The following is a 112,544-nucleotide window of genomic DNA, read 5'->3' as shown; positions in this document are numbered from 1 at the left end:
GCATTCAAGAAAATGAGAGTCATTATCAAATAACTCTCCGCATTGGGCCTTCTCCATGTCGTCTGTTGATCTCTCGCTGCAACGCGCCGTGCATACGCTTTACGAGGACCATCACAGTTGGCTCTGCGGCTGGCTGCGCAAACGACTCGGTTGCGTCGACAATGCCGCGGACCTGGCCCAGGACACGTTTATCCGGGTGCTGACCCAGCGCAAGGCGCCCGAATTGCGTGAGCCTCGCGCTTACCTGAGCACGGTCGCGCGCAGCTTGATGATCGACATGTTCCGCCGTCGGGCGCTGGAGCAGGCCTATCTGGAAACCCTCGCGCTCATCCCCGTGCCGGTGGCGTTCTCGCCTGAAACCCGTGCGCTGATTATCGAAACCCTGCTGGAAATCGACCGCTTGCTCGATGGCCTGGGTAGCCGGACCCGTGAGATTTTCCTGATGTCGCAGCTCGACGGCTTGAGTTATGTGGAGATCGGCCGGCGCATGAACGTCTCGGTGAACACGGTGAAGAAACACGCGGTACGTGCCCTGACTCACTGCCTGTTGCTGGTCGAGGACTGAGCCGTGGCCCGTGCCCAATCACTGGATCACGCCACCCTTGAAGCGGCGGCACGCTGGTATGTCGACTTGCGCAGCGAGGTGCCGGACGAGGCCGTTCGTGAGGCGCATCGGCACTGGCTGGAGCGCGATCCGCGCCATCAGCAGGCCTGGGACCGCCTTGCGCGTCTGCAGGACAAACTCGGTCAGGTCGCCCCCGGCATCGCGCGGCCGACACTGACCAGCGCCCGCGCCAAACGGCGCGACGTGCTCAAGGTGTTGTCGATTCTGCTGGCGGCGAGCGGGGCGGGCGCAGTGGCCTGGAACACCACGCCGCTGCCGACGCTGATGGCGGACCAGCGCACCGGCACTGGCGAGCGCCGCCGCGTACGGCTGGACGACGGCAGCCAGCTGCAACTCAACACCGCCACTGCCGTGGACATTCGCTACAGCGAACGGCTGCGGGAAATTCGTTTGCTCAGCGGTGAAATCCAGATTGAAACGGCGCGCGATCAACTGTCGCGGCCTTTCATTGTGCATACCGATGAAGGCAGCATCCGTGCACTGGGCACGCGATTTATCGTGCGCAGCGAAGCGGGGCAGACGCAGGTCTGTGTGCAAGAGCATGCGGTTGAAGTGCGCTCCGCTCATCTGGCTGGCGCTGCAGTGCGCGTGGACGCCGGGCAGCAGCTGAGTTTTCGCAGCGACAGCATTGACCCTATGCAGAGGGCCAATCCTCAAGCGGATGCCTGGACTCGCGACATGCTGGTGGTCAATGACTGGCGCCTGGCCGATTTCGTCATGGAGTTGCAGCGCTATCGTCCCGGTCATTTGGGATGCGATCCAGCGGTCGCTGCGTTGCGCATCTCCGGTGCGTTCCATCTCGGCAGTACCGACACGATTCTGGACAACCTGACCTCAACGTTTCCGGTACGCATTCGCCGCTTCAGTCGGTATTGGGCCAGTGTGGAACCGGTGTGATTGTCCATCCGAAAAGAATGTGTCGGGAGGGGTTGTTGATTCTGTTTCTCATTCGACCTTGTAGGTAGAGGCGCACTTAGTCGCCGCCATTCACTGCCGCCGGGCGAAAGGAAACTGCATGACCCCTCGCAATCCCTTTAACTGCAAACCCTCTATTAAACCGCTGAACCGGGCCGTCCACGCGGCGTTTCTGGGGATGGCGCTGGTCGTCCCGTTGGGGATGACGGTCATAGCGCAGCCCGCGTGGGCGCAGACCAACGTCGAAACAGAGTTCGATATTCCTGCCGGTTCCCTGGGGGCGGCGTTGACTCAGTTTGCCGCCACTGCGGGTGTGACCGTTTCCTTCAACCCGGCGCATGCGGGCGGTCAGACATCGGCAGGATTGCACGGTCGCTACACGGTTGATGCCGGGTTGCGGCAGCTACTCGCTGGCAGCAAATTACAGGCCGTGCGCCTGGACAACGGCAGCTATTCGCTGTTGCCAATCGTGGAATCGGGCTCGGCGCTGCAACTGGGTGCGACCAGCATTTCGGGTGAACTCATCGAGTCCGCCTACGGTCCTGTGGACGGTTACGTCGCCACCCGCAGCGCCACGGGCACCAAAACCGACACGCCGATCCTGGAAATTCCGCAGGCCATCAACGTGGTGACCGCGCATCAAGTAGAGGCACAGGGTGCACGCAACCTGACCCAGGCGCTGCGCTACACCCCCGGCCTGAATACCGGCGGTTTCACCGACCGCAACTCGATTGCCGACGAAATCACCAGCCGTGGTTTCGCACCGACGCCGTTGTACCTGGATGGCGCCTACATTCCGTATGCCGGCAGCCTGGGCGGCGCACCACAAATCGATCCGTACACCCTGGAACGCATCGAAGTGCTCAAAGGCCCGTCGTCGGTTCTCTATGGGCAGAACCAGCCGGGCGGGCTGATCAACATGGTCTCCAAACGTCCGACCACGGAACAGCGCAGCCAGGTCAAGCTCGGTGCGGGCAGCTACAACCGGGTCAACGGCGCGTTCGACACCAGTGGCCCGATCGACGATCAGAAAGCCTTCACCTATCGCCTCGTCGGCGTCACGAACAAAGGCAACGACCAGGTCGCGCACACCCACAGCGAACGCATGCTGCTGGCGCCAAGCCTGACCTGGACACCGACTGACGACACCTCGCTGACGCTGTTGGCGCAGATCCAGCGTGATGACGGCCAGGTCGATTATCAGACGCTGCCGAGGATCGGCTCGCTGAATCGCGGCCCCACGGGCGAGAAAATCAACCGCGACTTTTTCTCCGGTGACTCGCACTACAACGACTACAAACGTAACCAGTATGTTTTCGGCTATGACTTCAGCCACAACTTCTCCGATGACTTGAAGTACCGCTCCACCGCGCGTTACACCGACGTGCGCGACCGTTACAAGGGCTTCTACCTGCGCAGCTTTGTCACCGACAGTTCAGGCGTGACCGATTACACCCGCGCCAACCGCACCAAACTTGACTGGCGCCAGCACAACATTGCCTACACCATCGATAACAACCTGGAATACAAATTCAACACTGGCGCGCTGGAGCACACCACGTTGGCGGGCGTGGACTATCGCCATTTCAGCCGCAAGTACGATGGCCTCAATGCGAATAACGTGTTGCCGGTCGACCTCTACGGCAAGAACAACTACGACACCAGCAGCGTGACGCCGGTGCTCGACACAAAATGGGACAACACCCTGCGTCAGACGGGTGTGTACGTGCAGGACCAGATCAAACTGGACCAGTGGATCCTGACCATCGGAGGTCGTCAGGACTGGGCGGAAATCGATAACAAAGACATTCTTGCCCGGACCGTCGTTTCGCAACGCGACAACAAATTCACCGGTCGCGTGGGCCTGACCTACGTCACCGAATTCGGCCTGGCGCCTTACGTCAGTTACTCCGAATCCTTCCTGCCGACTATCGGCACCGCTGCGCCTGAACGGGGCGGCAATGCCTTTGAGCCGACCGAGGGCGAGCAATACGAAGTGGGCGTGAAATACCAACCGTTCGACAAGACGCTGATCACCGCCTCGGTCTATCAGATCAAACAGAAAAACGTGCTGACCGGTGACGACGAGTATCCGCAGTACCAGGCCCAGGCAGGCGAAGTGCGTTCGCGCGGTGTTGAACTGGAAGTGAAGTCCAGCATCGACAACGTCGACGTGCTGGCGGCGGCGACCTACATCGACTCGTTCTACACCAAGAGCACCTATGGCGATAAGGGCAATCGCAATGAAGCACAGTCGCCGGTCTCCGCCTCGTTGTGGGCGGACTATCACTTCACCCAAGCGGCGCTCAATGGCCTGACTTTTGGCGCAGGCGCCCGATACACCGGGCGCAAACCGGGGGATTCGGCCAACTCGTTCGACGTGCCGTCTTACGTGGTCTACGACACCACCCTCAGTTATGACATGGGCAAACTCGACCCAAGTTTGCGTGGCTTGCAAACCCGCTTGAACGTGCAAAACGTGTTTGATCGCGAGTACGTGTCGGACTGCAATTATTCGTTCGGTTGCTACTATGGCCAGGAGCGGGTGGCGTCGGTTGAAATGAGCTACGACTGGTAACGCAAATCTTTGTAGCAGCTGGCGGCCTGCGTCCGGCTGCGAAGCAGTCGTTAAATCAGAGCGCGCGGTACATCAGTTAGACCGCGTCAGTCGGGTTTACGACTGCTTCGCAGCCGGACGCAGGCTGCGCCAGCTGCTACAGGATTTCGGGTGCTCAGGCAAGTTTCACGTTCATGGTGATCCGCGCCGTGAATACCTTTTTGCCTTCGGCGTCATGGATGTCCACCGGCACAATCTTGTCGCCTTCAGTCAGCCAGTCCACTGCCTCACCATCGGCCACTGCCGTCACATTTGTTTTGGCCTTGGCCAAATACTCAACCGTCATCCCTTTCGGAATCCAGCGCGCACCCGCGGGAATGGACACGTCGGTCATCGTCCCGGCGGCCAGTTCGGCGGCGTTGCACATCGCAATCGCGTGAACCGAGCCCAAGTGGTTGGTGATCTCCCTGCTGAACGGCACCTGCACCGTGGCATGGCCCGGGCGCAACTCGGCGATCAGCGGGTTGATGGTGCTGAAGTAAGGCGCTACCTGACAGGCCATTTTGCTGAATGCTTCGGGGCCGGCGCTGTTAAACATGCTGAGAAACTGACTCATTTTGAAGCCTCGCTGAAGGATTGTTTTACAGAATGATCTTCCGTAACAGAATAATGTTCTGTTACGGAACAGTATTCTGTCGCGATGAAATCTGTCAACCTAGCGCGGCTTTCTCACCGGCAGCTGTCTGCCTTGTCATGAATTTTCTGGCCTGTATCCCTCATGGAAACCGCAGATCTACTCGAGCGCAGCTACCCCGGCAGAAGAGCCGAACTCAAGCGCGACATCTTCAGAAAGGCCCTGGCCCTGTTCAACGAACAAGGGCTCGAAGCCACGACCATCGAAATGATCCGCGCTGAATGCGATACCAGCGTCGGTGCGATCTACCATCATTTCGGCAACAAGGAAGGCCTGGTGGCCGCGCTGTTTTTCACCGCGCTGGACGATCAGGTACTGCTTCGCGATAGCTATCTCGCTGAGGCACAGACGACGGAAGAGGGCGTGCATGCGCTGGTCCACAGCTACGTCGATTGGGTCGACCGCCAACCCGAGTGGGCACGTTTTCAGTACCACGCGCGGTTCGCCGTCACCAAAGGCCCGTTCAAGGAAGAACTGGCCGCTCGCAATAAAACTCGCAATCAAAAGCTCGGACAATGGCTGGCAGAACCCGGCCGGCGCGATGAACTGCGAGCGTTTCCTGCGGAATTGCTGCCGTCGCTGATCATCGGCCAGGCCGACAGTTACTGTCGTGCATGGTTGTCGGGGAGGGTGGCTGGCAGTCCGAAGGCCTACCGGGAGTTGCTGGCAGAAGCGGCGTGGCGATCAATCTGTGACAATAGCCCCGCCGATACCCAGTAAAGCTATCCCGGAGTCAGAATTTCAATGCCCCAACTCACCCACTTCGTTGCCCCGTGCCCGGAGCACATCAACAGCCAGATCCTGCAGATGGTCGTCGACAACCTGACCGACATCAGCATGGTCGGCATCGCGCCGAGCAACCCGCTGTACAACGTGTATCAGTACGCGGTCGGCTACGAAGTGCATCTGTACCTGGAAGCTCTTGGCGGCGGCAAAGGTATTGCGGTCGAGTTGATCGTCGCCACCGACGATGACGACCCTGAAAAGGTCATCGGCTTTCTGCTGTACCTGCCGGTCAAGGACGATCCTGAAGCGTGCGGCGTGGCCTACATGGCCGTCGATTCGGGGCATCGTCGCCGAGGTGTCGCACGCGCCATGTTGCAAGGCATGATCAGCCGCTACCCTCACGCCGAACTGACCTGCACCGTCGCCAAGGTGCCGTGGTTCGAGTCGATGGGTTTTCAAGTGCTGGGCGTGCGCGGCACGCAGGTGCTGATGAACACCCGCGACTACAGCAGCGAAGGCTTGATGGGACTGTTGGATGTCACATTTATCTACAGTTCTTTAGAGGTCCGGCAGATACATAACTACTTGCTGCAAAAACACGGAAAACGCGCAATGGTCGATGCTGAAAAGCAACGCGACCGGCATCTGGACCAAATGACCCACAACGCCAAGGTGTTTGTGCTGAATCGTTTGGGCCGGGACGCGGCGAACGAGCCCCGTCTGGACTAGACTCATAAGTCCTTTTGGGAGCGCGCGGTCGTCCAGCCATGATATTCTGCGCGCCAACTTGGTTTGACCTATTCAGTTTGCACGCCCTTGAGGCGTGCCAACAGGATCAATGTCGCTCAAGTAGCTGAAGCCAATAATGATAAAAAGTCAGTTCAGTAGGGACATATAAACTGAGGTCGATGGAGACACGTCGGCCTTGTGTGCCCACCCTTCGATTCTTGTGCACGAGCACCCACGACGTCCTGCCTGAAGGTCGTGAACCAAGGGGCCGTGAGCGAGGATGGAAGGGCGGATGGCGTTTTATCATAGGTGCTACAGATGTTTAAGAAAATGAACACGGCCCTGCTGGGGCTGGCTTTGTCGATGGGGATCACGTCCGTTCACGCGGAAGAGGCAAAGAAAGTCGATGTACTGCTGATCGGCGGCGGCATCATGAGCGCGACCCTGGGTGTCTGGCTCAACGAGCTGGAACCTGGCACTTCGATGGAAATGATCGAGCGCCTCGACGGCGTCGCCCTGGAAAGCTCCAACGGCTGGAACAACGCCGGTACCGGTCACTCTGCCCTGGCCGAGCTGAACTACACCCCGGAAGACGACAAGGGCAACGTACAGATCCCGAAAGCCGTTGAAATCAACGAAGCGTTCCAGATCTCCCGTCAGTTCTGGGCCTGGCAGGTTCAGCAAGGCGTGCTGAAAAACCCGCGTTCGTTCATCAACTCCACGCCGCACATGAGCTTTGTGTGGGGCGATGACAACATCAAGTTCCTGAAGAAGCGCTACGAAGCCCTGCAAGCGAGCCCGCTGTTCGCCGGCATGCAGTACTCCGAAGACCCGGCTGTGATCAAGAAGTGGGTTCCGCTGATGATGGAAGGGCGCGACCCGAACCAGAAAATCGCGGCCACCTGGAGCCCGATCGGCACCGACGTCAACTTCGGCGAGATCACCCGCCAGTTCGTCGCGCACCTGCAAACCACGCCGAAGTTCGACTTGAAACTGTCTAGCGAAGTGCAAGACATCACCAAGAACGACGACGGCACCTGGCGCGTCAGCTACAAAAACCTGAAAGACGGCACCAAGTCCGAAACCGACGCCAAGTTCGTGTTCATCGGCGCGGGCGGCGGTGCATTGCACCTGCTGCAGAAGTCCGGCATTCCTGAAGCCAAGGAATACGCAGGCTTCCCGGTTGGCGGCTCGTTCCTCGTGACCGAGAACCCGACCCTGGCCGAACAACACTTGGCCAAGGCCTACGGCAAAGCCTCCGTTGGCGCACCGCCGATGTCGGTTCCGCACCTGGACACCCGTGTCCTGGACGGCAAGCGCGTCATCCTGTTTGGCCCATTTGCGACCTTCAGCACCAAGTTCCTCAAAGAAGGCTCGTACCTGGACCTGCTGACCACCACCACCACGCACAACGTGTGGCCGATGACGAAGGTCGGTATCAAGGAATACCCGCTGGTCGAGTACCTCGCCGGCCAACTGATGCTGTCTGACGAAGACCGCCTCAACGCCCTGAAAGAATACTTCCCGAACGCTAAAGCTGAAGACTGGCGCCTGTGGCAAGCCGGCCAACGCGTGCAAATCATCAAGCGCGATGAAGCGGCGGGTGGCGTGCTGAAGTTGGGTACTGAAATCGTTTCTTCCGCTGACGGCTCGATCGCAGGCCTGCTGGGCGCTTCGCCGGGCGCGTCGACCGCTGCACCGATCATGCTGACCGTGCTGCAGAAAGTGTTCAAGGACAAGGTCGCTTCGCCGGCCTGGCAGGAGAAGCTGCACCAGATCGTGCCGAGCTATGGCACTCAGTTGAATGGCAGCCCTGAGAAGGTCGCGCAGGAGTGGGCTTACACCGCGAAGGTGCTGCAACTGACTCCGCCGCCGGCGATGGGTCAGGTGGCTGCTCCGGCTGCTGCTCCGGCTGATGCTGATAAGGCGAAAGCGCCGAAGGCTAATGCGGCTAGTGATATGGCTTTGTAAGTAGAAGCGTAATCAGAAAAAGCCCACTGATCGGAGACGGTCAGTGGGCTTTTTTGTGGGGAATGGTTTTCGAGGCGTAGCGGTTGACCTATTCAGGATGTCCAGGCCTCAGTACATATCGGTGCTTCATCCAAAGCCTGTCTCAACGCATCAAAAAATTTGAACCGCCTTTGGACGCGCTCGCCTAATGATCAGCTTGTGGAGGAATCGCACAGGCAATGTGCCAATACCGGCATACCCCGAGAGGTGATTAACGTGGCTAAAGACGAGAAGAAAAGCAAAGGTGAAGCTTCGAAAGCCAGCAAGGAACTGAAAGACAAAAAGTCATCACCGGCAAAGAAATCAGCTGCGGCCTCGGCTCTTTCGAAATCTTCCGAAAAGAAAGACAAGAAAAAAGATGCCGAGCCGAAGAAGTCTGCAAAAAAAGCTGATAGCAAGCCAGACAAGGCTAAGAAATCAGACAAGGCAGAAAAGCCGGCGAAAAAGAAAAAGTGACATCTGCTATCCGCTAGGGCTTTACGCCCTAGCTTCGTCAGACCGTGGTGCCTTCGATAGGGCAAGATGAGGGCCTAGTTAGCCATCACCTCGTCCAGTGCCTGCTCAAGCGTGCTCACCGTGCGCTCGATATTGTGCAGCTTTTCGAGTCCGAACAGACCGATGCGGAAGGTCTGGAAGTCGGCCGGTTCGTCGCATTGCAACGGCACTCCGGCGGCGATCTGCAGGCCGTGTGCGGCAAATTTCTTGCCGCTCTTGATGTCGGCATCTTCGGTGTAGCTCACCACTACGCCAGGGGCCTGAAAGCCGGCTGCGGCCACGCTTTTGATGCCTTTGCCGGCCAACATTGCGCGCACCCGATCACCCAACGCCTGTTGTTCGCCGCGGACCTTGTCGAAACCGTAGGCTTGCGTCTCTTTCATCACTTCGTTAAATCGCGCGAGGGAATCGCTGGGCATGGTCGCATGGTAGGCATGTCCGCCCTGTTCGTAGGCCTGCATGATCTGAAGCCATTTTTTCAGGTCGCAGGCGAAGCTGCTGCTCTGCGTCTGTTCGATGCGCTCGAGGGCCAAAGCACTGAGCATCACCAGGGCGCAGCAAGGGGAGGCGCTCCAGCCTTTCTGCGGTGCGCTGATCAGCAGGTCGACTGCGCATTTCTGCATATCAACCCAAAGCGTGCCTGAGGCGATGCAGTCCAGCACGAACAGGCCACCCACCGCATGCACGGCGTCGCCGACGGCCCTCAGGTAGTCGTCGGGCAGGATAATCCCTGATGAGGTTTCAACGTGGGGGGCGAAGACAATCTGCGGCCTCGAAGCCGCAATGGCTGCCAGCACTTCGTCCAGAGGGGGTGGGGCGTAGGCAGCCTGGCGACCCGTATCGACCGGTCGGGCTTTCAGCACCGTGGTGGCCGCCGGGATGTTGCCCATCTCAAGGATCTGGCTCCAGCGATAACTGAACCAGCCGTTGCGTATCACCAGGCATTGCTGGTCGGTGGCAAACTGTCGCGCCACTGCTTCCATGCCGAATGTGCCGCTGCCCGGGACCACCGCAACAGCCTGGGCGTTGTAGACCTGTTTCAGGGTCGTGGAAATGTTCTTCATCACGCCTTGAAATGACTGCGACATGTGGTTGAGCGAGCGGTCGGTGTAGACCACTGAGTACTCGACCAACCCCTCGGGATCGATACTGGGATATAGCTTTGACATGGAGTGACTCCTTTGGCAGAGATATCAGTGGTATCGACCCTGCCCTAAGCCTTGGCAAATGACAAGATTGCTCGGGATTGAATGACGACTTCTGTCGAGTGGCTGGTATCACCTGATTGCTGCCTGTCATTAATGGCCGGTTTGTAACTGGCAAGCTCCACCTATCGTTTGAAAGTGTTGCTTGCTGTGCGTCTTCTACACTGACGAAGCCCGCTCGTGACTCGTTGGCCACGACCTCGGGCCCACTGCCTTTTTCAAGTTTGCGGGTACCGCTTTCCAGCCTTTGCGGGTTGACGCAGGCGCTGGTAAGCGCCCTGCAACCTCACCAACCCGATCGCGAGGGACAAACGCCATGAACGCAATTACGACCAAAGACGGCACCAGGATTTTCTACAAGGATTGGGGGCCGAAAGACGCGACGCCCATCGTGTTTCACCACGGTTGGCCGTTGAGCGCGGATGACTGGGACAACCAGATGATGTTCTTCTTGCTCCAAGGCTATCGGGTGATCGCACATGACCGCCGCGGACACGGGCGCTCGACCCAGACGTGGGAGGGCAACGAAATGGACACCTACACCGCCGATGTCATCGAGCTGACCGATGCGCTCGACCTCAAAGGAGCGATCCATGTCGGCCACTCGACCGGTGGTGGTGAAGTTGCACGCTACGCCGCGCGAGCCAAACCGGGACGCGTCAGCAAGGCCGTACTGATCAGCGCGGTTCCGCCCATCATGGTCAAGTCGGAAAAGAATCCTGGAGGTTTACCTCTGGAAGTGTTCGACGGGTTTCGTTCGGCATTGGTTGCCAGTCGTGCGCAGTTTTACGTGGACGTGCCGGCGGGGCCGTTCTACGGCTTCAACAGACCTGGGGCCAAGGTCTCGCAGGGCGTCATCGACAACTGGTGGCGTCAAGGCATGATGGGCGGTGCAAAAGCTCATTACGACTGCATCAAGGCGTTTTCCGAAACCGATTTCACCGAAGATTTGAAGGCGATTGAGGTGCCTACGCTGGTCATGCATGGCGAGGACGATCAGATCGTGCCATTTGCAGACTCTGCGCCGCTTTCGGCCAAGCTTTTGAGGCATTCCACGCTCAAAACGTACCCGGGCTTTCCTCACGGAATGCCGACGACCAACGCGGATCAGATCAATGCTGATTTGTTGGCGTTTATTCGCGGTTGAACTGCGTCGTGGCGGCGGCACAAGATAAGGGGACCGATTTGTTTTCGAAGAAATAGATCGGTCCCTTTTTTCCTACAGAAACTGCCGCCGCTGAAATTCGATGACTACACCAGCCTAGCCACTCCCCCAATTCACGCTTACCATACTCCCAACTCGTATTACCGCGGCTGCTGAACCCGGTACTCACGAGGACATGACCATGGAAAGAACCCGCGCCTGGAGACGCACACAGGCCCGTAAACGCGGCAATGACAAAGCGGTTCGTCCGCTGAAATTCAAGCCGGAAAAGAACTGGAAGCTGATATACACCCGTGCCGACAAGCTGGTCAGGGCACGCCAACTCGGCATGAGCTATCCCATCCTCACCACCCGCCAATTGTTGGATCAAGCGTGATTAACCTCCTGTTCGTCTGCAGCCGTAACCAATGGCGTAGCCCGACTGCGGAAGCAATCTGGCGCCGTCGCCCTGGCTTCAGTGCCCGCTCAGCGGGCACCAGCCCGAATGCACGCAAACCCATCGACGCAGCGGATATTCGTTGGGCCGATGTCATCTTTGTCATGGAACGCAAACACCTGAATCGCTTGCAGGCCGAGTATGCTCGTTTGCTTGAACACAAGCGGATTCACTCGCTGGATATTCCCGACGACTTTCGCTACATGGACCCTGAACTGGTGGATATGCTCGAAGTTAGTGTGAAGCCCTACCTTTCTACCTAGGCCCGCAATGCAACATGGCGCGAGGCATCCAACAGATGATTTCCCCGGCAGGGTTGTAGGTGAATCGGGTGTTGGATCGGGTCGATCCGCGGGAGTAGGTGAGGGCGTTGTTTCAACTTGCCACGCAGTAAAAAGCCCACTGAATCGGTAACGGTCAGTGGGCTTTTTGTATATGGATGCTACTGATCTACGGAAATCGCGCAATTGGCGTGCCGTTGTGGTGAGAGAGCTTACTCCCGTTTCTGAATCGCTCAATTGGGTAAAGAACGGAAGAAAGCAGTTGTCATTGTAGTAACCCTGAGCGCCTTGCATGTCACCTCCCCACCAAGAGGGGTCGTATCCCTCGAAGGCGATCCTGCTGAAGGCTCATGTTGCCAGAGAAAGGACTTTGCGATGTGCATGCCCCTTGTTGCTGGCGCGGGGCGTCTGAGTTAACTAATCCACAACGAAAGCCCGCTGAATCATTACCTGACAGAGGACTTTCGTTGTGTGAGGGTTGGCCTTATCGCAGACCCCCCGCTTGCTGGCATTCGCAAATGGAGTTTAGTTGGTTTCGACAGGCGGCGAGCCAGAGTAGGCCTGAATCTCCGATATAGCCTCTCTACCAAGATCAAATCCCAATGCTGTATATCCTGCATATTGTTCTAAGCTGTAAAACACATCCGTAGTGGGGGCATGTGGGAATTTGTCATTTTGATTGTTTATAGCGAACCAAAGGGTGTCGCATGAATAACGTGCATTGGGGATGGCGCAATCTGACGGTGTTAGATAGTTTTTAGGGTCTTTGCAGTTGCTGCTCCCTTTTAAGCATTTTTGATTTTTTGAGTAGTCATAGGATAGCTTTACATAAATTAGCTGGGTGCTTTTGGCTGGGTCACATCTTGCGTTAAAATCAATTTTGTCTAGTTGGCAGATACTGCCGCGATATACAGCAGTTTGCGCTGCTTTATAATCAATGTCGCTAGGGCCGGCTTCTCCACTGCATGGCGTTTTGCTTTTGTCTATGGAGTTTGTAAGTTCTGGGATGTCTATCAAAATATTCCGCTCAATTCCCAGTTTGCAACGGTCTGATTTTAATGCTCCGAATACTGATTTGTTTTCCTTGTTTCCGTTCTCGCTTTCTGCGTCCAGTACGATTATTTTTTTTGTTCCGCGTCTGACTAATGAGTATAGACCAAGGTTGTCTGAGTGACCGCCGTCGCTTAGATAAATAAACGGTGCGGTTTCATCGTGACGGTTTTCGTGGAACCATACAAATGGTGCAGGAATAATTCTATGGATGGTTCTATCGTCGTTCGAAACTTTAGGATTCGATATATACTGGCCAAGTGCAAGGTTGAAAATATCGATTGCCGAATTTGCGCCAGCAGGAAGTGAATCAAATGCTGCACCGGATAAAGCAACCTGTCGAGATAACTCAATGTTGTTTTCAACGCAGCTTTCATCGCTTTGGAGACAATAACCAAATCGAGGTGAACCTTGAACTGTCGGTGAAAATTCGTAGACGCTATCGTAAAGAGATTTGCTGTAACCGAACGAAGGGATGAAGCGAAACATTTTGGGGGCTGATCGCTTGTTATATGCTGCTGTTGTGTTTATGACCCAATAGGGCTCATGCTTTTCTTTCATGCTTGTTAATAATAAGTTTGGCTCGGGATTGATAGCTCTTAGTCCTGCCAGTCTCGAATTTGTATATTCTTTTAGGTTGCAATTTGTTTCGTTGTATTTGCAGCCCGGGTAAAGGCCATATTCTCTTTCTAGCCCATTTTGATAGTAGTTCTGAAAGAGGTTGACATTTAGCTTCATGTCGAATAGCCCATTAGTAACCCAGTGTATGGGTGTGGTTATTATCCATGAAAGTGTCTTGCCAAATAACTCAGGTGTTTTTGTGTATTGCTGAGAGTAAGTGAGGAGATGCCCGCTGTTAAGGTTGTGACGATGAAACTTGTATTTCCATGTTCTTTGATTTTTGCAACGATCTAATACTGGTGTTTCTGCATACTTCTTTTCGAAGTAATCACATAAGCCTGGAGGGTAGTATCGGTTGTAGAGTGGTGCGATGTCAGTGAGGTTAGATGTTTTGATTGCCGCTGATTCACGTTCAATGCTCGCAGAGTATCGTTTTGTATACCACCAGTAGGCAGCGTAACTGCCTCCGGAAACTGAAGATATTATATCTACATCTTGCAGTATTCCTTGTTCATCAAGGGCGCTTAAAAAGCCGATGCTCACTGAGGCGGCTCGTTGCCCCCCTCCCGAAAGAGCGATGCCAACATTTGGAGTTCCAGAAGGGATGCGTCGGCCCGTTCGGTAGAAATCTTGTTCAGTTTCAGGTGTTGTTCTCCAATCATTTTCACCGTCTGGATAACGTTTATAATCGGTAAAGTCATGATTGGTAGTGCAGGACACAATGAAAAATGTGGAAATGATCAAGAGTTGAGCGTTGCAAGCTTGCATTAATAATGCACCTTTTGTTTTTGTAAAAGGATAGCTGGCTATGTATAAGTGTGATTTTCTACATTTCTTGTTGGGGAGATGGTTGCGTTCTGGCATGTAAATCCCTCCTTGGCATAGCGCTGACAACTTCTAAAAATCATATATTTCCGATGCTGGACTGCTATTTGTTGACGCTAGACAATGAACAGTATTCTGTCCAGTTGATGAGATAGCGTTCGTGACGCCATGTCGAATGTTGAAACGGAAGGTCTAATAAAGTATGACTGTCCGTTTGGTTCGAAAACCTTATGCTCTTCATAACTCTCTGAACCTGCCGCCGCATCTACGCATTCAGATTCATGGAGGTCGCATTCATCGAAGCCGGAGGCTGCGAAGGGAGCGGTTTGGGTTACGAGTCGGGCAGGGCGGCCCATCGCAATCGTCGTCTTCAGCAATCGGTTCCACGCTCAGCCCTTCTTCAAGAAATGAGAGACTTCATTCGGGATAACCGGGTGCGGGCTCGCAAAGTAGTTAAACGACGCATCCCTGATCAGAGATTGATAAGCCTGAAACAAGACTTCAACCCACTGGAACCCCGCGCATTCCCCGCGCCGGATCATCCAGCAACCTGAACTGCTCCACCATAAAATCAATCAACATCCGCATCGACGGCAGCATCCCGTGCCGGCTCGCAAACACCGCATAAATCATCTCGGTCCGCGGTGCCCAATCAGGCAACACCACCACCAGTTGCCCGCGCTCGATAAAGTCATGCACCAACGACATTGGCATCTGCGCGATGCCAACGCTGTCTATCGCCGCGCACCGCAGCATCGGCAGGCCCTTGGTAATCAGTTGCGGACGGTGCTGGATCGTGAATTGCGCGCCATCCTGATGGAACAGCGTCCAACTGTAATCACGTTGCGGACTGCCGTGGTGGACGCTGGGGAAGCGCGCCAGGTCTTCCGGCTCCCGGGGTTCACCGAGGCGGTTCAATAGCGCGGGACTGGCCACCAGGCATTGTGGCCTTTGGGACATGACGCGGTTGACCAGGTCCGAATCCTGAAGGGGAGGCGGGCGGACTCTCAGTGCCAGGTCAACGCCCTCGGCGACCACGTCGACCTGACGGTCGCTGGCTTCCAGATGCACTTCGACACGGGGGTGCCTGGCCATGAATCGCGTGATGATGGCGCCGACGCATTCTTCGAGCAAGACGGTCGGGCAGGTGACGCGCAGCAAGCCGCCGGGTTCTGTGCGGGTCATGGCCACCGCCGCTTCAGCGGCTTCTGCGCCTTTGAGCATGGCGCGGCAATGGGCGTAATACGTCTGCCCTAATTCCGTCACCGTGAAATTGCGCGTGTTGCGGATGATCAGGCGCACGCCCAGGCGTTCTTCGAGCAGGGCAATGCGGCGGCTGAGATTGGATTTCGGGATGCCCAGCGCCCGTGCAGTCGGTGCGAAGCCGCCGTGGTCCACCACCATCACGAAGTACTGAAGGTCATTGAGGTCGAGCACCGGGCGGCATCCATTCGGCCAAAAGAAGCCAACTATACAAGAACGATCGTCCAATGGATGGGAAAGACAAACCTGTTTTTCGGGACTGGTTCACAAGACCGCGAAGCGCCTAGATTGCCGCCGTTCGGTTGGTTCATTAAAGGAGCTTCAGATGGTACGCAGGACAGTTCTCGCCATGTCTTTGGGTTTGGTCACATTGGGTTCGACGGGTTACGCCAACGCTGCCAACGGTCCTTCCGTGGTGCTGGTGCACGGTGCGTTTGCCGACGGTTCTGACTGGGCGAAAGTGATCACGTTGCTACAGGCCAAAGGCGTGAAAGTACGGGCGGTGCAGAACGGTTTGAATTCGCTGGCCGATGATGTGGCCACGACCCGCCGCGCGATTGAAACGGCGCCGGGCAAAGTGGTGTTGGTCGGGCATTCATGGGGCGGCAGCGTGATCACCGAGGCGGGTGCAAGCGACAAGGTCGCGGCGCTGGTCTACGTGGCCGCCTTCGTCCCTGACGTCGGGCAGACCACGACCGAGGTTGGCAAAGACTATCCGCCTTCGCCGGGCATGCGCGAATTCGTCGCTGATAAGGCCGGTTATTTGTCGCTCTCGCAGCAAGGCATCGAGCAGGATTTTGCCCCGGACGTGCCCGCTGCCCAGGGGCGGGTGATGGCCGCTACGCAAGGCGCCATCAATTCCCGGGCGTTCGACGAACGCATCAGCGTGGCGGCCTGGAAGCAGAAACCGTCGTGGTACATCGTCAGTGAGCGCGATCGCATGATTGCACCTGATCTGCAGCGCGCACTCGCCCGGAAAATCAATGCCACAACGACGGCGCTGCCGACCAGCCATGTGCCGCATCAGTCTCGACCTGCAGATGTGGCCAGGGTCATTACCGAAGCGCTCAACACCACGCGTTGAACATGACCTGCGATATCCATTCAAGTCGCCACATCAATCAATAGGGATATGAAAATGACTGTGCACAGCAAGGTATTCGACTTCGTCATTCTGGGGGGCGGTTCTGCAGGTGCTGTATTGGCGGCGCGTTTGTCGGAAGACCCACAACTGAGTGTTCTGTTGGTTGAGGCGGGTCGGGCCTTTGATCCCGATGAATACCCGGCAGAGATCTACAGTAGCAACATCATCGCCGCCCATGCGGATGAGCGTTACGAGTGGGGCTATTTCGCCACGCCGGTCGAGCAACCACAAGCGGTCTACACCCCGCGGGGAAAAGTGCTGGGCGGAAGCTCTGCGATCAATGGCGCCGTTGCCTGCCGTGCGTTGCCCTTTGACTTTGCGCGCTTCACCGCCAAGGGCCTGAAAAGCTGGAGCTTTGAAGAAGTGCTGCCGTATTACAAAAAAATGGAGCGCACGGCCCACGGCGAAGACAAATGGCACGGCCGCAATGGGCCGCTGCCGATTCACCAGATGTCGCTGGATTACATCACGCCTGTGCAGCGCGCAATGGTCGAGGCTGCATGGGCGGGCGGAGCGAAAAAGGTCGATGACTTCAACGACCCCGAGGCCAATAACGGGGCCGGCCCCAACCCGATGAACGTGATCAACGGCGTTCGCGTCAACACCGGGATGGCCTACCTCACGCGTGAAGTGCGCGCTCGCCAGAACCTGTCGATCCTCGATCAAACCCTGGTGGATAAGGTGTTGTTTGAAGACGGCAAGGTTCAGTCGGTGCTGTTGGCCGGAGGTGAAAAAGTCCACGGCAAGGAAGTGATTCTGAGCGCTGGCGCCTATGGCTCTGCTGCGATTCTTTTACGTTCCGGCATCGGCCCCAGGGCAGACCTTGAAGCGTTGGATATTCCCTTGGTAAAAGAGGCGCCGGTCGGTGTTCGGCTGCTCGATCACGCGTTCTTCTGGATGAACTTCAGCGGAGTAGAAGCGCTGAAGGGGCAAGAGCATCCGGTGGTGGGCGCACAGCTGTGGACCCACTCGTCCTACGCCAGTTCGGATAAAGAGCTGGATATCGGAATCTCTCCCTCGCATCTGCTCGATCCTGCCACCAGTCCGACCGGTGTCGCTTTTTCGCTGGGCCTGGAACTGATGCATTGCACGTCCCACGGTCGCCTGCGTTTGAGCAGTCGCGACCCCAAAGACGCACCGGTTATCGAACTCAATCACCTGACCACTGACGATGACATGAACCGGATGATCGAGTGCTTCCGTCTGGCCCGGAAACTGGCCAACACCGAACCGCTCAAGAGCCTGATCGTGGAAGAGCTTTATCCAGGCTCAGCGACTGACGACAGCGACGAGGACATTCGTGCGGCGCTGGCAAAAGGCGTGGGAACCTTGCAGCATCCGTGCTCGACGGCGCCGATGGGCTTGCCGGACGACCCGGGCGCCGTGGTGGACGAGGAAGGGCGCGTGTACGGCCTGCAAGGATTGCGCGTTGTTGATGCGTCCATTTTCCCCGAGATCCCGCTGATCAACTTGAACCCCACCGTCATCATGACGGCGGAAAAGTTGGCCGATGCCATCAAACAATCCCGCTGATTCACATAATAAAAACGTTGAGGGGGCATGCCATGTGGAAGGGCAGGCCCCCTCTTTTTGGATGACTAAAACTTGAACAAGCTGTCCGAGATGCATTCTTTCGTCATGGTGGTGGACACCGGCAGTATTTCCGAAGCCGCTCGGCGATTGGGTATCGCAAAATCAATGGTCAGCCTGCGCATCCAGCAACTGGAAAAGCGCCTGGGCAGCATCCTGCTGGAGCGGGGGCGTCAGGCCCGGCTCACGGAGTCGGGCGATGTGTTTTACCGTTATTGTGTGCGGATTCTGGCCGACGTCGAAGATGCCGAAGACGCGGTGCTGGCGTTTCAATCGAGCTTGCGCGGCGTGCTGCGGCTGGCTGCGCCGATGGCCTTCAGCATTCGCTACCTGACGCCGATCCTGTCGTCCTTCGCCGTGCGTTACCCGGAGTTGCGGCTGGATATCGAGTTTGATGACCGCCACGTCAACCTGCACGAAGAGCGCTACGACGCGGCCATCCGCATCGGCGAGTTGCCGGACTCCTCGCTGGTCGCCAAGACCATCACGCCCAACCGTCACATCATTTGCGCGAGCCCGGACTACCTGGCCGCGCACGGCACACCGCAAACTCCGCAAGAGCTGTCCCAGCATTTCGCCATGCTCTATGTGAACCGCGAGCCCCACGGCATGTGGACGCTGCCGGTGAACAACACCCTGGAATCGTTCCGTGTGCGCTGCCGGATGCGCACCAACAATGGCCATCAACTCATGGAAGGCGCCAAGGCTGGCATGGGCCTGGCGATTCTGCCGACCTTCCTGGCGGCGCAGGCGATTGTGGCCGGTGAACTCAAAGAAGTGCTGGCACCTTACGCCCCGCGTGGCGGCAATATCTCGGCGGTCTACCGGCGCTCCCAGCGAGCCTCGCCCAAGCTGCATGCACTGACCAGCTTCCTCATCGAACAGATCGGCAGCCCGCCGGTGTGGGAGCAAATGCTCGCGGATCACGCGTCGCCACCGAGTTGATTTCGTTCGAGAAAAACGGAACGTGGAATCGTTTTTCAGTGGCTTATGAGCCGGCGCGCCCTCCCATATGCTTTTTCCCAACAGACGCAATCTGGCGTCTGACAGGGAAGAAGACGGATGAAGAGTACCCTTAACAATCCTGCTCGCCGTGCGGTTCTGGCCGGCGGAGTTGTGGCCGCTGCGACGTTGGCGGCGGGCAGTGGTTTGGCACAGGCATTGGAATCAAGCGGTATCGCCGGCAAGCGCGCCACTCACCGCGCACCGGTTGATGTGATCGTTGTTGGCGGTGGTTCGGCCGGCGCGGTGCTGGCCCGTCGTTTGAGCGAGAACACCACGCGTCAGGTGTTGTTGCTTGAAGCCGGCCATAGCTACGGCCCGCACAATTACCCCGAGATCGTTGCCAGCAGCGACATCGTCGGCGCTAACGCCAATCCTGAATTCGAGTGGGGTTACAAAACCCGACCGGGCTACATCGACCACCCCATCGGCGCCTTGCGCGGCAAGGTGTTGGGAGGGAGCTCGGCGATCAACGGCGCGGTGGCCATCCGTGCCCGCGCCACCGATTTCAAACGCTGGGATCTGCCGGGCTGGAGCTATGAAGAGCTGCTGCCGTCGTTCAAGAAACTCGAAACCCACAGTGGCGGTGCGAGCGCGTTGCACGGTCATGAAGGACCGCTGCCGGTGCATCAACTCGGCAAGGCCGACGTCACTCCGATGCAGCGCGCCTTTATCTACGCGACCTTCGCCAATGGCTACCGGGTGATCGAGGACTTTGACGGCGCTGACGCTCACGGCGTGGGCCCGTACCCGATGAACATCGTCAACGGCGTGCGGGTCAACACCGGCATGGCGTATCTCACTGATGAGGTGCGCGCCCGGGACAACCTGCACATTCAAACCGACAGCCTGGTGGACAAAGTGCTGTTCGACGGCACGCGTGCGATCGGCGTCCAACTGGCCAACGGTGAGAAGTTGCTGGCCGGTGAAGTGATCCTGTCGGCTGGCAGCTATGGCAGCGCTGCGATCCTCTTGCGTTCGGGCGTTGGGCCTGGCGAGGACCTGCGTGCGTTGCAGATTCCACAAATTGTGGAGCTCGCGGTCGGGCAGAACCTGGTGGATCACCCGTTCTACTACAACGCCTACGCCGCCAGGCCTGACGCGATCGGCAGCCAGTCGCCCGCCATCGGCGCCAAGCTCTGGACCCACAGCCGTTCTGCCGAGAATGGCGAGCTGGATCTGCACATCACCGCCACGCACTTGTTCCCTCATGAGCAAAGCCCGACCGGCGTCGGCTTCGTGCTCGCGGTCGCCCTGACGCGGCCACTGTCCCGGGGCAAGGTGACGCTGGCCAGTCGCGATCCGTTCGTGGCACCGAACATCGACCTGAATTTTCTTGCCGAGCCCAAGGATCGCCAGCGCCTGCTGGATGGCATCCGCCTGGCCCGCAAAATCGGGACCACGGGGCCGCTCAATAATCTGATCCATTCCGAGCTCAATCCCGGTCAAGGCAACGACTCGGACGAGGCGTTACTGGCGAGCGTCAAAGCCAGCCTCGACACCTATCACCACCCGACCTCGACGGCGCCGATGGGCAAGCCGGGGGATGCGCGGGCGGTGGTCGACCTGCAAGCACGGGTCATCGGTGTGCAGGGTTTGCGCGTGGTGGACGCGTCGATTTTCCCCGACGTGCCCTCGGTCGCCACCAACATCACAGTGATTGCCACTGCCGAGCACATTGCCCGTCTCTACGCTTAATTCTCAGGAACTCGCCTCTATGAACAGCACCCCTGTATTGAACTGGATCGACGGCCAATGGCTGGACTCCGGCGTTTACAAAGATTCCATCGACCCTGCGACCTACGAGCTGATCGGCCGATACGCCGAAGGCGGCTTGAACGAAGCGCAAGAAGGCATCGAGGCCGCGCAACGGGCGTTCGCCGAAACCCCCTGGAAAGATGACCGCCAGTTGCGCGCTCAGGTATTGCTGGAGCTGGCGGATGCCTTCGAACGCAACGCTGATGAGCTGATCGACACCCTGGCCCTGGAAAACGGCAAGATCAGGCCCGAAGCCGCGTTCGAGGTCGGCATGGTGCCCTCCAAGTTGCGCTATTACGCCGCCCTGGCGCGTGCCGAATATGGGCGTGCGGCCGAGCCCAAACCCGGCAAGATTTCCCTGGTAATTCGTCAGGCGGTGGGCGTGGCGGGCATCATCGTGCCGTGGAACTCGCCGGTGGTGCTGATGATTCGTTCGCTGGCACCGGCGCTCGCGGCCGGTTGCACCACGGTCATCAAGATGCCCGGGCAAACCGCCCAGACCAATTGCCTGGTGGCGCGGATCATGAGTGAGGCGCTGTCACTGCCGCGCGGCGTGATCAATCTGTTCAGCGAGCAGGGCGCGGCGGGCTCCATCCATCTGGTGGAGTCACCGCGGGTTCCGGTGATCAGCTTCACCGGCAGCACCAGTACCGGTCGGGCGATTTCAGCGGCGGGTGCCCAGCACCTCAAGCGGTTTGGCCTGGAGCTGGGTGGAAAGACGCCGATGCTGGTGTTTAACGACGCCGACCTCGATGCCGCCGTGCCCACTCTGGTGAAGGCGCTGACGGTGTTCGCTGGCCAGTTCTGCATGACCGGTTCGCGACTGCTGGTGCAACGGGATATTGCTACGGCATTGACCGAACGCCTGGCCGCGCGGCTGGAAGCGGTGCGCGTCGGGCCCGCCGCTGATGCGGCCAGCGAGATGGGGCCGTTGATCGACAAACCCAATGTGCAGCGTGTCAATCAGATCGTGAAGGAGGCGATTACCGCCGGTGCCCAAGTCATCGTTCGCGGTGGCCCGGTGACCGAGGGGCCGTTGGCCAAGGGCGCGTTCTATCGCCCGACGCTGCTGCGGGTCAGCGACCCCGAGATGGCCATCGTCCAGCGCGAGACCTTCGGCCCGGTGCTGACGCTGCAGGTCTTCGACAGCGAAGCCGAGGGCATCGAACTGGCGAACAACAGCGAGTTCGGCCTGGCCGCCAGCGTCTGGACCCGCGACGTCGACCGCGCTCTGCGGGTGGCTCGCGAGCTGGAGGCGGGCACGGTGTGGGTCAACGACTGGGCGGTGGTCTACGACGAGTTTGAAGAGGGCGGTTTCAAACAGTCGGGGCAGGGGCGCCTGAACGGCGTGGCGGCCATGGATGACTTTGTCGAGTACAAACACATCGCCCTCAATCCCGGCCTGCGCTAGGGTTGAGTGCAGTGCGGCCCACTCGATTATTGATCGGCGCGCTGCTGGCAGGGACGCTCACCGCGTCCTCTGCCTTTGCCGCCCACACGACTGATGTGTCTCCCATGAGAAGTGCCCCCATGTCCAAGGACAGACTTTACGACGCGTTACTTGACGCGCTGACAGCGACGTTCGGCCATCACCCGGGGTTTCGTGCGACCCATGCCAAGGGCGTATTGCTCAACGGAACCTTTATGGCCTCGCCGCCCGCTCCGGTATTGAGCCGGGCGGCCCATTTGCAGGGACACCCGGTGCCTGTGTTGCTGCGGTTCTCCAACTTCAGCGGCGTGCCCGCTACCGAGGACGGCGACCCGACGGCCAGTCCTCACGGCCTGGCCGTTCGCTTTACCCTGCCGGACGGCGGGTTCACGGATATCGTGACCCATTCGTTCGACGGCTTTCCGGTGGCCACCCCCGAAGACTTCCTGAGTTTTCTGCAAGGCATCGCCGCCAATGTCGCCACACCGTCGGACCCGCTGCCCCTGCAAACCTTTCTGGCCAGCCATCCCCGAGCCGAGCATTTTCTGCAGACGCCCAAGCCTGCGCCGAGCAGTTACGCCGGTATCGAGTACTTCGGCATCAACGCGCTGGTGTTCACCAACCGTCAGGGCGAAGCGCATGTCGGTCGCTACCGGATTGAACCGTTGCGGGCAGAACCTCCCTTGAGCGAGCAGCAAGGCGCCGCGATGCCTGCGGATTATTTGCAGGAGGAGATCGGCGCACGATTGGGGCGGGGGGCTGTGAAGTTGCGTCTGGTGGTGCAATTGGCGGCGCCCGGGGATGCCATCGAAGACGGCTCGATTCCTTGGTCGCGCGATCATGAAGAAGTCGAGTTGGGGATTTTGACCCTCGATGCGCTTGTCTCGGCTGAGGAACAACAGTCCGCCCAGCAGCGCCTCGACTTCAACCCCGGACGCTTGCCCGACGGTATTGCACCGAGTCACGACCCGATGATTCTCGCTCGCGAACGCATCTATCAGCGGGCCCTGCTCAGGCGGCAGCCATGAGCATTGATGCCGAGATTGGTGTGAGCGTGATTGTGCACGAGGTCAATCCGCAGCATCAGGCGTTGTATGAGCGATGGATGAACAAGGCCATTGACGCCCACCGGCAGTTTCCCGGTTATCTGGCGACGGATGTGGTCAAGCCTGTTGGTTCGCACCTGCGGTACGCGATCATTTTGCGTTTTGTCAGCAAGGGGCATGTTGTGGCCTGGCTGGAATCCCAGGTGAGGCAGGCGTTGTTGCGCGAGTCTTTGCCGTGGTTGCGGCAGGACTACCATCGTACTGACGATGATTCGAAATTCTGGTTTGAGCCGGTGCAGGGGCGGGTGGCTGTTGCACGATGGAAGCAATGGGTGCTGTCTTGGATGATCGTTTTGCCGTTGACGGTGATTTTGCCTTGGGGGTTGGCGGTCGTGCTTGAACGGGCTGATCTGCGATTGCCGGTCTGGGTATTCAAGGTCACGGTTGCGGGGTTGGTATCGTTCAATATGGTGTATTGGCTGATGCCGTTGACGACGCGGTTGATGGCGCGGTGGTTGTTGAAGTGACGATCGAATGTGGCTTGCTCGCAGCCTGTTTAAACAGAAAAACCAGACACGTTTAAATGAAGCTTGCTAATACAGTGGGTGGATCATCTAGATGGGTGAGTCGCTCTACGCGCTGCTGGGCATTGCCAATGGCATCATGATGGCGGAGATCACCGCGAACCGTAAAAAAGACCCGCTGATGCAATGCAACAGCGGGTCAATTGGCTTGCCGTTCAATGCGGCTTTTGTTGTACCGCCCGACATTCAGTTCTGCTCTTCGCAGGCCTGGGCCATTTTGAAGTAGGTAAAGGCTTTGACATTTCCGGAGTCGTCCAGGTACGTAAGTTTGGCGTTGACCACTTCGCAATCGGCGGAACGGGGCTCCTCAAGGGAAATGACTTTCGCCACGTGGATCGGCATGCCGTAGTGATAAGGCTCGGCGGGTACGTTTGGCGTGTCTGCAAACACGTTATGGGTGAGTGCTACCAAGGCAAAAGCAGCACTGGCGAACAAAGTACGGGTATTCATGATGTGTCTCCGGTTACTTCGAACAGGTCGGCGGATACTGCAACGCCGATCCGTGCAGAAGATTCCTGACATCCATCACGACTTCAGGTGGTCGCGCACCGTGTGGGGGTGTCAGGATCTGCAGAAGCAATATGAAAAAAGTTGTCGGTTTCATGTCGCAGTTCAACTCGGGTACTCAGAACCCGATCAAGTCGCGATGAACTTCCAACGCATTACGCTCGACCCAGTTGTGCGCCAGCAGGCCGTCCGGGCGAATTTCCCAGACCGCGGTACCGAGCATTTCAAACGGGCTGTTACACGAGCGGCCACCAATAAAACCCTGGTTCTTTCCGACCAGTTTCCAGCGAGAGGCGACGCGAGTGCCTTCGGCATTTTGAAACGTCTCGATACTGCCGAATTCGAAGTCTTCGATCTTCGACAGAAAGACGCCGATCCATTGAATGAACGCTTCGCGGCCAACGATATCCATACCGCCAGAAGTGATGACAAAGTCTTCAGCCACGAAGCGCGCCGCGGCTTGCGGATCTTTGGCTTGCCACACTTCGCGCCAGAAACTCTCAACGATCTCTACTGCTGTATTGACTGACATTTTCGAACTCCTCGTATTCAGGTTGATTACGATGTTCGGTAATTGCTATCTAGAACTCAAACGCATAAATTTAATGACATCCAGTTGAAAGGCGAATCCATCATGCAAGCCAGCGACCTTGAGATCGACCTGCTGCGGGCGTTTATCGCCGTGGCGGAGACCGGCAGTTTCACCGCGGCTGCCGAGGTGATAGCGCGGTCGCAATCGGCGGTGAGCCAGAAGATCATCCGGCTGGAGGAGGTGCTCGGCTTTCGTGTCTTCGAACGCACCAGCCGCGCCCTGACACTGACCCCGGATGGCGAGCGCCTGTTGGTGGGCGCGCGCCGGATGATGGTGCATTTCGACACCTTCATGCGGGACATCAAAGCCCCTGCCACCGTCACCCTGCTGCGCCTGGGAATCTCGGAAAACCTCGTGCCGACCCAGCTGCCCAAGCTGCTGTCGCGCTTCACCCAGTTGTATCCCGACATTCAACTGGAGTTGACCACGGGCCTGAGCGACGACCTGCTCACCGACTACGAAACCGGGCTATTGGACGTGGTCATTTCCAAGCGAAAATTCAGTTCCGGCACCACGCGAGGCCGAGTCATCTGGCGCGAGCCGTTGGTGTGGATTGCCGCGAAGGATTACGAGATCGAACCGTCGAAACCGGTGCGTCTGGTGATGATGCGTCCACCCTGTGCGTACCGGGCCATCATGATCGAGGCCTTGGCTACGGTCGGGCGGGAATGGGCATCAGCCTGTCTGGCCAGCAATTTGATGGGCGTTCAGGCAGCGGTTGCCGGTGGGTTGGGGATTACGGCGTTGGGGACGTCGTTTCTGCAGGAAGGGATGCGGATACTCGAACCGTCGGAGAAGTTGCCGACTTTACCCAGTACCGAAGTGGCTGTGGTTGGCGATGATGTTCGAATCCAGCATCTTGTGCAGCCGTTGGTGTCGTTGCTGACGGAGGGGTTGATGTCGGGCGGGCGTCTGACTTGAGCCGCGCGTTGCAAGCCATAACCCGAGCAACTTGCCCGGGCTATCGACCGTTTGACGTCTAGTGACCGCCCACCACCATACTGCTGAACGGCGCCACATACGCCTGCAACGTCACCAATCCACCGACCAGAATCGCCAGCACAATCGAGTGGAAGAACACATATCGCAAAATCTCCCCCTCATGCCCGTACCAGCGAGTCGCCGTGGACGCGACCACGATTGACTGGGCGTCGACCATTTTGCCCATGACCCCGCCAGAACTGTTGGCCGCGGCCATTAGCACCGGGCTGATCCCCAGTTGCTCGGCGGTCACTCGTTGCAAGCCGCCGAACAACACGTTGGAAGCCGTATCGGAGCCGGTCAGCGCCACGCCGAGCCAGCCGAGGAGGGTGCCGAACATGGGGTAGAAGATGCCCGTCGCGGCGAAGGCCAGGCCCATGGTGGCGTCGAGGCCCGAGTAGCGCGTGAGGAAACCGAGCGCAAGCATGGCCACGATCGTAATGAGTGAATAACGCACCACCCACAGCGTTCGCAGGTATTGGCGTGCCAGTTGCGGGATGGAATAGCCCATCAGCAGGCCGCCGACGATGGCCGCCAGAAGGATGCCGCTGCCGGTGCTGGTCAACCAGGTGAACTTGTACACCGCTTCTTCGGTTTTAGCCGCAGGCACCACAGGTGGCACTTTCTCGATCTGCTGGTGAATGGTGGTGAAGGTCACGACCGGGGCAAAGATCGGGTTGGCTTCGCGCATCGGTTTGCCCTGTGGGTCGAGCTTGGCCGAGTTGGTGGCCGGATCGATCGCCGGGCGGGTGTCGAACATGTTTTTGAAACCCTGGGTGCCCCAGGCGAACACAAACACGGTGAGGATGATCCACGGCATCCAGGCGCGCATCACCGCCGGTTTCGCATCGCTGGCAAAGGCCCCGCTGGACTCGGGCTTTTGCTGATGCTCCTCGTCGATTTTCGAGTTGTCGACGCGCCCGGACAGGGCCGCGGAGGTGTGGATCGTGGCCGGTTTCCAGACCCTGAGGAAACCGGTCAGGCACGCCATGGAGATCAGCGCGGCGATCACGTCCACCAGCATTGGCCCGTGGTAGTTGGACACCACGAACTGTGGCACAGCGAAACTGACCCCGGCCACCAGAATCGCCGGCCAGATTTCCAGCATCTTGCGCCAGCCGGCAAAGGCCCAGATCAACCAGAACGGCACGAGCACCGAGAAGAACGGCAGTTGTCGGCCGACCATCATCGACAGCTCCATTTCATCCAGCCCGGTGACCTTGGCCAGCGTGATGATGGGCGTACCCAGCGCGCCGAACGCCACGGGTGCGGTGTTGGCGATCAAGGCCAGGCCGGAGGCGGCCAGCGGTGAGAAGCCCAACCCGATCAGAATCGCCCCGGTCACCGCCACCGGCGTGCCGAACCCGGCAGCCCCTTCAAAGAAGGCGCCGAAACAGAAGGCAATCAGCAGCAGTTGCAGGCGTCGGTCGTCGGTGATGCGCGCCAGGGAATCCTGCAACACTTTGAACGAACCATTTTCGGTGGTCAGCCGATGCAGAAAGATGATGTTGAGTACAATCCAGCCAATCGGCAGCAGGCCGTTGGCGGCGCCGTAGAGTGCCGCCGAGCCGGCCATGTCTGCGGGCATGCCGAAGGCAAAGATTGCGATCAATAGCGCCGAGCCTAGGGCCAGCAAGGCCGCCAGATGCGCCTTGATATGGAAAAACGCCAAGGATGCCAGCATGACCACCACGGGCACAGCCGCCATGATGGTTGAGAGCACCGGGTTACCGAAGGGGTCGTAGATTTGCTGCCAGACCATGTTCCACCTCTGCTTTTTATTGTTGGTAGTGCAGGCCCCGGGCGGGGTTGGTGGCATGGAGTATAGGTGGCATTTCGCCGCTGTCCCGCCGCAACATCAGGCTCGTCGCTACCCTCACGGCAGTGCGCACCCTGTGTAGCAGCTGTCGAGCCTGCGAGGCAGCGTTCGGCTCGGTCCGCGTTCGGGCGAAGCAGTCGTAAATCCTGCGCACGCGGGTTACCTGATAGACCGCAGTGCCTGACTTCACGACTGCTGCGCCCGAACGCGGACCGAGCCGAACGCAGCCTCGCAGGCTCGACAGCTGCTACAGGGGGGCGATTGGGCTAGAACCGCCCGGATTCAATTTCAATCGGGTGGGTCGCCATCCACTCCTTGAGATGAGCGATAAAGCTGCGGACAGTGGGCGCGATGTTTTCTCTGGAGGGGTAGACCGCATAGATTCCGCTTGATGGCTCGACGGTCCAGTCAGCGAACGCCTCCACCAGTTTTCCAGAGCGCAAGTCATCGCCGACATGCCAGTCCGCGAGCAACGCGATGCCATGCCCGTCGAGCGCCATTTGACGCACGACTTCCCCCAGGCCTGACTCGAAACGGCTGCGAATCTTGACGGTTTTCTCAACACCGTCCCGAGCAAGTGTCCAGCGATTCTCCTTGCCGATTATCAGTCCGTCATGCAGGGGCAACTCCTTTGGTGAAAGGGGCATGCCGTGCGTTTCCCAATACGCCGGGGCGGCACACACCAGGCGCCGGGAGGGTGAAATCTTCTGTGCGATCAGGGTTGAGTCGGCCATGACGCCGTGGCGAATCGCGAGATCAATGCCATCAGCGACCAGATCCACCAACCGGTCCGTCGGGTCCAGATCCACGACGACCTTCGGATAACAAGTCAGGTAACTACTGACGACAGCCGACAAGTAACCCAAGGCAAATGTTGCCGAGGCGGTGATTCTCAGGCGACCGCTGATCTCGGTTTCATCGAATAATCCGCGTTCGGCTTCCTGGACGCTGGCGAGGATGGATTGAGCATGTTGATAGAGTTTTTGCCCGTCCGTTGTCGGGCTCAGTTTTCGCGTGGTGCGATTAAAAAGTCGTCGGCCGACACGATCTTCAAGGGAGAGCAGTCGCTTGCTGCCGCCTGCGGCCGTCATCCCGAGGCGTTCAGAGGCGGCCCGGATTGAGCCTTCCTCAAAGACGGCGGTGAAAAGACGCAATTCGTCGATGGAATCCAGCATTGGATTAGCAACCATTAGGACCGAAAGATTCAATAACTATCGCCTATTGCTTTCATTTTTTCGATGATAACTTTTGACCCTCTTGCAACGGCACATCGAAATAATGAGGGTCATGTCATGAGCAATACCCATATAGCACTGGTGGTTGGATCAAGCGGCATCATTGGCAGCGCGCTGGTTGAGGCACTGGCCAGCGCGCCCGACTGGAAGGTTCGAGCGCTGCGCAAGACCTCCGTCGAAGGCGTCGAGACCATCGATTGTGATCTGAGTGATCCTCAAGCGACCCAGGCCGCGCTGGCTTCAGCGTCCGACACCACCCATGTGTTTTACGCCGCCTTGCAAACCGACCCGGATCTGGCTCGCGAATCCGAAATCAATGCGGCCTTGCTGCGCAACGTGCTGGATGGCTTGAAAGCAGTCGGCGCGCCGCTTCAGCGTGTGGTGCATTACCAGGGCGCCAAGGTGTATGGCGTTCATCTGGGTGCCAGCGTGGCGCCGTTTTACGAGGATGACCCGCGCCACATTGCGCCGAACTTCTATTACGCGCAGGAAGATGTGCTGCGCGAGCGTCAAGCCAGCGAAGGACTCGACTGGACCATCCTCAGGCCCGATGTGGTGGTGGGCGATATCGCCGGTAATCCGATGAACATTGCGATGGTGATCGGTGTGTTCGCGGCGTTGAGCAAGGAAGCCGGTATTCCTTTGCGCTTTCCGGGTTCCATGCGCACCTACCGCGAAGTGGTTGCGCAAGTGACCGATGCCCATTGGCTTGCTCGCGCCAGCCTTTGGGCGGCCCTGGCACCGACGGCGCGCAATGAAGCGTTCAATCTGGTGGGCGAACCGTTCCGTTGGGAGCGCCTCTGGCGCAAAGCAGCGCAAGCATTCGGCATGGACGTCGCGCCACCACAACCGTTCTCCCTCGCCAGGCACATGCCCGGCAAAGCGAAGGACTGGGTGCGTCTGGCCCAGGCTCACGACTTGAACACGATGCCTTTCAACAAACTGGTGGGCTGGCCGTTCGGTGATTTCATCTTCAACACCGAGTTCGACATGATTAGCGACATGAACAAGATTCGGCGTGCGGGTTTTACCGAAGTCGTCAACAATGAGGAGATCATGATCAACGCGTTGAAACGGCTTGCACAGAAGGGGGTTATTCCCGGCTAACCCGTGACCCGGCTATTCCCGACGAGAGGATGCAGCGATGACTGAACGCCATATAGAGCACAAGGAAACGCTTTCCAACGGATGCAGGATCGAGGTGAGAGCCGAGATATTGAGGGACGGCTCCCTGAAGATGTTCATCGGTGTTTACCGGCCGGATGGCTCGGTCATCGAAGAGGACAATGAACCACGCCCGCATCTGTTGGACATGGAAGATGCCATGGCGTGGGCAATCAAAAAAGCCAAAGACATCGGAGACAGTCAGCATACGTTGTAAGAGCGGTGAATCACCGCTCTGACCTTCGCCCTTACGGGGTGCCGAACATGGCTGTCCAGTAAATCCCGGCGTCACTCTTCGGATCAACCGCATAGGCTGCGCCCAGTTCGCGGAATTTCGGGTTCATCAAGTTGGCGCAATGCCCGGCGCTGGCCAGCCAGCCATCGACGACCTTGCGTGGGGTGTCTTGCCCGGCGGCGATGTTCTCGCCGACCTCCTGATAGTTGTAACCCGCCAGCTCGGCGCGATCACCCGGGGTGCGGCCGTCGCGGTCCTTGTGGTCGAAGAAATTGTTATTGGCCATCGACCGGGTATGTTCCTGGGCCGCAGTCGCCAGCGTTGCGTTCCAGGCCAGCGGTGTGGTCGCGGCAAACGGTTGACCACCGCACTGACGGGGTTGAGCGCGGGCAATGTTGAGCAGTTCCAGGAGCTTCTGACCTTCTGCTGCGGCATCGCCCAGGCGCGCGGTCAGCAGCGGTCGTGCCAGCACAATGCGCCAGTCACGTCCCTCGTGGCTGACACCGACGTCGATGAATTGCGGGTTCAACACCACCTGGCAGAAGCTCTCCTTGATCGCCGTAATGGCGGACGGCGCATCACGCGGCCCGGACATGGTGATCGCCTGCACGTTGACCATCGGGTACGACGCCCGGGCCATGGCCTGCTGCAAATCGACGGGCCCGCTGGCCGATAAAACCAGACGCGGATCGCTCGTCAGCGGTGGCAATTCCGATGACACCTGACCGCCGCAACGCTGTACCTGGCTGCGGTAAACGTTGATCGACTCGACCAGTTGCGTCTCCTCCGTGGCCACGGCAGTGGCGGCGAACACCAACCCCAGCGGCAACACGGCAAAGCGCACAGCGAATGACAGGACGCGCATGGAATTCTCCCTTGAATTGACTGCGCCCATGATGCGCGATTCCACCCCATGCCGCGCAATGCCTTTTTGCGATTTGTTGCCAGCTTGCTGACATTATTTCGCTACTACACTGAAGCCAAGTCGCCAGACGGGCGCTTCCCTCGACGCCACACAGAGTGTCTCCATCATGTCCTTCAAATGGTCCGTTGTGATTCTTGTGGTTACCCTCGTCGCATGCCAGGTTATTGCCGACGACCAGCAGCAGAAAAAAGAAGTGGCTGAAGACAAGGCCCAAGTGCTTGAGCACAAGGCCGCAGAGAAGGGCGGCGATCTGCCCGTACCGAAATCCGAAGCGATCACCCAATCTGAAGTCCAGGCCGTCGATCCCGCGGGCAAGTCACCTCTGGACGACGCCATCACCTGCATGGCCCGCTCCATTTACTGGGAGGCCAAAGGCAAGGACACCGCTGAAATGGAAGCGGTCGCCAACGTGGTGATGAACCGTCTCGGCCACGAAGGGTTTCCCGACACGGTGTGCGCGGTGGTCAAGCAAGGTTCCGAAACCAGGAGCTGCCAGTTTTCGTGGTGGTGCGATGGGAAAACGGACTCGGTCCAGGAAGAAACCCAATATGCACTGGCCAAGGAAATCGCACGCAAAGCGTTGAACAAGCAACTACCGGATCGCACCGGTGGCGCGATGTATTTCCATGACCGCACGGTTAAGCCGGATTGGTCCAGGGAGTACACCAAAACCTTTGAAACCAAAATGTTCCGGTTTTACAAACCGCGTGACGGGTCGGCGAAGTAGGCCGCAAGCAATCTGCTTTTTTGATCGGCGGCTGGTTTCATTTTGGAGGGCGTGGGATTTTACTACGATGGCTTGAAACCCGTCATGCCACGTAATCGGACAGCCACCATGCACACCATCGGACTCATCGTTTACCCCGGCTTCCAGGTGCTGGGCCTCGCCATGTGCGCCACTTTCGAGTTGGCCAATATGGCGGCCGACGAGCCGGTGTACAGCATCGCGTTACTCTCCGAGCACGGCGGCTCGGTGAAAACCTCCGCGGGGTTCGGCGTGGAAAGCAGCGCATTCGATCAGCGCTCATTCGATACGCTGCTGGTGATGGGCGACAACCTGATCCGGCCGACATCACCGGGCATGGTGGCGTTTTTACGCAACGCCAGCCTGACCACCCGACGTCTGGGTTCGATCTGCACCGGCGCGATTGCGCTGGCGGAAGCCGGTTTGCTCGATGGTCGGCGAGCGACGACTCACTGGTGTCATGCGCCGGCCTTGCAGCGGGCGTACCCGAAAGTGAAGGTCGAAGAAGACCGCATCTTCATCAACGACGGCAACATCTGGACTGCTGCGGGCATGAGCGCTTGCGTCGATCTGGCATTGGCACTGGTGGAAAAGGATCTGGGCGCGGACGTCGCACGTCGGGTGGCCCGGCAACTGGTGGTTTATCACCGACGGTCTGGAGGGCAGTCGCAGTTTTCGGTAATGCTCGAACTGGAGCCCAAGACCGATCGCATCCAGGCCGCACTCACCTACGCCAAACACAATCTGAAATCCGCACTGTCGGTAGAAGAACTGGCCAGCGCCGCCAATCTCAGCCCACGGCAGTTCAGTCGGGTGTTCCATGCTGAAACCGGTCAATCCCCGGCCAAGGCCATCGAAAACCTGAGGGTGGAGGCTGCGCGGCTGATGATGGAAACCGGTCGGCACTCAATTGATGTGGTGGCCACCGACACCGGTTTTGGCGATCGCGAGCGCATGCGGCGGGCATTTATCCGTGCGTTCGGGCAGCCGCCGCAAGTGATCCAGCGCGCCCATCGCGCATGACATTGATCGTGTCCTAAAAGGTTGGGTATTCGGCATTTGAGACAGAATATGATTGCCGTAATCTCGTTGAAACCCAACCCACAATGAGATCATCGCCATGACCCTCGTCAAAGCCGCCGCCGTACAAATCAGCCCCGTGCTCTACAGCCGTGAAGGCACCGTCAACAAAGTCGTGCAGAAGATTCTGGAACTCGGTGAGCAAGGCGTTCAGTTCGCCGTGTTTCCGGAAACCATCGTGCCGTACTACCCTTACTTTTCCTTCGTGCAGTCGCCGTTCGAAATGGGCGCCGAGCACCTCAAATTGCTGGATCAGGCGGTGACGGTGCCGTCGGATGCCACCGATGCCATCGGCGCCGCCGCCAAACAGGCCGGCATGGTCGTGTCGATCGGCGTCAATGAACGGGACGGTGGCACGCTGTACAACGCGCAGTTACTGTTCGATGCCGATGGCACGCTGATCCAGCATCGCCGCAAGATTTCCCCGACGTATCACGAACGGATGATCTGGGGCATGGGCGATGGCTCCGGGTTGCGCGCCACCGACAGCGCGGTCGGGCGCATCGGTCAACTGGCGTGCTGGGAACATTACAACCCGCTGGCCCGTTACGCCTTGATGGCCGACGGCGAGCAGATTCATGCCTCGATGTACCCGGGGTCGTTTGCCGGTCCGCTGTTCACCTCGCAAATGGAAGTCAACATTCGTCAGCATGCCCTCGAATCGGCGTGCTTCGTGGTCAACTCCACGGCGTGGCTCAACTCTGAGCAACAGGCACAGATCATGGCCGACACCGGCTGTCCGATCGGCCCGATTTCCGGTGGTTGCTTCACGGCGATCATCAGCCCGGACGGCGTGGTGCTGGGCTCGCTGCAGGAAGGTGAGGGCGAGGTGATCGTCGACCTCGACATGGGCCTGATCGACCGGCGCAAACGCATGATGGATTCCCGCGGCCACTACAGCCGTCCGGAGTTGCTGAGCCTGTTGATTGATCGCACGCCGGCGGCCCATGTGCATGAACGTGGTGCCCATCCGCAGTTGGCGGTGATCGATACTGTGGAAGAAATCGGTCGCTGATTGGCTGGAGACCGCGCCGCCCCCTTCGCGGGCAAGCCACGCTCCCACAGGACCGAGTCGTTTGAATAGTTGGTATACGACTCGGTCCTGTGGGAGCGTGGCTTGGTCTGGGCGGCATTCCGACGAAGGGGCCATCACAGGCGCAGACAAAAAAAGGGACCTCCACCAAGCGATGGAAGTCCCTTTTTTACGTCTTGTCTTTACAGTTCCTGACCCAAAAAGATCAACGTATTGCCGTGGGCCTCAGCCGCCGCACGCTGGTTGTAGCTGTCGCGATGGGAGCAGTTGAAGCCATGCTCGGCCTCCGGATACACGACAATTTCCACGTTGTCGTTGTTCTCGAAACGCTCGGCGATTTTCTCCACGGCCTCCAGTGAAATGTGGCTGTCCTGCTCACCGAAGTGCATCAGCAACGGCACCTCGATTTCATCGGCGCGGTCCAGGTAATTCTGGATGCCGCCGCCGTAGTAGGCGATGGCCACATCCACCAGGCCGTTGGTGGCGGTGAGGTAAGACAGCAAGCCGCCGAAGCAATACCCGATGGACGCGATCCCGCCGTCCAGGCCAGGTTGCGCATCCAGCGCGTCGATGGCCAGTTTGATGTCGGCCTGCGCCTTGTCGATGTCCGTGGCGTTCATCAATTCGACGGCGCGTTTCCAGCCGGCTTCGTCGTAGGTCAATTCGATGCGGTGGCCGTTGCGCCAGAACAGGTCCGGCGCGATCACCAGGTAACCATCGGCGGCGTATTGCTCCGCGACCGAGCGGATGTGTTCATTCACGCCGAAGATCTCCTGGATCAGCACGATCCCCGGGCCTTTGCGGGTATGCGGAATCGCCAGGTAAGCGCCGAAGGTGCCTTCGTCGCTGTCGATCTCGATCCATTGGGTGGTCACGCTCATGGTGGCTCCTGTCTACACAAGTGAGAGGGGGGACGCTTATTGCGGTGGTGTGGCCTGAAAGCTCGGCAATGCCTGCATCCGTTGCCACCAGTCATCGAAACCGTTGACGGCAAACACCTGTGGTGCATCCGGCGTCATTGCCATGTAAGCACAGGCCGGTGCCAGGTAAAAGTCACCGAGGCTCGGATTCTGACCCGCGACGAAAGGATCGGTGCCTTTGATTTTCATCAATTCACGCAGGACCATTTTCGAGGTCTCGATGCCTTTGCGACGGGATTCTTCGTTCTTCCCGCCGATAAAGTCGGGGAACAAGTGATAGCCGAACACCGAGCCTAGCGCACCGTAGCCATAAGAATCGTAAATTCCCATGACCATATGTGTGCGGGCACGGTCGTGGGCATTGTCGGGCGTCAGGGAAGGGCCCGGCAGGACTTCGTCCAGATAGGCCACGATCGCGTCGGTTTCGATGATGCGGAAACCGTCGTGATCGATGACCGGCACCTTGCCGAATGGATGGCGCGCCAAGTGTTCGGGCAGGTGCGGTTCGCCTTTCATCACATTGACCTGCAACTGGTCGAAATCCGCACCTTTTTCCGCAAGCAGCATCTTCACTGTGCGCACATACGTACTGCCGTCAAAACCGTAGAGAGTGAGGCTCATGGCGAATGCTCCGTGTTTATGGGAGTGGAGGACGCGCCGGGCTCTGGTCGGTCAACGGTTATGGCGACGCCAGGCGAAACGAGCCAACAGTGCATCCAGGCTGAGCTTGCCGGCACCCGAGAGCAACAACGGTATAAGGGCGGCGAGGTAGATCAGCGGCAGCTTGAAGTTGCCGTGGCCCTTGTTGCTGATGGAGTAGCCCTGGGCAAGCTCACTCAATGTAGACCAATCGGCCGGCCAGTGAACGGCGGCGGTCGCGACGACGGTGACGACGATCAGAATGATGGCCGATACCCGCGTTCCGAGGCCGACCAGGATGGCCAGGGCGCAGATCAACTCGGCCCACATCGACAGCTCCCAGTTCAGCGTGGCCGGCACGTGGTTGAACGGAAACGGGAAGGCGTCCTGAATGTCGGCGAACCAGTTCTCGCCGTTCCATTTCTCCAGGCCCGACTCGAAGAATTCCCAGGCAATGAACAGCCGCAGCGTCAAAGGCGCGAGCCAGCCGCCGGCACGGTCGAGGTTCAGGTGCAGGCCTTTGACGGCCGATGAAAGTGAGATGTTCATGAGCTTGATCTCCGTTCAGTCAGGAAGGCGGGGCAGCGGTTGCCCCGCGCAATCGGGTTACTCGCCGGCCCCGCATTTGCCTTCGCCGCACTTGCCTTCACCACATTTGCCTTCAGCGGGTTTTTCCGCGGTGTCGGCCTGAGCCTGGCTGTAGCCGTGGGCCATTTGTTTCATGCTGAACGCCTCGGATTCGGAAGCAGAAGCCACGTTGGACAGGGCCAGGCCGCCGGCGATGATCAGGCCGAGGGTCAGGGAAGAAGTCGAGAGCTTGAACATGGTGATACTCCGTAGCGTTGAGTGAGTTGAGCGCTTTGATCGGCTTGGCCGATCGACAGGCACAGTTCATCAAGCGGGTGTATCTGCGATGTGTCTTTGGTGCGGGGTTTTATGGCAGCGGTGTGTCGCAGGCGGGTCTGTACACACTCCGATACACGACCACCGGAAAACCCCCCAATCCTGTAGCAGCTGTCGAGCCTGCGAGGCTGCGTTCGGCTGCGAAGCAGTCGTGAAATCAAGCAGCTCGGTCATTCAGGTAAATCGTGTGCAAAGGGTTTACGACTGCTTCGCAGCCGAACGCAGCCTCGCAGGCTCGACAGCTGCTACAAGGCAGTGGTGTTTTTGAGAGGGGGGCCGCAATCTGTGATCCCGCGCCAACCAATAGCGTCTAGCGTCAGTGTCCCCGCAATCCCACGGGGCGAGACTTCGGAACCCTGCATGCAAGCGCTGTTGAACGAGATCCTTGACGCCGTCCGGCCGCTGATCGGTCAGGGCAAGGTGGCTGACTACATTCCCGCCCTCGGCACGGTGTCGGCCAATCAGTTGGGCATTGCCGTGTATGGCAATGACGGCGAGCTGTATTGCGCGGGCGATGCCGACACGCCGTTTTCGGTGCAGAGCATTTCCAAGGTGTTCAGCCTGGTGCAGGCCATCGATCATTCCGGCGAAGCGATCTGGGAACGCCTCGGCCACGAGCCTTCCGGCCAACCGTTCAACTCGCTGGTGCAGCTGGAATTCGAGCGCGGCCGCCCGCGCAATCCGTTCATCAACGCCGGCGCCCTGGTGATCTGCGACATCAACCAGTCGCGCTTTGCCGCGCCGGCGTTGTCGATGCGCGATTTTGTCCGCCGGCTGTCCGGTAACCCGCAAGTGATGGTGGACGGCAAGGTCGCCGAATCCGAATACCAGCACCGCGCGCGCAACGCGGCCATGGCGTACCTGATGCAATCCTTCGGCAACTTTCACAACGACGTCGAGGCCGTGCTGCGCAGTTACTTCAGCCATTGCGCGGTGCGCATGAACTGCGTGGACCTGGCCCGGGCGTTCTGCTTCCTGGCCAACGACGGGTTCTGCAAGCACAGCGGCGAACAGATCCTCACCGCACGCCAGACCCAGCAAATCAACTCGATCATGGCCACCAGCGGGCTGTACGACGAAGCCGGCAACTTTGCCTATCGCGTCGGCTTGCCGGGCAAGAGCGGCGTCGGCGGCGGGATTGTCGCAGTGGTGCCGGGGCAGTTCACGGTGTGCGTCTGGTCACCGGAATTGAACGCCGCCGGCAACTCGCTGGCGGGGATGGCGGCGCTGGAACTGCTAAGCCAGCGGATTGGCTGGTCGGTGTTCTGAGGCATTCGAGCTGGTGCGGTTAATGACGCTCCGTGGATTTTCCTATACATTTTCCGGCCGCCCCCTGCATGGTGAAACCGCTTCATGTCTCTTGCGCTCGAACGTCTAGTCGCTGGCACGCCGATCCCTTTTGCCGGTAATCGTGTCACTGTCGTCAGCCCCGAACTGGCCGCGCGGTTTCAGCCCGGGGACCATCTGCTGGTGGAGCAGGTCAGCGGCGAGTTGTTGCTGATCCCGGTGGCTGACCAGCAAGCGGCGGCCGTTGCCATCGAGCGCGCCGAAGCGGCGTTCAGCGCGTTGTCCAGCGCCTCCGATCAGGCGATCAGCGCGTTCTTCGATCTTTTTGCCCAGCGTTTGGAAAACCCGGAGTGCTGGGCCTTGATCGAGGCGGCCAACCTGGCCGATATCGACCGCGCCAAGGCCCGCGGGCGTTCTACCACACGACTGCTGGCCGATGAGCGCATGCGCCGCGACATGATCGCCGGCCTGCGCGCCTGGCGTGATGCGGCGGCGACTCGCGGCAAGGTCATCAGTTGCGTCGAACACGACGGCTGGAAGGTCGAGCAAGTGGTGTCGCCGCTGGGCATTGTGGCTTTCGTGTTCGAAGGCCGACCGAATGTGTTCGCCGACGCCGCCGGTGTATTGCGCACCGGCAACACCGCCGTGTTGCGCATTGGCAGCGATGCGTTGGGCACCGCTCAGGCCATCGTCACTCACGCACTGAACCCGGCCCTCAGCGATGCCGGTTTGCCGAACGGCGCGGTATCGCTGGTGGAAAGCGTCAATCACGCCGCCGGTTGGGCAATGTTCGCCGACCGGCGTTTGTCGCTGGCCGTGGCCCGTGGTTCGGGCCGTGCGGTCAGCCAGCTGGGCAGCATCGCCCAACAGGCCGGCACCGCCGTCAGCCTGCACGGCACCGGCGGCGCCTGGCTGATCGCCGACAAGGACGCCGACGCCCAGCGCTTCGCCGCGGTGGTGCGCAATTCACTGGACCGCAAGGTCTGCAACACCCTGAACGTCTGCCTGATCCACCGCGACCGCGCCGCTGAACTGGTGCCGTTGTTCCTCGACGCGCTGCAACAGGCCGGCACCGCTCGGGGCCAGGGCTGCAAGTTGCATATCGTCGAGGGCAGCGAGTCGTGGTTGCCGACTGAATGGCAAACCGGCAGCGTTGAGGTGTATCGCGCCGAAGGCTACCAGACCGAGGCGTTGGCCGAACCGTTGCCCGAGGATCAGTTAGGCCGCGAGTGGGAATGGGAAGAGACCCCGGAAGTCAGCTTGAAAATCGTTGACGACCTGGACAGCGCCATCGCCCTGTTCAATCGCTACAGCCCGCAGTTCACCGTGTCGCTGATCAGCGAAGACGGGGCGGCGCATGAGCGTTTCTACAACGCGGTCAACGCACCTTTTGTGGGTAACGGGATGACTCGCTGGGTCGATGGGCAGTACGCGCTGAACAAGCCGGAACTCGGGCTTTCGAACTGGGAGAGCGGTCGTCTGTTTGCCCGCAGCGCGATTCTTTCGGGCGATGGCGTGTTCACCATTCGCAGTCGCATGACCCAGACGGATTTGTCGGTCAAACGCTGATATTCCGGGCGCAGGCAGCGAGCGCACTATAATTAAGGTGTGTTTGCGTCTGTGTTTTGAGTGAGGGCTGCGTCATGAAACTTCATTCTTTTCAGCATTACTCCCACGATCTGGAAATGGTCGCGCACGACACGTGGATTACCGCCAGGGTGAAGTCGGCCCTGGCATTGGCCGACACTACCCTCGGCCTGCAAATCCATGTCAAAACCCTGGCGGGTACGGTGGCATTGAGCGGTCGAGTCAACACCCATAAACAATGCGAGCAGGCGGTTGCGCTGGCCCGCACGGTCCCGGGTGTCGTCGACATCGATGCCAGGGACTTGCTGACCCACGTGTTCACGCCGGGCAGTAATCCAGTTCCCCCCAACGCCGAAGAAACCTCCGAGCGTCGGCCGTCATCTTCAGACCAGGACGACCACTGATCAGGGCGACCTTGTGAGTGCAGCGCTCCCGTGAACCGGGAGCGCCGCGACGCGGGCATTTCAGTTCCAGCAACAATGGATTGCGTTTTCTGGGTGTTCTCTCAAGTGAAGCAAAGGCCGACTATCTGCCGATCCCTGAGAGGTGTACCCGATGAAACGTGTCCTCATGTTGTTGGCCAACGGTGTAGAGCCGCTGGAAATGGCGGCTTTTACCGATGTGCTCGGTTGGGCCAATCTGCTTGGCGACCAACCCGTGGAATTGATCAATGCCGGCCTTCGGCCGCAGATCGTGACGACCTTCGGGCTGTCCCTCAATCCGGCTCATTTGTTGAGCGAAGTTGACCTGGACAGCTTCGATGCCTTGGCATTGCCCGGTGGTTTTGAGCCGTCGGGGTTTTATGAAGAGGCCTTGAGTGAGCCGTTTCTGGCGGCCATCCGGCATTTTGTCGCGGCGGGTAAAACCGTCGCCAGCGTCTGCGTGTCGTCGGTGTGCCTGGGCGTTGCCGGGGTGCTGAAAGGCAAGGACGCCACGACCTATCACCAGGTGGGTGGCAAGCGCAAAAACCAGTTGGTCGAAAGCGGTGCCCACTTCGTCGACTGGCCCGTGGTGGTCGATGGCCACATCATCACCTCAAGTGGCCCCGGCACCGCAACGGAAGTCGCCTTCGTGCTGCTGGAACAGCTGAGCAGCGCCGCAAACGCCACGCATATCCGGCAGAAAATGCGTTTCCCGACGCCGTCTCGCCAATGGTATGAAACCCCGCAAGTGCCTTGATCCAGTACGCCCGTCATCTGCTCCGTACATCCGACGACCCGCCACAGACCGATACGGCGAACTACGCTTGAACGCCTGAGCCACAAAAGCCAGCGCAGGCTTGCGGGCGAAGACACCTGTTTACGAAGGCGTAGAGGTCGTCATGAATCAGTCGCAGGAGCAAGGCGCATCGCCCTGGCACGCGGGGGAGCGGCAATTGCAGGAAAGCGTCGGTGTGGCCGAACGCATGGAGGTGTTCGGGCGCAAGGTGGTGCGCGATTACCTGCCCGAGCAGCATCAATTGTTCTACGCGCAGCTGCCGTATTTGCTGGTGGGCGCCGTCGATGAGCACGGCGTGCCATGGGCGACCCTGATTGAAGGGCCGCCCGGATTTGCGCATTCGCCTGATCCCCGCCAGTTGCAACTCGAACGCCTGCCCGCCGAGGGCGATCCCGTCCGGGCCGCGCTCAAGGCGGGCGCATCGGTGGGGCTGCTCGGTATCGATCTGAAAACCCGTCGACGCAACCGAATGAATGGCCGCATCAGCAGCGCCACCCAAGGCGGTTTTGCCGTTGCCGTCGAACACGCTTTCGGCAACTGCCCGCAATACATCCAACTGCGCGCCGTCGACCCCGGGTCAGTGGGCCGCGCTTCGTCTGCGGTGGCGGTCGAGCGTTTCGATGAACTCGACGAAGCCGCCCGGACCACCATTGGCAACGCCGATACCTTTTTCCTTACCAGCTATGTAGACCTCGATGGCGATCCGAAAAAACGCTCGGTGGATGTCTCGCACCGTGGCGGCAATGCCGGTTTCGTGCGAGTCGAGGGTAACGTGCTGACGATCCCGGATTTCGCCGGCAATCTGCACTTCAATACCTTGGGCAATCTGCTGCTCAATCCACGGGTGGGGTTGCTGTTTGTCGATTTCGAATCGGGTGATGTGCTGCAAGTCGCGGGACGCACCGAGATCATTTTGGAGGGGCCGGAAATAGCGGCGTTCCAGGGCGCCGAACGGCTCTGGCGGATGACGGTGGAACACGTCGTGCGTCGCGCCGGCGTGCTGTCGCTGCGCTGGCAGTTTGAAGGATTTTCCCCCAACAGCCTGATGACCGGCAGTTGGCAGCAGGCCGAGGGGCGGTTGCAGGCCGACGCCTTGCGCGATCAATGGCGACTGCTACGTGTGGCCCGCATCGTTGAAGAAAGCACCAGTATCCGTTCGTTTTACCTGGAGCCGACCGACGATGCGGGTTTGCCGCGCTTCGAGGCCGGGCAGCATTTGCCCGTGCGTTTTTGCCTGGCCGAGGGGCAGGCGCCGTTGGTGCGCACGTACAGCCTGTCGAGCGCACCGTCGGACAGCTTCTTTCGTATCAGCGTCAAGCGTGACGGGCTGATTTCATCGCATCTGCACGAGCGTGTCCGTGAGGGCGATCTGATCGAAGCCCGCGCGCCGCAGGGTCGGTTCACGGTGAAAGCCGATGAGCGTCGACCGCTGGTGCTGCTGGCCGCCGGTGTCGGCGTGACGCCCTTGTTGTCGATGCTGCGCGAAGTGATCTACGAGGGCGAACGCATCCGCCGCACTCGGCCGACCTGGTTTATCCAAAGTGCCCGCAGCCTCGCCGAGCTGGGCTTTCGCGATGAGTTGTACGAACTGGCCACCCGTGCCAAGGATTCGGTGCGAGCGCTGCGCCTGCTCAGTCAGCCCGAGGAGCATGCCCGTGAAGGTGAGGATTTCGAGGTGGCGGGGCGCGTCGACATCGAGTTGCTCAAGGCGTTGCTGCCGCTGGACGATTACGATTTCTACCTGTGCGGACCCGGCGCGTTTACTCAAGGAATTTACGACAGCTTGCGGGCCTTGCGCATTGGCGACGAGCGCATTCATGCGGAGACGTTCGGGCCTTCCACGTTGGTCCGTCTGCGCGACCAACTGAGTCCGGCCCCGGCACAGGTGCCGGCAGCGGACAGCCCGGTGAAAGTGGTGTTTTCAGGGTCGGCCAAGGAGGCTCGCTGGGAGCCGGGTGGCGGGAGTTTGCTGGAACTGGCTGAAAGCCGTGGCTTGAATCCGGACTTCAGCTGCCGTGGCGGCTCGTGCGGAACGTGCCGCACCCGGTTGCTCAGCGGGCAAGTGCACTATCTGAACATGCCCGCCGAGCTGCCGGCGCCAGGGGAAGTGCTGATCTGTTGCGCGGTGCCGGCCAAGGGCGATGAGCCCTTGGTGCTAGAGATCTAGCATGGCCGCCCATCAAGCGGCTTCGACGGCTTTGCCATACACGGCGCAGGTGGTCGGGTGTTCGGCCAGAGACACAAAGCGGCGGCTGCCAGCCTCCAGGGCGTCGATCGACCCGGTCTCGATGTCGTAGACCCAGCCATGCAGGTTCAGCTGACCTTTTTCCTGGGCCAGGCGCACGCTCGGGTGCGTCTGGATGTTGGCCAGTTGCGCGATGACGTTCTCGCGGACCATCGAACTCACCTTCGCTGCGTCATCGGCGTGAGGGCGGGACTCGTTGATGACCTTGGCTGATTCAGCGTGTTGCAGCCAGCCGCTGACGGCCGGCAGGTGGTCCATGCATTTGCACTTGGCGACGGCGGTCATGGCGCCGCAATCCGAGTGGCCGCAGATCACAATGTCGGTCACGCCCAGTACCGCGACCGCATATTCGACAGTGGCCGACACACCGCCCGGATGCGGGCTGTAGGAAGGCACGATGTTGCCGGCGTTGCGGATCACAAACAGTTCGCCGGGTTCTTGCTGGGTCAGCAGTTCCGGGACCACGCGGCTGTCGGAACAGGTGATGAACAACGTGCCGGGATGCTGGGTGGTGGCCAGGTGTTTGAACAGGTCGGTGCGTTGCGGGAACGCTTCTTTCTGGAACTTCAAAAAACCTTCGATGAGCGCTTTCATGGTGATGTCCTCTTGAATCGGATGGTTACCCTGTAGCAGCTGCCGAGCACCGCGAGGCTGCGTCCGACTGCGGAGCAGTCGCATGGGTCTGCGAAGACTTCGTCTTCGGACGCTGCCTCGCGGTGCTCGACAGCTGCTACAGGGAATTGCGTGTATTCAGATTGGTTAGAACGGACGCAATGGCAGGAACTTGCCGTCGAGGGTGATCACGGCGCGGTGACCGCCTTCCGGATCTTCGACTTTCTTCATGTCGAGCTTGAAGTTGATCGCGCTGATGATGCCGTCGCCAAACTGCTCATGAACCAGCGCTTTTAACGTGGTGCCGTAGATCTGGATCATTTCGTAGAAGCGGTAGATGGTCGGGTCGGTTGGCACGCCGGAGAGGCTGCCGCGCAATGGAATGATCTGCAGGCGGGCCACGGCGTCGGCGTCCAGGTCGAGTTTTTCGCCAACCACTTTGGCGGCGGATTCCGGCAGCGGATGCTGGCCGAGCAGGGCGGCGGTGACGTAGGCCAGGCTCAGGCCGGTGCCCTCGGCCATGTCTTCGAAAGACAGGTTTTTGCGAGCTTTAGCGTCGAGAATTTTGGCGGTCAATTCGAGGTTGGTGTCGTTGTAAGCGTGGGACTGTTGCATGGTGATTCTCCTATCGGGGTCGTATTGCTTGGGTGTGAAGCAATCTTCTGCCGATTGATCCATAGCGTCCAAGACCGATATACAATGCTGCGCATAAGCCCTGCCTATAGACGGTGTGCCCCATGTTGCTGCGACATCTGCGTTATCTGTTGGCGGTTGCTGACCACGGCGGCTTCACCCGCGCCGCCGAGGCGCTGCACGTTTCACAACCGACCCTGTCCCAGCAAATCCGCCAGTTGGAAGAAACCCTGGGCGTGAGCCTGTTCGATCGCACCTCGCGCACGGTCAAACCGACCGATGCGGGCGAGGCCTACATCGAGTGCGCACGTCGAGTATTGGTGGAACTGGAAGCCGGCAAGCGGGCGTTGCATGACGTGAAGGACTTGTCGCGCGGCTCCTTGCGTCTGGCCATGACACCGACGTTCATGGCGTATCTGGTGGGGCCGTTGGTGCGCGATTACGTGGCGCGGTTTCCCAACATCCACCTGCAGATTTTCGAGTTGTCGATGGACGACATCGAGGCGGGGCTGGCGGATGACTCGCTGGACATCGCCATTGCGTTTACTCAGGTGAGAAATGCCGACATCGAGTCGATCCCGGCGTTTACCGAAACCCTTGGGGTGATGGTAGGGCGGGATCACCCGTTATATGAGCGGCAGGCCGCGTTGTCCGCTGAAGAGGTGGCGCAACTGGACTTTGCGCTGCTGGCTGCGGACTTTGTCACCCGCACCCGCATTGATGACTATTTTGCCCAAGAGCAGATCACGCCGAAGGTGGTGATTGAAGTCAACTCGGTGAGCACCTTGCTGGAGGTGATTCGGCACACCGCCATCGCCACCATTCTTCCCGAACCGATCGCCACTCAGGATCGGGCGCTGCGCAGAATTCCATTGTTGGGTGAGGCGCCTACGCGCGGGGCGGCGCTGCTGCGGCGCAAGAATAATTATCACAGCGCGGCATCGGTGGCGTTTATGAATCTGGTGCTGGGCGCGGTGGTGACGGAGTCAATCGTCCAGTGATTGGCAGACGCCATTGGGGGCCTTGCCCGTGGAGCTCACGGTCACCGAGTCGTCATCGGCGAGAACGATCGAAATCGTCACGCCTGAACCCTTGGCTTCGAAGCTGCGCTCTTTGATCACGGCTTTGGTTTCGGCTTCTATGTTGTTGATCATCACCGGTCCGTCCTGATCCGCGTGAATGATGATTTTTCCGGGGCATTCGACATCGAATGACGGAACACCTTCGATCTTGTTGGCTTGAGCAATCGTTGCAGTGGACAGCAACAGCAGAAATGTCAGGGCACTTTTCATCGCAAGTCTCCATGGGCACAGCAGCGAATACGCTTAACGATAGCTGCATTTGCCGCGCACGAGACAAACAAAAAAGGCCCCGCTCGATACTACGAACGGGGCCTTTTTATTGTTGAACTGCGGGGGTATCAGTAGAACCGGTCAATCACCCGTACTTCATTCTGGTTCTGCATCGAGGCCCACGCCTGTTTCAGCGTTTGCAGAACATGACCGATGAAGTCCTTGTCGGCCGCGGCTTTCTTGCCGACATAGCCTTGGCCGCGACGGTACATCTTCAGTCGTGCCAGCAGGTTCTGGTTGTTCTGGTCGAACTCCGCTTCATGAGCGTGAGGCGACAGGCAATCGATATGAACCTGGCCCGATTTGCTGATCCACAGAATGTGGCTGTCGTGGCTGTCTTTTTGCGCAGCGAACATACGAGCCAGTTCATCGATAGTAGGTTGATTGTTCAGATTCATAATATGCCCCTTGACCATTTGGTGATCTTTCAAAGTTGATTCGCTAATACAGGTAGCCCATCGGTTAGTTGATCCCTGGCACCGAAACCAGGACGTCAGCGGTCAGCCGTCAATTCGACGGGGTCTCGCGTCTGTTGCATGTAGTCGTGTTGAATAACTGCTACGCAATAGCGTCACAACGAAGAGAAGCAGCGAAAACCTGGAGGCCACCGCCGACTTTTGAGGGTCGGCCACAAGCATCATGAGGATTGATCGCCAGCGCTTCTCGTCTTTGTACTGGACGTTCAGGCCAGGTCAGCTTCTTCAATCTGCCTTGTGGGCAGCGTGTATCCGGGAAAAACAGCTCGGCGGTCAGACGAGCTTGCTCAAACATGTTGCCGTACTCCCGATCGGGGAGATGTCTGCATCATGCAAGGGCAAATCGGAGGCGTCAACCGTTATGTAGTGATTATTTTTGGTCACTACATATTGTCGGACAATGCGCTTTGGAATTAAAAAAGAGAGCCGCAAGGCGCCGGTCAGGACGATGGCTGTGGGCTTTGGAAGCGGTAGAAGGTGCAGGGATAACCGTCTACCGGCCGTTGATGCAGAGTGAATTTACCGCCCGCGAACTGGGGCATCACCTTGGCCCAGAACAGTCGTGCAGGCTGGTTCGCGTCGATGTGGAAAATCTGCCATTGACCGGGGAATCGGCTCAAGAGGGTGGAAACGACAAACTTCGCGACACCTTGGCCACGAAAGCGCCGACTGACAAAAAGGTAGCCGATGTTGTACTCGGCTCCTTCGATATGAACGTTGTCGTCCACGGTCACGAAACCGGCGAGCTCACCGTCCACCTTGATCAGGAACGGCCGGGTCGCGGGGTTGCGCCAGTAATCCTGGTTGGATCGGATGTTGAAGAAACCGTGCTCGCCGATTTTCAGCGGTAGAAACTCGCTGAAGTCGTGCATGTAGAACTGCATCAGGTTTTCGATCGTTTCCAGTTCGTCGCGGTGTGCGGCGTGCAGTTCTATCGAAGGCATGCTGGGTTCTCTCCAGATCGCGGGCCGTCCGTGGCCCTTTCGGGATCACTCAGTGGGGCGCAAAGTCGTACGTGCCACCCGTCTTCAACGCAGCGGCGTAAGCAGGACGTTTCTGGAAGCGTTCAACCCAGGCCGCTACATGAGGGTAGTTGCCCAACTTGCCCTGAGCCCGGGCAATCTCGCCGATAAAGCTCATCTGGATATCCGCAGCGCTGAATTCATCACCGAGCAGGTAATCGGATTGACTCAATGCCGTGTTGAGGTAGCCGAGGTAGTTGGCCACTTCCGAGTTGATGCGCGGATGCAGCGGAGCTCCGGCTTCACCCAGGCGCCCGACGTACAGGTTCAACATCAGCGGCAGCATGGCCGAGCCTTCGGCGAAGTGCAGCCATTGGACGTATTCGTCGTAGGCGGGGGTAGACGGATCGGGTTGCAGGCGGCCCTGGCCATGACGGCGGATCAGGTAGTCGATGATCGCGGAGGACTCGATCAGTTTCTGCGCGCCATCTTCAATGACCGGCGATTTGCCCAGGGCGTTGATCGCTTTCAATTCCGGCGGAGCCAGATTGGTCTTCGGGTCACGCTGATAGCGTTTCAGCTCATAAGGAATGGCCAGTTCTTCCAGCAGCCAGAGAATCCGTTGGGAGCGGGAGTTGTTCAGGTGATGCACGATAATCATAAACAAGGTTCCTGTAGCAGCTGTCGAGTGAAACGAGGCTGCGATGCTTTTCAGAAAATGGGGCCATCGCCGGGCTTGAAGAACACTAGACCATCACGGCCCATTCGAAGTGCCCTCACGCTTTGCTGGCCGGTTTCGCCGCGCGTTTGGTACCCGTCGCTGGCTTGCGTTTGGCAGTCTTTCGTTTGTTTTTCCACGGCGTGGCGCCTCGACCGGCGGGGCTCGCCGGCCCGCTGATGGTCAGGCTCAGGCCGGCGCAACGGGCGACCTGCTTGCTCATCCACGCGGCCTGCTTGGTGACGAATTCTTCCAGGCTCATCTCGCCGCTTTGCACCATGTCCAGCGCCTGTTCCCAGATGGCCGTGGTGCCGGGGTCGGCGATGGCGCGCGGCACCGCATCGATCAGGCTGAACGCGGCTGGGGTCGCGGCCAGGGCCTTGCCGTTCTTGATCAGGTAACCGCGGTCAAGCAAGCCCTGGATGATCGAGGCGCGGGTGGCTTCGGTGCCGATGCCGGTGGTGTCCTTGAGCTTCTGTTTGAGCAGCGGGTCTTCCACCAGTTTGGCAACGTTCTTCATCGCCTTGATCAGGTCGCCTTCGGTGAAAGGCTTGGGCGGTTGCGTCCAGAGGTCCTTGAGCTTCACGTCGGCCACCGCGCAGTCACGCCCTTCGGCCAATGCCGGCAGTGTCTGTGGTGCCGGTGCCTCGCGACCCTTCGCCGGGGCGAGTGCCTCGGGCAGGGCGCGTTTCCAGCCGGGCTCGACGATCTGCTTGCCGACAGCACGCAAGGCTTCACCGGCGCAGTCGAAGTCAGCCTGGGTGCGGTCGTATTCATGGTTTGGCAGAAACTGCGCCAGATAACGCGCGCGGATCAGGGTGTAGACCGCCCGTTGCTTGCCCACCAGTCGATCGAGATGCTTGGCCGCCGCCGTCGGGATGATGCCGTGGTGAGCCGTGACCTTGGCATCGTTCCAGGCGCGTGAGCGGCGCTGGGGCTCCAGGTGATCGTTCAAGGCGTTCAGCGATGGATCGGCCTGCCGCAACGCAGCGAGAATGCCTGGGGCTTCGCTGTGCTGGCTCAGCGGCAGGAAACCGCAATCGCTGCGCGGGTAGGTGATGACCTTGTGGGTTTCGTAGAGCGCTTGGGCGATATCGAGGGTTTCCTGGGCACCGAGCCCGAGCTTCTTCGAACAGACTTCCTGCAAGGTGCCCAGGTCGAACGGTAAGGGCGCGACCTCACGCATCCGCTCGGTACGCAGCTTGATCACCCGGGCACTCGCCGCGCTGCTGATGGCGGCGGCCGCTTGCTGGGCCAGCGCCTGATTCAGGCAGCGATCCTGATCGTCACAGGCGTCGGATGCCGCCCGCCACTGGGCAGTGAACGCCGTGCCGTCGTGCAACAGTTGCACGTCGATGGCCCAATAGGCGACCGGCACGAAATCGGCAATGCTGCGGTCGCGATCCACCACCAGTCGCAAGGTCGGCGTCTGCACCCGGCCCACCGGCAACACACCCTGATAACCGGACTGTCGCCCCAGCAGCGTAAACAACCGGCTCATGTTCATCCCGATCAACCAGTCGGCCCGGGAACGCCCCAGCGCTGAATGATAAAGGCTGAAGGTCTCGGCACCCGGCTTGAGCGCCGCCAGCGCCTTGCGGATCGACGCATCGTCCAGCGCCGACAGCCACAAACGTCGGATCGGCCCGCGATAGCGGCAATGCTCGACCAGCTCCCGGGCGATCATCTCGCCCTCACGGTCGGCGTCGGTGGCGATCACCAGTTCATCAGCCTCGCCGAGCAAGCGTTTGACCGCTTTGTACTGGCTGGCCGTGCGCGGTTTGACCGTCATCTTCCATTTTTCCGGAATGATCGGCAGGTCTGCCAATACCCAACGCTTGTAGCGTGCGTCGTAGGCATCCGGCGGCGCGGTTTCCAGCAGATGGCCGATGCACCAGGTCACCGTGACATCCGTCCCCAGCCAGCAACCGTCGCCGCGACGTTTGGCGCCGAGTACTGCCGCGATGTCTTTGGCCTGGGAAGGTTTTTCACAGAGGTACAGCTGCATAACCACCGTCGTTCATCAAATGTGCAAGAGCGCACAGAATGGCCGGTGCTGAGCAATGGATCAATCATTATCTGTATGGATGTACAGCAAAGCTGTTGCGTTTGTTTGCGGCAGGCAAAACGGCCCGTTCGGCTGCGAGGCCGTCGTGTCGGCGAATTTTGGGTTATACCTGACACTTCGCAGTCTCAGGTTTGGGGCCGCTGCGCGTCCATCGCGGGCAAGTCGGATCGCCGCACCGCACGCTCCCACAGGTTCATCACCGTCATGAGGAACGCATTCCATGAAAAGCACCGGTCCCAGTCCTGTCATCACCATCGCCGAGCAACCCGGCTGCCTGTTGGTGAAGTTTCACGGTATTCAAGTGGCCGCGTCGACGCGTGCGCTGGTGCTGCTGGAGGCCAATTATCCTCCGGTGTATTACGTGCCCTGGGAGGACATCGCCGAAGAGTTTTACGCCCGTACCGACCACACGACCTATTGCCCGTACAAGGGTGACGCCACTTATTACAGTTTGCAGATCCCGGGGCATGAGGGCGCCAATGCGGTGTGGCGGTATGAGGATCCCAAAGTGTCGGTGGATCAGATTCGCGGGTATGTGGCGTTCTATCCGGATCAGGTAACGTTTGAGATTCTCAAAGACGTTGAGTGAAGCTCGCGAAAACGCCACGGCGGCCTTCTGTAGGAGCTGCCGAGTGAAACGAGGCTGCGATCTTTTGATCTTGATCTTTAAATCAAAGTCAAAAGATCGCAGCCTCGTTTCACTCGACAGCTCCTACAGGGGCCAATCAACGTGCGCGGAGTACGTGCATTGGCGGGGTGTTTTCGGCGGCAGTGTTTAGCTTATTCGTGCAGCTTCGACCAACGTGGATTCATCAATCTGGCCAATCGAAGTCACCCCGGTCAGCGTCATGGCCACGCGCATTTCCTTGGCGAAAATATCCAGCATGTTCTCCACCCCGCGTTGACCATCGGCCGCCAGCGCATAGGCCATGGATCGCCCCAGCAATACGCCTTTCGCGCCCATGGCCAGCATCCGTACGACATCCAGCCCCGAGCGGATGCCCGAGTCGACCAGCACCGTCAGGTCATTGCCCACCGCTTGCATGATCGGCGGCAATGCCTTGGTGGTGGAGAGCACGCCATCGAGCTGCCGCCCACCGTGATTCGACACCACAATGCCATCCGCGCCAAAGCTGACCGCGTCCCTGGCATCCTGAGGGTCGAGGATGCCCTTGATGATCATCGGGCCTTCCCAGAAATCACGAATCCACTGCAGATCGGCCCAACTGATCGACGGGTCGAAATTGTTGGCGAGCCAGCCCATGTAGTCTTCGAGCGTGACGGCTTTGCCCAGGTACTTCGAGATATTGCCCAGATCGTGAGGGCGCCCCATGACGCCGACGTTGAACGCCCAGTCGGGTTTGGTCATGGCTTGAAGCATTCGCCGCGATGACGCAAAAGGACCAGACATGCCGGAATGCGCGTCCCGATAGCGGGCGCCGGGGGTGGGCATGTCGACGGTAAACACCAGGTTTTTCACCCCGGCGGCCTTCGCACGCTCCAGGGCGTTTCTCATGAAGCCGCGATCTTTCAATACGTACAGCTGAAACCAGATGGATTGCTGGCTCTGCGCCGCGACTTCCTCGATCGAACACACCGACACCGTTGAAAGGCACAGGGGGATGCCTTTGTTCTCTGCTGCTCTGACCGCCTGCACTTCACCTCGACGGGCGAACATGCCCGTGAGGCCGACCGGCGCCAGGATGACCGGCATCGAAAGCGGTTGATCGAAGAGGGTGGTTTCCAGGCTCAGGGTTTCGACGTTTTTCAAGATGCGCTGACGCAGGCTGATGCCCGTCAGGTCGGCGCTGTTGGCCCTGAGCGTATGCTCGGCATAAGCCCCGCCATCGATGTAATCGAACAGAAAACGCGGGAGTTTGCGCCGTGCTGCCTCGCGGTAGTCGGATGCGGATGAAATGATCATGGTGCCTCGGTCTGGTGAATGTCGGGGCTGTAAAGATCGTTTAGCTTAACCTGTGGCGAGGGGGGTTACCCCCGCTGGCCTGCGCAGCAGGCCCAAACCAGCCGCCTCGGTGTATCAGAACAACCGAGTCGGCTGGTTTAGGGCGGCTTCGCCACCCAGCGGGAGCAAGCTCCCTCGCCACAGGGGATTGTGGTGACCTCAGTTTTTGTCGAGGTCCACATTCTTGGTCTCACGCAGACAGATCATCCCCACCACCAGGCTCACCGCGGTAATCACCACTGGGTACCACAGCCCGTAGAAGATGTCCCCGGTATACACCACCAACGCAAACGACACCGTCGGCAGGAACCCGCCGAACCAGCCATTGCCGATGTGGTAGGGCAGGGACATCGAGGTGTAGCGGATGCGCGTCGGGAACAGTTCGACCATTAGCGCCGCCAGCGGGCCGTAGCACATGGCGGAAATGATGATCAGCACCACCATCAGCGCCACGATCATGGCCTTGTTGACCTGTTGCGTATCGGCTTGCGACGGATACCCCGCCAGCGTCACCGCGCCACGCAGGGCCGCTTCGTCAAAGCCATCCAGTTTCACGTCACCGACGCTGACCTGCACGGCGCTGCCGGCCGGGGCCGCTTCGCTCTTGTAAGGCAGGCCCTGTTTCACCAGGAAGGTTTTGACCTTGTCGCACGGGCTGTCAAATTTCGCCTTGCCCACCGGGTCGAACTGGAAGGTGCAGGTGGCCGGGTCGGCCAGCACGGTGATCGGTGCCTGACGGCTGGCTTGGTCGATGGCCGGGTTGGCGTAATGGGCGATAGATTTAAAGATCGGGAAGTACAGCGCGGTGGCCAGCAGCAGGCCGAGCATCAGCACCGGTTTGCGCCCGACCTTGTCCGACAGCCAGCCAAAAAAGATGAAGAACGGCGCGCCGATAATCACGCTGACGATCAGCAGACTGTTGGCCAGGGCCGGGTCCATTTTCAGGAACTGGGTGAGGAAAAACAGCACGTAGAACTGCGCCGCATAGAAGGTCACCGCTTGCCCGGCGTTGATGCTGAACAGGGCGATCAGCACGACTTTGAGGTTTTCCCATTTGCCGAAGGAATCGCGCAGCGGCGATTTGCAGAGCTTGCCTTCTTCTTTCATTTTCACGAAGGCCGGCGACTCGTGCAGGCTCAGGCGAATCCAGGTCGAGATGCCCAGCAGCACGATGGAAAACAGAAACGGAATCCGCCAGCCCCAGACTTCAAACTGGTCACCGGTGAAGTAGCGGCAACCGAGCACTACCAGCAGCGACAGCAACAGGCCGAGAGTCGCGGTGGACTGAATCCAACTGGTGTGGAAACCACGTTTGCCCATCGGCGCGTGTTCGGCAACGTACGTCGCGGCGCCGCCGTACTCACCGCCCAGGGCCAGGCCCTGAAGCATGCGCAGCACCACGAGGATGATTGGCGCGGCGATGCCGATGCTGGCATAGGTCGGCAGCAACCCGACGCAAAAGGTTGCCAGGCCCATGAGGACGATGGTCGCGAGGAACGTGTATTTACGTCCGATCATGTCCCCCAATCGCCCGAACACCAACGCGCCGAATGGCCTCACGATGAAGCCGGCCGCGAAGGCCATCAGCGCAAAGATGAACGCCGTGGTGTCGTTGACCCCGGCGAAAAACTGCTTGCTGATCACCGCCGCAAGGGCGCCATAGAGGAAAAAGTCGTACCACTCGAAAACCGTCCCGAGTGACGACGCGAAGATGACCTTGCGGGTGTCGGGGCTGGTGTCGACGCTGCGCGCGGCATCCAGCGGCTGAACATGTTCTGACATATCGGTATCCCTCACAGTGATTGTTTTTGTTGTTCCACTGGTGTTGCGTAGTCAACGTCCGTGAATCTGGGTGCGATCCCCTGTGGGAGCGGGCTTGCTCGCGAAAGCGGTAGATCAGTCGACACCTATGTTGAATGTAAGGCCGCCTTCGCGAGCAAGCCCGCTCCCACAGGGGAGGGGGTTGCAGTCGAAGGGTTGAGGATCAGTTGCGCAGCTTTTTCGGCAATCATCAACGTAGGCGAACAGGTATTGCCCGAGGTGATGCGCGGCATGATCGAAGCATCAGCGATGCGTAGGCCGGGAATCCCATGAACGCGCAGTTCGGCATCAACTACTGCGTCCACGTCATTGCCCATCCGACAGGTTCCTACCGGATGAAAAATCGTCGTGCCAATCCGTGCAGCGGCTTCGTGTAATTCTTCTTCAGTTTGCAAACTGTCACCGGGCAAATACTCGACCGGTTTGAACGCTTGCAGGGCGGGGGCGGCGACGATGCGTCGAGTCAGGCGTATGGCATCAGCGGCGACCCTTAAGTCTTCCGGATGGCTCAAATAATTGGGTTGAATCAACGGCGCTTCCTGTGGGTCAGCAGAACGAATTTCCACGCGCCCCCGACTCTGCGGCCTCAGATCGCAAACCGACGCCGTAAAAGCAGGAAACGCATGCAACGGTTCGCCAAACCGCTCCAGCGACAGCGGCTGCACATGGTATTCAAGATTGGCCGAAGTCTGCTCCGGCCCCGACCGGGCAAACGCCCCCAACTGACTCGGCGCCATCGAAAGCGGACCGCTGCGGTCATACAGATAACGCAGGCCCATGCCCATCTTGCCCCACACGCTGCCAGCGATCTGGTTCAGGGTGCGCGCATTTTCCAGCTTGTAGATCAGCCGCAGTTGCAGGTGATCCTGCAGATTACCGCCCACGCCGGGCAGCTCATGGGCCACGCCGATCCCCAGTTTTTCAAGCAGCGGGCGAGGGCCGATCCCGGAGCGTTGCAGAATGCTCGGCGAGCCGACAGAGCCTGCGCACAACACAATTTCCTTGCGCGCCTTGAAGGTTCTCGCCTGACCTTGATAACGCGTACTGACCGCCGAAGCACGGCCGTTCTCCAGCAGCACGCGATCCACTTCGACATCGGTCAGCACGGTGAGATTGGCGCGATGGCGGATCGGTTTGAGAAAGGCCTTGGCCGCGTTCCAGCGAATTCCGGCCTTCTGATTGACCTGAAAATAGCCGCAGCCTTCGTTGTCGCCCTGGTTGAAGTCATCGATGCTGGCGATTCCGCTTTGCTCGGCGGCGCTGCGGAACGCATCCAGGATCGGCCATGACAGCCGTTGACGCTCGATCCGCCATTCCCCGGCGGCGCCGTGAAACTCCGAGTCGCCGGCAAAATGGTTTTCGCTTTTCTTGAACAGCGGCAGAACGTCGTTCCAGCTCCAGCCCGGATTGCCGTCGGCGGCCCAGCCGTCATAGTCGCCGGCCTGGCCCCGCATGTAGATCATGCCGTTGATCGAGGAGCAGCCACCCAGCACCTTGCCGCGTGGGTAACTCAGGGCGCGACCTTGCAGGCCGGGTTGTGCTTCGGTCTTGAAGCACCAGTCGGTGCGCGGGTTGCCGATGCAGAACAGGTAACCCACGGGGATGTGAATCCACGCGTAGTTATCGCGGCCGCCGGCTTCGAGCAGCAATACGCGGTGTTGCGGGTCGGCTGACAGCCGATTGGCCAGCAAACAACCGGCCGGCCCGGCGCCGACCACGATGTAGTCGAATTCATCAAGGGAAGTCTGCATCCCTGACCTCGTATTGTTGTTCTTGTTGTCGGTCATCCTAGTTGTTAGCTTTCGTCAAAAGAATGTTAGTTTTTGCGCAGCCGCTGTGCGTTTTTAGACAGCGCCTCACCCAGCGTAGCCCCAAGGACGACTCATGTTCGACTGGAATGACCTGCGGTTTTTTCTCGAGTTGCAGCGCAGCGGGCGTTTGCTCACCGCCGCACGCCGTTTGAACACCACCCACGCCACCGTCGCCCGGCACATCGAGGCCATCGAAAAGAGCCTCGGCACCGCGCTGTTTGTCCAGCACGCCCAGGGCTACGAACTGACCCCGGCCGGCGAAGCGCTGCTCAAACACGCCGAAGCCATGGAAAACGTCGCGTTGCTGGCGCAGGAGGAAATCACCCAATCCACCGCGCCACTGGGCAAAATCCGCGTCGGCGTCACCGAAGGGCTGGGCATCATGTTCCTCGCCAGCCGCATGAACGGCCTGTTCGAACGCTACCCGGGACTGGAAGTGGAACTGGTGGCGGTGCCGCGCTTCGTCAGCATCCTCAACCGCGAAGCCGAAATCAGCATCCACCTCGAACGCCCGGCCGCCGACATGCTGGTCACGCGCAAACTCACCGACTATCGCCTGGCGCTCTACGCCAGCCAGGCCTACCTCGACAAGGCACCCCCGCTGCACAGCCGAGATGACCTCGGCCGCCACGCGTGGATCGGCTACGTCGACGACCTGCTGTTCAGCCAGGAACTGATGTTCCTCAACAGCTTCTGCCGTAACCCCCAAGTGGTGTTCCACAGCACCAGCGTCATCGCCCAGCAACAGGCGGCGCGCTCTGGGTTGGGGATCGCGGTGCTGCCGTGCTACATGGCCAGCGCCGATCCGCAGCTGGTGCCGTTGTTTCCCGATGAGAGCATCGAGCGCAGCTACTGGATCAGCACGCGGCGGGAGCTGCACAAGTCGGTAAGGCTGCGGGTGATGTGGGATTACGTGGTGGAGTTATGCGAACGCGAGCAAACCTTACTGCTAGGCCCAACCTAACCGCCCCACACAATCCCCCTGTCTCCCTGTAGGAGCTGTCGAGTGAAACGAGGCTGCGATCTTTTGATCTTGCTCTTCATCATTCCCTCATCACAGCAAGCTTGTTCCCACTGGACGACATAGCCGTCCTGGCCTTCAATTTGTGTGCTGAAGACAAGGAGCGTCCACCGACACTCCGTCGCAAACAAGGGAGCTTGCAGCATGACCGAAGATACAAAAGTGAAAGGCCCGGCGTCGTACTTCCCGTCAATCGAGAAAAAGTATGGCCAGCCCATCAGCCACTGGCTGGATCTGCTCGGGACAGTGAGCGGCAAGAAGCACATGGAAATGGTGGCTTGGCTGAAGGATGAGCACGATATGGGGCATGGCCATGCCAATGCGTTGGTTGCGCATTATATGGCGAGTGCTAAAAAGTGAGCCAGTTGTGAGCGGCTCGCAAGGTGGCATGGCAATGACATAGTTGTTGGATGTGCCGCCGCCATCGCGAGCAGGCTCGCTCCTACAGGGGGGCGGTGTTGGTTTTGAGTGCTGTGGTCGACGCAGAACCTTGTGGGAGCGGGCTTGCTCGCGAAGGCGCCAGATCTAACACCACCGATTTCAGCCGAGAATTTTTTGCCCGACTACGATATGTGTACTGGACGACTGAAACCCTGTAGTCACGGGCTACCCTCTTATTATCCAAGCCGAAGACAGCCCCCATTCAAGCTAATGCTCGATATGCTGCGTTCAAAAGTGTGAGCGGAATAAAGCTGTCGGTTGAAGGTAAAACACTTTCCAATCATTACAACAAACGAGTTGAAGAAAAATAATCCCTCATCTAATTCCCTATCGCTTAAACTTTTCTCAGATATGAAACAATGTCGGTGATTTCGCGCTATTAAGTTTATCGTGAATAATTATATTCAATGATTTTTGTGTGGCTATTATTAAAACATTGGATCCGTTGCTCATGAGAAAAGGTGAAAGGTTATGAATAAATTAATTATCTACTCGTTAGTTGTATTGCTCATGGCAGGCTGCTCATCTTCTGGTCATCAAGCGGCAGCCGACGCTCACGCCGATGCGCCGGCAAACGCGAAACAATTAAGCGCAAGCGAGATTAACTCGACGATAATAGGGCGCAAGCATTCGAGTGTGACGTCTACCGGTTATCCCTTTTCTCAAACGTTAAACCCTGACGGAACTGCAATGATCCAGATTTCCACCGAACAGATGCAAACCGGTCAATGGGTCGTGACGGAGGATGTCATCTGTGTGAGCTATCAAAAATATGGCAAGGAATGCAATAAGGTCCTCACGGATGGGAAGTTCATCTGGTTTGTTGATAATGTGAGTAACAAAACCAATAACAAATTTACCGTTAAATAAAGACTGCGGTTTTTGTCTTTGGTTTTTAAGTTCTCTCGAAGTAGAGATCGATGGAGGTGCGGTATGAGTATTGAACATTGGAGTTTCATATTCCTGACACTTGTCTTGACTGGATGCGCTTCGTCTGGCGGCAATACGGTGAAGCCGGTCTCGGCTTCAGCGGTAGCGCTTGATGATGAACAAGTCCGCAGCACATTGGTTGGGAACAAACTCAATAATGTCGGCACTTCAGGTTTGCCCTATTCGTTGAGTTTCAACGCGGATGGGACTGAAATATTCCAAATGTCCGGCAAACAACCCGAGACGGAATATTGGACGGTCAAGGATGGGGTGATTTGTTTCACTTCTCCCAAGATTCCCAAAGAGTGTTATCGCCTGAAAAAAGACAAGGATGACTACTGGCTGGTACATCCTGAGACGGGGGCAGTCCACTACCATTACAGACTGACACCGCAGTGACAGTGGTTTACTCAGGTGTCATCAGTACCGCGAGCGTCATATGAAGTAACGGGCGTCGTACTCACTCAAGCATTCGGCGGCAACTCGCGCGTGGTGCGTTGTAAAGGATCGCGCGGTTGGCTATCGGGAATGGACAGCGTCGCGCGCAACCCACCTTGCGCTCGGTTGGCCAGCGTGATGCGTCCGCCCAGCCGGGTCGCGATGGTGTTGACGATGGTCAGGCCCAAACCCGCTCCATGCACATTCCCACGACTGTAGAAGCGTTCGAACAATCGTCCGCGATCCGCTTCGTCGATGCCGGGGCCCTGATCCTCGACGCTCAGCGAATAAAAGCCGTCCGCCTGACTCAGCTGCACCGTGATAACGCCGTGTTCGGGGGAGAAGTTTGCCGCGTTGGTGATCAGGTTGTTCAGGGCGATGTCGATGGCGGCGGCGTCGGCCACCACTTCAAAAGGACGATCCGTGACGTCGAAAGCCAGCTCAAGGTTTTTACTCAGCAACCACGGCGTCAATTGCACGAGGCTGTCGCGCACGGTTTCGGCCAGGTCGATGCGCTGCAACACCGGGTCCATGCCTTTGGGTTCGAGGCGGGCCATGGTCAGCAATTGATTGACCAGCCGGCTGGTGCGGTCGACGCCGGCAATCAGGAACTCCAGGGATTCACGGCGCTCCTGTTCAGTGCCAGCCTCCAGCAGGTTTTGCGCATGCACCCGCAGCACCGCCAGGGGCGTGCGCATTTCGTGGGCGGCGTCAGCGATGAAGCGCCGCTCGCGGCCCAGCACTTCCTGAATCTGCGCGAGCATGCGGTTGAGCGCCGCTTGCATCGGCTCCAGTTCACTGGGCAACGGGGTCAGTTGCAGCGGCTCCAGCGAACCGCTGTGGCGTGCGCGCAAGGTCGCCGCCATGTCTTCCAGCGGCTTGAGGCCCCAGCCGATGGCCATCCAGATCATCGCCGCCAAAATCAGGCTGCCCAGCACATTGGGCCACAAGGTATGCCGCACGATCCGGTCCACCAGGTCCGAACGCACGTCGTCCCGCTCGCCCACCCAAATTCTCAGGTCGTTCTGTTTATCATCCAGCAGGAACGCACGCCAGTGGCGGTTGTTCAGGTCCACCACGTCGCTGAAACCGGGTTTGGTCGGCGGCGCGTTGAAGGAGGGCGCGCTGGCCGTGTGCACCAGCACTTCGCCGGTGCGGTTCCACACCTGAAAGGCCAATTTGGATTCGTAGGGATGGCCGTCAACCCGAGGCTCCGCTTCGCCGAGCGCCTGGTTGAAGGCCTGATACAGTTCGGCGTGTTCCTTGCTGGCCATCGGCATGCGCATCACACCCTGTAACAGCCGGGCGTTTTGCGCGAGTTGAGCATCGTAGACTTCGGCGATTTCGTGATTGCTGTCGTGCAGGTTGAACAGGCTGATCACCGCCACCCCCACCAACATCAGGCCAATGATCAGGGTGAGGGTGCGGCGCCGGATCGACGTCATCGACGTTCCTCCACCAGGTATCCGACCCCGCGAATGGTGCGGATCAGGTCGGTGGAGAATTTTTTGCGCAGGTGATGGATGTGCACTTCCAGGGTGTTGCTTTCGGCTTCCTCGTTCCAGCCATACAGCAATTGCATCAAGTGATCGCGGGTCATGACCCGGCCCGGCGGCGAGAGCAATTCGTGGAGCAACTGATATTCCTTGGGCGTCAGCGCCACCGGTTCGCCCTGATAACTGACTTGCTGCGTACCGGGGTTCAGGCTGATGCCGGCGTGTTCGATCAGCACCTGAGCGCGGCCGGCACTGCGCCGCAGCAACGCCCGCAAGCGAGCCTTCAATTCCGCCAGATCAAAGGGCTTGATCAGGTAATCGTCGGCCCCGGCATCCAGCCCGGCAATGCGGTCTTCGGTCGCGTCCCGCGCCGTGAGGATCAGCACCGGCAGGTTGGAGCCGCTGTCACGCAAGCGCCGCAGCACTTCAAGCCCATCCATGCGCGGCAGGCCGAGGTCGAGCACCGCCAGGTCAAAGGTTTCACTGAGCAGCGCATGCAAGGCGCTGGTGCCATCTTGCAGCCAATCGACGGTGTAGCCTTCGCGGCCCAGGGCTTGATGGATGCCCTCGCCAAGGGCCACGTCGTCCTCGATCAGTAATAAACGCACACGAACTCCTGTCAGTCGAGTTTCTTGTTCACGTCCACCAGCAACGCTGCGATCTCTTTGCGCCGCCCGGCATCAGCGGTTTCCCGGCCTGGCCTTGGGGCGGCTTGCAGGGCTTTTTGCAACGCGCCGCGCGCTTCGCTGTAGCGTTTTTGACGGTAGAGGTGATCGCCCCAGAAGTACAGACTATCGATGCCGTCCGGGTTGAGTTGCAAGGCTTGCTTGAGTAACTGTTCGGCCTTGTCGGAGTCACCGAAACCGATGGGCCAGCCGGGAACGCGGTCGTACAACGCGCCGAGGCTGGTATAGGCCGAGCCTTGCAGGGCTTTTGGGTCCAGCGCCATGGCTTTTTCCAGATCGACTTTCGCCGCTTTGACCTTGCTCAGCGCACCGAGGCCGCCCTGTGCGCCGGCCCAACTGCTGCTGACGATGCCGGACCAGATCCAGGCTTCCGCCACGGATTGGCGTTCCTGAGTGAACGCCGAAGCCTGGGCCGCCAGTTTCTCAAACGCTGCGGTGCGTTGCGCCTCAGGGACTTCATATTGAATGTGCGCCCAGGTTTGTTGAATGTCCTTGAGGCGTTGCTGGTCGGCGGGCTCCAGCGCCCAGACGCTTTGGCTCAGAGCCCCCAGAAGCAGGCACGCGATGATTTTCTTCATGGTTTGAGGTTCTCGTTGTCGGGCTTCTGACTCAGGCGACGGATCAGCGGCAATTGCTTGCGCAAGCCGCGGTCCACCAGATTGGGCAGCAGGCTGTTGAGGCGCACGAAAAAGCGCTCCGGCCAGCCCAGGTACAAGTCGCGGCGGTCACCGGCAATTGCATGCATCACTGCGGCGGCGACGGTTTGCGGATCATCGACGTTGGCCTTGAGCGCATCGTTCAACGCCTGCGCCGCCGGGCTGTTCATGCTGGTGCGGGTGGCACGTGGGGCCACGTAGAGCACGCTGACCCGGGTGTCCGCCAGTTCCCGGCGCAGGGCCTCGGAAAACCCGCGCAAGGCAAACTTGGTGGCGCAATAGCTGGCGTAACCGGGGTAGCCGATGGAGCCGTAAGTCGAGCCGACGTTCACCACCATCGCGCTCTCGGCTTGCTTGAGCAGCGGCAGCAAGGTTTTGGTCAGGCAGATCGGCGCGCTGATGTTCACCGCCAGCATCGCGTGGATGTCGCTGTCCTCCAGCTGTTCGAGCATGGCGAAGTGATTGAGCCCGGCGGCGTTGATCAGCAGGTTGACCCCGCCCATCGCTTCGGCTGCGCTCAGCACTTTGCGTCGGTCGGACAGCACAGTCAGATCCGCACCGACCCAGCACAGGTGTTGCGGATAGCGCTCAAGCACAGGCGCCAGTGGTTCCTGATGCCGAGCCACCGCCAGCACCCGCGCGCCACTGGCACACAGCGCGGTGGCGATCGCCAGGCCGATGCCGCCGCTGGCTCCGGTCAGCACCACCCGGGCTTCATGCAGCTGCATGCAAAGTCTCCCCGTCGCGCGGCAAACCACGGAACATGTCGGTGTAGAGCCTGTACACCACTTTGGACGCGTGAATCACCGCCGCCTGATCGGCCGGATCGTCGAGGGCGTTCATCAACCGGCGATAGGTCTGCATGTGCTCGATGTCCAGCGAGCCATGGGAGCTGAGGTAACTGAATGCGCTCTCCGGCAAATCCAGACGCTCGCGAATGCTGCCCGCCGCGTGGGTGGCCAGGGCGATGCTGGTGCCTTCCAGCACGTTGACCATGCCGAACAGGCCGACCGGGTTGTCGCGGGCGATCAGGTCATAGAGAAAGCTGACCATCAATTCGATCGGCGGGGAGGGGCGGCCATCGCGCACCGCGTGCTTGTCGCCGCCGCAGGCTTCGATGTCATTCAGCACCCACTGTTCGTGGCCGTATTCTTCCTCGATGTACTCGCATACCGCTTCACGCAGCCATTCCAGGCGCGACGGCAATTTCGCACCGCAGGCCATCATCAAAGGCACGGTGTGGCGCACGTGGTAATAGGCCTGCGCCAGGAAAGCCCGGTAGCTTTCCAGACTGACCTTACCCTCAAGCGCATCGCGAATGACCGGCAGATTGAACAGTTCATGGCGTTCGTGTTGCGTGGCTTCTTGCAGCGTGTCGAAAAAACTCATGATGCGGATTCCTCGGAAAATACAGATTCAGTCAGTTGCGCCCGGTAGCGCTCGACGATGGCGTCACGGCGCGGGCGGCCATTGGCGGTGAGCAGGCCATTGGCGGGGGAGAAGGGTTGATCGAGACGGGTCCAGTGATGGACCTGCGCATAACCGGGCAAAGCCTCGTTGGCCTCGGCGACGGCGGCGGCCAGTTCACCGTCGGTGCACTCCGGGCGATGGGGCCAGAGCAGCGCGTGGTTGCGTGGCATGGCTTCGCCGTAGACGAAGGCTTGGGCGATATGGCGGCGCTGGGTCAACTCGGCCTCGACCCATTCCGGGTTGACGTTGCGCCCGAAACTGGTGACGAATTGATGCTTCTTGCGCCCCTTGAGGTAGAGAAAACCATCGGCGTCAAACTCGCCGAGATCGCCGGTCGGCCACCATTCTTCGGTGTGCGACGCGTCTCCCAGGTAACCGAGCAAAGTCGAACCCTTGACCAGCACTTCGCCGTCCTCGGCCAAGCGAATCTCGACGTGGGGCAGGGGCCGGCCAACACTGCCGGGGCGGCGTGCTTCGGGCCGATTCAGGCACACCACCGAGGCGCATTCCGACAGCCCATAACCTTCATAAACGGGTATGCCGATCCGTTGCGCACGATGCAGCAACTCCTCGGACACCCGCGCGCCACCCACCGCGGCGAAACGCAACGCGTAGGGGCTGAAGGCTTTCTGCTCGGCGGCGCTGACCAGCATCAGCAACAACTGCGGCACCAGGATCAGGCTCTCGGGCGCCCGGGTCGCCAGGCAACCGAGCAACCGTGGCACATCTACACCGCTGGCCCCCTGAATCCCCAGAGTTTTCTGACTGGGCAAACTCAACGTTGCCCCGGCATACAGCGCGGCATAGCAACCTAGGTTTTCCAGCAAAATCGCCAGTGGCAACAAGGCCAGATGATGCTGCGGATCGGTAGGTTTGCTGGCCTGATCCAGTTCGCGAGCGACCGTTAAAAGGCTCTCGGCGCTGAGGCACACGCCTTTGGGTGTGCCCGTGGTGCCCGAGGTGAAAGTCAGTTTGGCGGTCCCCTCCGGCATACGGTTCGGGCCGCTGAGCGTGCGGCGCCAGAACTCACCGGTTTTCTCGTATCCGGCCATTTGCAGTTCATCGTCCAGCGCAGGTTCGGCAATCACCCGTTCCGCCTGACTTTGTTCCAGGCAATGGGCACGTTGCGCCGGGCTGAAAAACGGCGGCAGCGTCAGGCAAGTCAAACCTTCGAACAGCGCCGCCAGGTCCCAGAGCATGGCTTCGACGCCATTGTCCAACGCCAGCGCGATCACCTTGACCTGCTCATCGCGCAGCCGTTGCTGGCGATACACCACTTCGGCGTACAGCGTGGCGTAATCCACTTTCAGCTGATCACCCCACAACGCGATGGCGTGGGTCTTGCGCTGGGCATGGCTGCGCAGGGTCTGTTTGAAACGCTCGGTTTCAGGCGACATGGCTGGATTCCTCAAGGGACGTCGGCAACCCCAGGCGATTGAACATCCCGATGTTGCGCAAATGAATGAAACCGGCGCGGATGTTGCCGACGTGCACCCAGGGTTTGCTCTCGTAATAACTGCCCCAGTGCTGGCGTTCATCCCCCAGCCGCTCAGGCTCGGCCGCGCACAGCGTCACCGGTTTCAAGCCCAGGCGATGAAAGCTGTTCACCAGCCCGATGTTGCCGGTGAACGCCACCCATTCCAGGCCGCCCATGGCCAGCAAATAAGTGATGGCGATGATGCTCATCCGCGCACTGCCGGTGTCGCTGGCAGCCAGGTTGCCGACTTCGACAATGCCGGCGCGATCTACGGGGCGGTCGGCCGCAGCGCTGATCAGCGGCTCGATCGACTCGTCCAGATAACGTTCCAGAAACAACGATTCGGCATTGGCCAGCCGTACACCAGCCACCGCACACAGCGTGCCCGAGGCATTGCCCATGCCAAACAACTCCGGCATGAAATGGCGAATATCGGCACCGTGGGCCTTACGAAAACGTTGCTGGATAAAGGCTTCGAAGACAGGACGCTCGACGTCGTCCGGCAACGCTCTGGCCAGGTTCATCGGCGAGGTCTCGGCCTGGCCGAAGCGCAGGGGTAGAGGAATGTTCCATTCAAAGTCAGGCATTGGAAGACGCCTCCCGGGTCAGTGTGGGAGGAGTATCGGAGGCATTTCTTAACGGAGTCTGAAGGTGAAAAAAAGAGCGACCGGCGTGGTCTTCAGATTGCCTTAAGACTGGGCGGGCAGGGTGTCGCCCATCGGTGCGGTGACACGCCGGACCCCGGCCGCACGAATGAATCGGCAGCCAGCAATGAAGTTATCGAGGCCCTTTATGACCCGCGACTCAGCAGTTCAACGCTATGGAAAACTCTCGATCACCTTGCACTGGCTAATGCTGGCCTTGTTCGTGGGCGTGTATGCCTGCATTGAAATCAAAGGCCTGCTGCCAAAGGGGCACGCTTTGAGAGGAATGTTTCTTGGACTGCATGGCCTCTTCGGCTTAAGCATTTTTGCCTTGGTGTGGGTGCGACTGCTCGGACGCCTGACGCCTCGGCCACCGATTACCCCGGCACTGCCTAAATGGCAGACCGGCGCTTCGCATCTGATGCACTTGGCGTTGTATTGGCTGATGATCGCTACGCCATTATTGGCCTGGCTGATGCTCTCGGCCGGCGGCAAACCGATGCCCTATTTCGAGTTCTACCTGCCCTCGCCGGTGGCGGTGGATCCGGATTTGGCCAAGCGATTCAAGTACTGGCACGAACTGCTCGGCAGCACCGGTTACTGGCTGATCGGCTTGCACGCAGCGGCGGGGTTGTTTCATCACTATTGGGTGCGGGATAACACCCTGACGCGCATGTTGCCGGGCCGGCCCGCCAATGCCGTCAACCAGCGTCGCTAAACCCGAACCCGGTGCCAGCCACACAAACCGGACATACCCATTGCCACCCCGAAACCCCGAATTCACCTCAACCCCCTGTGGGAGCGAGCCTGCTCGCGATAGCGTCAGACCTGACACCATAGATTTCAGCCGAGGATTTTTCGCCCGACTGTTGATGCACTTAAACAGGTTTCAAGGCCAACGTTTAAAGACACTCAGTGTTACGTCCCAACGGCTACAACGCCTTGCGTCATTACCTACGCGTACGCCAGAATCCGCCGGCTTGTGCGCCTGTGGGGCGGGCTATATCGTTTCCCGGTCACTGAAAAACAGTGATCGGGTTTGGTAGCCCGGTTTCGTATCACGGCGCATAGCATCACCTTTTATGGTGGCCATGCGCGGGGTCCTTTCGAGGGCGCCGGGAACTGATACGACCGGTCTACCAACCCGCGTATGGCCGCCACCCATTCGTTGGTAGCGAGGGTGCTGGCTTCCTTTTAAATAAACTCGTATCAGGAGTTTTATTCATGAGCAAACCAACACCCAACCCACCGGACACCGATCCGGCATCCCCCTACGAATCCCTCGATTCCAAAAAACTCCACGAAGCCGCCGAACGCGCCCTCGACCACTACCTCAACCCAGGTGCCCACATCATGGCCAGCACCCACGAACCCGAACCCATGTTCCTCGCCAACCCGGCGTACGACACCGAATCCCTGCTGGCCAACGCCAGCGAATCACTGGGCTCGGCCACAACCATGCTCAGCAATTTCGCGGCGTTGCTGGATAACTCGCATCGCAAGACGTTGTTGGGGATAACGCAGGTGGTGATGTTGGGGGAGTTGGCGGTGAATCAGGTGTTGGATAAGGTTGAGGTGAAGGAGTAAGGGCAATCCCTCTGTGGCGGTCGGGTAGGCCGGCGCTACAGAGGGAGGGCAAGTCGGCAACTGCATCCATGAGGTCTCAGCTTTTGGGTATTGCTGGCTGATCTCGGCTGTGGATTCAACCGGTCGACGCAACAGATTGGCTAAATCGATCCGCGGTCGTTCGCTGTTTACTGCCGTTTAGGGATTGCCTGAACCAATAGCCGGACGATCGATACACGACGCATCCCATAACGTCATGATTTGCGTCACCGCGTCATCTATCTGTTTGAGGGGCACGCCGTCTCGGGCCAGTACCGAAATCCCCAACACGAAGCTGTCAAACACCGTGGCCAATGCCTCGGGCACAACCGTGGGTGGCAGCTCTCCAGATGCGATAGCGCGTTCGACACACGCCACCATCGCTGCACGGTTCAAGGATCTTGCGTCAGCCAGAGGCTGGGAGATGGCTTTGCTTTCATCCGTGCAGGCACTCAGCAGACCCAGCGCCACCAGGCATCCTGGTGGATGGTCGGGCTCACACTGCATTTTCGCGGAGCGCCGCAGTGTTAGTTCGATCGACTCTCTCGGGGGGAGCGCGGTGTCAAACAGGCTATCGGTCACCCGGCCGTGGGTGTTCAGATAACGTTCCATCACTTCATTGAACAGCGCCTGCTTTGAGCCGAAAGCAGCGTAGAAGCTGGGTGCGGTGATGCCGCCGCCGATATTTGCCTTGAGCTGGCTGAGTGATGTTGCGTCATAGCCATGCTCCCAGAACAAATGCATCGCTTGAGTAATTGCCACGTCACGGTCAAAGGTGCGTGGACGTCCCATCTGTGCCATGTGAACCTCCTCTCGATCACTTAAATACTAATCGATATATAAGTCGTTGACTAGATCGTGGTCCGCCTCCATATTATACCGATCGGTATACATGTGAGGTGACAAATGACTACAGATGAGCGACAGGGCGGAAAGCTTCCGCTTGGGGCATTACTTGCACTGGCGATGACGGGTTTCATTTGCATTGTCACTGAGACCTTGCCAGCGGGCTTGCTGCCCGAAATTGGTAGTGGCCTGGGTGTCTCTGCGTCTCTGGCCGGGCAGATGGTGACTGTCTATGCGTTGGGATCGCTGCTGGCGGCAATCCCGCTGACCATTGCCACGCAAAGTTGGCGCCGCAGAACGGTACTGCTGGTGACCATTGTCGGCTTCCTGGTATTCAACTCCCTCACGGCGCTGTCTTCCGATTACTGGTTGACGCTGATTGCACGGTTTTTCGCCGGGGTTTCAGCCGGGCTGGCCTGGAGCCTTATCGCGGGCTATGCACGGCGCATGGTCGCCCCTCGTTTGCAGGGGCGCGCATTGGCGGTGGCCATGGTGGGTACGCCCATCGCGTTGTCGTTGGGTGTGCCGATGGGAACGTGGCTGGGTGGATTCATGGGCTGGCGCATGGCCTTTGGATTGATGTCCGGCATGACCCTTGTATTGATCGTTTGGGTGCTGATCAAAGTGCCGGATTACCCAGGCCAATCATCCTCACAGCGCATGCCGTTACGTCAGGTGTTTTTCACCCCAGGCGTCCGCTCGGTATTGGCTGTCGTCTTCACCTGGATGCTGGCCCACAACATTCTTTACACCTATGTCGCGCCCTTTGTTTCCAAGGCTGGGCTGAACAGTGACGTCGATTTGGTATTGCTCACATTTGGTGTCGCGGCGCTGGCCAGCATCTGGCTCACGGGCCGACTGGTTGACCGGCACCTGCGAACAACCGTGCTGGTCAGCCTTGCAACCTTCGCAGCGGTTTCGATTTTCCTCGGAGTGTTCTCGGGCTCCGCCGCGGCCATTTATGTGGGGGTCTTCATGTGGGGGCTGACCTTTGGTGGCGCGGCCACCCTGCTGCAAACAGCACTCGCCGACGCCGCAGGTAAGGGCTCCGATGTTGCGCTCTCCATGAACGTAGTGGTCTGGAACAGCGCTATTGCCGGCGGAGGACTGCTGGGTGGCGTGTTACTCGGCCAATGGGGAACGAGTGCATTTCCCGGCGTGTTGCTGGCGTTGCTATTGATCAGCCTGGCCATTGCATTTCGGGCACGGGCGCATGGTTTTCCGCAAGGTCAACGGCACACCACCCAGGCGATCCACAGTCATTGATCGGCGGGTAGCACGCCTTCGCATGGTCGTCATTTTCAGTCATAACTCGATGGAGAAATAAAATGATAAAGCGCCTTGGATTGGCCCTTGCCGCAGCCGCAATCACCGTGGCTTTGCCATGCCTGGCACAAGCGGCAGAGTTTCCTGTTCCAGCGGGATTCAAGAGTGAGTTTAAAATCATAGACGGCGTCAGGCTCCACTATGTGAAGGGCGGTTCAGGGCCTTTGGTTTACCTGGTCCACGGATTTGGTCAAGCCTGGTATGAGTGGCACAGCTTGATGCCCGAACTTGCGAAGACTCACACCGTCGTTGCGGTGGATTTACCGGGCCTGGGCGAGTCGGAACCGCCCAAGACCAGTTACACCGGCACTGACGTCTCGAAATATCTGTTCGCCCTCGCGACACAGCTAAGCGGCAACCAGCCGTTTGACTTGGTTGCGCATGACATCGGTATCTGGAACACCTATCCAATGGCAGTAACCCACCAAAGCCAGATAAAGAAACTGGTCTACATGGAGGCACCGATTCCCGACAAGCGCATTTACGATTTCCCGGCATTCTCACCACAGGGTGAGTCACTGGTCTGGCATTTCAGCTTCTTCGCCGCTGGCGACCAGTTGGCCGAAAAGTTGATCACAGGGCATGAAAAGCTGTTCCTCTCGCACTTCATCAAAGAACACGCGACCAACAAGGATGTCTTCACGCCTGAGCTGCTCGATCTGTACGCCAAGTCATACGCCAAGCCCCATACGCTGAACGCGTCGTTCGAATACTACCGAGCGCTTAACCAATCGGTCGCTGAAAACGTCGAGCTGTCGAAGACCACCCTGAACATGCCCGTGCTGGCAATCGGCGGTGGAGGGCACGGCGGAATGGGGCAATTTCAAGTGGATCAGATGAAAGAGTACGCGACGAATGTAGAAGGCCAAGTCTTGCCCAATTGTGGGCACTGGTTACCGGAGGAGTGTTCCGCTGAATTGAATCCTCTGGTGGTCAAATTCTTGAATAACTGACGGATGCTCTTGATACGTAAGGTGGCTGCTATTTGAAACGCGGGTGCCACTGATGAGAGCCGTGGTCGGGGGTTTGGCCAACGTCGGCTTCTGGCCGTTTTCTGCCTGTCTCGAAGGGCTGCAACCGAAAGCGGTCCTTGCTGATGGGTGGTTTTTCGCCGAAGGGGGGCAGCTTGCACTGATTTGTACACCAGTACGCGAGTAGACCGGCGCCCTGTGTATGACAACCGTCAAACCGGGTCGAATGAACACCGCAACGGTCTGCTGCCCCCCTTTTTGTCTATCGCAGGGCCAATCAATCTCATCTTCCCCACAGCAACCTTTCAACTTCATCAAATTTGCCGGCGACCTTCAAGTAAGCCTCAGCCCATCCACTACTCATGCCCAGCTCTTGCAACGGTCCGGTGGGCGCAAACAACACGGCGACGTTTAACCGCTCAGGCAAGTTACCGGTTCTTAATGAATGGATCAGGGCTTGTAGTTCAGCTTTCGCCTTGAATTCATCAGTCCAATATGACCAACAGAAATCATTTCCCGGAATCGACACCAGTTCAACGGCGGCCTCAAGTATGAGGATGAGTGACTCGACAGCGGAATCACACTCCGCTGTTCCCTGGAGCAAGCGATGCAGGTGGCGGGTTTTCATGGGGTATTCCATTGGACGATTAAAAGGCGGCGAAACATGATCAAACCACAGCGGGCCGCAACTCCTGCGCCAGTTCAATCAGTGCACGCAATCGCGCCGGCACGAAGCGATGGCCCGAGTAGTAGAGCCTCAACCCGCCAAACGACGGGCACCACGGCATCAACACCGGCACCAGGGCGCCGCTTGCCAATTCTTCCAGGATGAACCACTCGGAAATGAAACCAATGCCAAGGCCCAACAACACGGCCTGTTTGATGGCCAGCAACTCGTTGGAGGCGAAGCACACCGGCAGATCCATCTGCAGCTTTTGGCCATCGTGCTCCAATTCCCACTGGTAGAGGCCACCATGGGCCATGCGCATGCCGATGCTCCGGTGGGTGAGTAGATCTCGCGGATGCTCGGGCACGCCATGGCGTTCGAGGTACTCGGGCGTTGCGACCACGAGCATCCGGACGTCACCTGACAGTGCCACGGCAATCATGTCTTGCGGCACAGACTCTGCCAGGCGAATCCCGGCGTCGAAGCCACCGGCGATGATGTCGACCATGCTTGATTCGCTGACGATGTCGATGCGCACTTCGGGATAGCGCTGAGCGTACTGCTTTAATAGCGGCTCCAACAGCAGATAGGCCGCACCATGCGGTGCATTGATGCGCAATGTGCCGCTCGGTTCATCGGGGCCGACGCTGGCTTCTTCGCCGGCACTTTTGATCTGTGCCAACGCAGGTGCGATGCGTGCCACATAGCGTTGCCCGATGTCGGTGAGGGCAACGCTGCGCGTGGAGCGATTGAACAGGCGCACTTTCAGGCGTGCTTCCAGGCCGGCCACCGCGCTGCTCACGGCGGTAGTGGACATGCCCAACTCCTGTGCTGCGCCGCGAAAACTGCTGCGGCGCGCAACGGCCAGAACCACTTCCAGCTCGGTCATTCCTGTTCTGTGCATGGATTGTCCTGAATATAAGGATGCTTCATAAGCCAAAGGATGGCTTATCGGAATAATGAACCCTTCTCAGACTTCATCACAGAGGCTCGATTCAGGCGAGTCATTTTGAGCGAGGAGTCGCCATGCAACGCATTGAACATATCTACATCAACGGCGAGTTCGTCATTCCACACGGTCAGGAATGGTTCGACCTTCATAACCCGAGCACCGAGGAAGTCATCGGTCAGGTTCGGCTGGGCGATGCACTGGACGCACAGCGCGCGATTGCAGCCGCCAAGGTTGCGTTCCCGGCGTGGGCTCGTACTAGCCGGGAGGAGCGCATTGCGGCACTGCAACGCATGCACCGGGCCATGGCGGCAAGGGAGGAGGAGCTGCTGGAAGCCATCCTCGTGGAATACGGCGCGCCTGCGGTTCGCGGGCGCTGGATGGCGACGTATCCGGCCGATGTGATTGCGCAAGCAATCGATGCACTGGAGGCGTTCGATTTCGAGGAGCAGGTCGGCATGGCCAGGGTCATTCTGACGCCCGTAGGCGTGAGCGGTCTGATCACGCCCTGGAACAGCAATGCGGGCTTCATTTGCAACAAGCTGGCCACCGCGCTGGCGACAGGCTGCACCGCCGTCATCAAGCCCAGTGAGATGAGCGCGTTGCAGACGCAGGTCGTGGTCAGGGCGTTGCACGAGGCGGGTCTGCCACCGGGTGTATTCAATGTCGTCAACGGACGGGGCGTTGTGGTTGGCGAGGAGATCGCCCGTCATCCCGACGTTGCCAAGATCTCGTTCACGGGTTCGTCCGCTGTTGGTCAGCATCTGGTCAGAACCGGTGCCGACACCATGAAGCGCGTGACGCTCGAACTGGGCGGCAAGTCGCCCACCGTGGTGCTTGACGATGCAGATTTCCAGGCGGTCATGCCGTTGGTGCTGCAAGCCGGATTTCTCAACAGCGGCCAGGCTTGCATCGCGGGCACTCGCATCCTCGTGCCGCGCAGCCGGCTGGCAGAGTTCGAGCGGATTGCGAAGGAGGGTGTCTCACAGATTCAATCGGGCGATCCACGCAACGCCGACACCGACATCGGTCCGATGGTGAGCCAGAAACAATGGGAACGGGTGCAGCGCTACATCCGTACCGGCCAGAAAGAAGGCGCGAGGTTGTTGGCGGGTGGCGAAGGTCGCCCGGAAGGCTTGCATGCCGGATGGTTCGTGAAGCCCACGATCTTCACTGATGCCAACAACCGGATGCGCATCGCGCGTGAGGAAATCTTCGGCCCCGTGCTGACGATCATCCCCTACGAGGATGATGCCGATGCGATCAGCATTGCCAACGATACGGACTATGGGCTGAGCGCCCTGGTGCTGGGAAAAAGCTCCGAACGTTGTATGAACGTCGCCCGTCAGATCGATTCGGGACGCGTGCTTATCAACACCCTGGCCCACGAACCGCGTGCCCCCTTCGGTGGATTCAAGCATTCAGGCCTTGGGCGCGAAATGGGCAGGTGGGGGATGAGCGCGTATTTGGAGCCGAAGACGTTGATCAGGAATGACACGTTGAAATGACTGGGTCAGGTCCCTGTCTGGGAGCACTTTATGGGGAATGGCAGCCAGCCTCCGCTATTGGCCTAATGCTGCCTGTCGCGAAGCTGCAATCGCTCCCAAACGAACGACGTAATGAGCAGTTTTTTTGCGATAACGCGAGAGGTCAGGACTGACGCCATCGTGAGCCAGCGTCGCTCCTACAGAAAAACGGCGTGCCTCAGGCGATGTTGTCATTTTTGATGTGCTGGCAAGATTGGTCTGGGAATAGCGGGGTGGATTTACTTAACAGGCAATCGGTGCCTGCGTGTGTAGCAGCTGACGAGCAGCGCGAGGCTGCGTTCGAGGACGTAGTCCTCGCAAACCGGTAAGCGCGGTTTTCCTGAAAGAACCAGCTGCCTGATTTCACGACTGCTTCGCAGCCGAACGCAGCCTCGCGCTGCTCGGCAGCTGCTACAAGTTAGGCGAGGATTTCGAATGAGGTGGTGGCCAGGCGTTCGCCGTTCACCAGGATGTGCACTGCGTGTTTGCCCACATAGTGTTTGCGAGTGGTGAGCTCCTTGATCTGCTGACCGCGGCTGACCTGTTCAGTCGCCTTGCCAGGCAGCGTCAACGCCTTAAGCTTGAACACTTTCGCCGAAGTGCTGCCATTGGCTTTAACGTAGTCAATCGCATAATCAATCACCAACCGCTGACTCTCCGCCACCGTGGATTTCACCGCAAACGACAACGTAATCTTCTCCCCCAAACGAATCACCGCAGGCTCCACCTTCGCCCCAACAATCTCAACCTCCGCCTTACCACTCGCCCCAATAATCGCCAACGCCCGCTGATTCCCCTGCTTAATCAAACTGCGCAACGCATGTTTGGCAATCCACGCCGTGTGCTTGTTCTCCAGCGACCACCCCTCAATCAAGTCCAACACCCATTCCGGATGGTCCTTGGTAATGTCATTCAGGTGATTAGCCACCGACTTGCGCACGTAAAGGCTGTCATCCGCCTTGAGGTTGTCCAGAATCGCCGCCGCCAACGTCGGATCACTCTGAATCTGCTCCAGCCGAAACGACCACGGCAAACGCGGTCGACTGCCTTCACTGGCCAAACGCCGAACATGCTCATTCTCATCCCGAGACCATTCCTGCATCAGCGCCAACGAGCGCTGCAGATCGCTGCGCAGAAAATACCGAATCGCAAACTCCGCAGACCCAAACGCGGTGAAGTATTTAAGCGCCTCCATCGACTGCTCGAAATCATGCTCGCCATACATCGCCACGTAATGCGGCAGCGAGATGCTGACGAATCCGCTGTTCAGGCGGGGGGCGAGGGCGCGCAGGATTTCGAGGGATTCGTCGTAACTCAGCGGCAACACGGCGTGCAGGCTTTCGCTGACGCGGGCCATGCGTTGCATGATCGAGAGGTCGGCGAGGCCGTCGTTGGCCATTTTCAGGAAGGCTTTGGCGTTGAATGCCGGGTAGACCGCCGTCATTTCGGTGGCGATGTGTTTGAGGCGTTCGGCGTTGAAGATTTCCTTCAGCGCCGGGGCAGGTTGTTCGGCGGCGGTCATGGTCGGGTCCGTTCGAGGGGGCCGGTCAGGTTATCGGGGTACTGATGAAGGCCTCAAGCTTTTCCGCCTGCGCGGTGAATTCGGCGATTAAAGGAAAGCGTTCGGCATCGACTTGGTCCGGTGTCACCAGGTTGGTGAAGCTCCAGGCGACGGCGAGGGTGATGCCGTCTTGCCCAATTACGGCTCCGTTTTCCAGAGGCTGCTTTTCCAGCTCGCGCTCCAGCGCCGAATAGGCTGCGGCGAGTTGGCCTTCAACCCGTTCAACCCAAGGCTGGTATTGAATCTCGGCGGGGCGCAGGTTGCGTTCGTAGTAAAGCTGCACCGACTTTTCGCACGCCGCCAGCCCGAGCCCGATCAGGCGCCATGCGCGCAGTCGTTGCTTGAGGTCGTTGGGCATCAGGCTTTTGCCGGGGCCGGCCAGGGCTTCCAGGTAGTCGATGATCAGCGTCGAGTCGATCAACACTTCGCCGTCGTCCAGCACCAGGGTGGGCGCTTTGACGACTGGGTTGATCTGCTGGAAGTGCTCGAAGTGGCGGAACACGGAAACCGATTCGTGCTCCAGGTCGATGCCCAAGTGTCTGGCGGAAATGGCCACGCGCCGCACGTAGGGCGAATCCAGCATGCCGATCAGTTTCATTGAGCCGCTCCTTCAGGTGTCCATGTCGGGATGGACTACCTTAGCTGAGGTTCGGCGACCTGCAAACGGCGCTGGGCTAATCCTCGAAGCCGACCTGTTCGTGAATCTCGTCGACCTTCAATTCCAGTCGATAGGCCACGGCGATAAACAGCGCTTGGCACAGGCACAGCGTCGCACTCAACGAGCGGAAGGCGAACGAGCTACCTTCGTTGACCAGCAGCACGGTGTTGGCGCGTTTGGCCAAGGGCGAGAGGTTGCTGTCGGTGATGATCAGGGTTTTCGCCTGGTTGTGCTGGGCGATGCGCAGGCAGTGCTGGGTTTCCTTGCCGTACGGTGTGAAGCTGATCGCGATCACCAGGTCATTGGCGCGCACGCTGCGCATCTGCTCGCGGTAGCTGCCGCCGAGGCCTGAAACGAGGTGGATGCGCTTGTTGGTGTGTTGCAGGTTGTAGACCAGGTAATCCGCTACGGCGAACGAACGGCGCACGCCGACCACGTAGATGTTGTCGGCGTTGACCACCAGGTCCACGGCTTTGTCGAAAGCCTCGTCATCGAGTTCCTGCCCCAGTCGCTCGATGCCGGACAGGGTCGCGTCGATGCACTCGCGGGCGAGGTCGCCGCCGCTGGCTTTCTGCGATTTGTTGGCAATCATGCTGCGGATGCGCTGCTGGTAGTTCTGCACCGGCGTGGTTTTGTGCGTGTACGCCTCGCGGAACAGGGCCTGCATTTCGCTGAAACCGCTGAACCCGAAACGCTGGGAAAACCGCACGATGGCCGACGGGTGCACTTCGCACTCGCGGGCGATGTCGCTGATGCGGTCGACCATGATCCGGTCGCTTTGCTGGCTCATGTAGCTGGCGATGCGTTTGAGCTGGCGCGGCAGGCTTTCGTATTCGTTGGTGATCAGCTGCAGCAGACGCTCGGCATTGATCGGGGGGCTGACGAGATCGCTGTCGGGCGTGCTCTCGGTCGTAGCCGGCTGATCGGTGCGGGACATAGGGAATCCTTCTGGCTTGTTCTTATAGGGCTGACTTGTGTGTCGTCCCCTGACAATAGGTTGGCTGTGCGCAGTCTACAGGGTAGGCCGAAATAAAATCTTGAGCTTGCAGTGCGCGTGAGGTTTGCTGAAACGATGCACTGTGTCTGGAATGCTTTTGTAAAAGTTTATTGGAAAAAATATTCCACGTAAAAATTATTTGGAATAATTATTGATTGTTCGGTCCCGGTCGTTTTAGTCTGCATCCCACCAAGAGCGTTCGGCGCCTCCATCGCCCCGAACGCAGGCTGATAAAAATAACAGGAGCCAGCATGGGCCAGACTCGTTTTGCCAGTGGGCGTCAATTGGATCTGATTTGCCTGGGGCGCCTTGGCGTCGACCTTTATGCGCAGCAAGTCGGGGCGCGGCTGGAAGATGTTTCAAGCTTCGCCAAATACCTCGGTGGATCGTCCGCCAACATCGCTTTCGGTACCGCGCGGCTGGGCCTGAGATCGGCGATGTTGAGCCGGGTAGGGGACGACCACATGGGGCGGTTCCTGCTGGAATCCCTGGCTCGCGAAGGCTGTGATGTCAGCGGCGTCAAGGTCGATGCGGAACGCCTGACCGCCATGGTCCTGCTCGGTCTCAAGGACCGGGAAACCTTTCCGTTGGTGTTCTACCGCGAAAACTGCGCCGACATGGCGCTGCGGGCCGAAGACATCAACGAAGCCTTTATCGCCTCCAGCAAAGCCTTGCTGATTACCGGCACCCATTTCTCTACCGACGGCGTCTACAAGGCAAGCATTCAGGCGCTGGATTACGCCGAGAAGCACAACGTCAAACGCGTGCTGGATATCGATTATCGCCCGGTGCTCTGGGGCTTGGCGGGCAAGGCTGACGGGGAAACCCGCTTCGTCGCCGATCAGAATGTCAGCCAGCATGTACAGAAAATCCTTCCGCGTTTCGACTTGATCGTGGGCACGGAAGAAGAGTTTTTGATTGCTGGTGGCGCAGAGGATTTGCTCACGGCGTTGCGCAATGTGCGGCGTTTGAGCGATGCAACGTTGGTGGTCAAGCTTGGCCCGCAGGGTTGCACGGTGATTCACGGGGTGATCCCGGTGCGTCTTGAAGACGGGGCGATTTACCCCGGCGTTCGGGTGGAAGTGCTCAACGTGCTGGGGGCCGGCGATGCCTTTATGTCGGGCTTCCTCAGCGGTTGGCTGGAGGATGCCAGCGATGAACGCTGCTGCCAGTTGGCCAATGCCTGCGGCGGTCTGGTGGTGTCACGCCATGCTTGCGCCCCGGCGATGCCGACCCGTGCCGAACTCGACTACCTGTTCAACAGCCCGGTGCCGATTACCCGGCCGGATCAGGATGCGGTGTTGCAGCGTCTGCACCAGGTCAGCGTGCCGCGCAAACAGTGGCGGCAGCTGTTCATCTTTGCCTTTGATCATCGAGGCCAACTGGTGGAACTGGCGCACAAGGGCGGTCGCGACCTGAACGCCATCTGCGAACTCAAGCAACTCTTTATCAAGGCTGTGGAGCGGGTTGAAACCGATTTGCGTGAGCAAGGGATCGACGCTGATGTCGGGTTGCTGGCTGATCAACGCTTTGGTCAAGACTCGCTGAATGCCGCCACCGGGCGCGGCTGGTGGGTGGCGCGGCCGGTGGAGGTGCAGGGCTCGCGGCCGTTGGCGTTTGAACATGGTCGCTCGATTGGCAGCAACCTGATTGCCTGGCCGCAGGAGCAAATTATCAAGTGCCTGGTGCAATTCCATCCCGACGACGAGCCGATGCTGCGTCTGGAACAGGAAGCGCAGATCAAGGGTTTGTATCAGGCCTCCCAGGTCAGCGGCCATGAACTGCTGCTGGAAATCATCCCGCCCAAGGATCATCCGTCGACCCATCCGGATGTGCTGTATCGCGCGCTGAAACGCCTCTACAACCTGGGGATTTACCCGGCGTGGTGGAAGATCGAGGCGCAGAGTGCCGAGGAGTGGAAGCAGCTCGACGAGCTGATTCAGGAACGTGATCCATATTGCCGTGGCGTGGTGTTGCTGGGGCTGAATGCGCCGGCGTCTGCGTTGGCCGAAGGGTTTCAACAGGCGAGTCAAAGCCAGACGTGCCGTGGCTTTGCGGTGGGCCGGACGATTTTCCAGGAGCCGAGCCGCGCGTGGATGGCCGGTGAAATCGACGATGAAGCGCTGATCCGCCAGGTGCAGGACACCTTCGTCGAACTGATCGACGCCTGGCGCACCGCCCGCGCTTGATGGACTGACGCGGCCCCCTTGTGGGAGCGGGCTTGCTCGCGAAGACGGCGGCACATTCAACCTTGATGTCGCCTGACACACCGCTTTCGCGAGCAAGCCCGCTCCCACAGGGTTTTGTGTCGCTCTTACTGGTTAGGTACAACAACAAAAGGTGCAGCCATGCCCGCTATCCGAATTGGCATCAACCCGATCTCCTGGAGCAACGACGACTTGCCGTCCCTCGGTGGCGAGACGCCGCTGAGTACCGCGTTGAGCGAAGGCAAGGAAATCGGTTACGAGGGTTTCGAACTCAACGGCAAATTCCCCAAGGATGCCAAAGGCGTCGGTGATGTGCTGCGGCCTTATGATCTGGCGCTGGTGTCTGGCTGGTATTCCAGCCGTCTGGCCCGCCGTTCCGTGGCGGAAGAAATCGACGCCATCGGCAGCCATGTCGAACTGCTGGCGAAGAACGGCGCCAAGGTGCTGGTTTACGGTGAGGTGGCTGACTCGATCCAGGGCCAGCGCATTCCACTGGTGGAACGCCCGCGTTTTCACACCGAACAGGCGTGGCAGGAGTACGCCGACAAGCTCACCGAACTGGCGCGTTTCACCCTGTCCCAAGGCGTGCGTCTGGCCTATCACCACCACATGGGCGCCTACGTCGAATCCCCGGCCGACATCGACAAGCTGATGGCGCTGACCGGCAGCGAAGTCGGTCTGCTGTTCGATTCGGGCCATTGCTACATGGGTGGCGGCGAGCCGTTGCAGGTGCTGCGCAAACACATCGAACGCATCTGCCACGTGCACTTCAAGGACGTGCGCAAACCGGTGGTGCAGCTGGCGCGCAACAACCTGTGGAGTTTTCCGGACTGCATCATCAACGGCACCTTCACCGTGCCCGGCGATGGCGACATAGATTTTGCCGCGCTGCTCGATGTGTTGCTGGCCAACGATTACCACGGCTGGCTGGTGGTCGAGGCCGAGCAGGACCCTGCCGTGGCGCCGAGTTACGTCTACGCGAAAAAAGGCTACGACACCTTGCGTGCGTTGCTCGACGAGAGGATCAAGCGATGAGCCTGCTGGTCAAAAGCAACGCCCGTGGCCGGACCATGGTCGAGTTGGGCAAAGGTGAACTGGAATACGTGGGTTTCGCCGCTTACCGCTTGAGCCTGGGCGAAACCTTGCCGGTGTCGGCCGGTGATAAAGAACTGTGCCTGGTGCTGCTCAGCGGCCGGGTCAGCATCAAGGGCGAAGCGCCGGGGCAGGGCGCGTTCGACTGGGACAACATCGGCGATCGCCATTCGGTGTTCGAAGACAAATCGCCGTTCGCCGCTTATCTGCCACCGGGCAGCCAGGCTCAAGTCGTGGCGTTGAGCGATGTGCAGATCGCCGTCTGCGCCGCACCGGGTTCAGCCGAAAAGGGCCTTGGTCCGCGGCTGATCAAACCCGACACCATGAAGCGCAGCGTGCGCGGCAAGGGCGCCAACACCCGTTACGTATGCGACATCCTGCCGGACACCGAGCCCGCCCATTCGCTGCTGGTGGTGGAAGTGCGCACGCCGTCGGGACATTCGTCGAGCTACCCGCCGCACAAACACGACACCGACGACCTGCCGCACCAGAGCTTTCTCGAAGAAACCTATTACCACCAGATCAACCCGCCTCAAGGCTTCGTATTCCAGCGCGTCTACACCGACGACCGCAGCATCGATCAAGCCATGGCCGTGGAAAACAGCGACCTCGTGGTCGTGCCCAAGGGCTATCACCCGGTCAGCGTGCCCTACGGCTACGAGTCGTATTACCTGAACGTGATGGCCGGGCCGAAACGCGTCTGGCAGTTCCATAACGATCCGCAGCACAGTTGGCTGCTCGATCTCTGAATTCCAACATTCGAATGGAGAACAAGAACAATGAGCAACGCCCCGGTCATCGGCCATTACATCGACGGTCAAGTGCAAGACAGCGGCAGCGAGCGGTTCAGCAACGTCTTCAACCCGGCCACCGGCAACGTTCAGGCGCGCGTCGGGCTGGCCAGCCAGAAGACCGTCGATGACGCCGTAGTCTCGGCCCTGAAAGCGTTTCCGGCCTGGTCCGAGCAATCGTCCCTGCGCCGATCGCGGGTGATGTTCAAGTTCAAGGAACTGCTCGACCGTCATCACGATGAACTGGCAGAAATCATCAGCCGCGAACACGGCAAGGTGTTCTCCGACGCCAAGGGTGAAGTCACCCGGGGCATCGAAATCGTCGAATACGCCTGCGGTGCGCCGAACCTGCTGAAAACCGAGTTCAGCGACAACATCGGCGGCGGAATCGACAACTGGAACCTGCGTCAGCCACTGGGCGTTTGCGCCGGCGTCACGCCGTTCAATTTCCCGGTGATGGTGCCGCTGTGGATGATTCCGCTGGCGCTGGTCACTGGTAACTGCTTCATCCTCAAACCCTCCGAGCGCGACCCGTCCGCCAGTTTGCTCATGGCGCGCCTGTTGACCGAAGCGGGGTTGCCGGACGGCGTGTTTAACGTGGTACAGGGTGACAAGACCGCGGTCGATGCGCTGCTGCAGCACCCGGACATCGAGGCGATTTCCTTTGTCGGCTCGACGCCGATTGCCGAGTACATCCACCAGCAAGGCACTGCTCGCGGCAAGCGGGTTCAGGCGCTGGGCGGGGCGAAAAACCACATGATCGTCATGCCCGATGCGGATCTGGATCAGGCCGCAGACGCCTTGATCGGCGCGGCTTACGGCTCGGCCGGCGAGCGTTGTATGGCGATCTCGATTGCCGTGGCGGTGGGGGATGTCGCTGACCAACTGATTGCCAAACTGCTGCCGCGCATCGATCAGCTCAAAGTTGGTAACGGTATGCAGGGCGACAGCGACATGGGGCCGTTGGTGACGGCTGAGCACAAGGCCAAGGTCGAAGGTTTTATTGACCAGGGCGTGGCGCAAGGCGCGCAGCTGATTGTCGATGGTCGTGGATTTAAGGTGCCTGGTGCCGAAAATGGCTTTTTCGTTGGCGCGACGCTGTTCGATAACGTCACGACCGAGATGAGCATCTATCAGCAGGAAATCTTCGGCCCGGTGCTGGGCATCGTCCGCGTCCCGGACTTCGCCAGCGCCGTGGCGTTGATCAACGCTCACGAATTCGGCAACGGCGTGTCGTGCTTCACCAGCGACGGCGGCATCGCCCGAGCCTTTGCCCGCACCATTAAGGTCGGCATGGTCGGCATCAATGTACCGATTCCGGTGCCCATGGCCTGGCACTCGTTCGGCGGCTGGAAGCGTTCGCTGTTTGGCGATCACCACGCCTATGGCGAAGAGGGCATCCGCTTCTACAGCCGCTATAAAAGCGTGATGCAGCGCTGGCCCGACAGCATCGCCAAGGGCCCTGAATTCAGCATGCCGACGGCCAAATAATTCACCTGTGCGGAGAACAACAATAATGAGCAAACCCCTGCGTTTCGCCCTGAACCGTATGGTCGCCCCACGTTTGTCGCTGCCCGCGTTCATCGACCTGGCGGTGGCCCTCAAGGCCGACGCCATCGAGATCCGCAACGACCTCAAGGGCGTCGAAATCGAAGACGGCACCGCGCCCGAGCGTGTCCGTGAGTTGTGCGCGGCCAAAGGCATTACCGTGCTGTCGATCAACGCGTTGTATCCGTTTGATGTGTGGAATGACGAGCGCCGTCAGCAAGCCTTAAAGTTGGCCGCGTATGCCCGGGATTGTGGCGCGCAGGGTTTGGTCATGTGCCCGCTGAATGATCGCGCCGATACGCGCAACGAAGCCGAACGCTCCGCCGGGTTGCGCACCGCATTGAGCGAACTGGCGCCGATCCTGCGCGATCACGGCATTCTCGGATTCATCGAGCCATTGGGGTTTGAAGAATGTTCGTTGCGTCTCAAGCGTACGGCGGTGGACGCGATCAAGGCGATTGGCGGGCTGGATGTGCTCCGGCTGGTTCACGACACCTTTCACCATCACCTGGCCAGCGAGCATGAATTCTTCCCCGAACTGACCGGGTTGGTGCACATCTCCGGCGTCGAGGATGCCGAGGCGCCACTGGCGACCATTCGCGACGGCCATCGCGTGCTGGTGGGCGAGGGCGACATCCTCGGCAACGCCGCGCAGATCGACACCTTGCTCGGCAGCGGATACAGCGGCTACCTGTCATTCGAACCGTTTGCCGACAGCGTCCATGGCCTGGCCAACATCCAGCAGGCCATCGGCGCAAGCATGGATCACCTGAAAAAACCTCTGGCCTGACACTTTTATCGAATCGATGGAGATCCCCTGTGGGAGCGAGCCTGCTCGCGATAGCGGAGTATCAGGCAACAGAACTGTCGACTGACACTCCGCTATCGCGAGCAGGCTCGCTCCCACAGGGACTTCTTCAAGTATTGAAGGATCGGTTATGACCACAACAAGACTGACCATGGCCCAGGCCCTGGTGAAATTCCTCGATAACCAGTACATCGAGGTCGATGGCGTCCAGAGCAAATTCGTCGCTGGGATCTTTACCATTTTCGGCCACGGCAACGTGCTGGGCCTGGGGCAAGCCCTGGAGCAGGACAGCGGTGACCTGATCGTCCATCAGGGCCGCAACGAGCAGGGCATGGCCCACGCCGCCATCGGGTTCGCCAAGCAACACCTGCGGCGCAAAATCTACGCCTGTTCCTCATCCGTCGGCCCGGGCGCGGCCAACATGCTGACCGCTGCCGCGACGGCCACCGCCAACCGCATTCCCTTGCTGCTGTTGCCCGGTGACGTCTACGCCTGCCGCCAGCCGGACCCGGTGCTGCAACAGATCGAGCAGTTCCACGACTTGAGCATCAGCACCAACGATGCGTTCAAGGCAGTCAGCAAATATTGGGACCGCATCAACCGTCCCGAGCAGTTGATGACCGCAGCGATCCACACCATGCGCGTGCTCACCGACCCTGCGGAAACCGGCGCCGTAACCCTGGCCTTGCCGCAAGACGTGCAAGCCGAGGCCTACGACTATCCCGATTACTTCCTGCAAAAACGCGTGCACCGCATCGAGCGTCGTCCGGCCACTGAAGCGATGCTCGGCGATGCCTTGGCGCTGTTCAAAGGCAAGCGCAAACCGCTGATCATTTGCGGTGGCGGGGTCAAATACTCCGGTGCCAATGCGGCGTTGCAGGCGTTTGCCGAGCGCTTCGATATTCCCTTCGCCGAAACCCAGGCTGGCAAGAGCGCGGTGGTGTCCAGCCATCGGCTGAACGTTGGCGGGATCGGCGAAACCGGTTGTCTGGCGGCGAATCTGTTGGCCAGGGAGGCGGATCTGATCATCGGTATCGGCACCCGCTACAGCGATTTCACCACCGCGTCGAAGTCCCTGTTCCAGCATGCCGACGTGCAATTTCTCAACCTCAACATCAGCCCCTGCGATGCCCTGAAACTCGACGGGGTGCAACTGCTGGCGGATGCCAAAACCGGGTTGCAAGCCTTGACTGAAGCCTTGGGCGATTACCGTTGCGCGTGGGGCGACCAACTGCGTCAGGCCAAGGCGCAACTGGACGAGGAAGTCGACCGTATCTATAAGGTCGACTACCAGACCCAGGACTTCATCCCGGAAATCAACGACCACATGGACCCGGCGGTCCTGCGCGAATTCATCGAGCTGACCGGTTCCTGCCTGACCCAAAGCCGCGTGCTCGGCGTGCTCAACGAAACCCTCGCCGATGACGCCGTGATCGTCGCGGCCGCCGGAAGCCTGCCCGGTGACTTGCAGCGCAGTTGGCGCAGCAAGGGCGTGAACACCTATCACGTCGAGTACGGTTATTCCTGCATGGGTTACGAGGTCAACGCCGCCTTGGGCGTGAAACTCGCCGAGCCCGAGCGCGAGGTCTATGCGCTGGTCGGCGATGGCTCTTACATGATGCTGCATTCGGAGCTAGCGACCTCGATCCAGGAGCGACGCAAGATCAACGTGGTGCTGCTCGACAACATGACCTTCGGCTGCATCAACAACCTGCAAATGGAACACGGCATGGACAGCTTCGGCACCGAGTTCCGCTTCCGCAACCCGGAAACCGGCAAGCTCGATGGCGGGTTCGTGCCGGTGGATTTCGCCATGAGTGCGGCCGCCTATGGCTGCAAGACTTACAAAGTGAACACCGTTGAAGAGCTGAAAGCCGCGCTGGCGGATGCGCGCTTGCAGACCGTGTCGACGCTGATCGACATCAAGGTGTTGCCCAAGACCATGATTCACAAATACCTGTCGTGGTGGCGGGTCGGCGTGGCGCAAGTCTCCACCAGCGCCCGCACCGATGCGGTGGCCAAGACCCTGAACGAACGACTGGCCAAGGCCCGTCAGTACTGATTGCCCTGAATCGAACAATAAGGAGTCCTTACATGTCATTAAAGTTAGGCGTCATCGGCACCGGTGCCATCGGCCAGGACCACATTCGTCGCTGCAGCCAGACCTTGCTCAACAGCCAGGTGGTCGCCGTCACCGACATCAATTTGCAGCAAGCGGCCAAGGTGGTTGCCGACCTGAAACTGACCGCCGAGGTCTACCCCGACGGCCTCGCGCTGATCAACGCGCCGGAAGTCGAAGCGATCCTCGTCACTTCCTGGGGGCCGAGCCACGAAGCGTTTGTGCTGGCAGCGATTGCGGCGGGTAAGCCGGTGTTCTGCGAGAAACCGCTGGCAGTCACCGCTGAAGGCTGCCGCAACATCGTCGAGGCCGAAGTGGCCCATGGCAAGCGCCTGGTTCAGGTCGGTTTCATGCGCCCATACGACGAAGGTTATCGCGCCCTCAAAGCGGTGATCGACAGCGGTCAGATCGGCGAACCGCTGATGCTCCACTGCGCGCATCGCAACCCGACCGTGGGCGAGAACTACAAGACCGACATGGCCATCACCGACACGCTGATCCATGAACTCGATGTGCTGCGCTGGTTGCTCGACGACGATTACGTGTCGGTGCAAGTGGTGTTCCCGCGCAAGAGCAGCAAGGCCCTCGCACATTTGAAAGACCCGCAGATTGTGTTGCTGGAAACCGCCAAAGGCACGCGCATCGACGTGGAAGTGTTCGTCAATTGCCAGTACGGCTACGACATCCAGTGCGAAGTGGTGGGGGAGACGGGCATCGCCAAACTGCCGGAGCCTTCGCAGGTGCAACTGCGCAGCGGGGCGAAGCTGTCGAATGCGATTTTGATGGACTGGAAGGATCGATTCATCGCCGCTTACGACGTTGAGTTACAGGCGTTTATTGATGGTGTGCGCGCTGGCCAGGTGGGCGGCCCATCGGCGTGGGACGGCTTCGCCGCCGCCGTCGCTGCAGATGCGTGCATCGAAGCCCAAAACAGCGGCCAAATCATAAAAGTCACCCTGCCAGACCGCCCCCACTTCTACGGCTAACCCCAAAACCTGTGGGAGTGTCACGGCTGAGGCAATGGTGAAGGAGAATAAGAACATGCGCATCGCACTAGACCCTTACATGTACCGCACCCTGTCCTTGGGCAAGATGGTCGATAAGGTCGCCGAACTCGGCTACGAACACATCGAGCTCTCGCCCCGGGAAGATTTCCTGCCGTTCTACAAGGCCCCGCGTGTCGACAAGGCGCGGATCAAGGAATTTCGCAAAGCCCTGGGCGACACCGGGGTCAAACTGTCTTCCTTATTACCGATGTACCATTGGGCCGCCGCTGACGAAGGCTTGCGCGTGGCTGCGGTGCGCAACTGGAAACGCGCAATCCAGATTGCCGTGGAAATGGACTGCGAGCTGGTCAACACCGAGTTCACCGGCCAGTCGGACAATCCGCTGGTCTGCGAGAACCAGTTCATGCGCTCCATGGATGAACTGATGCCGGAGTTCGAACGCGAAGGCATCAAGCTCGACATCCAGGCCCATCCTTACGACTTCTGCGAGCGCAACAACGAGTCGGTGGACATCATTCGCGGGCTGGATCGCGACTGGATCAACTACCTCTATGCCGCGCCGCACACCTTCTTCTATGACGATGGCAAAGGCGATATTGCCTCGATGCTCAAGTACGCAGGCTCCAAGCTGAGCCACTTGATCATCGCCGACACCTACAACCACAAGGCTTCTTCGGGCTTGCGCTACATCGTCAACCCGCCGGGTGTTACGGCCACCGTGCACCAGCATCTGGACATCGGGCAGGGCGAAGTCGACTGGGAGGCGTTTTTCGGCACCTTGCGCGATCTCAAGTTCGACGGCATCGCCACGGTCTCGGTGTTCGCCTGGGAAGACCGGCCGGATGAATCCAACCGGATGATGCTCGAACGAGTGACCCGCGAACTTTGCGGTTGACCGACCCATACAAAACCTGTGGGAGCGGGCTTGCCCGCGATGATGGCGGCACTTTCAACATCTCTGTGACCGTCATACCGCTATCGCGGGCAAGCCCGCTCCCACAGGGGCCGCGTTCTATAAGGAGAATATTTTCATGCGCATCGGACTTGTCGGTTACGGCCATGGCGGCCGGTTTTTCCATGCTCCGCTAATCAGCAGCCTGCCAGCGGCGAAGTTCGTGGGCGTGGTCACCCGTTCCCCGGAGCGCCGACAACTGCTGGCGACCGAGCACCCCGGCGTGCCGGCCTTCGACAGCATCGGCCAACTGGTGGAAGCGGGCGTCGATGTGCTGGTGATCTCCACACCGCTCAAGGGCCGCCCGGCGCTGGTGCTCGACGGTATTGAACACGGCGTGGCGGTGGTCAGCGACAAGCCGTTCGCCGCCGATGCGCAGCAAGCCCAAACCCTGATCACCATGGCCGAGCGCCAGGGCGTACAGCTCAGCGTCTACCAGAACCGCCGCTGGGACTCGGACTTCCTCACCGTGCGCAAACTCATCGAGTCTGGCGCGCTGGGCCGCGTCACCCGTTTCGAATCGCGGATCGAACGTTACTCGCCGCAATCGGTGAACAACGGCAGTGGCGGTGGCTTCCTGCGTGATCTGGGTAGTCATCTGGTGGATCAGGCGTTGCTGCTGTTCGGCCCGGTAACTCGGGTGTACGCCGAACTGGATTACCTGGAAAAAGGCCAAACCTTCGACAACGGCTTCTTTGTATCCCTGACCCACGCCAACGGGGTGATCTCGCACCTGGGCGGCAGTTGCCTGCAAAACACCCCGGGCCCGCGTTTTCGCGTGACCGGCACCCAAGGTTGTTACAGCGTCGATGGTTTGGACGGGCAGGAAGCCTCGGCGCTCGCCGGGCTCTCGCCGAAATCCGAGGGTGAGCGCTGGGGCGTGGAAGAGCATCGCCGCTGGGGCTGGTTCGAACAGGGCGAAGTGCGCGAACGCGTTCCCTCGGAGCGTGGCTGCTGGAATCAGTTCTATTTGCAGCTACAAACCGCGTTACAGAGCGGTGGCCCACTGCCTGTGGACGCCCGTGATGCACTGGCGACCACCCGCGTTCTAGACGCCGTGCGGCTGAGTTTCGAGCGGCGTCAGGTGGTGGAACTGAGTCCGTTTGCGAGCCATGGAACAAAATCAGAATAAAATTCTAAAATGAGTTGATATAGAAATAATATTCCAATAAAGTCATTTCCAGCGAACTGCCTCTCGCTCGATTTCAACGCTTTTCCCGCTTGCCTGCTTACTGAAAATCGTCACGCCTCATCCATAAAACCAACAAGAATGTGGAGAAAGACTTTTCATGAAGACCAAGATCCGTTTTGCCTCACTGGCCTTGTCCCTGATGTTCGCCAGTGGCGCCGCCCTCGCCGACATGAAGATCGGCGTCAGCATGTCCCAGTTCGATGACACCTGGCTGACCTACCTGCGCGAATCCATGGACAAGAAAGCCAAGTCCTATCCCGACGGCGTCCAGTTGCAGTTCGAAGATGCCCGCAGCGACGTGGTCAAGCAGTTGAGCCAGGTCGAAAGCTTCATCAGCCAGAAAGTCGATGCCATCGTGGTCAACCCGGTGGATACCGCCGCCACCAAAAAAATCACCGAAGCCGCCGTCAAGGCCGGCATCCCGCTGGTCTACGTCAACCGTCGCCCCGATGACCTTAAGCTGCCAAAAGGCGTGGTCACGGTGGCCTCAAACGACCTCGAAGCCGGTGAAATGCAGATGCAATACCTGGCCGACAAGATGGGCGGCAAGGGCGACATCGTGATTCTGTTGGGCGACCTCGCGAACAACTCCACCACCAACCGCACCAAAGGCGTCAAAGAGGTGCTGGCCAAATACCCGAACATCAAGATCGAGCAAGAGCAGACCGGCACCTGGCTGCGGGATAAAGGCATGACCCTGGTCAACGACTGGCTGACCCAGGGCCGCAAGTTCGATGCGGTCGTGGCCAACAACGACGAAATGGCCATTGGTGCCGCAATGGCCCTGCAACAGGCCGGCGTCGACAAGGGCAGTGTGCTGATCGCTGGCGTCGACGGTACGCCGGACGGCTTGAACGCGATCAAGAAAGGCAGCCTCGCAGTGTCGGTGTTCCAGGACGCGAAAGGTCAGGCCGACGGCTCCATCGACACCGCCGTGAAAATGGCCAAAAACGAGCCGGTTGAACAGGCCGTGTGGGTGCCATACCGTTTGATCACTCCGCAGAATGTCGACACGTTCAAATAGCCGGTCCGTCCCATAACAACAATAAGCACGCAAGGTTGCCACCGCGACCTTGCTGATGGAGTACCTGATCATGTTCGCTTCAGCGACTGCTTCAAGCACCCCGTTGGTGGGTATCCAGCCAACCGCAACACCTGTCGATGAGCCGTACCTGCTGGAGATCATCAACGTCAGCAAGGGTTTTCCCGGTGTGGTGGCGTTGTCCGACGTGCAGCTGCGGGTCCGTCCCGGCTCCGTGCTGGCGCTGATGGGTGAGAACGGCGCGGGTAAATCGACCCTGATGAAAATCATCGCCGGCATCTACCAGCCGGACGCCGGCGAACTGCGCCTTCGCGGCAAACCGGTGGTGTTCGACACGCCATTGGCCGCGCTGCAGGCCGGGATCGCGATGATCCACCAGGAACTCAACCTGATGCCGCACATGAGCATCGCCGAGAACATCTGGATCGGCCGCGAGCAGCTCAACAGCCTGCACATGATCGACCACCGCGAGATGCACCGCTGCACCGCGAAATTGCTCGAACGCCTGCGGATCAACCTCGACCCGGAAGAGCAGGTCGGCAACCTGAGCATCGCCGAACGGCAGATGGTCGAGATCGCCAAGGCAGTGTCCTACGACTCGGACATCCTGATCATGGACGAACCGACCTCCGCCATTACCGACAAGGAAGTCGCGCACCTGTTCTCGATCATTGCCGACCTCAAGAGTCAGGGCAAAGGCATCATCTACATCACCCACAAAATGAACGAAGTGTTCGCCATCGCCGATGAAGTGGCGGTGTTCCGCGACGGCGCCTACATCGGCCTGCAACGGGCCGACAGCATGGACGGCGACAGCCTGATTTCGATGATGGTCGGCCGCGAGCTGAGCCAGTTGTTCCCGGTGCGTGAGAAGCCCATCGGCGATCTGCTGCTGTCGGTGCGCGACCTCAAGCTGGACGGTATTTTCAAAGGCGTGTCTTTCGACCTGCATGCGGGCGAAATCCTCGGCATCGCCGGGTTGATGGGCTCGGGCCGCACCAACGTTGCCGAAGCGATTTTCGGCATCACTCCGAGCGACGGTGGCGAGATTCGCCTCGATGGCGAAGTGGTGCGCATCAGCGATCCACACATGGCGATCGAGAAGGGCTTCGCGTTGTTGACCGAGGACCGCAAGCTCAGCGGCCTATTCCCGTGCCTGTCGGTGCTGGAAAACATGGAGATGGCAGTGCTGCCGCATTACGCCGGCCACGGTTTCATCCAGCAGAAAGCACTGCGGGTGTTGTGCGAAGACATGTGCAAGAAGCTGCGGGTGAAAACCCCGTCGCTTGAACAGTGCATCGACACCTTGTCCGGCGGCAATCAGCAGAAAGCCTTGCTGGCGCGCTGGCTGATGACCAATCCGCGCATCCTGATCCTCGACGAGCCGACCCGCGGCATCGATGTCGGCGCCAAGGCGGAGATCTACCGGCTCATCTCCTACCTCGCCAGCGAAGGCATGGCGGTGATCATGATTTCTTCGGAACTGCCGGAAGTGCTCGGCATGAGCGACCGCGTGATGGTCATGCATGAGGGCGACCTGATGGGCACCCTCGACCGCAGCGAAGCGACCCAGGAACGAGTCATGCAACTGGCCTCGGGCATGTCCGCGGTTCACTAAGGCAAGCTCCCTCGCCACACAGATTTCTATTGAAGGTGGGTTATGAACGCGATACTGGAAAACAAGCCAGCAACGACACCGGTCAAGAGTCGCCGGCGCTTTCCGACCGAGTTGAGTATTTTCCTGGTGCTGATTGGCATCGGCCTGGTCTTTGAAGTCTTCGGCTGGATCGTGCGCGACCAGAGCTTCCTGATGAACTCCCAGCGCCTGGTGTTGATGATCCTGCAAGTGTCGATCATCGGTCTGCTGGCAATCGGCGTGACCCAGGTGATCATCACCACCGGTATCGATCTGTCTTCCGGTTCGGTGCTGGCGCTGTCGGCGATGATCGCGGCCAGCCTGGCGCAGACCTCGGACTTCTCCCGGGCGGTGTTTCCGTCACTGACAGACTTGCCGGTGTGGATTCCAGTGATCGTCGGGCTCGGCGTGGGATTGCTGGCGGGGGCGATCAATGGCAGCATCATTGCTATCACCGGGATTCCACCGTTCATTGCCACCCTCGGCATGATGGTCTCGGCCCGTGGCCTGGCGCGTTACTACACCGAAGGCCAGCCGGTGAGCATGCTCTCGGATTCCTACACGGCCATCGGACATGGCGCCATGCCGGTGATCATTTTCCTGGTCGTCGCGGTGATCTTTCACATCGCCTTGCGCTACACCAAGTACGGCAAGTACACCTACGCCATCGGCGGCAACATGCAGGCGGCGCGGACCTCGGGGATCAACGTCAAGCGTCACCTGGTCATCGTCTACAGCATCGCCGGGTTGCTTGCAGGCCTGGCGGGTGTGGTCGCCTCGGCACGTGCCGCGACCGGGCAGGCGGGGATGGGCATGTCTTATGAGCTGGACGCAATTGCCGCGGCAGTGATCGGCGGCACCAGCCTGGCCGGCGGTGTCGGGCGCATTACCGGTACGGTGATCGGTGCCTTGATTCTCGGGGTGATGGCCAGCGGGTTTACCTTTGTCGGGGTGGATGCGTATATTCAGGACATCATCAAGGGACTGATTATTGTGGTGGCGGTGGTGATCGACCAATATCGCAACAAGCGTAAACTCAAGCGCTGAGTCGTAGAACAGACAGCCAATGCGCCACGCCTGACCCGCGTGGCGCAGCCGTTTGTCTTCTCTATACAGCCGCTCGATTGAATTTCTTGCTATAAACGCACTCCGATAACCACCGCAAAGACTGCCATAGAGCACTTTCCGGGCTTTGTCGGACAAATTCGCTGTCTTTTCAGTTGCTGAGGCCTCAAGTCGGCCTTAGACTGCCGGCCCTCGTAAATTGAGTGCCGGGTGGCGCTTGGAATAAACGGCGCCTTTCCGATGGCCAGACCTGGTCCGCCGGAACGCTCCCTAATTCGCCTTAATGCACGTTTTTTTATAGAGATATCAATGACAAAGGACAAGTTGCTGGCCATGCCGGCGGATGACTACATGAATGCCGAGCAACATGCTTTCTTCTCCGAGCTGTTGCAGAACATGAAAGTCGAAACCCATGAGCGCATCGAGCAGAACCGCATTGCCATCGAGAGCCTGGACACCCCAGCCGATCCGGCCGACGCTGCTTCTGTCGAAGAAGAGCGCACCTGGCTGGTGAACGCGATCGATCGCGACCAGCGCATGCTGCCTCAGTTGGAACAGGCTCTGGAACGCATCAAAGAAGACAGCTTCGGCTGGTGCGACGACAGCGGCGAGGCCATCGGCCTGAAACGCCTGCTGATCAGCCCGACCACCAAGTACTGCATCGAAGCTCAAGAGCGTCACGAACAGATCGACAAGCACCAGCGTCAGGCCTGATTCCGTAACGCCCCGCATCGCGGGCAATCCCGTCCCCAGGGTTCACGATGAACTTGTAGGAACGAGGCTTGCCCGCGATGCTTTTTGCTGTCTGCGAAAATCTCAAGTACTTCTATTGATCTGCTGCAACGCCCACTACTAATGGACCATAGATAATGGCCCAGTAGTGGCGTTTAATGCCTGCACAACAATTAGAAGGTACATGGGGTGACGAAGATGACGAGAGACGGATCTCTGGTTGCGGCAGTGCCTGCACCAGTGTTTTTGCCGAAAAACCTTTGGTTGACGCCAACCCTGCAAAGCATCGCCCTGATGCTCTTGCTGTGCGGCATGTCGCTGGGGGGCTGGTCGCTTTACCTTTGTCTGCCACTGGCAGTGCTGGTGATCTGGCTGCCGCGCCTGCGCACGCGCGCCACTCCCGAAGCAATGGCTGTCGACGGCGCCAGCGCCATCGCCGAGTTGACTCGCGATCTTTCCTACACCACCAGTCATAACGCTTTGTCGGCCGCAGGCGTGGCCTTTTCGGTCAAGCAACTGGCGGACAAACTGCAATCGCAACTCGACGCGGCGGCGCGAATCGTCAGCAACGCCGAAGTGATGATCGCGACCGAACAGGCCACCTCCAAACTCAGCCGCGAAGCGCTCAGTGCCGCCAGCGAAGCTCATCAGAGCAGCGCAGCAGGGCGCACGGAGTTGATTGAATCCATCAGCCGCATGCATCAGCTCAGTCAGCGCGCCAGTAGCAGCCGTGAACTGATCGAGGCCCTGAGTCTGCGCAGCGACGATATCCAGCGGGTCACGTTGGTGATTCAGTCCATCGCCAGCCAGACCAATCTGTTGGCGTTGAACGCCGCGATCGAAGCAGCCCGGGCCGGGGAACACGGTCGCGGCTTCGCGGTGGTGGCGGATGAGGTTCGCGGTCTGGCGGCGCGCACGGCGACGGCGACCGGCGAAGTCGGGGAGATGGTCGCCGATATCCAGCAACGCACGGCGCAAGTGGTGGAGCAGATCCGTCAGCTGTCCAGCGACCTCGACACCGGTGTCGAGCAGGTCGAACACACCGGCCAGCACCTGGAAAACATTGCGCGTCTGGCCGCCGGCGTCGAGACCCAGGTCGGGGAAATCGCCAAGGGCGCGGACACCAACCGCGAACAACTCGACAGCCTGTTCCACGCCATCGAACAGATGCGCAGTGACCTGGCGGTCAGTGACCAGCAGACCCAGCGCCTGGCGCAGGCTGCCGTGCAGATGGAAGGCCAGGCCGAAACCATCAGCGAGCGCCTTGCCGAAGTCGGACTGGATGACTATCACCAACGGATTTATGACCTGGCCCGCGAAGGCGCGAGTCAGATTGCCGCGCGCTTCGAAGCGGACATCGACCAGGGGCGCGTCAGCCTCGATGATCTGTTCGATCGCAGTTACCAGGCGATCCCCAACACCAGCCCGGCCAAGTTTCAGACCCGCTTCGATCGCTACACCGATCAGGTCTTGCCGGCGATTCAGGAACCGTTGCTGCCGCGCCATGAAGGTCTGGTATTCGCCATCGCCTGCACCCAGCAGGGTTACGTGCCCACCCATAACAACATCTTCAGTCAGCCGCTGACCGGCGATGCGCAGGTCGATACGGTACAAAACCGCACCAAGCGCAAATTCGCCGACCGCACCGGCATCCGCTGCGGCAGCCATCAACAGCCGGTGTTGTTGCAGACCTACACCCGCGACACCGGCGAACTGATGCACGACCTGTCGGTGCCGATCATGCTCAAGGGCCGGCATTGGGGTGGATTGCGGTTGGGCTACAAACCCGAAAGCCCTCGTTGAGGCCACGCCCTGTAGGAGCTGTCGAGTGAAACGAGGCTGCGATCTTTTGATCTTTTTAAATGCAAGATCAAAAGATCGCAGCCTCGTTTCACTCGACAGCTCCTACAGGGGAATGTGAAGCAGAAGAATGCTGGCTAGTGAATCTGATGCATACGCAGGTTCAGGTCGTCGACCACCCGCGCCCAATCGGCGTCTTCTCGCAATTGTTCTTTGAGGAAACCGGCTTGTTGCGGCGTCCAGAACTCGGCATCGATCAATTTTTTGTCGTCGGCCAAAGGCGAATGGCTGGCGATGAAATCGTCGATGGCTTTCTGGCTGGAGTCCAGGCCGAGCTGATCGAACAAACCTTTCAAGTCGTGTGTAGGTGAATCCATCTTCATCTCCTTGCGGGTCGCGATCTGAGGTGCGGCTTCATTGCATCTGAGGGGGCCGCGCTTCAGGAGTTCGAAAGCGATGTTGGAAAGCAGGAGAGAGCATAGACGGCAAATCCGACGATCAGGCTTTCAATGCACCGTTATCGACGGCAAGCTTCAGTTCCTTGGCGGCTTCCTGGGCGGCAACGGCGGCGACATCCGAGGTCTTGAACCAGCGATCCTTCTCGACCTGGTGGTAAGTTTCCTTGGTCAACGGTGGTTTAGGACGCATGACAATGACTGCCTGGAATTCGCCTTCGACCTCTCTGGCTTCGCCCCGGATAAAAAATTCACCGATATCAAATTCCGTCACGTAGCTGCCTTCCCTTGGAAATATGTTGTTGTATTAAACGCCGTCCGTCCTGAGGACGGATTTCATTGGTCGGGCAGTATGGCAGCAGTTGCCTGCCGGCGGCTGAGTTAAGTCGCCGGTGTGACGAAACGTCTATAGGCATGAGCGCGGACGAACACGTCAGTCGCGTGACTCAAGTGAGCGGGCGAGGGCGCAGGCTTCGTTGTGGCTGCCACGGAAACCTCTTACACGACCCGTGGAAATTTCCTTGATATGGAAGAAGGCATTACCCGCCAGCACCACCTGAAAGCGCGGCAGCAGAAGGCTTTCAGGCTGCAACTCATGGGACTGGAACATCGCCGGGTGCAAGGGGGCGGAGCTGTTTACGCGCGTTGCGTGGGAGGAAGCGAAGTGAGTCATGGTGCACATGTGAAGTCCTTTTCATTGTTTTGCCGACGTGTGTACGTCGTTTTGGGTAGTCTCAGCGAGCATGGCTGCTCTAGAATCACCAACACCGCTGGCGAATGGTGTTCATCTAAAGCAATTTTTTACTGGCGATATGTCAGAAAAGTGCTTTTTTTAGAGAGAATTTTCCCTAAAGTTGGTAATCCGGTTTCCTCTGGCTGTAAGAAGGGCGTTTTCCTTCAGCATCTGACGACTTTCACAGAGGACGGCGCGAGTGGTATTCCAGTAATCTCATTGACCTCGCGAGGCATGAGCACTCTGCTCGGCTCAGGATTTCATTTCGGGTCTTACGGTAAAACTTCGGCATGGCCGCTTTTTTCTGCTGTGCGCTTTTTCTGCGTGCGGCATCAATTTCAAGTGTGGGGATGTTTCCTTGGCAGTAAGTAATCTCGATATGCATGCTTTGTTCGTGCTGGGTGATTTGCGCGCAAAGCTGGTTAAACAGTTCCAGTCACGTTTCGTTTACATCACCGAACAGAACGCTGAAGGCATTTACATTGCCGAGATCGACACCGAAGAAGCGCTGGTGGTCGATGACAAGCCAGGGCTCAAGCTCAAGGTCGGTGATCATTTCAGCGCTTCGGTATTGCCCAGTCGTGAAGGCGGCAAGCTCGACATCAAGTTCCGTGAAATCAAACTGACGGTGTATGGGCTGGGCGATTACGCCTTTGTCACCACCGCAGACGGTCACGCGATTGTGTTCAAGGAAGGTCATAGCGTGGTGATGGTTTTCGCCGCCCACCAGCAATTGCAGGAAGGCCTGACCAAAACCCTGAAAGCCGTGACCGCCAAAGCCGCCAAGTGGCGCAAGGGCGAACTGGTCACCTTCAAGGCCAGCGAGTAATGACCCTGACCCGCGCCGATTTCCACGAACAGAACCAGGCCAGTGCGCAAGTAGAAGCCCGGCGGCTGTTCGAGCAGAAGGCTGTTCTGCAAGGAGGCTGGCTGATGTGGGTCGCGTCACAGATCTACACGCTACGCCCGGCGGCATACGCCAGCATGGTAAGAAGAGAGCTGGCACGCTTGCAGGAAACTTCCGAAAAGTAATTCATGCCCCCTCGAAAGCAGGAACCTCTACTACAGTCAGTTGACTGAGTATTCAGAGGCTTGCGGTCTTCTGTCAGGCCATCCTGCTATTGCTGTGAACAGCACGAGGTGCAAAAGCATGAAAGGATTTCGACGGTTGCTGGCCGTTGTCCTGGCCACGTTGGGTGTGTTGGGTTCGCCCGTTCCGGTATCCGCTGCCCAGGCGCCGATCCACTTCGCTGACCTGAACTGGGAAAGTGGCAGCCTGATCACCGACATCCTGCGGATCATCGTCGAGAAAGGCTACGGCCTGCCGACCGACACCTTGCCCGGGACCACCATCACCCTGGAAACCGCACTGGCCAACAATGACATACAGGTCATTGGCGAAGAGTGGGCCGGTCGCAGCCCGGTCTGGGTCAAGGCTGAAGCCGAGGGTAAAGTCGTGAGCCTGGGCGATACGGTCAAGGGCGCGACTGAAGGCTGGTGGGTGCCGGAATATGTGGTCAAGGGCGACCCGGCCAAGGGCATCAAGCCGCTGGCGCCCGGTTTGCGCAGTGTCAGTGACCTGCCAAAGTACAAGGATGTGTTCAGCGATCCGGAAAGCCCGGGCAAGGGGCGCTTCCTTAACAGCCCGATTGGCTGGACGTCGGAAGTGGTGAACAAGCAGAAACTCACTGCCTATGGCCTGAACGACAGCTACGTGAATTTCCGCAGCGGTTCCGGCGCGGCGCTGGATGCAGAGATCAGTTCGTCGATCCGTCGCGGCAAGCCGGTGCTGTTTTATTACTGGTCACCGACGCCGTTGCTCGGGCGCTTCAAGTTGATCCAGCTGGAGGAGCCGCCGTTTGATGCCGAAGCCTGGAAAACCCTGACCGACGCTGACAACCCCAATCCGAAACCGACGCGTTCGCTGGCCTCGAAGCTGTCGATCGGTGTGTCCACGCCCTTCCAGAAACAGTATCCGCAGATTGCCGATTTCTTCAGCAAGGTCGATTTTCCGATCGACCCCTTGAACAAGGCGCTGGCTGAAATGAGCGAAAAACACACCCCGCCACGTCAGGCGGCGGAGGCGTTCATGAAGGCACACCCGGATGTTTGGCAGGCGTGGGTGCCTAAGGATGTGGCGGACAAGGTCTCTGCCGAGTTGAAGTGATGCAGTGAGTCTGATGCCGCCTTCGCGAGCAAGCCCGCTCCCACACTGGTTTGTGTGTTCACAAAAAACCTGTGGGAGCGGGTTTGCTCGCGAAGCTTTTGCCTTTGCTTTTAAAAACGAGTCTGCACCGCCAATTCAAACGTCCGCGGTGTCCCGAGGTAATACGCCGGCGACACATGCGCAAACTCGGCATACACCTCATTCGTCAAATTGCGCACCCGGCCCGTGACGGTGGTGTGCCGGTCAACCTTGTAACTGAGGAACGTGCCGAACAGTGTGTACGACGGCACGGTCATGGTGTTGGCGCTGTCGGCGAATACCGAGGCCACATAACGCGCATCGACACCGCCTTGCCACTGCGACGCGAAGTCATAGGTCAGCCACAAGTTGCCGACCCGGTCCGGCACGTTGGTCGGCGTGTTGCCCTTGCGTGAAACCACCACGCCGGCGGCATTCTTCTCGGTGAACTCGTCGTACTGCGCATCAACCCAGGCGAAGTTACCCTCGGCCAACAGCTTGTCGGTGATCCGCAACGAACTGGCCAATTCAATGCCCTTGGACGTCTGCTGACCCACTGGAATGCTGAGGGTCGGGTCCAGCGGATCGGTCACGGCGAAATCCTTTCGCTCTATTGTGTACGCCGCCACCGTCGCCGAACCGCGCCCGTCCAGATAGTCGAATTTGCTGCCGACTTCCCATTGCTTGCCGGTGGACACGTCGAAATCCTGCGTGCCGTTGGGCTGCTCGGCGGCAGTGCTGTATTGCGCGTAGACGTTGGCGGAGGGAATGAACTGGTAGGTCAGGCCGACCCGACCGGTCACCGGCTCCCAACTGCGCTTGAGGTGCCGTGGATTGCTGGCGGTCACGACCCGGTGATTGGTCACGTCCAGGTCGATGTCGTCGTAACGCAGGCCGGTCAGCAACGCCAGTTTGTCGGTCAGCGCCAAGCGGTTTTCGGCGAACAGGGCTTTGGTCGTCACCTCGTTGGTCTTGTCGCTGACAAAACCCGGTTTGGTGCCGGGGAGGTCATAGAAGTGCCCCGGCTGAAAGTTGTTCGGGTCGACGGTACTCGCGCCTTTGACGTTCAACGGCGAGTTGGTGGTCTGGTTGACCTTGTACTCGAAACCGCCAGACCAGGTGGTGTCCAGACCAAACAGCGTGTTGTCGTGGCGCAGCTCGAACTGGTTGCCGTTCTGCTCGCCCTGATGCCGGACCTGATACGCCGTGGAGCGGTTCACCGCGCTGTTGTCGGCGTTGTACTGATAGGTTTCCAGGTTGCGGTAATCGCGCTGGCTGTCGAGGTGGTACAGGGTGTTGCGCAGGGTAGTGCTGTCGTTGATCCGGTAGTCGACGATCGAGCGAACCCAGATCGTGCGCTGCTCGTAGCGGCCGTCCTCGACGTTGTAGTTGTTGAAGCGGTTGTGCTTGTCGATTTTCAGTTCGCCGGCCTTGGGGTTGAGCACGGGTGTGCCCCAGTAAGGACTGTCTTCGTGCTCATCCTGATATTCCAGCGCCAGGGTGTGGGACAGGTTGGGCGTCAGGTCGCTGAGCAGCGAAAACGCGACACTCCAGGCATCACGTTCCTGACGGTCGATGTAGCCGTTGCCGGTGTTGTGGCTGACGTCGAGCCGCGCGTAGTGCTGCACATCGGCTCCGGCCTCGCTGAGCGCGTGGTTGAGGCCGAACGCGGTCTCGGTGGTGTCATAACTCCCGTAGCTGACGCGACCTTCGACCGCTTGCTCTTCGCGGGTCGCTAGTTTGGTCACGTAGTTCAATGAGCCGCCCACGGAGCCCGCGCCATTGATCAGCGACGACGGACCGCCCACCAGTTCCACCCGGTCATAAACCCACGCATCCACCGGCCGGGCGAGGCCGCCGGAGACGTTGATGCCGTTGAACATCTGGGTGATCTGGCCGCTGGTGAACCCGCGGTAGGAGACGAATCCGCCGAACCCCGGCGGTGCGCTGGCATTGACGCCGGGCAAGGTGTTGGCGGCGTCCTGGAAGTTCTGCGCGCCGTGGCGCTCGATGTCGTTGCGGTTGGCGATCGCCACCGACGCCGGGGTTTCCCGTACGCTCAGGCCCAGGCGCGAGGCCATGCCGCTGGATTGATCAAGGCTCAGCCCCGGCTCAGCCGACGCTTCGCCATCAATGGTAATCGGTGCGAGGTCGACGGTGGATTGCGCCCAGGCGTTAACAGACAGGCAGCCGAACAAGCTTGCCAGTAAAGGAATGCGTTTCATCAATGAATCCTGAATGCTTGACTAGGAAACAGCGCACAGGCGAACGTCACGCGTTGGCGCAGTGGGCTGATCGCAAAGGCGAAGAAACTCAGGCGAGCGGCGGGGCGCGGGGATTGGCCGAGGGCCAGATGAAGCGGGCAGGGAGGTCGGCGCTGGCAACAACGGCCAAGGGTGGACTGTGTTGCTCCGGGAGGATCGCCAGGGTCAGGCTGGAGTTGAGCGCCGGGCCCATGCCGCCGGTGGAACACAGCGGGCAACCGAAGGCCTTGGACAGGGTCGGCAAGTTGTCGTCGGAGTTGTTCGGGGAGACGGGGGCCTGGGTGGCCGGATCCACCGAACAGAACTGGCCGCCGATGCCGTTGAGCTGCATCCCGACCATTTGCCCGTGACCAATGCTGCAGGCGAACACGTTGAACAGGACGCAGCAATAAAGCATCCAGGCCATCAATGTGCGATCAGTTCGGGCGAATTTCATGGAGCGGCACTTTATCACTGTCGATGACAAATACCCTTACAAAAACGTTCAAGGAGGTTCATCCTGCTGCGACATTTCACGCTGGATGTCTGAATATGAGCCTGATGATCGCGCAAGGGATGGCTGCCATCTTCCTGTTGATCAGCCTGATCCACCTGTACTGGGCGGCAGGTGGCAAATTGGGTAGCGAGGCGGCGGTCCCGCGAATATCGCCAGAGGGTGGCGGGGAACCCAGGCCGGCGTTCAAGCCGTCGGGGTTTGCCACGTTGCTGGTCGCGGTGGGATTGCTGTTGATCGCGATGCTGGTGTGCCTGCGGGTCGGCCTGTACTTGCCGGCGGTGCAGCACTGGGCGCTGCAATGGGTGATCAGCGCCATTGCGATGCTGATGTTTGCCCGGGCAATCGGCGATTCGAATCTGGTGGGGTTCTTCAAGCAAGTCAAGGATTCGAAGTTTGCCCGGCTCGATACCTGGGCTTATTCGCCGTTGTGTGTGGTGTTGGGGGCGGGGTTGTTGGCTGTGGCCTGGATCTGAGTTGCTGCTGAAATAGCCATCGCGAGCAGGCTCGCTCCCACATTGGATTTTCAGTGAACACAGATTTTGTGTCTGACAGAGATCAACTGTGGGAGCCTGCTCGCGATGGCGGCATATCTGCCGCCACAAGGCTCAAACCTTACCCGCCTCGCGCTCCTCCAACTGATCCGACTCAAACAACCGCGCCAATTCCGCCCGGGCTTCCTGGGCGGTTTGCAGCACCTTCGCCGCATCGTCATACACCGCATGCTGAGCCTCCAGCACCTGTTCATCGTGATGCTTGAAGCGCTTGATCCGCGCATCGGCCTGCGCCTGGGTCAGCCCCAGCCCGACCAGGGTGCGGCGGCTCATTTCCAGGCTCGAATAATAGGTCTCGCGAATCGCCTCGGCACCCAGGTCCACCAAGCGGTGCACATGCTGACGGTTACGTGCCCGGGCAATGATTTTGATGTGCGGATAGAGCTTGTGCACGATCTCGGCGGTCTTGATGTTGGTGTCCGGGTCGTCGGTGGCGATGACAAAGTACTCCGCCTGCTCGACCTTCGCCGCGCTGAGGATTTCCGGGCGCATCGGGTCGCCGTAGAACACCGGCACGCCGCCGAAGCTGCGGGACAACTCGATGGTTTCCACGGAGGTGTCCAGCGCCACGAACTTGATGTTCTGCGCCCGCAGGATCCGCGCCACGATCTGCCCCATCCGGCCCATGCCGGCGATCACCACCCGCGGCGCGTCGGTGTCGATGTCGCGGAATTTCTCCGGCACCACCACAGGCTGCACCTTCGGCGAATACAGGCGTGCGCAGAGCAGCAGCAACAGCGGCGTGACGGCCATGGACAGGGTGATCGTCAGCACCAGCAAATCGTACAGGCGCGGCTCGAACAAACCCTGGTCGCGACCGATCTTGAACACCACAAACGCAAATTCACCACCGGCGGCCAATACGATGCCGAGACGAATGGCGCTGACTTTCCCCAACCCCCCAGCCAAACGGCCCACCACAAACAGCAGCGGCAGTTTGATTGCGATCAGCAACAGGGTCAGCCCCAGCACCGTGATCGGCGCGCTGAGCAGCAAGCTCAGGTTGGCGCCCATGCCGACGCTGATGAAGAACAGCCCCAGCAACAGGCCCTTGAACGGCTCGATCTGCGCTTCCAGTTCATGACGGTATTCAGAGTCCGCCAGCAGCAACCCGGCGAGGAACGCCCCGAGCGCCATCGACACGCCGACCAGGTCCATCAGCCACGCCGTGCCGATCACCACCAGCAACGCGGTGGCCGTGGACACCTCGGGCAAACCGGTCTTGGCCACCACGCGAAACACCGGGCGCAACAGATACCGTCCGCCGATCACCACCACGGCGATGCTGCCCAACACCCGCAAGCCGTGATTCAGGTCCTCGGTCGCCGTGGTGGTGTGATCGCCGCCCGCCAGCAGCGGCACCATGGCAATCAGCGGGATCGCGGCGATGTCCTGGAACAGCAGAATCGCGAACGCCAGGCGCCCGTGAGGGCTGGTCAGCTCCTTGCGCTCGGCCAGGCTTTGCAGGCCAAACGCGGTGGACGACAGCGCCAGGCCGAGGCCGAGCACGATGGCGCTGTTCAACGACTGCCCGAAGACAAACAGCGCCAGCACGCCAATCACCGAACCGGTCAGCAACACCTGCGCCAGGCCCACGCCAAACACCGATTTACGCATCACCCACAAACGACGCGGCGACAATTCCAGGCCAATGATGAACAGCAGCAACACCACGCCGAGTTCGGAAATATGGCTGACGCTTTGTGGATTACCGATCAAACCCAGCACAGACGGCCCGATGATCACCCCGGCAAACAGATAACCCAGCACCGCGCCCAGCTGCAGACGTTTGGCCAAGGGCACGGTCAGCACCGCCGCGAACAGAAAAACGACAGCGGCTTGCAACAGGTTGCCTTCATGGGGCATGGCTTACTCCAGAACTCGGTACGGCGGAGTGCCAAGGATAAAGGGTGGGGCGAGATGAGTCAGCCATGAACACAAATCATTGTTGACTGATAGGCCGCCATCGCGAGCAAGCTCGCTCCCACAATGGTTCTCCAGTGAGTACAGGATTCACATACGACGACGATCAAATGTGGGAGCGAGCTTGCTCGCGATGGCGGCCGATTGGGCAACCTCTCAGTTAAATAAACGCCTCGATATGCGCCATCCCCCGAGCCACATACTCTTCCTTCTCACCCACCGGCGCGAAATTGTGCAACGCCTCCCGCGCCGCCTCAGTGCTCTTGAGCCTCGCCAGCAACCACACCGCCAAATACTGCGCCGACAGACACCCTCCCGCCGTGGCGATATTGCCATTGGCATAGAACGCCTGATTCACGACATTGACGCCAGCCGCCTGCACCCACGGCTTGCTGATCGCGTCGGTGCAGGCCGGTGCATCACCGAGCAGCCCGAGCTTGGCCAACAGAAAGGTGCCGGAACATTGCGCCGCCAGTAACTGACGGCTTGAGTCGAAGCGCAGCTGATCCATGAACGCCGGGTCGGCGGCCACTTCACGGGTCTTCCTGCCGCTGCCCACCAACACCGCGTCAGCCCGACAGGCTTGCGCCAGATCGATGTGCGAATCGATGGTCAAACCGTTCATAGACGTGACGCGCCGCGCCGGCGAGGCGATGCTCACGCGCCAGTCCTTGTCACCCAGCAGGGAAACCCGGCTGAGCATGCCGAAGGCAATCAGGGAGTCGAGTTCGTTGAAACCGTCGAAGGTCAGAATGGCGATGTGCATGGCTAATCCTGCTGGTTTTTGCCAAGCGTACGCCCGGCGAATGCCCGGTTCCCCGTACAGTCCGCGGCAGAATCATCGCAACAGTAAGGAATGATTCCACACGGGCGCAGTCGGAGTTCAGGTGCCACGAAATTACTGGAGGTTCATCGATGAACAACAAGACCCTTATCGCCAGCCTTGCCCTCGTCGCAGGCTTTGCCGGCATCAGCCCCATCGTTCAGGCGGATGATCCCCCCGCAAAAACCGTTCAGCCTGGGGTCAACAACGTCCGCCAACTGGTGGTCGGCGACCGCGCCCCGGACATATACCAGCGCAGTGAAAAAGCGATCGGCAACTGGAAAGCGAAAGGCCTGAAAGCACCGAAGGAACAGGCGCAGTGGGTGCAGATCAATGACAAGTACATGATGGTGATGGTTACCAACGGGACGATTGTGGACATCACGCCGATCGAGCGTTAGGCCGCCAGCAACAATTGGCCAAGGAAGGCTGATTGAAAACGTCCGCTGCTCCGGTAAAGATCGGCGGCGATTTGGTTGACTGGATGTCAGGAGTTATCCGTTGGGAAAGAAACCTCTCTACCGTAAGGTCAATACTCGCACGTGGGGTGTTCGGCACAACGATCACACGGGTGAATACCGCCATCAACGCCATGCAAAAGCGGAAATGAGCAGCGATGCACTGCGCGGTTCGATGCATGGAACCCGTCGGTATGGGTACGATTACACGCCGCTGTACAAGTTTTTACTGTCCAGAGTCGGTGAGCGTTGGGACGAAGTTTTCAGTGAGGCGGTTGCCAGGCTTGATCGACCTGAGCCTGTTTTCTGGGTGGTTGCATTGCGTGAAAGTGAACAGGAGGATTACGTCAGGACAGGTGAGGCCAGCTACTTCAGCGGTTTGTTCGTCGATGATCAAGGCCTGCTCGCAATGGTCGCGCCTGAGTTGACTGCCGAGAACATGACCACTTTCTGCAACTGCTGCACCCATAGCTTCAACGGCATTCCTTACGGGCAACCGGTTGAGCGCAGTGCCATCGTGTCGTATTGACCCGTGTGCCTTGGTGTTGCTTATCTTAGTTGACGTTAATTCTGAAAACCGTACCGAATGAGTTGCCAATGGCGCACATTTCTGGGAAAACGGCGCCCATTGGGCCCTGTCGGGTGAGAGAACAATAGAGTGAACGTGATGAATGATGAATTGCAGGTAATCGATCTTGAAATCGGCGACGGCAAAGCCGCCGTCAAAGGCGCGCTGATCACCACCCAATATCGCGGCTGGCTGGAAGACGGCACCGAATTCGATTCTTCCTACAGCCGTGGCAAACCTTTCCAGTGCGTGATTGGTACGGGAAGGGTGATCAAGGGCTGGGATCAGGGAATTATGGGCATGCAGGTCGGTGGCAAGCGCAAATTGCTAGTGCCGGCGCATTTGGCGTATGGCGAGCGGACGATGGGCAAGATTACGCCGAATTCGAACCTGATTTTTGAGATTGAATTGCTGGAAGTGCTGACGCGGGATGATTGATTGGCGCGTGGGCTGAAATGGCATATGCGGCGAGGGAGCAAGCCCCTCGCCGCAATCAAACAGGTTTCGCCACTACTCCCGCACCCCTATGAAGAGGTCCAGGTCAGTCGGTAGCGGCACATCGATTGCCATGGTGATTTGTCGGATTTGCTCGGCGGTCAGTAAACAGTCCCCGTAGGTGCTTTCTTCAAGGTTTTTCCAGCCGAGTACACGCATCATTGCGGGTTCAAACTCAGGCAGAACGGTCAGTTCGTACTTTAAGACGTCACCCTCTTGATCACCTTTTGAAAATCCACTGATCCAAAAAACATAATGGGCCTCCTGATTTTTGCCCGGATAGTCCTGCTGAGTGTTACGGGCGAGGTGCCCGTCGCCTGACGACGGGTTTTGAATCGGAGGTATGTTTGTTTTGCTAGCCATGAGCGTCCTTGTTTCAACTTTTGTAAGCGATGCGGACGCTATCTCAATGGGCATTAAATGGATGTAGGCATTTTCTGAATGTTGAGTTGTTGTTGAAAAAGATTCTGCTTGCTACTTGTTGCGGTGCGGGCCTTCTCAGACCTGAAACGTCTCCCTGTACGCATACAATCCCGGCGTTCCCCCGGTCATCACAAACAGCACATTGTCACCGCGCTGAAAACGTCCCTGCCTGAGATCACCCAGCAATCCGGCAAACGCTTTCCCGGAATATACCGGATCAATCAACAAACCTTCAGCACGAGCCATCAGGCGCACCGCGTCCAACATGGCGGGTGTCGGCAAGCCGTAACCCGCGCCCAGTTGACTGCCATCAATGACAATCTCTGAAGCCTGAACGACGGCGCTGCTACCCAGCAACTTCAGTGCCTCCTGAGTCAAATTAACGGTCCTGTCCACCGAAGTGTCCCGGTCAGACAAGACCGAATACGACTTGACGATCGACGTCCCTCGATCCAGCAACTGGAACCCTGCAGCTAGCCCGGCGTGGGTGCCAGCGCTGCCATTGGGCACGATCACCTGGTTAAAAATGAGGTCGAGTTCCGTTTCCTGCTGCGCGATCTCTGCTGCGCAGCGTGCGTAACCGAGACTGCCCAGCGGCGTTGAGCCCCCGGTCGGTATTACCAAAACCGTGCGCCCGGCCTCCCGAAGCTGCGCGGCGCGTTTCTCGGCTTCGGCAAGCGAGTCGCTGCCTGCGGCAAGCACCCGTGTTTCAGCGCCGAACAACTGGTCGAGCAGGACGTTTCCGTTAAGTTCGTAATCCACTTCGGATTTGGGCACAGACCGGGTCAAAATCAATTCGCAGGCAATGCCCAGGCGGGCACACACAGCGGCGGTCAGGCGCGCATGGTTGGACTGCAGACCGCCGATGGTGATGACCGTATCGACCCCGGTAGCGAGCGCCGCGCCAAGATGGAATTCGAGTTTGCGCAGTTTGTTGCCGCCACCGCCGATCAACATGTGATCATCGCGCTTGAGAAACAGGCCGATGCCTTGCGCCTTCAAACCCAGCAGCTGTTCCAGGCGTTCGGCCCGCTGAATCGGCGTGGGGCCTTGCAACAGGTTGGCCCGCGCAAAAGAATTCAGTGACGTGTCCAGTAGGGTTTGCATCGATGGCGCCTCGTTATGCACTTTATTAAAGTGACTCTAGGGACAAAGTCCCGGGTGATAAACGCATCGCCGGTTATTACTCCTTTAACCTGATGTATCGAATGCAAGGCAGGGTGATGAGCAAACTCAGGCAAATGGAAGTCTTCGTCGCGGTCGTCGAGGCGGGCAGCTTCGCCGATGCTGCCAATGCAATCGGCATGTCGGCGGTCATGGTTGGGCGGCATATCCAAAGCCTGGAGAAAACCCTCAATACCCAGCTGATTCAACGCACCACCCGCCGACAATCCATCACCGGCGAGGGGCGCTTGTTTTACCAGGAAGCCAAATTGGCGCTGGAGCAGGTGAAGTACGCGTTCAGTCGGGTGGAAGCGTCCGGCCCTGAGCCCAGCGGCCTGTTGCGAATCACCGCGTCGATGAGTCTCGGCGTTTCTCTGGTCGGGCCTCTGGTGGCCGAATTCATGCAGCGCTACCCGCAGATCCAGGTTGAGTTGATTCTGAGCAATGAAGTGGTGGACTTGTACGAGACGTCATTCGACCTGGCGTTCAGGATCTCCGAACTGATCGGCGTCAACCTGCTGGCCACGCCGTTGCCGCCGTATCGAATGGTGATCTGCGCCTCACCGCGGTATCTGGAGAAATGGCAGGAGCCCCAGTGTCCCGAAGACCTGCACCGACACAGAATTCTCACCCACACGTCCTGGAACAACCGGTTTGCCTGGCCGCTGAGAAACGGCGCCAGTGAAGTGCCCTGGCCTGAAGGCGCGGTGCTGAAGAGCAATGACGGTCAGGTGCTGTTGCAGGCAGCCGTGGCCGGCGAGGGGATTTTGATGCAGCCTGACTTTTTGGTGTCGGCGGCGTTGGCCAAAGGGGAACTGGTCAGGATCATGGATGCCTATGTTCCGCCGCCCAAACCGGTGCAGATGGTGTATCCGCGTTCCAGAAAATCGCTGCCCAAGTTGCAAGCTTTTGTCGACTTTGTAGCAAATCGACTGGGGGTGACAGGGTAGCGGTACGTCGTTTGTTATGACGCCATCGCGAGCAGGCTCACTCCCACATGGGATCTGAGTCGTACATTACCTTTGTATTCGACGCATATTCCCTGTGAGAGCGAGCCTGCTCCGGGCGGCGTTCCGACGATGAACGATGACGCGGTCTCACGGCAAATCGCTAAAGACCGGAATACGCCCGTTCAATGAAGGCCGATACTTCCAGATGAATCGATCCAGCCCAGGTTGATGCAGCAGAATCTCGCTCAACGTGGCACCGGCAATGCTTAGCGCCAATATCTGCCCCGGACATTGATGTCGCCCCGCACCAAACGTAAAACTGCGCCGATGCGGGCGATCCAGAGTAAAGGCGTCGGGACTGTCATTGAGTTGCGGGTCCCGGTTGGCCGAAGCCAGCAGCACCAGAATCACATCGCCTGAATTGAGGTTTACACCCTCGATTTCGCACGGTGACGAGACAAACCGGCGGGTGTTTTGCACCGATGGGTCAAAGCGCTGAATTTCAGCGATCAAGTGATCAACGCGCAGCGAATCGCGCAGTAACGGGTTTCGAATCAACGCCACTAATGCGTTTCCAATCATCCCGGCGGTGGCTTCATACGTCTGGGAGAACAGCCCGATCAGATTGGCATTCAGCGTTTCAGTGTCGCCGGCGAAGCGTGAGCGAATCCCGGCTAGCAGCGCGCTTCTGTTGTCCGGATCATCCAGTAACTCAATGAAATAGCCCCTCAACTGTTCCGCCGCTGCATGGGACGCCGTCAGTTGTGCCTGATCACTGAGCGGCGACAGACACGCGACAAAGTCCGCCGTCAGCCCGCTGATCGCCCGACCCTGAGCCGGCGAGAACCCCAGCAACGCCGCCACCACACAAACCGGCCCGCGAAACATGGCGTTGTACAACCCATCGGCGTCCGGGGTGAGCAACCGCGCGCTCACCAGCGCGTTGACCTCGTCCGCATCAATCAGGGCCAGCCCCGGTTGAATCGTCGACCTGGGGCAACGCTGACGTTCGCCCTCATTCATCCGCATCAATTGCCCAAACACCTTGCCGGCCATGCCGTCGGCAATCGCTTTGGGCACCGGCTCAGCGGCCGGTCGAACATGACAATCCGGATGCGCCAGCACCGACGCAACGGCTTGGGCGCTGCTCGCCACCCACAGTTTCAGTCCTTGGTGAAACACCAGCCCACCCTCTGCGCGCAGCCTGGCGTAATAGGGATAAGGATCGGCATGAGTCGCAGCGATGATCGGGTCCATGGGTCGCAGCCTTGTTCTGAGTGGGAGAAGTGTTGCTACTATCTCCAGTTCGAAAGGGCCTTGATTCGTCCGGGAGCGAAATATGAACGTTGAACAACACGACATCGGCGTCTCTCAAGTGGCCGCAGCGATTGCGGAACCGGCCCGGACGAAAATCCTCTGTTCGCTGATGGACGGCCACGCCCGCACCAGCACCGAGCTGGCGGCGATTGCCGAAGTCAGCGCCTCCACCGCCAGCGCGCACCTGGCCAAGCTCAAGGAGCTGGCGCTGCTGCGTTTGCACGTGCAAGGCCGCCATCGCTATTACAGCCTCGCGGACAGGCGCGTAGCCCAAGCGCTGGAAGCGCTGATGGTGATCGGCCAGAACACCGCGCCGACCTTCAACTCGCGAACGCCGGATCGCCTGCAATTTGCCCGCACCTGCTACGACCATATGGCGGGGACGCTGGCGGTGCTGCTGCATGACCGAATGCTGGAAAAAGGCTGGTTGCTGGAAACCGATGATCAGGTTTATCGCCTGAGCGACAGCGGTGAGGCGTTGATGCAAGGGCTGGGTATCGAAGTCAGCGACCTGAACACCTTGCGCCGCCGCTTTGCTTGTCCGTGCCTGGACTGGAGCATGCGTCGACCCCATTTGGGTGGTTCGCTGGGGGCGGCGTTGCTGCAAACCGCGATCCAGCGCAAATGGGTGACTCAGGATCTCGACAGCCGGGCGCTGGGGTTGACCGCATTGGGGCGTAAGGAGCTTGGTGCACGGTTCGACCTGTCGCTGCCAGACGTGCAGCTTGTCCGGGCACAGCGCCAACCTTTGCCTGCGCATGAGGTGATCTGACCCGACCAAGGGTTCGTTGATGGCTTGTGCCTTGGAGGTCGACCCTATACTGTATATCCACACAGTAAAAGGCGTGACCCATGGAACTCATCGACAAGCTCAGCATTCTCGCCGACGCCGCCAAGTACGACGCGTCTTGCGCCAGCAGCGGCGCGCCGAAGCGCAGTTCCGAGGGCAAGAGCGGCTTGGGCTCGACCGACGGCATGGGCATTTGCCACAGCTACACGCCGGACGGGCGCTGTGTTTCGTTGCTGAAGGTGCTGCTGACCAACTTCTGTCTTTACGACTGCCAGTATTGCGTCAATCGACGTTCCAGTGACGTGCCTCGCGCACGCTTCACGCCGGAAGAGGTGGTGACGCTGACCATGGATTTCTACCGGCGCAATTGCGTCAGTGGGCTGTTTCTCAGTTCCGGGATTATTCGCTCGGCGGACTACACCATGGAGCAACTGATCCGCGTAGCGAAGTTGCTGCGTGAAGACCACGAATTCCGGGGTTACATCCACCTCAAGACCATTCCCGAAGCTGATCCGGCGCTGATCGAGGAGGCGGGGCGCTATGCCGATCGCTTGAGTGTGAACATTGAACTGCCCACCGACGCCAGCCTGCAAACCCTGGCCCCGGAGAAACAGCTGGGTTCGATCAAGCAAGCGATGCAGACCATCTACACCGGTGTCCAAACCGTCCTCAACGAGCCGCGCGCGCCAAAATTCGCCCCGGCCGGGCAGAGCACGCAAATGATCGTCGGTGCCGATGACACCGATGACAGCACCATTCTCCACAGCGCCCAGGCGCTGTACGGCAACTTCAGTTTGCGTCGGGTTTATTACTCGGCATTCAGCCCGATCCCCAACAGCCCGAAAAGCGTGCCGCTGGCCGCGCCGCCACTGATGCGCGAGCACCGCTTGTACCAAGCGGACTTCCTGTTGCGCAGCTATGGCTTCACCGCTGGCGAGTTGTTCAAAGGGCCGGGGCACTTGGCGCTCGACATCGACCCGAAGCTGGCGTGGGCGCTGGAGAATCGCGAGGTCTTCCCGCTGGACCTCAATCGCGCCGATGCAGCGTTGATCGCGCGCATTCCCGGTATCGGCCTGCGCACCACCGAGCGGCTGGTGGAATTGCGCCGTCAGCGACGCATTCGCTACGAAGACCTGGCCCGAATGCGCTGTGTGCTGGCCAAGGCCAAGCCGTTTTTCATTACCAGCGACTACCACCCGCAGCAGGCCGAGGCCACCAGCCATTTGCTGTATCAGCAATTGCGCGACCGGCCACAGCCGCAACAAATGGGGTTATGGGGATGATCAGTCTGGATTGCGACGACCTGTTCGACACCTGGCGTCAGCAGGCACGTTGGCTGCTCAGTCACGAGGTGGACCCGAGCCGCGTGAGCTGGGCCAGTGAAGGCGTGCCCGATCTGTTCGCCAGTGACGATGCGCCACCCCAAACCCAAGGCCCATTTCAGGCGCGGATACCGCGAACGCTACTGGAAACCCTTGAGCGCGCCGCCCGATATCGGGGCGATCAACGTTGGAGTCTGTTGTACGAAGTGCTGTGGCGGGTCAGTCATGGTGACCACACCGCGATGCTGGCCGGTGACATGATTGGCAGTGAATTTCATAGAAGAATCAAACAGGTACAGCGTGAAGCTCATCATTTACATGCATTTGTGCGCTTTGTCGCGATGCCTGAAGGTGAGGGGCCGCAATATGTTGCCTGGCATGAACCGGCCCACGACATCCTGCACAGTGCCAGTGAGCATTTTGTCGGGCGCATGGGCCGGCATCGCTGGTTGATCGCGACACCCAGGGATGGCGTCTACTACGACGGTGAGCAGTTGATCCACCAACGGCAGTGCCCGATTGAATGGCAGCAACTGGCACAAAACGTCGACGACCCGCACAGTGACATGTGGCTGACCTACTACAGCCACATCTTCAATCCGGCGCGACTGAACCCGAAAGTCATGCAAGGGCATCTACCGGCCCGGTTCTGGAAAAACCTGCCTGAAGGCGCGCTGATTCCGGGGCTGATCACCCAGGCCCGCACGGGTAAGCAACAGGACGGCCAGGCGAGCGGAATCAAGGGCAGGGGAGGCAAACGTATTGCGCGGGGAGAAGGCGAACGTCGTTCATAAAAAAGCCCCCCATCGCCAATGCGGTGGAGGGCTTCGATGCAGCCGGGTCAGATCAAACCTTGACGATCCAGCCCGCTGGCGCTTCGACGTCACCCGTCTGTACACCGGTCAACTCTTTGTAGAGCTTCTGGGTGACCGGGCCGACTTCGGTTTCGCTGTGGAACACGTGCAGGTGATCGTTGTAGCTGATGCCGCCGATCGGCGTGATTACGGCAGCGGTGCCGCAAGCGCCGGCTTCCTTGAAGTCAGACAGCTTGTCGATGAACACGTCACCTTCAACCACTTCCAGACCCAGACGGGATTTGGCCAGTTCGATCAACGAAAGACGGGTGATGCCCGGCAGTACCGACGGCGAGTTCGGCGTGACGAACTTGTTGTCGTGGGTGATCCCGAAGAAGTTGGCCGAGCCGACTTCTTCGATTTTGGTGTGGGTCATCGGGTCCAGGTAGATGCAATCGGCGAAGTGGGCTTTCTTGGCCTGGGAACCTGGCATCAGGCTGGCCGCGTAGTTGCCACCGACTTTGGCTGCACCGGTGCCTTGTGGGGCGGCGCGGTCGTAGCTGGAGATCAGGAAGTTGTGCGGGGTCAGGCCGCCCTTGAAGTAGGCGCCGACCGGAATGGCGAAGATCGAGAAGATGAACTCGGGGGCGGTACGCACGCCGATGTTGTCACCCACGCCGATCACGAACGGACGCAGGTACAGCGCGCCGCCGGTGCCGTAAGGCGGGATGAAACGCTCGTTGGCACGAACCACTTCCTTGCACGCTTCGACGAACTGCTCGGTGGACACCTGCGG

The 112,544-nt window shown here is 59.3% G+C and carries 112 protein-coding genes (1 of these 112 only partly in view); 65 read left to right on the top strand and 47 right to left on the bottom strand.

Going from position 1 to position 112,544, the window contains the following annotated elements:
- Positions 1-55 precede the first annotated feature (55 nt).
- The 3 genes from ACA072_RS16765 (at position 56) to ACA072_RS16755 (ending at position 4,118) form a co-directional block, all read left to right on the top strand.
- Positions 56-565 (top strand): sigma-70 family RNA polymerase sigma factor, encoded by a 510-nt coding sequence (locus ACA072_RS16765; protein WP_497619142.1) that lies wholly within the window; start codon positions 56-58, stop codon positions 563-565.
- 3 nt (positions 566-568) lie between these two features.
- Positions 569-1,522: a FecR domain-containing protein gene (locus ACA072_RS16760; protein ID WP_497619140.1), complete on the top strand. Its 954-nt coding sequence runs from the start codon at positions 569-571 to the stop codon at positions 1,520-1,522.
- 118 nt (positions 1,523-1,640) lie between these two features.
- Positions 1,641-4,118, top strand: coding sequence for a TonB-dependent siderophore receptor (locus tag ACA072_RS16755; protein ID WP_497619139.1), 2,478 nt, complete (start codon positions 1,641-1,643; stop codon positions 4,116-4,118).
- 154 nt (positions 4,119-4,272) lie between these two features.
- Here the strand turns inward: ACA072_RS16755 and ACA072_RS16750 are convergent, their stop codons facing one another.
- Entirely contained in the window at positions 4,273-4,713 is a 441-nt protein-coding gene (locus tag ACA072_RS16750; protein ID WP_497619137.1) for a hotdog fold domain-containing protein, read from the bottom strand.
- A gap of 162 nt (positions 4,714-4,875) precedes the next feature.
- Between ACA072_RS16750 and ACA072_RS16745 the strand changes: the two genes are divergently transcribed.
- From ACA072_RS16745 to ACA072_RS16730, 4 genes are all read left to right on the top strand, one after another.
- Complete coding sequence (locus tag ACA072_RS16745) at positions 4,876-5,511, top strand: TetR/AcrR family transcriptional regulator (protein ID WP_497619135.1); 636 nt, start codon at positions 4,876-4,878, stop codon at positions 5,509-5,511.
- Positions 5,512-5,535: 24 nt separating this feature from the next.
- Positions 5,536-6,246 (top strand): GNAT family N-acetyltransferase, encoded by a 711-nt coding sequence (locus ACA072_RS16740; protein ID WP_497619133.1) that lies wholly within the window; start codon positions 5,536-5,538, stop codon positions 6,244-6,246.
- Between the two features lie 318 nt (positions 6,247-6,564).
- The gene (gene mqo / locus ACA072_RS16735) at positions 6,565-8,217 is read left to right on the top strand and encodes a malate dehydrogenase (quinone) (RefSeq protein WP_497619131.1); all 1,653 of its coding nucleotides are present in this window, start codon (positions 6,565-6,567) and stop codon (positions 8,215-8,217) included.
- 246 nt (positions 8,218-8,463) lie between these two features.
- Positions 8,464-8,712: a hypothetical protein gene (locus tag ACA072_RS16730; RefSeq protein ID WP_497624998.1), complete on the top strand. Its 249-nt coding sequence runs from the start codon at positions 8,464-8,466 to the stop codon at positions 8,710-8,712.
- Positions 8,713-8,786: 74 nt separating this feature from the next.
- Here the strand turns inward: ACA072_RS16730 and ACA072_RS16725 are convergent, their stop codons facing one another.
- Positions 8,787-9,920, bottom strand: coding sequence for an aminotransferase class V-fold PLP-dependent enzyme (locus ACA072_RS16725; protein ID WP_497619129.1), 1,134 nt, complete (start codon positions 9,918-9,920; stop codon positions 8,787-8,789).
- 352 nt (positions 9,921-10,272) lie between these two features.
- Between ACA072_RS16725 and ACA072_RS16720 the strand changes: the two genes are divergently transcribed.
- The 3 genes from ACA072_RS16720 to ACA072_RS16710 all read left to right on the top strand — a co-directional run bounded on the left by ACA072_RS16720 (position 10,273) and on the right by ACA072_RS16710 (position 11,820).
- On the top strand, positions 10,273-11,103 hold the full coding sequence (locus ACA072_RS16720; protein WP_497619127.1) for an alpha/beta fold hydrolase: 831 nt from the start codon (positions 10,273-10,275) through the stop codon (positions 11,101-11,103).
- Between the two features lie 199 nt (positions 11,104-11,302).
- Positions 11,303-11,497: a hypothetical protein gene (locus tag ACA072_RS16715; protein ID WP_497619125.1), complete on the top strand. Its 195-nt coding sequence runs from the start codon at positions 11,303-11,305 to the stop codon at positions 11,495-11,497.
- A complete protein-coding gene (locus ACA072_RS16710; RefSeq protein WP_497619123.1) occupies positions 11,494-11,820 on the top strand; it encodes a low molecular weight protein tyrosine phosphatase family protein in 327 nt (108 codons plus the stop codon). The genes ACA072_RS16715 and ACA072_RS16710 overlap by 4 nt, the downstream gene beginning before the upstream one ends.
- Positions 11,821-12,363: 543 nt before the next feature.
- On the opposite strand, the gene ACA072_RS16705 is transcribed toward ACA072_RS16710, so the two are convergent.
- On the bottom strand, positions 12,364-14,373 hold the full coding sequence (locus tag ACA072_RS16705) for a patatin-like phospholipase family protein (protein WP_497619122.1): 2,010 nt from the start codon (positions 14,371-14,373) through the stop codon (positions 12,364-12,366).
- 462 nt (positions 14,374-14,835) lie between these two features.
- Positions 14,836-15,771 (bottom strand): LysR substrate-binding domain-containing protein, encoded by a 936-nt coding sequence (locus ACA072_RS16700; protein WP_497619121.1) that lies wholly within the window; start codon positions 15,769-15,771, stop codon positions 14,836-14,838.
- 175 nt (positions 15,772-15,946) lie between these two features.
- Between ACA072_RS16700 and ACA072_RS16695 the strand changes: the two genes are divergently transcribed.
- From ACA072_RS16695 to ACA072_RS16660, 8 genes are all read left to right on the top strand, one after another.
- The gene (locus ACA072_RS16695) at positions 15,947-16,681 is read left to right on the top strand and encodes an alpha/beta fold hydrolase (RefSeq protein ID WP_497619119.1); all 735 of its coding nucleotides are present in this window, start codon (positions 15,947-15,949) and stop codon (positions 16,679-16,681) included.
- Positions 16,682-16,735: 54 nt separating this feature from the next.
- On the top strand, positions 16,736-18,274 hold the full coding sequence (locus ACA072_RS16690; RefSeq protein ID WP_497619118.1) for a GMC family oxidoreductase: 1,539 nt from the start codon (positions 16,736-16,738) through the stop codon (positions 18,272-18,274).
- A 72-nt stretch (positions 18,275-18,346) separates the two neighbouring features.
- Positions 18,347-19,276 (top strand): LysR family transcriptional regulator, encoded by a 930-nt coding sequence (locus ACA072_RS16685; protein ID WP_497619117.1) that lies wholly within the window; start codon positions 18,347-18,349, stop codon positions 19,274-19,276.
- 117 nt (positions 19,277-19,393) lie between these two features.
- On the top strand, positions 19,394-21,031 hold the full coding sequence (locus tag ACA072_RS16680; protein WP_497619115.1) for a GMC family oxidoreductase: 1,638 nt from the start codon (positions 19,394-19,396) through the stop codon (positions 21,029-21,031).
- 19 nt (positions 21,032-21,050) lie between these two features.
- Positions 21,051-22,502: an aldehyde dehydrogenase family protein gene (locus tag ACA072_RS16675; protein WP_497619114.1), complete on the top strand. Its 1,452-nt coding sequence runs from the start codon at positions 21,051-21,053 to the stop codon at positions 22,500-22,502.
- A gap of 119 nt (positions 22,503-22,621) precedes the next feature.
- Positions 22,622-23,548 (top strand): catalase family peroxidase, encoded by a 927-nt coding sequence (locus tag ACA072_RS16670; RefSeq protein WP_497619112.1) that lies wholly within the window; start codon positions 22,622-22,624, stop codon positions 23,546-23,548.
- Positions 23,545-24,093, top strand: a complete 549-nt coding sequence (locus tag ACA072_RS16665) for a hypothetical protein (RefSeq protein ID WP_497619111.1) — start codon at positions 23,545-23,547, stop codon at positions 24,091-24,093. The genes ACA072_RS16670 and ACA072_RS16665 overlap by 4 nt, the downstream gene beginning before the upstream one ends.
- A 91-nt stretch (positions 24,094-24,184) precedes the next feature.
- Positions 24,185-24,376 carry a hypothetical protein gene (locus ACA072_RS16660; RefSeq protein ID WP_497619110.1) on the top strand — a complete coding sequence of 64 codons (192 nt, stop codon included), beginning with the start codon at positions 24,185-24,187 and terminating at the stop codon, positions 24,374-24,376.
- Here the strand turns inward: ACA072_RS16660 and ACA072_RS16655 are convergent.
- Together ACA072_RS16655 and ACA072_RS16650 are read right to left on the bottom strand one after the other, a co-directional pair.
- Positions 24,337-24,600, bottom strand: a complete 264-nt coding sequence (locus ACA072_RS16655) for a DUF2790 domain-containing protein (protein WP_497619109.1) — start codon at positions 24,598-24,600, stop codon at positions 24,337-24,339. The genes ACA072_RS16660 and ACA072_RS16655 overlap by 40 nt on opposite strands.
- 175 nt (positions 24,601-24,775) lie before the next feature.
- Entirely contained in the window at positions 24,776-25,189 is a 414-nt protein-coding gene (locus tag ACA072_RS16650; RefSeq protein WP_497619107.1) for an ester cyclase, read from the bottom strand.
- Between the two features lie 102 nt (positions 25,190-25,291).
- On the opposite strand from ACA072_RS16650, the gene ACA072_RS16645 reads away from it, so the two are divergent.
- The gene (locus ACA072_RS16645; protein WP_497619105.1) at positions 25,292-26,170 is read left to right on the top strand and encodes a LysR substrate-binding domain-containing protein; all 879 of its coding nucleotides are present in this window, start codon (positions 25,292-25,294) and stop codon (positions 26,168-26,170) included.
- A 58-nt stretch (positions 26,171-26,228) separates the two neighbouring features.
- On the opposite strand, the gene ACA072_RS16640 is transcribed toward ACA072_RS16645, so the two are convergent.
- Both ACA072_RS16640 and ACA072_RS16635 read right to left on the bottom strand, forming a co-directional pair.
- Positions 26,229-27,992, bottom strand: coding sequence for an L-lactate permease (locus tag ACA072_RS16640; RefSeq protein WP_497619104.1), 1,764 nt, complete (start codon positions 27,990-27,992; stop codon positions 26,229-26,231).
- A 323-nt stretch (positions 27,993-28,315) separates the two neighbouring features.
- Positions 28,316-29,224, bottom strand: a complete 909-nt coding sequence (locus ACA072_RS16635) for a LysR family transcriptional regulator (RefSeq protein ID WP_497619102.1) — start codon at positions 29,222-29,224, stop codon at positions 28,316-28,318.
- A 117-nt stretch (positions 29,225-29,341) separates the two neighbouring features.
- On the opposite strand from ACA072_RS16635, the gene ACA072_RS16630 reads away from it, so the two are divergent.
- Together ACA072_RS16630 and ACA072_RS16625 are read left to right on the top strand one after the other, a co-directional pair.
- A complete protein-coding gene (locus ACA072_RS16630) occupies positions 29,342-30,391 on the top strand; it encodes an SDR family oxidoreductase (protein ID WP_497619101.1) in 1,050 nt (349 codons plus the stop codon).
- Positions 30,392-30,428: 37 nt separating this feature from the next.
- A complete protein-coding gene (locus ACA072_RS16625; RefSeq protein WP_497619100.1) occupies positions 30,429-30,665 on the top strand; it encodes a hypothetical protein in 237 nt (78 codons plus the stop codon).
- Between the two features lie 31 nt (positions 30,666-30,696).
- Here the strand turns inward: ACA072_RS16625 and ACA072_RS16620 are convergent, their stop codons facing one another.
- Positions 30,697-31,548, bottom strand: coding sequence for a CAP domain-containing protein (locus ACA072_RS16620; protein WP_497619098.1), 852 nt, complete (start codon positions 31,546-31,548; stop codon positions 30,697-30,699).
- 166 nt (positions 31,549-31,714) lie between these two features.
- Between ACA072_RS16620 and ACA072_RS16615 the strand changes: the two genes are divergently transcribed.
- From ACA072_RS16615 to ACA072_RS16605, 3 genes are all read left to right on the top strand, one after another.
- Entirely contained in the window at positions 31,715-32,335 is a 621-nt protein-coding gene (locus ACA072_RS16615; protein ID WP_497619097.1) for a cell wall hydrolase, read from the top strand.
- Positions 32,336-32,443: 108 nt separating this feature from the next.
- Entirely contained in the window at positions 32,444-33,376 is a 933-nt protein-coding gene (locus ACA072_RS16610) for a GlxA family transcriptional regulator (protein ID WP_497619095.1), read from the top strand.
- A 97-nt stretch (positions 33,377-33,473) separates the two neighbouring features.
- Positions 33,474-34,448, top strand: coding sequence for a nitrilase-related carbon-nitrogen hydrolase (locus ACA072_RS16605; RefSeq protein WP_497619093.1), 975 nt, complete (start codon positions 33,474-33,476; stop codon positions 34,446-34,448).
- Positions 34,449-34,648: 200 nt separating this feature from the next.
- Here the strand turns inward: ACA072_RS16605 and ACA072_RS16600 are convergent, their stop codons facing one another.
- From ACA072_RS16600 to ACA072_RS16585, 4 genes are read right to left on the bottom strand one after another with little or no spacing between them, the layout of a single operon-like run.
- Positions 34,649-35,347, bottom strand: coding sequence for a dienelactone hydrolase family protein (locus ACA072_RS16600; RefSeq protein WP_497619091.1), 699 nt, complete (start codon positions 35,345-35,347; stop codon positions 34,649-34,651).
- Between the two features lie 36 nt (positions 35,348-35,383).
- The gene (locus ACA072_RS16595; protein WP_497619089.1) at positions 35,384-36,007 is read right to left on the bottom strand and encodes a glutathione S-transferase family protein; all 624 of its coding nucleotides are present in this window, start codon (positions 36,005-36,007) and stop codon (positions 35,384-35,386) included.
- A 51-nt stretch (positions 36,008-36,058) separates the two neighbouring features.
- On the bottom strand, positions 36,059-36,574 hold the full coding sequence (locus ACA072_RS16590) for an HvfX family Cu-binding RiPP maturation protein (protein ID WP_497619088.1): 516 nt from the start codon (positions 36,572-36,574) through the stop codon (positions 36,059-36,061).
- Positions 36,575-36,631: 57 nt separating this feature from the next.
- Entirely contained in the window at positions 36,632-36,850 is a 219-nt protein-coding gene (locus ACA072_RS16585; RefSeq protein ID WP_497619086.1) for an HvfA family oxazolone/thioamide-modified RiPP metallophore, read from the bottom strand.
- Between the two features lie 438 nt (positions 36,851-37,288).
- Here ACA072_RS16585 and glsB point away from each other — a divergent pair, with 438 nt between their 5' ends.
- The 5 genes from glsB (at position 37,289) to ACA072_RS16560 (ending at position 43,187) form a co-directional block, all read left to right on the top strand.
- Positions 37,289-38,197: a glutaminase B gene (gene glsB, locus ACA072_RS16580; RefSeq protein ID WP_497619085.1), complete on the top strand. Its 909-nt coding sequence runs from the start codon at positions 37,289-37,291 to the stop codon at positions 38,195-38,197.
- Positions 38,198-38,281: 84 nt separating this feature from the next.
- Complete coding sequence (locus ACA072_RS16575) at positions 38,282-39,784, top strand: aldehyde dehydrogenase family protein (RefSeq protein ID WP_497619083.1); 1,503 nt, start codon at positions 38,282-38,284, stop codon at positions 39,782-39,784.
- Positions 39,785-39,858: 74 nt separating this feature from the next.
- Positions 39,859-40,206, top strand: coding sequence for a BON domain-containing protein (locus ACA072_RS16570; RefSeq protein ID WP_497619082.1), 348 nt, complete (start codon positions 39,859-39,861; stop codon positions 40,204-40,206).
- 151 nt (positions 40,207-40,357) lie between these two features.
- Positions 40,358-40,981 (top strand): DJ-1/PfpI family protein, encoded by a 624-nt coding sequence (locus ACA072_RS16565; protein ID WP_497619080.1) that lies wholly within the window; start codon positions 40,358-40,360, stop codon positions 40,979-40,981.
- A gap of 142 nt (positions 40,982-41,123) precedes the next feature.
- A complete protein-coding gene (locus ACA072_RS16560; RefSeq protein WP_497619078.1) occupies positions 41,124-43,187 on the top strand; it encodes a 2Fe-2S iron-sulfur cluster-binding protein in 2,064 nt (687 codons plus the stop codon).
- Positions 43,188-43,199: 12 nt separating this feature from the next.
- Here the strand turns inward: ACA072_RS16560 and ACA072_RS16555 are convergent, their stop codons facing one another.
- A complete protein-coding gene (locus tag ACA072_RS16555) occupies positions 43,200-43,859 on the bottom strand; it encodes a carbonic anhydrase (RefSeq protein ID WP_497619076.1) in 660 nt (219 codons plus the stop codon).
- A gap of 165 nt (positions 43,860-44,024) precedes the next feature.
- Positions 44,025-44,492 carry a cyanase gene (gene cynS / locus ACA072_RS16550; protein WP_109629803.1) on the bottom strand — a complete coding sequence of 156 codons (468 nt, stop codon included), beginning with the start codon at positions 44,490-44,492 and terminating at the stop codon, positions 44,025-44,027.
- A 122-nt stretch (positions 44,493-44,614) separates the two neighbouring features.
- Between cynS and cynR the strand changes: the two genes are divergently transcribed.
- Positions 44,615-45,511 (top strand): transcriptional regulator CynR, encoded by an 897-nt coding sequence (cynR, locus tag ACA072_RS16545; RefSeq protein WP_497619074.1) that lies wholly within the window; start codon positions 44,615-44,617, stop codon positions 45,509-45,511.
- On the opposite strand, the gene ACA072_RS16540 is transcribed toward cynR, so the two are convergent.
- The 5 genes from ACA072_RS16540 to ACA072_RS16520 form a co-directional block, all read right to left on the bottom strand.
- Positions 45,497-45,802 carry a hypothetical protein gene (locus ACA072_RS16540; RefSeq protein WP_497619072.1) on the bottom strand — a complete coding sequence of 102 codons (306 nt, stop codon included), beginning with the start codon at positions 45,800-45,802 and terminating at the stop codon, positions 45,497-45,499. The two genes, cynR and ACA072_RS16540, sit on opposite strands and share 15 nt — an antisense overlap.
- Positions 45,803-45,930: 128 nt before the next feature.
- Positions 45,931-46,260, bottom strand: coding sequence for a hypothetical protein (locus ACA072_RS16535; RefSeq protein ID WP_497619070.1), 330 nt, complete (start codon positions 46,258-46,260; stop codon positions 45,931-45,933).
- Between the two features lie 518 nt (positions 46,261-46,778).
- Complete coding sequence (locus ACA072_RS16530; RefSeq protein ID WP_497619068.1) at positions 46,779-47,282, bottom strand: GNAT family N-acetyltransferase; 504 nt, start codon at positions 47,280-47,282, stop codon at positions 46,779-46,781.
- Positions 47,283-47,331: 49 nt separating this feature from the next.
- Positions 47,332-47,961 carry a glutathione S-transferase family protein gene (locus ACA072_RS16525; RefSeq protein WP_497619066.1) on the bottom strand — a complete coding sequence of 210 codons (630 nt, stop codon included), beginning with the start codon at positions 47,959-47,961 and terminating at the stop codon, positions 47,332-47,334.
- A 115-nt stretch (positions 47,962-48,076) separates the two neighbouring features.
- Positions 48,077-50,026, bottom strand: a complete 1,950-nt coding sequence (locus ACA072_RS16520; protein ID WP_497619064.1) for a DNA topoisomerase III — start codon at positions 50,024-50,026, stop codon at positions 48,077-48,079.
- 280 nt (positions 50,027-50,306) lie between these two features.
- Between ACA072_RS16520 and ACA072_RS16515 the strand changes: the two genes are divergently transcribed.
- Positions 50,307-50,675: a DUF427 domain-containing protein gene (locus tag ACA072_RS16515; RefSeq protein ID WP_497619063.1), complete on the top strand. Its 369-nt coding sequence runs from the start codon at positions 50,307-50,309 to the stop codon at positions 50,673-50,675.
- Between the two features lie 186 nt (positions 50,676-50,861).
- Here the strand turns inward: ACA072_RS16515 and lldD are convergent, their stop codons facing one another.
- The 3 genes from lldD to ACA072_RS16500 all read right to left on the bottom strand — a co-directional run bounded on the left by lldD (position 50,862) and on the right by ACA072_RS16500 (position 55,621).
- Entirely contained in the window at positions 50,862-52,010 is a 1,149-nt protein-coding gene (gene lldD / locus ACA072_RS16510; RefSeq protein WP_497619062.1) for an FMN-dependent L-lactate dehydrogenase LldD, read from the bottom strand.
- A gap of 198 nt (positions 52,011-52,208) precedes the next feature.
- Positions 52,209-53,831, bottom strand: a complete 1,623-nt coding sequence (locus tag ACA072_RS16505) for an MFS transporter (RefSeq protein WP_497619061.1) — start codon at positions 53,829-53,831, stop codon at positions 52,209-52,211.
- Between the two features lie 125 nt (positions 53,832-53,956).
- Positions 53,957-55,621: a GMC family oxidoreductase gene (locus tag ACA072_RS16500; protein ID WP_497619060.1), complete on the bottom strand. Its 1,665-nt coding sequence runs from the start codon at positions 55,619-55,621 to the stop codon at positions 53,957-53,959.
- Between the two features lie 133 nt (positions 55,622-55,754).
- Here ACA072_RS16500 and ACA072_RS16495 point away from each other — a divergent pair, with 133 nt between their 5' ends.
- The 4 genes from ACA072_RS16495 to ACA072_RS16480 all read left to right on the top strand — a co-directional run bounded on the left by ACA072_RS16495 (position 55,755) and on the right by ACA072_RS16480 (position 58,472).
- Positions 55,755-56,645, top strand: a complete 891-nt coding sequence (locus ACA072_RS16495; RefSeq protein WP_497619059.1) for a LysR family transcriptional regulator — start codon at positions 55,755-55,757, stop codon at positions 56,643-56,645.
- Positions 56,646-56,846: 201 nt separating this feature from the next.
- Entirely contained in the window at positions 56,847-57,062 is a 216-nt protein-coding gene (locus tag ACA072_RS16490) for a DUF4287 domain-containing protein (protein ID WP_497619058.1), read from the top strand.
- A 552-nt stretch (positions 57,063-57,614) separates the two neighbouring features.
- Positions 57,615-58,013: a hypothetical protein gene (locus tag ACA072_RS16485; RefSeq protein ID WP_497619056.1), complete on the top strand. Its 399-nt coding sequence runs from the start codon at positions 57,615-57,617 to the stop codon at positions 58,011-58,013.
- A 63-nt stretch (positions 58,014-58,076) separates the two neighbouring features.
- Positions 58,077-58,472 (top strand): hypothetical protein, encoded by a 396-nt coding sequence (locus tag ACA072_RS16480; RefSeq protein WP_497619055.1) that lies wholly within the window; start codon positions 58,077-58,079, stop codon positions 58,470-58,472.
- Between the two features lie 65 nt (positions 58,473-58,537).
- On the opposite strand, the gene ACA072_RS16475 is transcribed toward ACA072_RS16480, so the two are convergent.
- Genes ACA072_RS16475 through ACA072_RS16445 form a run of 7 tightly spaced genes read right to left on the bottom strand, consistent with a single transcriptional unit; the run spans position 58,538 to position 64,883 of the window.
- Positions 58,538-59,956 (bottom strand): ATP-binding protein, encoded by a 1,419-nt coding sequence (locus ACA072_RS16475; RefSeq protein ID WP_497619054.1) that lies wholly within the window; start codon positions 59,954-59,956, stop codon positions 58,538-58,540.
- Complete coding sequence (locus ACA072_RS16470; protein ID WP_461981363.1) at positions 59,953-60,615, bottom strand: response regulator; 663 nt, start codon at positions 60,613-60,615, stop codon at positions 59,953-59,955. Before ACA072_RS16470 ends, ACA072_RS16475 begins: the two co-directional genes overlap by 4 nt.
- A gap of 11 nt (positions 60,616-60,626) precedes the next feature.
- Complete coding sequence (locus ACA072_RS16465; RefSeq protein WP_497619053.1) at positions 60,627-61,271, bottom strand: tetratricopeptide repeat protein; 645 nt, start codon at positions 61,269-61,271, stop codon at positions 60,627-60,629.
- Positions 61,268-62,077, bottom strand: coding sequence for an SDR family oxidoreductase (locus ACA072_RS16460; RefSeq protein ID WP_497619052.1), 810 nt, complete (start codon positions 62,075-62,077; stop codon positions 61,268-61,270). Before ACA072_RS16460 ends, ACA072_RS16465 begins: the two co-directional genes overlap by 4 nt.
- Positions 62,064-62,738 (bottom strand): iron-containing redox enzyme family protein, encoded by a 675-nt coding sequence (locus tag ACA072_RS16455; protein ID WP_497619050.1) that lies wholly within the window; start codon positions 62,736-62,738, stop codon positions 62,064-62,066. Before ACA072_RS16455 ends, ACA072_RS16460 begins: the two co-directional genes overlap by 14 nt.
- Positions 62,735-64,216 carry an AMP-binding protein gene (locus tag ACA072_RS16450; protein ID WP_497619049.1) on the bottom strand — a complete coding sequence of 494 codons (1,482 nt, stop codon included), beginning with the start codon at positions 64,214-64,216 and terminating at the stop codon, positions 62,735-62,737. The genes ACA072_RS16455 and ACA072_RS16450 overlap by 4 nt, the downstream gene beginning before the upstream one ends.
- The gene (locus tag ACA072_RS16445) at positions 64,206-64,883 is read right to left on the bottom strand and encodes a thermostable hemolysin (protein ID WP_497619048.1); all 678 of its coding nucleotides are present in this window, start codon (positions 64,881-64,883) and stop codon (positions 64,206-64,208) included. Before ACA072_RS16445 ends, ACA072_RS16450 begins: the two co-directional genes overlap by 11 nt.
- Positions 64,884-65,088: 205 nt before the next feature.
- Here ACA072_RS16445 and ACA072_RS16440 point away from each other — a divergent pair, with 205 nt between their 5' ends.
- Positions 65,089-65,658 carry a cytochrome b gene (locus ACA072_RS16440; RefSeq protein ID WP_497619047.1) on the top strand — a complete coding sequence of 190 codons (570 nt, stop codon included), beginning with the start codon at positions 65,089-65,091 and terminating at the stop codon, positions 65,656-65,658.
- A gap of 506 nt (positions 65,659-66,164) precedes the next feature.
- A complete protein-coding gene (locus ACA072_RS16435; RefSeq protein ID WP_497619045.1) occupies positions 66,165-66,527 on the top strand; it encodes a DUF6124 family protein in 363 nt (120 codons plus the stop codon).
- A 177-nt stretch (positions 66,528-66,704) separates the two neighbouring features.
- Here the strand turns inward: ACA072_RS16435 and ACA072_RS16430 are convergent, their stop codons facing one another.
- On the bottom strand, positions 66,705-67,346 hold the full coding sequence (locus ACA072_RS16430; RefSeq protein ID WP_497619044.1) for a TetR/AcrR family transcriptional regulator: 642 nt from the start codon (positions 67,344-67,346) through the stop codon (positions 66,705-66,707).
- A 105-nt stretch (positions 67,347-67,451) separates the two neighbouring features.
- Here ACA072_RS16430 and ACA072_RS16425 point away from each other — a divergent pair, with 105 nt between their 5' ends.
- Both ACA072_RS16425 and ACA072_RS16420 read left to right on the top strand, forming a co-directional pair.
- Positions 67,452-68,657 carry an MFS transporter gene (locus ACA072_RS16425; RefSeq protein WP_497619043.1) on the top strand — a complete coding sequence of 402 codons (1,206 nt, stop codon included), beginning with the start codon at positions 67,452-67,454 and terminating at the stop codon, positions 68,655-68,657.
- A gap of 62 nt (positions 68,658-68,719) precedes the next feature.
- On the top strand, positions 68,720-69,670 hold the full coding sequence (locus tag ACA072_RS16420; protein ID WP_497619041.1) for an alpha/beta fold hydrolase: 951 nt from the start codon (positions 68,720-68,722) through the stop codon (positions 69,668-69,670).
- A gap of 301 nt (positions 69,671-69,971) precedes the next feature.
- Here ACA072_RS16420 and ACA072_RS16415 read toward each other — a convergent pair whose 3' ends face one another.
- On the bottom strand, positions 69,972-70,316 hold the full coding sequence (locus tag ACA072_RS16415; protein WP_497619039.1) for a hypothetical protein: 345 nt from the start codon (positions 70,314-70,316) through the stop codon (positions 69,972-69,974).
- A 40-nt stretch (positions 70,317-70,356) separates the two neighbouring features.
- Positions 70,357-71,259 (bottom strand): LysR family transcriptional regulator, encoded by a 903-nt coding sequence (locus tag ACA072_RS16410; protein WP_497619037.1) that lies wholly within the window; start codon positions 71,257-71,259, stop codon positions 70,357-70,359.
- 122 nt (positions 71,260-71,381) lie between these two features.
- Here ACA072_RS16410 and ACA072_RS16405 point away from each other — a divergent pair, with 122 nt between their 5' ends.
- Positions 71,382-72,812, top strand: a complete 1,431-nt coding sequence (locus ACA072_RS16405; protein WP_497619035.1) for an aldehyde dehydrogenase family protein — start codon at positions 71,382-71,384, stop codon at positions 72,810-72,812.
- Between the two features lie 436 nt (positions 72,813-73,248).
- On the opposite strand, the gene ACA072_RS16400 is transcribed toward ACA072_RS16405, so the two are convergent.
- The 3 genes from ACA072_RS16400 to ACA072_RS16390 form a co-directional block, all read right to left on the bottom strand.
- On the bottom strand, positions 73,249-74,352 hold the full coding sequence (locus tag ACA072_RS16400; RefSeq protein ID WP_497619033.1) for a DNA alkylation repair protein: 1,104 nt from the start codon (positions 74,350-74,352) through the stop codon (positions 73,249-73,251).
- A gap of 25 nt (positions 74,353-74,377) precedes the next feature.
- On the bottom strand, positions 74,378-74,989 hold the full coding sequence (locus ACA072_RS16395; protein WP_497619031.1) for a glutathione S-transferase: 612 nt from the start codon (positions 74,987-74,989) through the stop codon (positions 74,378-74,380).
- 76 nt (positions 74,990-75,065) lie between these two features.
- On the bottom strand, positions 75,066-75,986 hold the full coding sequence (locus tag ACA072_RS16390) for a MurR/RpiR family transcriptional regulator (protein WP_109629879.1): 921 nt from the start codon (positions 75,984-75,986) through the stop codon (positions 75,066-75,068).
- A 311-nt stretch (positions 75,987-76,297) separates the two neighbouring features.
- Between ACA072_RS16390 and ACA072_RS16385 the strand changes: the two genes are divergently transcribed.
- The 14 genes from ACA072_RS16385 (at position 76,298) to ACA072_RS16320 (ending at position 94,040) form a co-directional block, all read left to right on the top strand.
- Positions 76,298-78,235 (top strand): bifunctional 5-dehydro-2-deoxygluconokinase/5-dehydro-2-deoxyphosphogluconate aldolase, encoded by a 1,938-nt coding sequence (locus ACA072_RS16385; protein WP_497619029.1) that lies wholly within the window; start codon positions 76,298-76,300, stop codon positions 78,233-78,235.
- Positions 78,236-78,394: 159 nt separating this feature from the next.
- Positions 78,395-79,288 (top strand): myo-inosose-2 dehydratase, encoded by an 894-nt coding sequence (gene iolE / locus ACA072_RS16380; RefSeq protein WP_497619027.1) that lies wholly within the window; start codon positions 78,395-78,397, stop codon positions 79,286-79,288.
- Positions 79,285-80,094, top strand: a complete 810-nt coding sequence (gene iolB, locus ACA072_RS16375; protein ID WP_497619025.1) for a 5-deoxy-glucuronate isomerase — start codon at positions 79,285-79,287, stop codon at positions 80,092-80,094. Before iolE ends, iolB begins: the two co-directional genes overlap by 4 nt.
- A gap of 30 nt (positions 80,095-80,124) precedes the next feature.
- Positions 80,125-81,627, top strand: coding sequence for a CoA-acylating methylmalonate-semialdehyde dehydrogenase (locus ACA072_RS16370; protein ID WP_497619023.1), 1,503 nt, complete (start codon positions 80,125-80,127; stop codon positions 81,625-81,627).
- Positions 81,628-81,652: 25 nt separating this feature from the next.
- Positions 81,653-82,474 (top strand): TIM barrel protein, encoded by an 822-nt coding sequence (locus ACA072_RS16365; protein ID WP_497619021.1) that lies wholly within the window; start codon positions 81,653-81,655, stop codon positions 82,472-82,474.
- A 148-nt stretch (positions 82,475-82,622) separates the two neighbouring features.
- Positions 82,623-84,554, top strand: a complete 1,932-nt coding sequence (gene iolD, locus ACA072_RS16360; RefSeq protein ID WP_497619019.1) for a 3D-(3,5/4)-trihydroxycyclohexane-1,2-dione acylhydrolase (decyclizing) — start codon at positions 82,623-82,625, stop codon at positions 84,552-84,554.
- A 32-nt stretch (positions 84,555-84,586) separates the two neighbouring features.
- On the top strand, positions 84,587-85,597 hold the full coding sequence (iolG, locus tag ACA072_RS16355) for a bifunctional inositol 2-dehydrogenase/D-chiro-inositol 1-dehydrogenase (RefSeq protein WP_497619017.1): 1,011 nt from the start codon (positions 84,587-84,589) through the stop codon (positions 85,595-85,597).
- A gap of 55 nt (positions 85,598-85,652) precedes the next feature.
- On the top strand, positions 85,653-86,513 hold the full coding sequence (locus tag ACA072_RS16350; protein WP_497619015.1) for a sugar phosphate isomerase/epimerase family protein: 861 nt from the start codon (positions 85,653-85,655) through the stop codon (positions 86,511-86,513).
- A 136-nt stretch (positions 86,514-86,649) separates the two neighbouring features.
- Positions 86,650-87,702 (top strand): Gfo/Idh/MocA family protein, encoded by a 1,053-nt coding sequence (locus tag ACA072_RS16345; RefSeq protein ID WP_497619013.1) that lies wholly within the window; start codon positions 86,650-86,652, stop codon positions 87,700-87,702.
- A gap of 157 nt (positions 87,703-87,859) precedes the next feature.
- Entirely contained in the window at positions 87,860-88,786 is a 927-nt protein-coding gene (locus ACA072_RS16340) for a sugar ABC transporter substrate-binding protein (protein WP_010459630.1), read from the top strand.
- 70 nt (positions 88,787-88,856) lie between these two features.
- Positions 88,857-90,422 carry a sugar ABC transporter ATP-binding protein gene (locus tag ACA072_RS16335; protein WP_497619011.1) on the top strand — a complete coding sequence of 522 codons (1,566 nt, stop codon included), beginning with the start codon at positions 88,857-88,859 and terminating at the stop codon, positions 90,420-90,422.
- Between the two features lie 42 nt (positions 90,423-90,464).
- The gene (locus ACA072_RS16330) at positions 90,465-91,487 is read left to right on the top strand and encodes an ABC transporter permease (protein ID WP_497619009.1); all 1,023 of its coding nucleotides are present in this window, start codon (positions 90,465-90,467) and stop codon (positions 91,485-91,487) included.
- Between the two features lie 327 nt (positions 91,488-91,814).
- Complete coding sequence (locus ACA072_RS16325; protein WP_007907888.1) at positions 91,815-92,219, top strand: TraR/DksA family transcriptional regulator; 405 nt, start codon at positions 91,815-91,817, stop codon at positions 92,217-92,219.
- 216 nt (positions 92,220-92,435) lie between these two features.
- Positions 92,436-94,040 carry a methyl-accepting chemotaxis protein gene (locus tag ACA072_RS16320; RefSeq protein WP_497619006.1) on the top strand — a complete coding sequence of 535 codons (1,605 nt, stop codon included), beginning with the start codon at positions 92,436-92,438 and terminating at the stop codon, positions 94,038-94,040.
- A 134-nt stretch (positions 94,041-94,174) separates the two neighbouring features.
- Here ACA072_RS16320 and ACA072_RS16315 read toward each other — a convergent pair whose 3' ends face one another.
- From ACA072_RS16315 to ACA072_RS16305, 3 genes are all read right to left on the bottom strand, one after another.
- Positions 94,175-94,414, bottom strand: a complete 240-nt coding sequence (locus ACA072_RS16315) for a DUF2789 domain-containing protein (protein ID WP_497619004.1) — start codon at positions 94,412-94,414, stop codon at positions 94,175-94,177.
- Between the two features lie 121 nt (positions 94,415-94,535).
- Positions 94,536-94,766: a hypothetical protein gene (locus ACA072_RS16310; protein WP_462026832.1), complete on the bottom strand. Its 231-nt coding sequence runs from the start codon at positions 94,764-94,766 to the stop codon at positions 94,536-94,538.
- A gap of 159 nt (positions 94,767-94,925) precedes the next feature.
- Complete coding sequence (locus ACA072_RS16305) at positions 94,926-95,174, bottom strand: hypothetical protein (RefSeq protein WP_497619002.1); 249 nt, start codon at positions 95,172-95,174, stop codon at positions 94,926-94,928.
- A gap of 409 nt (positions 95,175-95,583) precedes the next feature.
- On the opposite strand from ACA072_RS16305, the gene ACA072_RS16300 reads away from it, so the two are divergent.
- The 3 genes from ACA072_RS16300 (at position 95,584) to ACA072_RS16290 (ending at position 97,392) form a co-directional block, all read left to right on the top strand.
- Positions 95,584-96,054 carry a hypothetical protein gene (locus ACA072_RS16300; protein WP_109629923.1) on the top strand — a complete coding sequence of 157 codons (471 nt, stop codon included), beginning with the start codon at positions 95,584-95,586 and terminating at the stop codon, positions 96,052-96,054.
- Positions 96,054-96,257, top strand: a complete 204-nt coding sequence (locus tag ACA072_RS16295; RefSeq protein WP_497619000.1) for a hypothetical protein — start codon at positions 96,054-96,056, stop codon at positions 96,255-96,257. Before ACA072_RS16300 ends, ACA072_RS16295 begins: the two co-directional genes overlap by 1 nt.
- Before the next feature lie 118 nt (positions 96,258-96,375).
- The gene (locus ACA072_RS16290; protein ID WP_497618998.1) at positions 96,376-97,392 is read left to right on the top strand and encodes an ABC transporter substrate-binding protein; all 1,017 of its coding nucleotides are present in this window, start codon (positions 96,376-96,378) and stop codon (positions 97,390-97,392) included.
- A gap of 110 nt (positions 97,393-97,502) precedes the next feature.
- On the opposite strand, the gene ACA072_RS16285 is transcribed toward ACA072_RS16290, so the two are convergent.
- A complete protein-coding gene (locus ACA072_RS16285) occupies positions 97,503-99,635 on the bottom strand; it encodes a TonB-dependent receptor (RefSeq protein WP_497618996.1) in 2,133 nt (710 codons plus the stop codon).
- 88 nt (positions 99,636-99,723) lie between these two features.
- Positions 99,724-100,110 (bottom strand): DUF2946 domain-containing protein, encoded by a 387-nt coding sequence (locus ACA072_RS16280; protein WP_497618994.1) that lies wholly within the window; start codon positions 100,108-100,110, stop codon positions 99,724-99,726.
- A gap of 95 nt (positions 100,111-100,205) precedes the next feature.
- On the opposite strand from ACA072_RS16280, the gene ACA072_RS16275 reads away from it, so the two are divergent.
- The gene (locus ACA072_RS16275) at positions 100,206-100,643 is read left to right on the top strand and encodes a DUF3995 domain-containing protein (protein ID WP_497618992.1); all 438 of its coding nucleotides are present in this window, start codon (positions 100,206-100,208) and stop codon (positions 100,641-100,643) included.
- Between the two features lie 132 nt (positions 100,644-100,775).
- On the opposite strand, the gene ACA072_RS16270 is transcribed toward ACA072_RS16275, so the two are convergent.
- Positions 100,776-102,587 (bottom strand): monovalent cation:proton antiporter-2 (CPA2) family protein, encoded by a 1,812-nt coding sequence (locus ACA072_RS16270; RefSeq protein ID WP_497618990.1) that lies wholly within the window; start codon positions 102,585-102,587, stop codon positions 100,776-100,778.
- Positions 102,588-102,804: 217 nt separating this feature from the next.
- Positions 102,805-103,410, bottom strand: coding sequence for a DJ-1/PfpI family protein (locus ACA072_RS16265; RefSeq protein WP_497618988.1), 606 nt, complete (start codon positions 103,408-103,410; stop codon positions 102,805-102,807).
- A gap of 149 nt (positions 103,411-103,559) precedes the next feature.
- On the opposite strand from ACA072_RS16265, the gene ACA072_RS16260 reads away from it, so the two are divergent.
- The 3 genes from ACA072_RS16260 (at position 103,560) to ACA072_RS16250 (ending at position 104,931) form a co-directional block, all read left to right on the top strand.
- Positions 103,560-103,868: an RcnB family protein gene (locus ACA072_RS16260; RefSeq protein ID WP_497618986.1), complete on the top strand. Its 309-nt coding sequence runs from the start codon at positions 103,560-103,562 to the stop codon at positions 103,866-103,868.
- A gap of 100 nt (positions 103,869-103,968) precedes the next feature.
- Positions 103,969-104,454 carry a hypothetical protein gene (locus ACA072_RS16255; protein ID WP_497618984.1) on the top strand — a complete coding sequence of 162 codons (486 nt, stop codon included), beginning with the start codon at positions 103,969-103,971 and terminating at the stop codon, positions 104,452-104,454.
- 138 nt (positions 104,455-104,592) lie between these two features.
- Entirely contained in the window at positions 104,593-104,931 is a 339-nt protein-coding gene (locus ACA072_RS16250) for an FKBP-type peptidyl-prolyl cis-trans isomerase (RefSeq protein WP_497618983.1), read from the top strand.
- Between the two features lie 72 nt (positions 104,932-105,003).
- On the opposite strand, the gene ACA072_RS16245 is transcribed toward ACA072_RS16250, so the two are convergent.
- Positions 105,004-105,351, bottom strand: a complete 348-nt coding sequence (locus ACA072_RS16245; RefSeq protein WP_497618981.1) for a pyocin S6 family toxin immunity protein — start codon at positions 105,349-105,351, stop codon at positions 105,004-105,006.
- Positions 105,352-105,486: 135 nt separating this feature from the next.
- A complete protein-coding gene (locus ACA072_RS16240; RefSeq protein WP_497618979.1) occupies positions 105,487-106,518 on the bottom strand; it encodes a D-cysteine desulfhydrase family protein in 1,032 nt (343 codons plus the stop codon).
- Positions 106,519-106,634: 116 nt separating this feature from the next.
- On the opposite strand from ACA072_RS16240, the gene ACA072_RS16235 reads away from it, so the two are divergent.
- Positions 106,635-107,525 (top strand): LysR substrate-binding domain-containing protein, encoded by an 891-nt coding sequence (locus tag ACA072_RS16235; protein ID WP_497618977.1) that lies wholly within the window; start codon positions 106,635-106,637, stop codon positions 107,523-107,525.
- 147 nt (positions 107,526-107,672) lie between these two features.
- On the opposite strand, the gene ACA072_RS16230 is transcribed toward ACA072_RS16235, so the two are convergent.
- On the bottom strand, positions 107,673-108,782 hold the full coding sequence (locus tag ACA072_RS16230; RefSeq protein ID WP_497618975.1) for a cytochrome P450: 1,110 nt from the start codon (positions 108,780-108,782) through the stop codon (positions 107,673-107,675).
- An 82-nt stretch (positions 108,783-108,864) separates the two neighbouring features.
- On the opposite strand from ACA072_RS16230, the gene ACA072_RS16225 reads away from it, so the two are divergent.
- The 3 genes from ACA072_RS16225 (at position 108,865) to ACA072_RS16215 (ending at position 111,748) form a co-directional block, all read left to right on the top strand.
- Complete coding sequence (locus ACA072_RS16225; RefSeq protein ID WP_497618973.1) at positions 108,865-109,614, top strand: ArsR/SmtB family transcription factor; 750 nt, start codon at positions 108,865-108,867, stop codon at positions 109,612-109,614.
- Positions 109,615-109,694: 80 nt separating this feature from the next.
- Complete coding sequence (locus tag ACA072_RS16220) at positions 109,695-110,915, top strand: putative DNA modification/repair radical SAM protein (protein WP_497618971.1); 1,221 nt, start codon at positions 109,695-109,697, stop codon at positions 110,913-110,915.
- Entirely contained in the window at positions 110,912-111,748 is an 837-nt protein-coding gene (locus tag ACA072_RS16215; protein WP_497618969.1) for a TIGR03915 family putative DNA repair protein, read from the top strand. The genes ACA072_RS16220 and ACA072_RS16215 overlap by 4 nt, the downstream gene beginning before the upstream one ends.
- 52 nt (positions 111,749-111,800) lie before the next feature.
- Here ACA072_RS16215 and ACA072_RS16210 read toward each other — a convergent pair whose 3' ends face one another.
- On the bottom strand, positions 111,801-112,544 hold the 3' portion of the coding sequence (locus tag ACA072_RS16210) for a branched-chain amino acid aminotransferase (RefSeq protein ID WP_109630208.1). The gene runs 276 nt beyond the window's last position; only the last 744 of its 1,020 coding nucleotides appear in the window; its start codon lies off the right edge, out of view; its stop codon occupies positions 111,801-111,803.

The organism is Pseudomonas sp. LBUM1656, from assembly GCF_059716065.1.
The sequence above is the reverse complement of the archived record's forward strand: the minus strand, read 5'-3'. Positions and strand labels throughout refer to the sequence as shown.

Coding starts and splice junctions, on each gene's coding strand:
- ACA072_RS16755 (WP_497619139.1), top strand. CDS start 1,641: ATGACCCCTCGCAATCCCTTTAACTGCAAACCCTCTATTAAACCGCTG.
- ACA072_RS16295 (WP_497619000.1), top strand. CDS start 96,054: ATGACCCTGACCCGCGCCGATTTCCACGAACAGAACCAGGCCAGTGCG.
- iolE (WP_497619027.1), top strand. CDS start 78,395: ATGCCCGCTATCCGAATTGGCATCAACCCGATCTCCTGGAGCAACGAC.
- ACA072_RS16345 (WP_497619013.1), top strand. CDS start 86,650: ATGCGCATCGGACTTGTCGGTTACGGCCATGGCGGCCGGTTTTTCCAT.
- iolG (WP_497619017.1), top strand. CDS start 84,587: ATGTCATTAAAGTTAGGCGTCATCGGCACCGGTGCCATCGGCCAGGAC.
- ACA072_RS16425 (WP_497619043.1), top strand. CDS start 67,452: ATGACTACAGATGAGCGACAGGGCGGAAAGCTTCCGCTTGGGGCATTA.
- ACA072_RS16280 (WP_497618994.1), bottom strand. CDS start 100,110: ATGAAATTCGCCCGAACTGATCGCACATTGATGGCCTGGATGCTTTAT.
- ACA072_RS16680 (WP_497619115.1), top strand. CDS start 19,394: ATGAAGAGTACCCTTAACAATCCTGCTCGCCGTGCGGTTCTGGCCGGC.
- ACA072_RS16285 (WP_497618996.1), bottom strand. CDS start 99,635: ATGAAACGCATTCCTTTACTGGCAAGCTTGTTCGGCTGCCTGTCTGTT.
- ACA072_RS16485 (WP_497619056.1), top strand. CDS start 57,615: ATGAATAAATTAATTATCTACTCGTTAGTTGTATTGCTCATGGCAGGC.
- ACA072_RS16365 (WP_497619021.1), top strand. CDS start 81,653: ATGAGCAAACCCCTGCGTTTCGCCCTGAACCGTATGGTCGCCCCACGT.
- ACA072_RS16320 (WP_497619006.1), top strand. CDS start 92,436: ATGACGAGAGACGGATCTCTGGTTGCGGCAGTGCCTGCACCAGTGTTT.
- ACA072_RS16450 (WP_497619049.1), bottom strand. CDS start 64,216: ATGTCGCCTGAAACCGAGCGTTTCAAACAGACCCTGCGCAGCCATGCC.
- ACA072_RS16635 (WP_497619102.1), bottom strand. CDS start 29,224: ATGCTGGATTCCATCGACGAATTGCGTCTTTTCACCGCCGTCTTTGAG.
- mqo (WP_497619131.1), top strand. CDS start 6,565: ATGTTTAAGAAAATGAACACGGCCCTGCTGGGGCTGGCTTTGTCGATG.
- ACA072_RS16445 (WP_497619048.1), bottom strand. CDS start 64,883: ATGCCTGACTTTGAATGGAACATTCCTCTACCCCTGCGCTTCGGCCAG.
- ACA072_RS16665 (WP_497619111.1), top strand. CDS start 23,545: ATGAGCATTGATGCCGAGATTGGTGTGAGCGTGATTGTGCACGAGGTC.
- ACA072_RS16615 (WP_497619097.1), top strand. CDS start 31,715: ATGTCCTTCAAATGGTCCGTTGTGATTCTTGTGGTTACCCTCGTCGCA.
- ACA072_RS16600 (WP_497619091.1), bottom strand. CDS start 35,347: ATGAGCGTGACCACCCAATGGATCGAGATCGACAGCGACGAAGGCACC.
- ACA072_RS16215 (WP_497618969.1), top strand. CDS start 110,912: ATGATCAGTCTGGATTGCGACGACCTGTTCGACACCTGGCGTCAGCAG.
- ACA072_RS16415 (WP_497619039.1), bottom strand. CDS start 70,316: ATGAAAACCCGCCACCTGCATCGCTTGCTCCAGGGAACAGCGGAGTGT.
- ACA072_RS16535 (WP_497619070.1), bottom strand. CDS start 46,260: ATGAATCTGAACAATCAACCTACTATCGATGAACTGGCTCGTATGTTC.
- ACA072_RS16520 (WP_497619064.1), bottom strand. CDS start 50,026: ATGCAGCTGTACCTCTGTGAAAAACCTTCCCAGGCCAAAGACATCGCG.
- ACA072_RS16655 (WP_497619109.1), bottom strand. CDS start 24,600: ATGAATACCCGTACTTTGTTCGCCAGTGCTGCTTTTGCCTTGGTAGCA.
- ACA072_RS16705 (WP_497619122.1), bottom strand. CDS start 14,373: ATGCCAGAACGCAACCATCTCCCCAACAAGAAATGTAGAAAATCACAC.
- ACA072_RS16675 (WP_497619114.1), top strand. CDS start 21,051: ATGAACAGCACCCCTGTATTGAACTGGATCGACGGCCAATGGCTGGAC.
- ACA072_RS16490 (WP_497619058.1), top strand. CDS start 56,847: ATGACCGAAGATACAAAAGTGAAAGGCCCGGCGTCGTACTTCCCGTCA.
- glsB (WP_497619085.1), top strand. CDS start 37,289: ATGCAAGCGCTGTTGAACGAGATCCTTGACGCCGTCCGGCCGCTGATC.
- ACA072_RS16220 (WP_497618971.1), top strand. CDS start 109,695: ATGGAACTCATCGACAAGCTCAGCATTCTCGCCGACGCCGCCAAGTAC.
- ACA072_RS16670 (WP_497619112.1), top strand. CDS start 22,622: ATGTCCAAGGACAGACTTTACGACGCGTTACTTGACGCGCTGACAGCG.
- ACA072_RS16570 (WP_497619082.1), top strand. CDS start 39,859: ATGAAACTTCATTCTTTTCAGCATTACTCCCACGATCTGGAAATGGTC.
- ACA072_RS16585 (WP_497619086.1), bottom strand. CDS start 36,850: ATGTTCAAGCTCTCGACTTCTTCCCTGACCCTCGGCCTGATCATCGCC.
- ACA072_RS16460 (WP_497619052.1), bottom strand. CDS start 62,077: ATGCAGCTGCATGAAGCCCGGGTGGTGCTGACCGGAGCCAGCGGCGGC.
- ACA072_RS16265 (WP_497618988.1), bottom strand. CDS start 103,410: ATGCACATCGCCATTCTGACCTTCGACGGTTTCAACGAACTCGACTCC.
- ACA072_RS16750 (WP_497619137.1), bottom strand. CDS start 4,713: ATGAGTCAGTTTCTCAGCATGTTTAACAGCGCCGGCCCCGAAGCATTC.
- ACA072_RS16455 (WP_497619050.1), bottom strand. CDS start 62,738: ATGAGTTTTTTCGACACGCTGCAAGAAGCCACGCAACACGAACGCCAT.
- ACA072_RS16650 (WP_497619107.1), bottom strand. CDS start 25,189: ATGTCAGTCAATACAGCAGTAGAGATCGTTGAGAGTTTCTGGCGCGAA.
- ACA072_RS16590 (WP_497619088.1), bottom strand. CDS start 36,574: ATGAACATCTCACTTTCATCGGCCGTCAAAGGCCTGCACCTGAACCTC.
- ACA072_RS16275 (WP_497618992.1), top strand. CDS start 100,206: ATGAGCCTGATGATCGCGCAAGGGATGGCTGCCATCTTCCTGTTGATC.
- ACA072_RS16305 (WP_497619002.1), bottom strand. CDS start 95,174: ATGTGCACCATGACTCACTTCGCTTCCTCCCACGCAACGCGCGTAAAC.
- ACA072_RS16230 (WP_497618975.1), bottom strand. CDS start 108,782: ATGGACCCGATCATCGCTGCGACTCATGCCGATCCTTATCCCTATTAC.
- iolB (WP_497619025.1), top strand. CDS start 79,285: ATGAGCCTGCTGGTCAAAAGCAACGCCCGTGGCCGGACCATGGTCGAG.
- ACA072_RS16540 (WP_497619072.1), bottom strand. CDS start 45,802: ATGAAAAGTGCCCTGACATTTCTGCTGTTGCTGTCCACTGCAACGATT.
- ACA072_RS16370 (WP_497619023.1), top strand. CDS start 80,125: ATGAGCAACGCCCCGGTCATCGGCCATTACATCGACGGTCAAGTGCAA.
- ACA072_RS16515 (WP_497619063.1), top strand. CDS start 50,307: ATGAAAAGCACCGGTCCCAGTCCTGTCATCACCATCGCCGAGCAACCC.
- cynR (WP_497619074.1), top strand. CDS start 44,615: ATGTTGCTGCGACATCTGCGTTATCTGTTGGCGGTTGCTGACCACGGC.
- ACA072_RS16270 (WP_497618990.1), bottom strand. CDS start 102,587: ATGCCCCATGAAGGCAACCTGTTGCAAGCCGCTGTCGTTTTTCTGTTC.
- ACA072_RS16475 (WP_497619054.1), bottom strand. CDS start 59,956: ATGACGTCGATCCGGCGCCGCACCCTCACCCTGATCATTGGCCTGATG.
- ACA072_RS16430 (WP_497619044.1), bottom strand. CDS start 67,346: ATGGCACAGATGGGACGTCCACGCACCTTTGACCGTGACGTGGCAATT.
- ACA072_RS16720 (WP_497619127.1), top strand. CDS start 10,273: ATGAACGCAATTACGACCAAAGACGGCACCAGGATTTTCTACAAGGAT.
- ACA072_RS16410 (WP_497619037.1), bottom strand. CDS start 71,259: ATGCACAGAACAGGAATGACCGAGCTGGAAGTGGTTCTGGCCGTTGCG.
- ACA072_RS16575 (WP_497619083.1), top strand. CDS start 38,282: ATGTCTCTTGCGCTCGAACGTCTAGTCGCTGGCACGCCGATCCCTTTT.
- lldD (WP_497619062.1), bottom strand. CDS start 52,010: ATGATCATTTCATCCGCATCCGACTACCGCGAGGCAGCACGGCGCAAA.
- ACA072_RS16340 (WP_010459630.1), top strand. CDS start 87,860: ATGAAGACCAAGATCCGTTTTGCCTCACTGGCCTTGTCCCTGATGTTC.
- ACA072_RS16500 (WP_497619060.1), bottom strand. CDS start 55,621: ATGCAGACTTCCCTTGATGAATTCGACTACATCGTGGTCGGCGCCGGG.
- ACA072_RS16350 (WP_497619015.1), top strand. CDS start 85,653: ATGCGCATCGCACTAGACCCTTACATGTACCGCACCCTGTCCTTGGGC.
- ACA072_RS16235 (WP_497618977.1), top strand. CDS start 106,635: ATGAGCAAACTCAGGCAAATGGAAGTCTTCGTCGCGGTCGTCGAGGCG.
- ACA072_RS16400 (WP_497619033.1), bottom strand. CDS start 74,352: ATGACCGCCGCCGAACAACCTGCCCCGGCGCTGAAGGAAATCTTCAAC.
- ACA072_RS16740 (WP_497619133.1), top strand. CDS start 5,536: ATGCCCCAACTCACCCACTTCGTTGCCCCGTGCCCGGAGCACATCAAC.
- ACA072_RS16565 (WP_497619080.1), top strand. CDS start 40,358: ATGAAACGTGTCCTCATGTTGTTGGCCAACGGTGTAGAGCCGCTGGAA.
- ACA072_RS16765 (WP_497619142.1), top strand. CDS start 56: ATGTCGTCTGTTGATCTCTCGCTGCAACGCGCCGTGCATACGCTTTAC.
- ACA072_RS16325 (WP_007907888.1), top strand. CDS start 91,815: ATGACAAAGGACAAGTTGCTGGCCATGCCGGCGGATGACTACATGAAT.
- ACA072_RS16630 (WP_497619101.1), top strand. CDS start 29,342: ATGAGCAATACCCATATAGCACTGGTGGTTGGATCAAGCGGCATCATT.
- ACA072_RS16530 (WP_497619068.1), bottom strand. CDS start 47,282: ATGCCTTCGATAGAACTGCACGCCGCACACCGCGACGAACTGGAAACG.
- ACA072_RS16260 (WP_497618986.1), top strand. CDS start 103,560: ATGAACAACAAGACCCTTATCGCCAGCCTTGCCCTCGTCGCAGGCTTT.
- ACA072_RS16390 (WP_109629879.1), bottom strand. CDS start 75,986: ATGTCCCGCACCGATCAGCCGGCTACGACCGAGAGCACGCCCGACAGC.
- ACA072_RS16610 (WP_497619095.1), top strand. CDS start 32,444: ATGCACACCATCGGACTCATCGTTTACCCCGGCTTCCAGGTGCTGGGC.
- ACA072_RS16335 (WP_497619011.1), top strand. CDS start 88,857: ATGTTCGCTTCAGCGACTGCTTCAAGCACCCCGTTGGTGGGTATCCAG.
- ACA072_RS16725 (WP_497619129.1), bottom strand. CDS start 9,920: ATGTCAAAGCTATATCCCAGTATCGATCCCGAGGGGTTGGTCGAGTAC.
- ACA072_RS16250 (WP_497618983.1), top strand. CDS start 104,593: ATGAATGATGAATTGCAGGTAATCGATCTTGAAATCGGCGACGGCAAA.
- ACA072_RS16385 (WP_497619029.1), top strand. CDS start 76,298: ATGGGCCAGACTCGTTTTGCCAGTGGGCGTCAATTGGATCTGATTTGC.
- ACA072_RS16505 (WP_497619061.1), bottom strand. CDS start 53,831: ATGTCAGAACATGTTCAGCCGCTGGATGCCGCGCGCAGCGTCGACACC.
- ACA072_RS16645 (WP_497619105.1), top strand. CDS start 25,292: ATGCAAGCCAGCGACCTTGAGATCGACCTGCTGCGGGCGTTTATCGCC.
- iolD (WP_497619019.1), top strand. CDS start 82,623: ATGACCACAACAAGACTGACCATGGCCCAGGCCCTGGTGAAATTCCTC.
- ACA072_RS16625 (WP_497619100.1), top strand. CDS start 30,429: ATGACTGAACGCCATATAGAGCACAAGGAAACGCTTTCCAACGGATGC.
- ACA072_RS16620 (WP_497619098.1), bottom strand. CDS start 31,548: ATGCGCGTCCTGTCATTCGCTGTGCGCTTTGCCGTGTTGCCGCTGGGG.
- ACA072_RS16330 (WP_497619009.1), top strand. CDS start 90,465: ATGAACGCGATACTGGAAAACAAGCCAGCAACGACACCGGTCAAGAGT.
- cynS (WP_109629803.1), bottom strand. CDS start 44,492: ATGCAACAGTCCCACGCTTACAACGACACCAACCTCGAATTGACCGCC.
- ACA072_RS16560 (WP_497619078.1), top strand. CDS start 41,124: ATGAATCAGTCGCAGGAGCAAGGCGCATCGCCCTGGCACGCGGGGGAG.
- ACA072_RS16435 (WP_497619045.1), top strand. CDS start 66,165: ATGAGCAAACCAACACCCAACCCACCGGACACCGATCCGGCATCCCCC.
- ACA072_RS16595 (WP_497619089.1), bottom strand. CDS start 36,007: ATGAGCCTCACTCTCTACGGTTTTGACGGCAGTACGTATGTGCGCACA.
- ACA072_RS16245 (WP_497618981.1), bottom strand. CDS start 105,351: ATGGCTAGCAAAACAAACATACCTCCGATTCAAAACCCGTCGTCAGGC.
- ACA072_RS16555 (WP_497619076.1), bottom strand. CDS start 43,859: ATGAAAGCGCTCATCGAAGGTTTTTTGAAGTTCCAGAAAGAAGCGTTC.
- ACA072_RS16420 (WP_497619041.1), top strand. CDS start 68,720: ATGATAAAGCGCCTTGGATTGGCCCTTGCCGCAGCCGCAATCACCGTG.
- ACA072_RS16290 (WP_497618998.1), top strand. CDS start 96,376: ATGAAAGGATTTCGACGGTTGCTGGCCGTTGTCCTGGCCACGTTGGGT.
- ACA072_RS16745 (WP_497619135.1), top strand. CDS start 4,876: ATGGAAACCGCAGATCTACTCGAGCGCAGCTACCCCGGCAGAAGAGCC.
- ACA072_RS16605 (WP_497619093.1), top strand. CDS start 33,474: ATGACCCTCGTCAAAGCCGCCGCCGTACAAATCAGCCCCGTGCTCTAC.
- ACA072_RS16465 (WP_497619053.1), bottom strand. CDS start 61,271: ATGAAGAAAATCATCGCGTGCCTGCTTCTGGGGGCTCTGAGCCAAAGC.
- ACA072_RS16440 (WP_497619047.1), top strand. CDS start 65,089: ATGACCCGCGACTCAGCAGTTCAACGCTATGGAAAACTCTCGATCACC.
- ACA072_RS16315 (WP_497619004.1), bottom strand. CDS start 94,414: ATGGATTCACCTACACACGACTTGAAAGGTTTGTTCGATCAGCTCGGC.
- ACA072_RS16480 (WP_497619055.1), top strand. CDS start 58,077: ATGAGTATTGAACATTGGAGTTTCATATTCCTGACACTTGTCTTGACT.
- ACA072_RS16640 (WP_497619104.1), bottom strand. CDS start 27,992: ATGGTCTGGCAGCAAATCTACGACCCCTTCGGTAACCCGGTGCTCTCA.
- ACA072_RS16525 (WP_497619066.1), bottom strand. CDS start 47,961: ATGATTATCGTGCATCACCTGAACAACTCCCGCTCCCAACGGATTCTC.
- ACA072_RS16690 (WP_497619118.1), top strand. CDS start 16,736: ATGACTGTGCACAGCAAGGTATTCGACTTCGTCATTCTGGGGGGCGGT.
- ACA072_RS16715 (WP_497619125.1), top strand. CDS start 11,303: ATGGAAAGAACCCGCGCCTGGAGACGCACACAGGCCCGTAAACGCGGC.
- ACA072_RS16660 (WP_497619110.1), top strand. CDS start 24,185: ATGGGTGAGTCGCTCTACGCGCTGCTGGGCATTGCCAATGGCATCATG.
- ACA072_RS16495 (WP_497619059.1), top strand. CDS start 55,755: ATGTTCGACTGGAATGACCTGCGGTTTTTTCTCGAGTTGCAGCGCAGC.
- ACA072_RS16395 (WP_497619031.1), bottom strand. CDS start 74,989: ATGAAACTGATCGGCATGCTGGATTCGCCCTACGTGCGGCGCGTGGCC.
- ACA072_RS16240 (WP_497618979.1), bottom strand. CDS start 106,518: ATGCAAACCCTACTGGACACGTCACTGAATTCTTTTGCGCGGGCCAAC.
- ACA072_RS16695 (WP_497619119.1), top strand. CDS start 15,947: ATGTCTTTGGGTTTGGTCACATTGGGTTCGACGGGTTACGCCAACGCT.
- ACA072_RS16405 (WP_497619035.1), top strand. CDS start 71,382: ATGCAACGCATTGAACATATCTACATCAACGGCGAGTTCGTCATTCCA.
- ACA072_RS16225 (WP_497618973.1), top strand. CDS start 108,865: ATGAACGTTGAACAACACGACATCGGCGTCTCTCAAGTGGCCGCAGCG.